This is a genomic window from Arcticibacter sp. (genome assembly GCF_053551015.1).
Genome location: NZ_JBMQOB010000020.1, coordinates 57672 through 153777 on the forward strand (window position 1 = coordinate 57672; position 96106 = coordinate 153777).

At 46.6% G+C, this 96106-nt stretch carries 56 protein-coding genes and 2 tRNA genes (1 of these 58 running past the window's edge); 50 read left to right on the top strand and 8 right to left on the bottom strand.

The features are described 5' to 3' along the window. A protein-coding gene (locus ACO1NU_RS13545; RefSeq protein ID WP_448819025.1) for a glycoside hydrolase family 43 protein crosses the window boundary here: on the top strand, positions 1–1371 show its 3' portion. 204 nt of this gene lie to the left of the window's left edge; only the last 1371 of its 1575 coding nucleotides appear in the window; the start codon falls outside the window, past its left edge; its stop codon occupies positions 1369–1371. Between the two features lie 39 nt (positions 1372–1410). Here the strand turns inward: ACO1NU_RS13545 and ACO1NU_RS13550 are convergent, their stop codons facing one another. Then, on the bottom strand, positions 1411–2016 hold the full coding sequence (locus tag ACO1NU_RS13550) for a histidine phosphatase family protein (RefSeq protein ID WP_448819026.1): 606 nt from the start codon (positions 2014–2016) through the stop codon (positions 1411–1413). Between the two features lie 74 nt (positions 2017–2090). Between ACO1NU_RS13550 and ACO1NU_RS13555 the strand changes: the two genes are divergently transcribed. Further along, positions 2091–3197, top strand: a complete 1107-nt coding sequence (locus ACO1NU_RS13555) for a polysaccharide pyruvyl transferase family protein (protein WP_448819027.1) — start codon at positions 2091–2093, stop codon at positions 3195–3197. Then, positions 3194–4585 (top strand): Coenzyme F420 hydrogenase/dehydrogenase, beta subunit C-terminal domain, encoded by a 1392-nt coding sequence (locus ACO1NU_RS13560; protein WP_448819028.1) that lies wholly within the window; start codon positions 3194–3196, stop codon positions 4583–4585. Before ACO1NU_RS13555 ends, ACO1NU_RS13560 begins: the two co-directional genes overlap by 4 nt. A gap of 2 nt (positions 4586–4587) precedes the next feature. Here the strand turns inward: ACO1NU_RS13560 and ACO1NU_RS13565 are convergent, their stop codons facing one another. Genes ACO1NU_RS13565 through ACO1NU_RS13575 form a run of 3 tightly spaced genes read right to left on the bottom strand, consistent with a single transcriptional unit; the run spans position 4588 to position 7190 of the window. Further along, positions 4588–5514, bottom strand: coding sequence for a hypothetical protein (locus tag ACO1NU_RS13565; RefSeq protein WP_448819029.1), 927 nt, complete (start codon positions 5512–5514; stop codon positions 4588–4590). A gap of 1 nt (position 5515) precedes the next feature. After that, positions 5516–6400, bottom strand: coding sequence for a hypothetical protein (locus ACO1NU_RS13570; protein WP_448819030.1), 885 nt, complete (start codon positions 6398–6400; stop codon positions 5516–5518). Between the two features lie 16 nt (positions 6401–6416). Beyond that, on the bottom strand, positions 6417–7190 hold the full coding sequence (locus ACO1NU_RS13575) for a TIGR04290 family methyltransferase (RefSeq protein WP_448819031.1): 774 nt from the start codon (positions 7188–7190) through the stop codon (positions 6417–6419). A gap of 358 nt (positions 7191–7548) precedes the next feature. Between ACO1NU_RS13575 and ACO1NU_RS13580 the strand changes: the two genes are divergently transcribed. From ACO1NU_RS13580 to ACO1NU_RS13670, 19 genes are all read left to right on the top strand, one after another. Then, complete coding sequence (locus tag ACO1NU_RS13580) at positions 7549–8661, top strand: NAD-dependent epimerase/dehydratase family protein (protein ID WP_448819032.1); 1113 nt, start codon at positions 7549–7551, stop codon at positions 8659–8661. 27 nt (positions 8662–8688) lie between these two features. After that, positions 8689–9819, top strand: coding sequence for a GDP-mannose 4,6-dehydratase (locus ACO1NU_RS13585; protein ID WP_448819033.1), 1131 nt, complete (start codon positions 8689–8691; stop codon positions 9817–9819). Continuing rightward, positions 9819–10835 (top strand): MDR/zinc-dependent alcohol dehydrogenase-like family protein, encoded by a 1017-nt coding sequence (locus ACO1NU_RS13590; protein WP_448819034.1) that lies wholly within the window; start codon positions 9819–9821, stop codon positions 10833–10835. The genes ACO1NU_RS13585 and ACO1NU_RS13590 overlap by 1 nt, the downstream gene beginning before the upstream one ends. After that, positions 10835–11845 carry a Gfo/Idh/MocA family protein gene (locus ACO1NU_RS13595; RefSeq protein WP_448819035.1) on the top strand — a complete coding sequence of 337 codons (1011 nt, stop codon included), beginning with the start codon at positions 10835–10837 and terminating at the stop codon, positions 11843–11845. Before ACO1NU_RS13590 ends, ACO1NU_RS13595 begins: the two co-directional genes overlap by 1 nt. A 9-nt stretch (positions 11846–11854) precedes the next feature. Beyond that, positions 11855–12970 carry a glycosyltransferase gene (locus tag ACO1NU_RS13600; protein WP_448819036.1) on the top strand — a complete coding sequence of 372 codons (1116 nt, stop codon included), beginning with the start codon at positions 11855–11857 and terminating at the stop codon, positions 12968–12970. 13 nt (positions 12971–12983) lie between these two features. Then, positions 12984–14105 (top strand): CgeB family protein, encoded by a 1122-nt coding sequence (locus ACO1NU_RS13605; protein ID WP_448819037.1) that lies wholly within the window; start codon positions 12984–12986, stop codon positions 14103–14105. 11 nt (positions 14106–14116) lie between these two features. Continuing rightward, on the top strand, positions 14117–15220 hold the full coding sequence (locus tag ACO1NU_RS13610; protein WP_448819038.1) for a CgeB family protein: 1104 nt from the start codon (positions 14117–14119) through the stop codon (positions 15218–15220). Next, entirely contained in the window at positions 15217–16308 is a 1092-nt protein-coding gene (locus ACO1NU_RS13615) for a CgeB family protein (RefSeq protein ID WP_448819039.1), read from the top strand. Before ACO1NU_RS13610 ends, ACO1NU_RS13615 begins: the two co-directional genes overlap by 4 nt. Before the next feature lie 66 nt (positions 16309–16374). Beyond that, on the top strand, positions 16375–16908 hold the full coding sequence (locus ACO1NU_RS13620) for a DUF1003 domain-containing protein (RefSeq protein ID WP_448819040.1): 534 nt from the start codon (positions 16375–16377) through the stop codon (positions 16906–16908). Between the two features lie 86 nt (positions 16909–16994). Then, on the top strand, positions 16995–21326 hold the full coding sequence (locus tag ACO1NU_RS13625) for a PAS domain S-box protein (RefSeq protein WP_448819041.1): 4332 nt from the start codon (positions 16995–16997) through the stop codon (positions 21324–21326). Positions 21327–21394: 68 nt separating this feature from the next. Then, positions 21395–22729: a glycoside hydrolase family 88/105 protein gene (locus ACO1NU_RS13630; RefSeq protein WP_448819042.1), complete on the top strand. Its 1335-nt coding sequence runs from the start codon at positions 21395–21397 to the stop codon at positions 22727–22729. Between the two features lie 203 nt (positions 22730–22932). Continuing rightward, positions 22933–23640 (top strand): response regulator transcription factor, encoded by a 708-nt coding sequence (locus ACO1NU_RS13635; protein WP_448819043.1) that lies wholly within the window; start codon positions 22933–22935, stop codon positions 23638–23640. Next, complete coding sequence (locus ACO1NU_RS13640; protein WP_448819044.1) at positions 23624–24982, top strand: ATP-binding protein; 1359 nt, start codon at positions 23624–23626, stop codon at positions 24980–24982. The genes ACO1NU_RS13635 and ACO1NU_RS13640 overlap by 17 nt, the downstream gene beginning before the upstream one ends. Before the next feature lie 220 nt (positions 24983–25202). Next, positions 25203–25700: a hypothetical protein gene (locus tag ACO1NU_RS13645; protein ID WP_448819045.1), complete on the top strand. Its 498-nt coding sequence runs from the start codon at positions 25203–25205 to the stop codon at positions 25698–25700. 10 nt (positions 25701–25710) lie between these two features. Continuing rightward, a complete protein-coding gene (locus ACO1NU_RS13650; RefSeq protein ID WP_448819046.1) occupies positions 25711–26628 on the top strand; it encodes a bestrophin family protein in 918 nt (305 codons plus the stop codon). Positions 26629–26789: 161 nt separating this feature from the next. Continuing rightward, a complete protein-coding gene (locus tag ACO1NU_RS13655; protein WP_448819047.1) occupies positions 26790–27341 on the top strand; it encodes a DNA-3-methyladenine glycosylase I in 552 nt (183 codons plus the stop codon). 126 nt (positions 27342–27467) lie between these two features. Continuing rightward, on the top strand, positions 27468–31541 hold the full coding sequence (locus tag ACO1NU_RS13660; RefSeq protein WP_448819048.1) for a hybrid sensor histidine kinase/response regulator transcription factor: 4074 nt from the start codon (positions 27468–27470) through the stop codon (positions 31539–31541). A 155-nt stretch (positions 31542–31696) separates the two neighbouring features. After that, positions 31697–34831, top strand: a complete 3135-nt coding sequence (locus ACO1NU_RS13665) for a SusC/RagA family TonB-linked outer membrane protein (protein ID WP_448819049.1) — start codon at positions 31697–31699, stop codon at positions 34829–34831. A 6-nt stretch (positions 34832–34837) separates the two neighbouring features. Then, a complete protein-coding gene (locus ACO1NU_RS13670; RefSeq protein ID WP_448819050.1) occupies positions 34838–36520 on the top strand; it encodes a RagB/SusD family nutrient uptake outer membrane protein in 1683 nt (560 codons plus the stop codon). A 49-nt stretch (positions 36521–36569) separates the two neighbouring features. Here ACO1NU_RS13670 and ACO1NU_RS13675 read toward each other — a convergent pair whose 3' ends face one another. Beyond that, positions 36570–37679 (bottom strand): MBL fold metallo-hydrolase, encoded by a 1110-nt coding sequence (locus ACO1NU_RS13675; protein WP_448819051.1) that lies wholly within the window; start codon positions 37677–37679, stop codon positions 36570–36572. 249 nt (positions 37680–37928) lie between these two features. Here ACO1NU_RS13675 and ACO1NU_RS13680 point away from each other — a divergent pair, with 249 nt between their 5' ends. After that, complete coding sequence (locus tag ACO1NU_RS13680) at positions 37929–38363, top strand: DUF1810 domain-containing protein (protein WP_448819052.1); 435 nt, start codon at positions 37929–37931, stop codon at positions 38361–38363. A 40-nt stretch (positions 38364–38403) separates the two neighbouring features. On the opposite strand, the gene ACO1NU_RS13685 is transcribed toward ACO1NU_RS13680, so the two are convergent. Both ACO1NU_RS13685 and ACO1NU_RS13690 read right to left on the bottom strand, forming a co-directional pair. Continuing rightward, a tRNA-Leu gene (locus ACO1NU_RS13685) sits at positions 38404–38487 on the bottom strand. Positions 38488–38498: 11 nt separating this feature from the next. Beyond that, positions 38499–38585: transfer RNA gene (locus tag ACO1NU_RS13690), tRNA-Leu, on the bottom strand. A gap of 296 nt (positions 38586–38881) precedes the next feature. Here ACO1NU_RS13690 and ACO1NU_RS13695 point away from each other — a divergent pair. The 9 genes from ACO1NU_RS13695 to ACO1NU_RS13735 all read left to right on the top strand — a co-directional run bounded on the left by ACO1NU_RS13695 (position 38882) and on the right by ACO1NU_RS13735 (position 59388). Further along, positions 38882–41644, top strand: coding sequence for an alpha-d-galacturonidase (locus ACO1NU_RS13695; RefSeq protein WP_448819053.1), 2763 nt, complete (start codon positions 38882–38884; stop codon positions 41642–41644). 37 nt (positions 41645–41681) lie between these two features. Next, complete coding sequence (locus ACO1NU_RS13700; RefSeq protein ID WP_448819054.1) at positions 41682–43247, top strand: MGH1-like glycoside hydrolase domain-containing protein; 1566 nt, start codon at positions 41682–41684, stop codon at positions 43245–43247. A 1-nt stretch (position 43248) separates the two neighbouring features. Next, entirely contained in the window at positions 43249–44817 is a 1569-nt protein-coding gene (locus tag ACO1NU_RS13705) for a glycoside hydrolase family 28 protein (protein WP_448819055.1), read from the top strand. After that, positions 44817–47636: a glycosyl hydrolase family 95 catalytic domain-containing protein gene (locus ACO1NU_RS13710; RefSeq protein ID WP_448819056.1), complete on the top strand. Its 2820-nt coding sequence runs from the start codon at positions 44817–44819 to the stop codon at positions 47634–47636. The genes ACO1NU_RS13705 and ACO1NU_RS13710 overlap by 1 nt, the downstream gene beginning before the upstream one ends. Before the next feature lies 1 nt (position 47637). Then, the gene (locus ACO1NU_RS13715) at positions 47638–51144 is read left to right on the top strand and encodes a malectin domain-containing carbohydrate-binding protein (RefSeq protein WP_448819057.1); all 3507 of its coding nucleotides are present in this window, start codon (positions 47638–47640) and stop codon (positions 51142–51144) included. Positions 51145–51731: 587 nt separating this feature from the next. Beyond that, on the top strand, positions 51732–54812 hold the full coding sequence (locus ACO1NU_RS13720) for a SusC/RagA family TonB-linked outer membrane protein (RefSeq protein ID WP_448819058.1): 3081 nt from the start codon (positions 51732–51734) through the stop codon (positions 54810–54812). Between the two features lie 10 nt (positions 54813–54822). Continuing rightward, complete coding sequence (locus tag ACO1NU_RS13725; RefSeq protein ID WP_448819059.1) at positions 54823–56595, top strand: RagB/SusD family nutrient uptake outer membrane protein; 1773 nt, start codon at positions 54823–54825, stop codon at positions 56593–56595. A 287-nt stretch (positions 56596–56882) separates the two neighbouring features. Then, complete coding sequence (locus ACO1NU_RS13730) at positions 56883–58442, top strand: sodium:solute symporter (protein WP_448819060.1); 1560 nt, start codon at positions 56883–56885, stop codon at positions 58440–58442. Between the two features lie 13 nt (positions 58443–58455). Next, positions 58456–59388, top strand: a complete 933-nt coding sequence (locus ACO1NU_RS13735; protein ID WP_448819061.1) for a dihydrodipicolinate synthase family protein — start codon at positions 58456–58458, stop codon at positions 59386–59388. Between the two features lie 72 nt (positions 59389–59460). On the opposite strand, the gene ACO1NU_RS13740 is transcribed toward ACO1NU_RS13735, so the two are convergent. Then, positions 59461–60336, bottom strand: coding sequence for an AraC family transcriptional regulator (locus ACO1NU_RS13740; protein ID WP_448819062.1), 876 nt, complete (start codon positions 60334–60336; stop codon positions 59461–59463). A gap of 253 nt (positions 60337–60589) precedes the next feature. On the opposite strand from ACO1NU_RS13740, the gene ACO1NU_RS13745 reads away from it, so the two are divergent. The 18 genes from ACO1NU_RS13745 to ACO1NU_RS13830 all read left to right on the top strand — a co-directional run. Continuing rightward, positions 60590–62218 carry a fucose isomerase gene (locus ACO1NU_RS13745; RefSeq protein ID WP_448819063.1) on the top strand — a complete coding sequence of 543 codons (1629 nt, stop codon included), beginning with the start codon at positions 60590–60592 and terminating at the stop codon, positions 62216–62218. Between the two features lie 5 nt (positions 62219–62223). After that, positions 62224–62892 carry a DUF3826 domain-containing protein gene (locus tag ACO1NU_RS13750; RefSeq protein ID WP_448819064.1) on the top strand — a complete coding sequence of 223 codons (669 nt, stop codon included), beginning with the start codon at positions 62224–62226 and terminating at the stop codon, positions 62890–62892. A 290-nt stretch (positions 62893–63182) separates the two neighbouring features. Next, a complete protein-coding gene (locus tag ACO1NU_RS13755) occupies positions 63183–66452 on the top strand; it encodes a SusC/RagA family TonB-linked outer membrane protein (RefSeq protein WP_448819065.1) in 3270 nt (1089 codons plus the stop codon). A 31-nt stretch (positions 66453–66483) separates the two neighbouring features. Beyond that, complete coding sequence (locus tag ACO1NU_RS13760) at positions 66484–68520, top strand: RagB/SusD family nutrient uptake outer membrane protein (protein ID WP_448819066.1); 2037 nt, start codon at positions 66484–66486, stop codon at positions 68518–68520. Positions 68521–68856: 336 nt separating this feature from the next. Then, positions 68857–71997, top strand: coding sequence for a DUF6298 domain-containing protein (locus ACO1NU_RS13765; protein WP_448819067.1), 3141 nt, complete (start codon positions 68857–68859; stop codon positions 71995–71997). A 22-nt stretch (positions 71998–72019) separates the two neighbouring features. Further along, positions 72020–73417, top strand: a complete 1398-nt coding sequence (locus ACO1NU_RS13770; protein ID WP_448819068.1) for a glycoside hydrolase family 140 protein — start codon at positions 72020–72022, stop codon at positions 73415–73417. 2 nt (positions 73418–73419) lie between these two features. Further along, positions 73420–74349: a glycoside hydrolase family 43 protein gene (locus tag ACO1NU_RS13775; RefSeq protein ID WP_448819069.1), complete on the top strand. Its 930-nt coding sequence runs from the start codon at positions 73420–73422 to the stop codon at positions 74347–74349. Positions 74350–74365: 16 nt separating this feature from the next. Continuing rightward, positions 74366–76225, top strand: a complete 1860-nt coding sequence (locus tag ACO1NU_RS13780; protein WP_448819070.1) for an exo-alpha-sialidase — start codon at positions 74366–74368, stop codon at positions 76223–76225. After that, positions 76222–77649 carry a sialate O-acetylesterase gene (locus ACO1NU_RS13785; RefSeq protein WP_448819071.1) on the top strand — a complete coding sequence of 476 codons (1428 nt, stop codon included), beginning with the start codon at positions 76222–76224 and terminating at the stop codon, positions 77647–77649. The genes ACO1NU_RS13780 and ACO1NU_RS13785 overlap by 4 nt, the downstream gene beginning before the upstream one ends. Position 77650: 1 nt before the next feature. Then, complete coding sequence (locus tag ACO1NU_RS13790) at positions 77651–80431, top strand: glycoside hydrolase family 2 TIM barrel-domain containing protein (RefSeq protein ID WP_448819072.1); 2781 nt, start codon at positions 77651–77653, stop codon at positions 80429–80431. Between the two features lies 1 nt (position 80432). Beyond that, a complete protein-coding gene (locus ACO1NU_RS13795) occupies positions 80433–83204 on the top strand; it encodes a family 78 glycoside hydrolase catalytic domain (protein ID WP_448819073.1) in 2772 nt (923 codons plus the stop codon). 1 nt (position 83205) lies between these two features. Next, complete coding sequence (locus ACO1NU_RS13800; protein ID WP_448819074.1) at positions 83206–84348, top strand: sialidase family protein; 1143 nt, start codon at positions 83206–83208, stop codon at positions 84346–84348. A 6-nt stretch (positions 84349–84354) separates the two neighbouring features. After that, the gene (locus tag ACO1NU_RS13805; RefSeq protein WP_448819075.1) at positions 84355–85755 is read left to right on the top strand and encodes an alpha/beta hydrolase family protein; all 1401 of its coding nucleotides are present in this window, start codon (positions 84355–84357) and stop codon (positions 85753–85755) included. Positions 85756–85779: 24 nt separating this feature from the next. Continuing rightward, a complete protein-coding gene (locus tag ACO1NU_RS13810; RefSeq protein ID WP_448819076.1) occupies positions 85780–86706 on the top strand; it encodes a sugar phosphate isomerase/epimerase family protein in 927 nt (308 codons plus the stop codon). A 114-nt stretch (positions 86707–86820) separates the two neighbouring features. Beyond that, positions 86821–89592, top strand: a complete 2772-nt coding sequence (locus ACO1NU_RS13815) for a glycoside hydrolase family 78 protein (protein WP_448819077.1) — start codon at positions 86821–86823, stop codon at positions 89590–89592. A 14-nt stretch (positions 89593–89606) separates the two neighbouring features. Beyond that, the gene (locus ACO1NU_RS13820; RefSeq protein ID WP_448819078.1) at positions 89607–90722 is read left to right on the top strand and encodes a glycosylase; all 1116 of its coding nucleotides are present in this window, start codon (positions 89607–89609) and stop codon (positions 90720–90722) included. A 129-nt stretch (positions 90723–90851) separates the two neighbouring features. Continuing rightward, positions 90852–93035 (top strand): alpha-L-rhamnosidase-related protein, encoded by a 2184-nt coding sequence (locus ACO1NU_RS13825; RefSeq protein ID WP_448819079.1) that lies wholly within the window; start codon positions 90852–90854, stop codon positions 93033–93035. Between the two features lies 1 nt (position 93036). Next, a partial coding sequence (locus tag ACO1NU_RS13830; protein WP_448819080.1) for a glycoside hydrolase family 2 TIM barrel-domain containing protein occupies positions 93037–96106 on the top strand: 3070 nt, incomplete at its 3' end.

Here is a 96106-nt window from a genome sequence, read left to right on the forward strand (position 1 = left end):
TGGGAAAGCATCGGTCATGTACTATCCCGTCCGTCCCAGGTAAAGCTGGAGAAGATTAACTCCTCGGGAGGTATTTATGCGCCATCGATCCGATATCATAAGGGTAGGTTCTATATGATCACAACAAACGTGTCGGATAAAGGAAACTTTTACGTGTACACGGATGATCCGGCAGGCGAATGGTCTGAACCGATTTGGGTTGATCAGGGCGGTATCGATCCGGATATTTTTTTCAACGAGGACGGTAAGATCTATTTCGTTTCGGCCGACAGAGGACTTGTTCTTTGTGAAATCGACATTAAGACGGGTAAGCGCCTGACGGAGTCGAAAGTGATCTGGAATGGTACCGGTGGACGTTATCCCGAAGGTCCGCATATATACAAAAAGGATGGTTATTACTATTTGATGATAGCTGAAGGAGGCACAGAATATGGACATAAAGTTACCATTGCCCGAAGCCGGTCTGTCGATGGTCCGTTTGAGTCAAATCCGGCCAATCCTATTTTGACGCATATTAATAACATCGCCGCCAGTAACCCTATTCAGGGTACCGGACACGCTGATCTCATACAGGCTCATGATGGTTCGTGGTGGACCGTTTTTCTTGGGTTCAGGCCGCAATCTTATCTGCATCATGTTCTGGGAAGAGAGACATTTCTTGCTCCTGTAAGCTGGCAAGAAAATTTATGGCCCGTTGTTAATGGAAACGGAACAGTTTCTTTGAATATGGACGTGCGTACCTTGCCACAGGTAAAGGTTCCGGAGCAACCTTCAAAAGAGAACTTCGATTCACCAAGACCGGGTAATGAATGGAATTACATCTGCAATCCTACATCGGCGAACTATTCACTTCAGGAGAGAAAAGGACATCTTCGGTTGAAAACCTCCACGATTTCACTTAACGATAAGGATTCTCCAACATTCCTTGGACGTAGGCAGCAGCATAGTTCGTTTTCGGCAAAAACAGTAATCGATTTTAGCAAGCTCAGCGAAGGGGCAAAAGCGGGAATCACCAGCTATATGATGAACGACTATCATTATGATCTATATGTTACTATTCGGAATAAAAGGCCTGTTCTGTGTTTGGCTTATACTCTGGGCAGTTTGAAACAGGTGGTGAAGGAGATTTCGCTCGCAGAAAAGCAAGTTTATCTGATGATAGAGGGCACCAATGATCATTACCATTTCTTCTATTCTTACCAGGGTCAAAAGTTTGACAAAATGGGATCTCTGGACGTCCGCTTTCTGAGCTCCGAAACGGCAGGAGGTTTCACAGGTGTGTACCTGGGACTTTTTGCTGAGTCGTCCGATAAAAATGGAGGATATGCGGATTTTGACTGGTTTGACTATGTTCCACAAACAGCTGAATAAGTGTGTTGTTTACAGCAAGGGGGGACTTCCTCATAAAATTCATAAGCGGTTCAGGTGGCTTGTGTCATTTACAACCAATATGCGAGCCGTTTCATCGTAGATCTCCAGAATACTCAATGATGCAGGGCTGATCTCGATGCGCTGGGACATATCCAGGTGTATTCCGGCATAATAACATATGGCGGACTTGATGATGTCGGCGTGGCTGAATATGGCTACTGTTTGATCCCGATGTTCATGTCGCAGTTTCTCGAGCCCTGTTACTACCCGCATTTGGGCTTCAAGCATCATTTCGCCTCCAGGGATGCGTGCGCTGCTTCTGAACATGTTGAAAAGTTTAAACTGTGCATCGCTTTCGAGTTCCTGAATGCTTTTATTTGTCCAGTTTCCGAAATCGAGCTCCAGAAAAGCTTCATTGATGTTGCAGGGGAGGTTATGTGTTTCAGCCAGTGTTGCAGCGGTTTCGGCAACGCGCTCTAGTGGACTGCTGTAGATAGCGGAAAGAGGAGTGTCTGACAGTCGGTCTGCGATGCTTCTTGCTTGTTCGAGTCCCTTGTCATTCAGAGATATACCAGGATGTCTGCCCAGTAGTAATTTACCCGTGAAGTCTGTTTGTCCATGTCGAATCAGCAAAAATTTAGTCATGCTTTTCTAAACCGAATAGGTGGTTTATTGTTTAGAATACGCTACTCATTTACGAACCCCATAAAATCATTGATTTGAGCAATACGAACATTGATCGCCTGAAAATAGGCATACTCACGTTTCACCGGTGTATAAATTATGGAAGTTACTGGCAAGCACGAGCACTGGCAGAGGGACTTCAGCAACGTGGGCATATCGTAGAAATTCTTGATCATCAGTCTGACCGCGTAAACTTTGCTGAATGGAAATGCGCCATGCAACCCGTTCTGCCTACTTCCGTACCGGCATCTGATCGACCATTTTACCGGGAAAAAATGGAGAAGTTTTTTGATTTGTTTGGTAAGCTACCGCTTTCAAAGCCTTTCCCATTGGATGATCCTTCACAGATGGACGAGTATGATGTCGTGGTAGTGGGTAGTGATGAGGTGTGGAATTTAACCCATCCCTGGTACAATCATTGTCCGCTTTTCTACGGCGACGGCATAAAGGCCAGGCGCTTAATTTCTTATGCAGCCAGCTTTGGTAATTATCCCTCTTCCTGGGGAATAGATCCCGACTGGGCTAAGAAGCTCAATAAGTTCCAGAAAATATCCGTTCGTGATGAAAATTCATGGAATATTATCAAAGATGCTATGGGCTTTGAACCTGATTTGGTACTAGATCCCTGTCTGCAGTTCCCCATCCATGCAGAGAAGCGGGATTTGGGCCATATAAAGGGTCCTTACGTGGCAGTTTACGGTCATAATTTTTCTGACTACTATATCGGGAAGATAAAGGAGTGGGCTACTAATAGAAATATTAAACTGATCAGTATCGGATATCGTAATGATTGGGCTGATGAACAATGGCTGACAGCTGACCCTCACGATTTTGCCAACTTTATAGCAGATGCAGAAGCAGTGGCGACGAATTTCTTCCATGGCTGTGTGTTCGCGTTGAACAACCAGAAGCCCTTTGTATGTGAGACATCATCTTACCGGAGCATCAAAGTGCAGGGATTACTGCAAACAGTAGGAGGCGAGCAGCATTTGGTTGCTGAGAGTACTCCTTCAGAAGTGTATAACCTGCGCTTGACAGAACCTCTGAACAGCCAAATACCTAAACGTATTGCAGAGTTGAGGGAGATATCAGACAGCTATATTGACGCGGCCCTGGCACCTAAGCAGTTCGAACTATCATGAAAGAGCTTTTGAGTCCGAACGAAATCGTTCATTCAGGCTTGTGTATCGGCTGTGGCAGCTGCGTAGCACAGGCTCAGACGAATAAGGTGAGTGCGCAGATGCGTTTCGATGCACATGGTGAGTTGAAGCCTGAGGGCTCGTCTGCATGGTTTGATGCGCCCGATGAAGGTTTTACTAAAACATGTCCTTTCTCGCCGCTTGCAAGGAACGAAGATTACCTGGCAGCTAAGCTTTTCCCGGATGCACCCGGAAGCAGTGTTGCTGTTGGCAGATTCCAGAGCAACTACGTAGGTCATGTTTCTGAGGAAGATTACCGTTTGCAGGGAAGCTCCGGCGGAATGGTGACCTGGGTGGCTTCTGAACTGATGCGACGCGGATTGATCGATGGTGTGGCTCATGTGATTGCAACGAAAGAGCCTCAGGAGGCGGGCCGGTTCTTCAATTATCGGATATCGCGTAGTGAACAGGAGATCCGTGAGGGTGCCAAATCACGATACTATCCGGTGGAGATGTCTGAGATCCTGCAAACTATCCATGACGTCCCCGGAAGATACGCGGTGATAGCTGTGCCTTGTATGATAAAAGCCGTGCAGTTGCTAAGGCAGGAGAATCCCATCTTCCGCGAACGGATCAAGTTTACCCTTGGGCTTTTTTGTGGTCACATGAAGAGTGCCAGATTTGCGGAGAGCTTTGCGTGGCAGATGGATGTACCGCTTGATCAGGTCGACGAGGTGGAGTATCGCTATAAGTATCCTGACAGGCCTGCAAACTGGTATAATGCTATGTTGAAGCTGCGGGACGGTAATATGATCAACCGTGACTGGTGGCATCTGAAAGATGGCGATTGGGGAGCTGGCTTTTTCATGAATTCTGCGTGCAACTTTTGTGACGATGTGGTGGCCGAGACAGCTGATATTTCCTTCGGCGATGCCTGGGTGGAGCCTTATTCTTCAGATGGCAAAGGAACGAATGTAGTTATGGTAAGATCATCTTTTATGGAAAGGATGATCAAAGATGCTATTGATGCGGGCCGGTTGAAGCTGGAGCAGGTAAATGATGCATTTGTTGAGCAGACGCAGGCCGCGGGACTGCGGCAACGGCGCGAGGGTCTGGCTTACAGGCTTACCTGGGCAGCAAAGCGGATACAGCCCCTGAAGCGCGTAGCACCTGATGCAAACAGGCCTGCTGAAGATCGCAAGAGGATCTATAAGGTTCGCTTCAATATATCTAAGTGGAGTCATAAGTTTTTCTGGCTTAGCCGCAAACTCGGCAAGCCGGGTATCTACCTGTTTTGGGCGCGATCTGTAGCAGCCCTGTACCATGGGATCGCGTATCATCAGGGTAAGAGGAACGAAATGCTTGAACGGTTCAAACAGCTTGGGTCCTGAGCTTAGGACTTGTTGGGTGCCAGTTTTTTCAACTCAGCTGCAACAGTGCCGATCACTGAAGTCCAGTCGCCTTCCTCAGTTTGTCTGAAAAGCTTCATCGAGGGGTACCAGGGACTATCGTAGCGGTTCTCCATCCACCGCCAGTCGGCGTCCTTTCTCAGTAATGTCCAGACAGGTACGTTCAGCGCGCCTGCTAAATGAGCCTGCATGGAGTCTATCGTAATCATCAGATCCAGACCTTTGATCGTCCGCGCATAGTTGTACAAATCAAACTCACCCGGGTGAATTCCATATCCTTCCTCCCAACCGGCAGCGGGGGCATCCGCCTGGAGGATCAGGATATTAACACCAGGGATTAGCATCAGCTCTTTCAGTAATGGAAAGGGAATACTGCGCTCCGGAGCCCAGTTACTAGGATGCCAGGATAGGCCTACGGTTAGGTTTTTGTTCGTAGCTGCGGCTTTCAGCGGTTCTACGTGCAAGTATGGGATTGTTGTAGGAATAGTTTCGATGCTGCTGCGGAAAATAAAAGGCAGTTCCATAACCTCTATATCCACGTCATATTCTACTTCCGGTACGCCGTCATGAAGTGGTAGAAGTTGATCAATACCGCTTACTGATTTTAGTAGGTCAATAAGTACCGGCTGTGCCCAAACAATCACTTCAGCGGCAATCCGCTTTAGCAGGGGAGCATATCGTATAAACTGGATGGTGTCGCCAAGACCGTGGTAGCAACGGACCAGCACGCGCTTTCCGTTCAGCGGCGTGCCATCCCAAATGTTCTGGAGATGGCGCGGCAGATTGTCGTAGTCTCTGTTCACACCCTCAGCCAGTGCTATGTCACTGTATTTCCAGGCGTCTTCGAAGTTGCCTTTTTGCATACAGGTTAACCACGACCCGGATGGTTCCGGATCATGGTTGAGATTCATATCAGGCATATCTGCGCATCATTTCTCTACAAAAATCAGCATATTCTTCAATTCGTTGAGGCGCACTGGTATGATGAGGCTGAATACCCTTGGATTCGGGAGTGAAGCAGAAGGTCACGGTTAAATCAAATTCATCGAGTGCTTTCATCATCCGGTCAAACCACTGAATGGCATCAGGACGCAGGTAGTCGGCCCAGCTTAGTCCGGTTCGCAAGCGTTTTACCCCCAGTTTGCGAAGCCATTCAACTCCAGCATCAAGACGTGGGTCTTCGAAGTGAAACCATTGACAAATACCAAACTCAGGAGTATAATCGGAGAAATGTTTAAGTGCGAGTTTAGGTTCACCCTTTTCATTTACCAGACCCATATAAAAATGGCGGTAATAAGAAGAACCTTCCGCTTCCCTGTGGCGTGTTGTGGCCTCCCAGGCCTGCGGCAGATCAAAAAGACTGTACCAGTGTACCCGTTCTACACGGCCAGACAGCAGTTCAGCAGTACGGCGGAATCCAAATTCCTGCACTTCTTCTGCGCCAAACGTGGATACGCCCACTTCGGTCACCCACACAGGCAGATCCGTAACAGCTTCAATCTCCGCTATTTTGTCTGGCCATTCATTAATATTCCAGAGGTTCCAGTCGAGCGGAAAGCCATGTACAGCTACCGCATTCAGATCATCAAGTGCTCCGGCGTCCTTCAAGCGGACAAGAAAGCCCGGATCAATAGGAGACATTCCTCCTAGTACCCGTTTAATTCCGCTGTTTTCGGCTTTGGCAGTCTGGGCTGCGAGCTTTACCATTTCGGCATACATGTGCCATCCTGGATCGACCTCAAAATCCCAATGCGATTTATTATTCGGTTCGTTCCAGAACTTGACTGCTTCAATCATAGTGTTTAGGTTGCAATTATTTTTTAGGGTAAACGGCGCGTGTTTGATCGTCTATAAGTGAGCCTCGGCGGCATATATATACCTCCAGTTCAGGATGTTCAATGATGTCGAAACCTGCACTGCGTAGCATGGCTTCCATGCCTGAGCGGTTTGGTATCCACCAGTTGGTGGGATCTTCCGAGTAGCGGTGTTCGATAAAAAACATCTTGGGAAAATCCCGACCTTCAAAGATTTCGGTGTTCCAAAAGTCATAATCGGCTTCAACATGCTGTACTTTATCACTGCCGCGCTGCATGGATTGGAAGATCAGCAGGTCTTTAACGACATTGTCATATAAGAGGTCGAGTGCCAGCAGGGGATGGCGCAGGTGGTATAGAACCCCCATGAAAATAACCACATCGAATTTTTCGCCAAGAGACGCGACATCATATACAGACATGTTTCTGAATTCGATGTCAGCCCCGAGTACCTGGGCTGCATAGCGGGCCTGCGCCAGATATACTTCGTCGGAATCAATTCCGAGAACACGCTCAGCTCCGCGTTTTTTCATCTCAATAGAGTAAAAGCCGGCATTGCAACCGATGTCTAATACCGACTTACCAGTGAGATCTTGTGGTATAGCATCGGCAAAGTTCTTGAACTTGATATTCGGATAATCGCCAAGAAAATGATCGGGTGCTGTTTTGACGCCCTTTAGGTCGATGTTATGGAACCACTTTCCGAGTCTGCTGACATCTTCCCGAATTTGTTCCACGGACAGTTCTGAGTAGGAATTACTTTGGTTGTTCATTTTACGGTTTCATGAAGTGAAATCTCAAGTCCAATTCCGCCGTAGCCCGTATCAACATATCTTGAGATTGATTTAGACAATATTTTATGTTTATTGTTTGTTACTGGTCTTTTTAATTGTAAAGTATTCACTCTTAAGTAGATTCTTGAAAAATTTACCTGAATGTTAAAACTATGTTGTAACGACATTGTTCTGAACTTATTAAAAAATCGATAAAGCGGCCTGTTATAAACCTGGGACATGCTGGTTTGAAGAAGCTGACGATACGGAATCAATATACCAGAAGCATCTGAAAGATCTTATCGATTATGTACGCAGGTATGTAGCTCTTATTCAAACATCTATTAATACACCTTCTATGGAGAAAATTCTAATTACAGGGGGAGCAGGTTTCATAGGTTCCCATCTTTGCGACGAACTAATCGAACATGGCTATTCAGTGCGTGTTCTGGACAGTCTAATAGCCCAGGTTCATGGGACCGGTGCCGGAAGACCGGACTATCTTAATCCTCAAGTTGAGTTAATTGTGGGCGATGTAAGGGATAAATCGAAAGTTTTAGAAGCGCTGGAGGGTATAGACGCTGTATATCACTTCGCAGCCCGCGTGGGAGTGGGGCAAAGCATGTACGAAGTAAACGAATATACCGATGTAAATAACAGAGGAACTGCAGTTCTTCTGGAGGCACTAATAGAAAAGCCTGTAAAGAGGTTGGTCGTGGCATCGAGCATGAGTATCTATGGGGAGGGACTATACACTAGCATAAGCGGGAGTGTGGTAGAGGATGCCGCGCGCGCGCTAAGTCAATTGCGGAATAGCAACTGGGAACTGGAACTGGATGGAGAGCTGTTAACTCCAATACCAACGCCCGAGACAAAGAAGCCTTGTTTAGCGTCTGTGTATGCATTATCTAAATACGATCAGGAAGTCATGAGTCTGATCTGTGGTAAGGCCTATAATATACCTACGGTGGCCTTACGCTTTTTCAATGTTTATGGTACGCGTCAGGCCTTATCGAATCCTTACACTGGAGTACTGGCGATTTTTGCGTCCCGGTACCTCAATGATAAAGCGCCGATCATTTTTGAAGATGGCAATCAAAAGCGCGATTTCGTGAGTGTTAAAGATGTTGCTGTAGCATGCAGACTGGCGCTTGAAGTAGAAGAAGCTGCTTACGAAGTATTTAACATCGGTAGTGGCAACAGCTATACCGTGTGGGATATTGCGCAGAAGCTCAGTAGCACCATGGGTGTAGACCATTTACAGCCTATAGCCACGGGCGAATACCGCGTGGGAGATATCAGACACTGTTTCGGTGATATCAGCAAAGCCAGAGAAATATTAGGCTTCGAACCGAGCGTTGCTCTTGAAGACGGATTGGAGGAGTTGGCGATGTGGTTGAAAGATCAGGTTGCAGTAGACAGCGTGGAGCAGGCAAAGAGCGAACTGGCTGCAAGAGGATTAACAGTTTAAGCTTAAATTTAAAACAACCACGGTATTATGAGTAGCAAGATACTTAAACATCCGAGCAATATTAAACTACCAGAACCGCAGCTTAAAGGGGTGAACGGCAGTGCTCCACATACCACCTTGATCACTGGTGGAGCAGGCTTTATCGGAACAAACCTGGCCGATGCCCTTTTATCTGAAGGTAAATCTGTTATTATCTACGATAACCTGTCCAGAAAGGGAGTTGAAAAGAATCTCCAGTGGTTAAAGGACAAATACGACAAGAACTTAAGAATTGAAATAGCAGACGTAAGAAATGAGACAGCATTGCGGGAGGCGGTTAATTCTGCCGATGCAGTTTATCATTTTGCAGCGCAGGTAGCTGTTACGACAAGTTGCCTGGATCCCCTGATGGACTTTGAAGTGAACGCCCGGGGTACAGTGAATCTGCTGGAGGCTATCCGGCAATCAGAAAAACAACCGCCCCTGGTATTTACGTCGACCAATAAGGTCTACGGCGGCCTGGAAGATATGAATGTGATCCTGAAGGGCGACCGGTATGAGCCAGAAGACGAAGAACTAGCTGCGAATGGCGTATCTGAAGATCGCAAGGTTGATTTTCACAGCCCCTACGGATGTTCAAAGGGAACAGCAGACGCGTATATACTCGATTATGCGAGAACATATGACTTAAAAGCCGTTGTTTTCAGGATGAGCTGCATCTATGGTCCACATCAGTTTGGAACCGAGGATCAGGGCTGGATTGCACATTTCCTTATCAGTGTACTAAAGGGCGAACCTATCACTATTTATGGGGACGGTAAACAAGTCAGGGATATCCTGTATATCGCTGATCTGATCAATGCGATGAAGCTCGCCCAGGAGCAAATGAACACCTTATCCGGAAAAGCCTTTAACATAGGAGGAGGCGTTGAAAATACGATCAGTCTGCTTGAACTTATTCAAATGATCGAAAACCTGAATGGTGAAAAGGTAGATGTAGACTTTGGCGACTGGCGCACAGGAGATCAGCGTTATTATGTATCTGACATCGCTAAGTTCAACAGGGAAGCCGGCTGGTCGCCGAAGGTGTCGGTTTACCAGGGAATTGAAAACCTGTATCACTGGCTTACCGAATTCGGTGAAACAAACAAAAAATTATATTCGAGGCAGTCAACTTAATGGAAACAGAGACTTCAAAGGAAAAAGAAATTACAACTGAAATGCAGTTGATGGGAGCTTTTGAAATTACGGCTCCACAACAAATCACATTTAAACAAGTGCCACTTCCTGAACCTGCCCCTGATGAGGTTAGGATCAAAATGGAAGGCTGCGGTCTGTGTGCGTCAAATCTTCCCGTCTGGGAAGGTCGCGAGTGGTTTACCTATCCGATTGAAGCTGGCAAGCCGGGACACGAAGGTTGGGGTATCGTTGATGCCCTTGGGCAGGATGTTACCGGTTTTACTGAAGGAGACCGCGTTGCGGCCATCACGTATAATGCCTTTGCTCAATATGATATTACTAAAGCAAGCAATTTGATTAAACTGCCCGCGGAGCTTGACGGAATTCCTTTTCCGGCAGAGCCTCTTGGTTGTGCCATGAACATCTTCGAGCGCAGCGACATACGTGAAGGCCAAACTGTTGCTATCATAGGAATAGGGTTTTTAGGAGCTATGCTCGTACAGCTCGCTCATAAGGCGGGCGCACGCGTGATTGCGCTCTCCCGTAAAAAATCCGCTCTTGAGCTTGCTGAGAAGCTAGGCGCAGATGAAGTAATACCCCTGGAGGATCATTGGCAGATCATTGAGAAAGTAAAACAGCTTACTCAGGAGAACTTCTGTGAACGTGTAATTGAAGCAACCGGAAAGCAATGGCCTCTGGACCTTGCGGCTGAACTGACAGCAATTCGTGGTAAGCTCATCATCGCAGGCTATCATCAGGACGGTCCGCGACAAGTCAATATGCAACTATGGAACTGGCGCGGATTAGATGTAATCAACGCACATGAACGAGATCCGGAAGCGTATCTCGAGGGAATGCGTAAGGCTGTTGAAGCAGTAAAGGACGGTCGGTTGGAACCACAACAACTATTCACGCATGTTTTTCCTGCAGAGGAATTGCAGCAGGCCTTTGAACTTCATCACGAAAATCCCGAAGGCTTCATTAAGGCATTGATAACGTTTAATGAGAAAGATTAATGAACGACACACTAACAGGAACTAAACCTAACCTGGGCTTCGTTGGAGTAGGCTGGATTGGCAGGAATCGCCTCGAAGCCATTGCTAATGAAGGTTCTGCAACTATTAAAGCAATTTCGGATCTAAATACAGAATATGCTGACGAGGCTCTGAAGATTGCCCCTCAGGCCGAATTACTTCCCTCTATTGATGACGTGATTGCTGCTGACCTGGATGGGGTAATCATTGCTACGCCGAGCGCCCTGCATGCTGCCCAGTCTATTGACGCACTCAATAGCGGAAAAGCTGTTTTTTGCCAGAAGCCGTTGGGTAGAAATGCTGAGGAGGTTGCTGCCGTCGTGGAAGCAGCACGCCGGAATAATGTACGTCTCGCCGTTGATTTTTCTTACCGCTTTACAAACGGGATCAAAGCCCTGAAGGAAGTTCTGGATTCAGGTGAGTTGGGCACAATCTATGGGGCAAATTTGGTTTTTCACAATGCTTACGGTCCGGATAAGTCCTGGTACTTCGACCCCAAGCTTGCGGGCGGGGGTTGTGTAGTAGACCTGGGTATTCACCTCGTTGATTTGCTGGTTTGGTTATTCGATAATCCGGAAGTTACAGACGTTAGCAGTCAGCTGTTCTCGAAAGGGAAACTGATCACCGACAGAAATGAACAGGTAGAGGATTATGCTCTTGCCCAATTGCTTTTGGACAATAGTATGGCTGTGCAACTGGCCTGCTCCTGGAATTTACCAGCCGGTGTGGATGCCGTTATAGAAGCGAGTTTCTACGGTACCCAGGGCGGCGTGTCATTCAAGAACGTCAACGGATCTTTTTATGACTTCGTCACTGAACGGTTCTTAGGTACAAGCCGGCAGACAATCAGTACACCGGGGGATGCCTGGGGCGGTAAGGCTGCTACTCATTGGGCAAATGAACTTGCGGTAAATGGCAACAGTTTTAACAGCGACGCTTATCAATACATCAGATCTGCAGAGATACTTGATTGGATATACAAGCGAAAATAGATCTTTGATATGTTTGTATCTCCTGCAACTATAGAAAGGATACTCATGACTGCCGATACGGTAGGGGGAGTGTGGACTTATGCGCTTGATCTCTGCCGGGCTTATTCTGCCAGGGGCATCAACGTATGTCTCGCTACCATGGGAGGTCCTTTATCGGCCAATCAGCAGGCTGATGCAGCAGCAATTCAGGGTCTTAAGATATGTTCCGGCGATTACAAGCTGGAGTGGATGGACGATCCCTGGACGGATATTGAAGAAGCCGGAGAATGGCTCCTGTCACTGGATCGACAATTTAAACCTGATATTATTCACCTGAATGGATATGCACATGCTGCTTTGAACTGGAGCGCCCCGGTGTTGGTTGTTGCCCATTCTTGTGTATTATCCTGGTGGCATGCAGTCAAGCATACGGCGGCACCGCCGGAATGGACCCCCTATCTTGAATGCGTAAAACAGGGACTACAAGCGGCAGACCAGGTTGTAACGATCTCGCAGAGCTATGCGGATGAGCTTCACAGATTATATGGTCCCCTGGAGAATATGAATGTGATCTACAACGGACGAGATGCAGATGATTTCTATATAGGGGACAAAAAGATGCAGGCATTTGCAATGGGCAGAATATGGGATGAAGCTAAGAATCTGTCCGTTTTAGGAGAAATTACGAATAGGCACCGCTTGCCTATCTGTGTTGCGGGAGATAACCGGCATCCGGACACCGGAGTGCCGGTCGATCTATCGGATGTTGAGTTGATGGGGGTGCTGAGCCAGGATCGCGTCAAGTGGCAACTCGCTACATCTTATGCGTATATCTCACCTTCAAAATATGAGCCCTTTGGGTTAGCCGTTCTGGAAGCGGCTTTATCCGGATGTTTACTGCTGCTGGCCGATATACCTACTTTGAAAGAATTGTGGCAGGACTCTGCCTTATATTTCAATCCCGAAAAACCAGAAGAGCTGGATAGACTGCTCGATTTTGCCGCAGAGCGCCGGGGAGAATGTGAGCTGTTGGTAAATAAATCGCTTGGCAGGGCAAAGCTGTTTTCTTTAGATAAAACGGTCGACAGTTATTTAGAGCTATACAAATCCCTGAAGGACGCCGGAGAAGCAATTAACACGTACTAACAAATACTGAACTATGAAGATTAGCATGTTTTATCACTCGCTGCTGTCTGACTGGAATCACGGCAACGCACATTTTCTTCGCGGTGTTGTGGCCGAGCTTTTAAGCAGAGGGCACGATGTAAAAGTGTATGAACCTAAAGATAACTGGAGTTTAAGCAACCTTATAAGCGGTCATGGAGATTCTTTTCTGGATGAGTTCCGGGAAACTTATCCGCAATTGCAGTCAATATCTTACGACGCAAACGATATTGATCTACCAGAGCTGTTAAAGGACCAGGATCTGGTGATCGTGCATGAATGGAATGAACACCGCCTGGTTAAAAAAATCGGGGAATGCCGGTCGAAGTCAGACCGGTTTAAACTGATGTTCCACGATACACACCACCGTGCAGTAACGGAGAAGTCGAGCATGGAACAATACGATCTGCAGCACTACGATGGGGTGCTTGCCTTTGGCAACATTATCCGGGATATCTATCTGAAAGAACGCTGGACCAGGAGAGCCTGGACCTGGCATGAAGCTGCCGATACCCGCATATTCCATCCTGTTGAAAACGCAGACAAAGAAGGTGATCTGGTCTGGGTTGGAAACTGGGGTGATGATGAGCGTACGCAGGAGCTGCAGACGTTTCTTATTGAACCAGTTAAGGAATTAGGACTTAAAGCCAAGATATACGGCGTACGTTATCCCGACTCGGCGTTGAAGGCGCTGGAAGATGCCGGGATAGAATATGGAAACTGGCTGCCCAACTATAAAGCTCCGGAGGTGTTTTCGAAGTACAAAGTAACGGTACATGTACCACGCAGACCTTACGTGGAATCGCTGCCCGGTATACCTACTATCCGGCCCTTTGAGGCCATGGCCTGTGGCATCCCGCTGGTCTGCTCTCCATGGGATGATGCAGAGAACCTCTTTACTCCGGGAAAAGATTTTCTGGTAGCCGACAGCAAAGAAAGTATGAAGCAGCAATTGTTGAAAATCCTGAATGATGCTGATACGGCACAATCTCTGGCGGCGCAGGGCTTGCAGACCATTCAAGAGAGGCATACCTGTGCTCACCGCGTAGATGAGCTTTTACAAATTGTGGAATCACTTAAATCGGAAATTTCTTCAACTGCACACGCGGTGGAATAATCTTAGATAAAATGGAAAATAAATTGAAAGTCGCTTTTTATGGTTCAAGTTTGGTCTCGGCTTACTGGAATGGTGCAGCTACCTACTACCGCGGAATTATAAAGGAGTTAAGCAGACTCGGTTATCAAGTTGCATTTTATGAACCTGACGCCTACGAGCGTCAGCAGCATCGTGACATCCCTGATCCTGAATGGGCAAAGGTTGTCGTGTATGATAATAATGAAGAAAGTGCGTTCAAAGTACTCGCTGAAGCAGCACATGCAGACATAGTGATTAAGGCGAGTGGAGTGGGGGTGTTTGACGAACTGCTGGAAGAGCAGGTGCTTAAACTAAGGAAAGAAAACCAATTGGTCATTTTCTGGGATGTGGATGCACCAGCAACATTGGAGCGTATGACAAACAATCCGGCGGACCCATTCCGGGAACTGGTGCCTCAATACGACATGGTACTGACGTATGGTGGTGGTCAGCCGGTAATTGATGCATACACTGCCTTTGGTGCAAAGCGCTGTATTCCTGTATATAATGCACTCGATCCGGAAACTCATCATCCGGTCTCGGAAGATGCAAGATTTGCCTGCGACCTTGCCTTTTTAGGGAACAGGCTGCCCGACAGAGAAGCCCGGGTGGAAGAGTTCTTTTTGAAAGCCGCCGGGAAATTGCCTGAGCAAAAATTCAAAATCGGCGGAAGTGGTTGGGGCGATAAGCCGATGACCGAAAATGTGGAATACGTGGGTCATGTTTATACAAAGGACCATAATGCGTTTAACTGCACTCCGAAGGCTGTTCTAAATATCAGCAGGGACAGTATGGCTAAAATGGGATTCTCGCCAGCGACCCGTGTTTTTGAGGCTGCGGGAGCCGGAGCATGTATCATAACGGACTACTGGCTGGGAATAGACTTCTTCTTCGAACCAGGGAAGGAGATATTGGTGGCGGCTAGCGGTGATGAGGTGGCTGAAATACTACGCAACCTGTCTGTTGAGGAAGCTAAAGCGATCGGTGAGGCGGCAAAAGAAAGAGTTCTGAGATCGCATACCTATGAGCATCGGGCAAAGGAAGTTCAAAAGCTATTTTCGGCACATTTTCAATTACTAAATATCAGCGAAGTATGAACAAAGTGCCTTTAGAGATCACCATTCTTGGCTTGTCAATTACGTCTTCCTGGGGGAATGGGCACGCCACAACATTCAGAGGAATAGTAAAAGAGTTGCATAGAGCGGGACACCGGGTGACTTTTCTGGAAAGAGATGTGCCGTGGTATGCAAGTAACCGGGATCTCGTTAATCCGGATTTTTGTAAGGTCATTCTTTATCAGGACCTGAACGAGCTTAAGAACGAATACGAGGATCTGGTTCGGAGTGCTGATATGGTGATAGTGGGTTCCTATGTGCCGGAAGGCGTGCCTGTTGGCACCTGGGTATGCGATGAAGCTGAAGGCGTAACGGCTTTCTATGATATTGATACCCCCGTTACACTGGCCAAGTTGCAGAGGAATGACTACGAGTACCTCTCGCCGGAGCTTATTCCCATGTATGACCTGTACCTTTCTTTTACAGGCGGGCCGACGCTTAAACTCCTGGAAGAACAATACGGCTCTCCCTGTGCCAGGGCTTTGTACTGCTCAGTTGAACCGGCCTTGTATTATCCCGAGCGTGTAGAGATAACGGATGATCTGGGGTATTTGGGAACCTATAGCGATGATCGCCAGCCGCCATTGGAGCGCCTGCTTTTTGATGCAGCCAAAGGATGGTCTGAAGGCAAGTTTGTGGTAGCTGGTCCGCAGTACCCTGATTCTATTGTATGGCCGGCAAACGTTCGTCATATTCATCATCTGCCTCCCGCAGAACATAGAAAGTTCTACAATTCCCAACGTTATACGTTGAACATAACCCGAGCAGATATGATCAGGGCGGGGTATTCTCCAAGCGTCAGACTGTTTGAAGCCGCTGCCTGCGGGGTGCCGATTATCAGTGACTATTGGGATGGACTCGAGTCTGTCTTTGAACTGGGAAAGGAAATACTGATTTCTGCCTCTGGTGAAGAAACTCTGGCCTATCTAAAGGACATTGACGATGTTGAGCGACAGGCTATTGGCGAACGTGCAAGGCAGAAAATCTTGAAAAAGCATACTGCAGCACATCGTGCCCAAGAGCTCATCGACTATCTGTACGAAGTAAAAGGAACCTTGATGAACAGATAAATCAATTGCTCTGCCCCACGCGGCGTTAGCCTGCCAGATTGGAACAAAAATTGTCATCTGAGATATATGGATAACAAGCAGGATCGTACGGACCCATCGGGAATGGCGGAAGTCGTGGAGCGTAATATCAGGGTGTTGATGCAACGCCGTCAGCAGGAGGATGAAAAGCGGCGCCCCAATGAAAAGCTTGCGGATGCCGTTACGAATTTTACGGGAAGCATGGTATTTGTATACCTGCATTTGATCTTCTTCGGTTTGTGGATAGTCTGGAACCTGGAATGGATAGGATTGAAGCCTTTCGATCCCTCTTTCGTGGTGTTGGCTATGTTTGCCTCTGTCGAAGCAATCTTTCTGTCCACCTTTGTACTGATCAGTCAAAATAGAGCCAATGCGCTCGCAGATCGCCGGGCGGACCTTGATCTGCAGGTGAGCTTATTAGCAGAACATGAAATTACCAGGCTGGTGTCCCTGGTTAAAGCAATAGCAAATAAGATGGATATAGAGGAGGCTAATCAACCTGAGCTGGATGAATTGGCACGCGATATCAGACCGGAGTCTGTAATGGACACGATGGACAAACATAAAGACAAACGCATGTAGATTTTTGAATGTAAGAGTTAAGGGGAATATGTATGATTATGTTTAACTTGTGTTATTAGCATAACAACAGATAAACTTTGGAAACAGTGCAGAATAATAGTGAGGATAGGAACCGGGTTAAGGCTCTGAAAAGCTATGAGATACTCGATACAATAAGTGAAGAAGAGTTTGACCGAATTACGGAGCTGGCATCTATCATCTGTGATGCGCCGATTTCTCTGATCTCGCTGATCGACGCGGATCGGCAGTGGTTTAAATCGAAAGTAGGCTTCCCTGTAAATGAAACGCACAGAGAAATTTCTTTTTGCGACCACGCGATCCGGGGTAAAGAGCTTTTCGAAGTAGTTGATACTTTAAATGACGACAGATTTAAAGATAATCCATTTGTAACCGGCGAAACCAAGATTCGCTTCTATGCGGGCCAACCATTAGTTGATCCGAAGGGTTATGCATTAGGAACCTTATGCGTTATTGATAACAAGCCCCGTAGCTTGACAACGCAACAAAGACGTGCCCTGCAACTACTAGCTCACAACGTGGTGACGCTTATTGTTGAACGAAGACAGAAGGCCGAACTCAGAAACTTTGAAACGCTGTTCGAATTGTCAAATGATCTGATATGTGTTGCCGGACTTAACGGGCATTTTAAAAAGGTCAATCCTGCGTTTGAAAGAGTCCTGGGTTGGGACAGAGAAACACTGCTTAGTACACATTTCTTCGACTTCGTTCATCCTGATGATCTTGAAATTACGCGACAGCAGGCAGATCATCTGAAGGCTGGTCATAACACCATCAATTTTACCCATCGTGTTAGGGTCAAGAACGGCGACTATAAGGTACTTCAGTGGGTGGTCACTCCAGAGCTACAGACTGGCAACCTCTTTGCAATCGCACGCGATGTGTCTGAAGAAAAAAATAAGGAGCGCCTTCTGGTTCTTAGTGAGGAGCGGGCAAGGGCATTTTTTGAGAATTCGCAAGGCTTCATGTGTACGCACGATCTTAATGGGGCCTTTTTGAATGTGAATGATGCTGGTGCTACTATTCTTGGGTATACTAAGGAAGAAATTCTAACGATGACCCTGTTCGATATCGTACCCCCATCACGTCATGAAAACGTGCGGGAATACCTGCTGAGAATCGTCAAAGAAGGTCAGGCTCAGGGACAAATGGTAACATACCGGAGAGATGGAGATATGCGTATATGGATGTATAATAACATACTTGAAAGGGATCTGGAGGGAGAGGTGTATGTGATCGGGAATGCTGTTGACATCACAGAAAGGCATTTTCTGGAGCAAGACCTGAGAAATACGAAAGCCATCCTGGAACGGACCAACCGTGTCGCCCGGGTAGGTGGTTGGGAAATGGATTTTACCACTCAAAAAATAGCCTGGACACCCGTAACACGAGAGATCCATGGTGTTGACGAATGGTATGAACCTCAACTGGACATAGCTATCGGGTTTTATAAACCGGGTGAGAACAGAGATAAGATCTCGGCCGCAATTGAGGCGGCGATAAGCCAGGGAGTTCCCTGGGATCTCGAATTGCAGATCTCAAACAAGAACGGGACAGACATCTGGATCCGTACTCTAGGATATGCAGAAGTGGAAGACGGAGTTTGTAAGCGAATTTTCGGAACATTTCAGGATATAGACAAAACGAAAAAAGCGGAGTTAGAGCTCTTTAGTTCGCGGAAATTGCTAAACGATGTTTTGCAATCCGCTTCCGAAATCAGCATAATCGCCTCAGATGTTAACGGTTTTATTACCCTTTTCAACAAAGGCGCTGAAAAGATGCTAGGGTACACCGCCGAAGAAATGATCGGGCGGCAACCACTGATCATTCATTTGGAAAGGGAACTCAAAATCAGGGCTGAAGAACTGAGTGAAGAACTCGGTTATCGGGTTGAAGGCTATCGGGTCTTAGCTGAAAAAGCAGAAAAAGATGGTCTTGAACAACGTGAATGGACTTACATATGTAAGGATGGGGGAGAAAGGACGGTGATGCTGGTTGTCACGCCGATAAGGGATCTCAATGATGATATAGAGGGATTTTTGGCTATCGGGACGGACGTCACGGAAAGGCGCTTAATTGAGCAGGCGCTCATTACTGAGAAAGCGAGATTAACCGCTTTTGTTGAGCACACGCCTGCAGCAGTTGCCATGCTGGACAATGATATGCGGTATATTGCTGTAAGCAATCGCTGGATAGAAGACTATCGCTTGCATGGAAGGAGGGTGATAGGTGCTTCTCACTATGACTTTGTTGATAACACCGATGATGTCAGAAGGCAGAGGCATAAGAGAATATTAAATGGGGCGGTAGAAAGGAATGAAGAAGATGTTTTTCGGCTAACGGGAGACACAAATATTCAGTATATAACATGGGAAATGCGCCCATGGTATCAATATGATGGCAAGGTTGGGGGTATGATGATATTTACTCAAAATATCACGCATATCATCAACCAGAGGAACGAGCTGGATGTTGCGAAACGCCATGCAGAACAGGCTAGTGTTGCAAAGTCTGAGTTTCTTGCAAATATGAGCCACGAAATTCGAACACCTCTCAACGGTGTGATCGGTTTTACGGATCTCGTGTTGAAAACGAAGTTAAATGAGACACAGCTCCAATACCTTACCATCGTCAATCAGTCCGCCAATGCTCTGCTGGGCATCATCAACGATATTCTTGACTTTTCCAAAATCGAAGCCGGCAAGCTGGAACTGGAGCTGGAAAAGTGCGATCTATATGAGATGAGCGGACAGGCCACTGATATCATCAGCTATCAGGTGCAGACTAAAGGTCTTGAAATGTTGCTGAATATCTCGCCGGAGGTACCAAGGTTTATCTATGCGGATCCGGTAAGGCTTAAGCAGGTTCTGATAAACCTGCTTGGCAATGCGTCGAAGTTTACAGAAAGAGGTGAAATCGAGCTGAAGATTGAACTGTTGAAAATATCAGAGAACCATGCTACAATGAGGTTTGCTGTCAGGGATACGGGTATCGGTATTAAGCCGGAAAAGCAGAGCAAGATCTTTGAGGCATTTTCTCAGGAAGATGCGTCTACCACGAAGAAGTATGGAGGCACTGGTTTAGGCCTTACTATTACAAACAAGCTACTCGGAATGATGGGGAGCCGGCTGCAATTGGAAAGTACTCCAGGTGTGGGCAGCTGTTTTTACTTCGAAATAACATTTGAATCAGAACAGGGGGAAGCTGTAGTTTGGGATGATCTTGGTACTATTAAAAAAGTGCTGATTGTAGATGATAACGAGAACAACAGGATTATTCTGGCACAGACGCTTCGCTTGAAAAACATCAAGACGACAGAAGCCAAAAACGGATTTGAGGCATTACAAATGCTGGCCAGTGGCGAAACATACGACGTAGTTTTGATGGATTATCATATGCCGTACATGGATGGACTCGAGACGATACGCAAAATACGCGAAAGCTTTTCATCTACGGCTCTGGAACTACCTGTTATTCTCCTGCACAGTTCCTCAGACGATGCAGCCATCATGAAAGCTTGCGAAGAGCTTCAGGTGAGTTACAGGGTGGTAAAGCCTATCAAAACGCAGGATATATATGATGCCCTTTCCAGGCTGAGTCGGAAAGATTTTAAGACTGCTCCCGACGAGCCGGAGGGTCCCAAGGTCACGGACGACAACATGACTATTTTGATCGCTGAAGACAACTCAGTGAATATGCTTCTCGCGCGCACCATTATCAACAGGATTGCACCTAATTTTACTTTATTGGAGGCAGCAAACGGAGCCGAAGCAGTAGAGATTTGTAAAACCAGACGGCCCGACCTCATCCTGATGGATGTGCAGATGCCCGAAATGAACGGCTATGAAGCAACTAAGGCTATTCGCGAGTTGACCTATCACTCGCGGATTCCAATAGTCGCTCTGACAGCCGGGAATGTAAAAGGCGAAAAGGAAAAATGCCTGGCTGCAGGGATGGATGATTTTCTGGTGAAGCCTATCGTCGAAGCAGATATTTCTGGCTCCTTGCAGAAATGGCTTTCCTTGGGCGATAATAAGTCTAAGCCTGAAAGTACGCCTGTGAGTAGCGATGATTTACAACATTTTGATATGAACATACTGAAGAGCTATGTGGGGAATGACGAAGCCCTGATCAGCGAAGTGCTTCAGTTAGTAGAAAATGAATTGTCTTCTTCAATAGAAAGTATCACACAAGCTGCCGCCAGGGGGAGTCTCCCGGATTTGAATTCGGCCGGGCACAAATTATATGGAACAGCATCCTCCTCCGGCATGTACGATCTTTCAGTGCTTGCCAGCGAGCTGGAGCGGCTAAGCGAGTCTGACGATGACAAAGTTGCCCAAATTACCGGTTCTATTATAGCGGAAATAAAGCTCATTTTCGATCTCCTCTCACGCCGATAGTTCATAACTTTTTTGTTGCTACGCTTCCCGAAAGCCTGAATCCCTAAAAATTTGCTAATTTGCCCGCCATGAGACAGTATGTATATCTCCTTTTTCTTGCCGGATGTTTGTCATCTTGTTCAGGTACGTTAAAGGGCGTTAAGAGCAGTTCGGTCTATTCTCAGAAGATGGTGGAGAATAGGGCAATGAAAACCTTCAACACCAACCGCAATGAACAACAGCTTGCAAAAGCTCACTGGGACTATGTTCCCGGGTTGGTAGCATATAGTGTGCTGGAAGCCTGGAGGCAATATCCCGAAAAGACAGAATATTACAATCTTGTGAAGGCTTACGCTGATCATTGTCTGCAGGGCAGGGATACTGTTCATGTTAAAGAGAGCAATATAGATGATCTGGCAGCCGGAAAGATCCTTTTTACGCTATACCAGGAGGAGTTGAAGAAAGGGAATATGGCAGATGCACAGCGTTATAAAAATTGCGCGACCTTCCTGAGAAATAAGCTTAAATTTCAACACAGCCGTATAGATGCGTCAAAGCCGGGCACAGGCGGCTTCTTTCATAAAGGAATATATCCTAACCAGATGTGGTTAGATGGGCTTTATATGGGACCTGCACTTTACGCAGGGTGGCAGTACTCCTATGGTAAAGAGGAGGGTGCAGAAGCCAATAGGCAATCCTGGGAGGATATCGCGCTTCAGTTCAAAACGATTCATCAGTTTACATACGATCAGAACAAGCAACTGAATTATCATGGCTGGAGTGCTGACCCGAGCGACGAAAACTCGTTTTGGGCAAAGAAAGAGGGGCCTTACAAAGGTACGTCCCCAGAGTTTTGGGCGCGTGGAATGGGTTGGTATTTCGCTGCACTAGTAGACGTTCTTGAGGTTATGCCAAAGGAACACGCAGATTACAAGAACCTGACGATGATCGTGAATCAAGTGGCTGCCGGACTTGCTAAATACCAGGATAAAAGTGGTTCATGGTATCAACTGCTCCAATATGACGCTTTAAAGCGGGCTGATGGCAAGGGAGACGAAATCGGCGGGGAAATTTATAACAAATGTGATCATGCCAATTACCTGGAGTCCTCCGCATCTTCCATGTTTACCTATGCCTATCTCAAGGGTATGCGACTCGGTGTTCTGGAGAAATCAACGTATCAACCTGTAGCTGAAAAAGCTTACAAAGGCTTGCTCAAGAATTTTATACGTGAAGAAAGGGCTGGAGAAATCGACATATTGCAATCTTGTGCGTCTGCAGGTCTGGGACCGTTTAAAGACATATCAAGAACAGGTACCGCTAACTATTACCTCTGTGGTAAGGACGTTACCGTCACCGAAAACGAAGGTAAGGCAATAGGTCCGTTTATTCTGGCAAGCCTTGAATATGAGAGAACAAAATAGAGTCTGATTATAAATGAATAGCGGTCTCGGGTGTTTACTCTATTCCCGGGTCGCGTCTTAATCTGCTTCTTCAAAGAGCGAATAGCGGATGATTCCTGTGAATCATCCGCTATTCGTGTTTAAAAACCTGCGATTAAGTAAAATTTTTGTCAATAAAGCCGTCTTTTTGTGGTGATTTATCATTAAAGTGATACTTTTCCTGCATGTTAAATAAAAAAGTGCTCCTGATAGAGGATGAACCCGGGTTAGTTTCTGTCATTATCCGGGGCTTAAGTGAATCAGGAGTCGAAATTAGCGTCGCCGGCGATGGTGCATTGGGTCTGGAAATGGCTACGAAGCACACGTTCGACCTGATTATTCTTGACGTGCTACTGCCGGGAATGAACGGTATTCAAGTTTGCCGTGAATTACGTAAGAAGGACCCAAATGTTCCTGTATTAATGCTTACAGCTCTGGGGAGCACAGAGAATATCATAACAGGTCTTGATAGCGGAGCTGACGACTATCTGGTTAAACCATTCAAGTTTGCGGAGCTGGAGGCACGAATGCGGTCTCTGATCCGGAGAAGCAGTGCCCCGGCTATAGCAAGTACCAAAGTGGAGATCGCTGGTTTGGAAGTTGACCTCAGTTCCAAGACTGCCAAACGCTACAACAAACCCATCAACCTGACTGCTACCGAGTACCGTTTGCTGGAGTATTTTATTCAAAACCAAAACAAGGTTCTTTCTCGTATTCATATTCTGGAGAACGTCTGGAATATCGACTTCAATATGGGAACGAATGTAGTAGACGTTTATGTGAATTACCTCCGGAAGAAGGTAGATAACGGGCATCCTGTTAAATTAATCCACACCGTCTTCGGAATGGGTTACATCTTCAAACAAGAGCCGGAGCATGAAAATACAGACTAAGATCACCCTGCTGTTCTTTCTTATCTCCACTGCCGGCTTGATTCTGCTTAATGCCTCGATCTTTTATTTCATATCAGATTTTAATTTCGAGGACTTCTTTGAGCGTCTGGAGGCCCGGGTAAACCTTAGCGCTCAGATCAATATCTTTTCTGACGAGAAATCTGCTGCCTATCAGGAGGTAAGGAGTAAGTACATGGAGAAGCTGAGCGAAGAGAGAGACTATATTGTCAGACTCGACAGCACAGGTAAGTTAAGCCGTAAACCGATCAATCTCCCCGAATCTTTCTACAACTCGATACTTCAGGATGGAAAGTCGCGGTATAATGAAGATAACAGGTTCTTTGCTGGTTCTTTGGTTAAGGGCCCAAACGCAGGCTATCTGGTTATTGTATCAGCTTCCAATCCTTATGGATTCAAGGAGCTTGAGGAGCTGAGAAGGGTTCTGTTCATCTGTTTTCTTGTCTCTCTCGCTTTAACCTTCCTGGCTGGAAGATTATTTTCTATATACACGGTAAGGCCGGTTAGGGAGATCATCAGAAGTGTAAAGAACGTATCTGCAAACAATCTGCATTCCCGGCTTCCGGAGGTCAAAGGAAAAGATGAGATCGCTGAACTCGTCCTGACTTTTAACAATATGCTCACTCGCCTGGAGACAGCATTCGAAACTCAGAATAACTTCGTGAGCAATGCATCCCACGAATTGCGTACTCCGCTTGCCATTATAACAAGTGAAACGGAGCTTCTATTGTCGGCGCACTCTCTTCGTCCGGAGAGCGAAGCTTCAGCAAAAACCATACTGAAAGAGGCGGAGAAACTGAATAATATTCTTGCAAGTCTGCTAGGGCTTGCCCAATCGGGATTTGACGGTAAGAAGCAGGATTGGCAGAAAATACGGGTTGATGAGCTGATCTGGACCGTGATAGACTCTGTAAAAAAGATCGAACCTGAGTGCAGGATCGACCTGGATATGGATTCACTTCCGGAAAATGAAAATCAGCTTTGCACGGAAGGGAATACCCACCTTCTTCATCTTGCAGTAAGTAATATCGTCTTAAATGCATGCAAATATTCGAATAATAAACCCGTAAGCATCAGACTAAGCACGGAGAACGACAGAATCATAATCGCTGTCAAGGACCAGGGTATTGGAATACCGGAGATAGAACAACAGCACATCTTTGAGCCGTTTTTCCGCGCCTCTAATACAAACGACTTCGAAGGTTATGGAATAGGGCTTCCGCTTACCCTGAATATCGTCAGAATCCATAAAGGTTCCATAGGCATTCGTTCAGAAGAGAAAGTCGGTACTGAGATGATGATTTTACTGCCAATTGTCTCTTGAATTAGAAAATCAAAGCTTATGCGCTAGGCATTTTCTAATAGTTTTCTAATATCTATTAATAAATTCCCTTAAAAGGGTGACTAATGTGGAGTTCCGAAGTTTGAAACTCAATTTTTGCATTAGTAGCATCCAGGATTTCTAATGAAAGTCTAATTTTTGTCTTAAAAGATCTTAATAAGACCTGTATAGTATTGTATCAGAAAAACAAATTATTCTGATTATGAAAACAATACTTATTCCTACCGATTTTAGCAGCAGCGCATTTAACTGTATTCCTTCTCTATGCGCACAGTTTAAGAATGAAGAATTGAATTTTGTGTTCATTCATCTTTTCAAGCTTTCTGATTCCATTAATGATCTTTTACTTCTGAGCAGAAGGAGTAGGGAGTACGAGTATGTAAGCGAAGAGTTCTATGCGCAATGTGAGCAGGTGAAGGCTGAAAACAAGTCCATAAAATCGATAAAAATAGAATTTTTCTACGGCAGCACACTAAGCAGCTTCAAGAACTTTATCGGGGCCAATCAGATAGATCACATTCTTCATCCCGCAGATTGTTCTGTTTCTAGCTTAAACAAGTCTAGCATTGATCCTGCAATTCTGATCGATCGCTGCAGTGTTCCATTGCTAAGGGGACAGAAAAGCATATTTGTTGAAGATCTCGCTTACGCCGATGCTCCCACCAAATCGGTGCCTGTTCTATCAGATGTTTCACTATAAGCCTGGAATCATGCTACTTAGAAAAAATATCCCCATCAGTTATATTTTCGGTAAAATCCGGAAGGAGATGATCATGGTAACGGTATATGCCGTGCTGATCGCCATTGGTTATAACAGTTTTCATTTTACAAGGCTTTCTATCCCCATTGCGGTACCAACGATGTTGGGCACGGTGATATCCCTGCTGCTGGCATTTAAATCAAATCAGGCCTACGACCGTTGGTGGGAAGCCAGAACAATCTGGGGAGCTATCGTAAATGACTCCCGAAGTCTTACCAGGCAGCTGCTTACCTTTATTGATACGCATGGTGGCTCTGCGGAACAAAAGCAGTTTTGTGAACGGATGGCGAAGCGACAAATTGCGTGGAGCTATACTTTGAGCAGGCATCTGAGGGGGCAAAATCCCCTTGAAGGTATCGAACATTTCATTTCAGGTCATGATATGGACTACCTTAAAAGATACGCCAATGCTCCGCTCGGGCTGCTCGAACTGCAGGGATCAGACCTTCGCAACGCTTATAAACTCGGCTGGATCAACGAATATCAGCAGGTGGAAATAGACAGGACACTTACCCGCTTCTCAAATCATATGGGTGGTTGTGAGCGCATCAAGAATACGATATTTCCTGCCACTTACGGGGTTTACATCCATTTTGCCCTCTTACTTTTTGTGATCCTCCTGCCTTTCGGATTGATTGAATTCTTCGGAATTATTGAGATCCCACTGGTACTGGCCATCTCTTCTTCCTTCTTCCTGATCGAAAAGATGGCTATTCATCTTCAGGATCCGTTTGAAAACAGGCCTACCGATACGCCTACTACAACGATTTCCCGGACGATTGACCGTGACATTATGCAAATGTTGAAGGAGAACTACCGGGCTGAAGAAAAACGCTCGGCAGGCGCTAAAATCTTCTACATACTATAGAACTCCACAGTATACGTCAAACAGGCGATTTGTTGCATATCAGATTACCGATATGGAGCAGATCGCCTTTCTATGTTGGTACTGATCATCTGGTGAAAGTTTCAATTATACAACATGCGCCTTTTATGCCGATATTGGCATCATAAAGACGACCTATCACTATGTCCTACTGCCGTGCTATCGAATCAATGCTCGAAGACAGAAAAGCTCTTCACAAAGCCTATCATGACCTGCAATATGGTTTTCCTATCAACAGCGATAATGAACTCTTTTGCAGGTTGATTCTGGAGATTAATCAGGCAGGTTTAAGCTGGGAAACCATTCTTAAAAAGCAGGAATCATTTAGGGAAGCCTACGATAATTTTGATATCAGCAAGGTTGCTGCTTATGGAGAAGCGGACAGGGAGAGGTTGCTTTCTGATCCGGGGATCATCAGAAATCGTCTAAAGATCAATGCAGCGATAGAGAATGCAAAGACCATCCAGGTGCTGCAGCAAGAATATGGCTCTTTTCAAAACTGGCTGAACCATCATCATCCCAAAACAAAAGAAGAGTGGATAAAGCTCTTCAAGAAGACTTTCAGATTTACAGGCGGAGAGATTGTAAATGAATTTCTGACCAGCATCGGTATGTTGAAGGGCGCACATACCGAGGATTGTCCTGTATATAAAGAGGTGCTCCGTACCAATCCTCTCTGGCTGAACCAAGCCTGAGAAGAACTATTCTGCCGCCGGTTCATAACAGCAAAGTGTAGCTCAAAAATTGGAGCTACATTTGTATTTTCTTACCTTTCGGCCTCTGTCGGAAGTTTCGACAAACATGCTACCAATTAGGAAACCATGAAGACTTGGGGATTTACGGTTGTTTTTATTTTTATTTTTCTTTTCGCAAAAGCACAAGCGCCTTTTTCACATCTGAACATCGAGAAGGGCTTATCGAATAACTCCGTTAATGCGGTCTACAAGGATCGTTACGGCTTTATGTGGTTCGGAACAGACGATGGACTCAACCGCTACGATGGCTTTACCTTCAATGTTTTTAAGAGCAATATCAAAGAACAGGAGAGTCTGATCCATAACCGCATCGGTTCACTTGCTGGAGATCATACAGGCGCAATCTGGATAGGTACCAGTCGCGGCTTATCCGTTTTCAACCATTATACGTCCAAATTCAACACCCCCACCTTTAATTACGCCGGCAAGAGAGTTCGTGCAACAGATCCGGTTAATACGATTAAATCAGATCTGAAGGGAAACGTCTTTGTCGGGGTTCAGAACAGAGGACTATTGGTTCTGCAATCGTCAGGGGAACTTAGGCCCGTCATCTTCAAAGATGGTCGTGGGAAATCTGTTCCCTATCATGCCTCGGGGATTGCTTTTTCGTCAAATGAGACCTGGGTAGTTACAAACCTCGGTTTGTGTGTTTACAGTAACGCTACCGGTAAAATGCGTTTAGTAACCAAGGCTATACGCCGGGCAAATTGCATGGTGGCAAAGGACGGCATCCTCTGGATCGGTAATGATAGCGGCCTTTTCAAATATAGGCTGCATGCAGGCGATCCAAATGGCTTAACTCGTGAAAAGGTAAATCTTTCGGCCTCGAGAGTGATGGATCTCAGCTTTCAGGGGCAGCAGCTTTGGATTGCAACAGATGGAGGAGGAGTAGATATCCTGGATAGCAAAACCGGCAAACAGAATAAGATCATAAGCACTCCTGATGGAAATGCCTTAAGCAGCAACGCTGTCATGTCGATCTACCGGGATGATGAAGATCGCGTCTGGCTGGGAACCCTCCGTGGAGGTATAAACGTGCTTGACCAGAAAAAAAACAAGTTCAGGAAGGTTTCGCATTTACCCAACAGCCAAAACAGTCTGATAAGTGATTTTGTGCTTTCCTTCTGCGAAGACAGGGATGGGAGCGTCTGGGTAGGTACCGACGGGGCAGGCATCTCCGTTTGGAATCGGAGAACAAATACGTTTCGAAATTACACACACCGGGGAAACCAGCCTGAATCCGTCAGCAATAATAATATAACCAGCATTATCCGTGATGATGATGATGTGATATGGGTGGCTACTTTTGGTGGTGGCATCAACAAATACGATAAGCGGAGCGGTACCTTCACGCGCTTTGCATGTATCAACAACGGGCAGGAGGATAAGAACGTCTGGAAGCTTTTTAAAGATTCCAGGAACAACATTTGGGCTGGCACATCTTTCGGGAGCGAAGCAACTTATAAGTTTAACCGGAAGACGCAAAAGTTCGAACCTTTCGACTCCAGGTTCAAATACGTAACCAGCTTTGGTGAAGATAAGGCCGGCAATGTGTGGCTGGGAACAGAACGTGGCCAGCTCGTCAGGATTGATGAACACACCGGAAATCACCGGATTTACAATCTGAAAAATCAGATCAGATCAATCGTGTGTGACCGCGCAGGAAACCTTTGGGTAGGAGTGCAATACACGGGGCTGGTTAAGTTTGATCACCATAACAACGGAAAGTTCTCCGTGATGACCGAGGCAGAGGGCCTTTGCAATAACAGCGTTTTCAATATTCAGGAAGACGAGGCGGGCAATTTATGGATGAGTACCTTTAATGGTATTTCTAAATGGGACCAGACCAGCAACCGATTTATTAATTTTTACGAAGAGGATGGTTTACAAAGCAATCAGTTTTCCTTCAACGCTTCTCTGAAACTTCGTTCCGGAGAGATCCTGTTTGGCGGGATCAAGGGCTTCAATATATTTTCACCGGCGGATGTCGTTCGGGAATACAGTCCCTCAAAGGTACAGATCACGGGAATTCGCATTAATAATATTCCGATCCAGCAGGATGCTGGTTTCGAGAAAGAAGCGAGTATTTATTCCATATCAGAATTGGTGCTGCCCTACGATAAGGCGGTTCTTTCCATAGATTATACCACGCCCGAATACTCCGGCACAGACCGGATATTATACAAGTACTTTCTTGAGGGCTGGGATAATATCTGGAACAACTCAGGGAAAGCGCGTACTGCAAATTACTCGCAATTATGGGAAGGTAATTACATCCTGAGGATCAAATCAACTGATGAAGATGGTTTGTGGACCAACGCCGAAAAGATCCTGAGAATTAAAGTGCTGCCGCCCTGGTACAGATCCTGGTGGGCATATATGCTCTACGTTGCCGCCTTTTTCAGCCTGATCTACTTCTACATCGGCTATCACCTGCGACAGTCGCAGCTCCGATATGAAATCCAGTCGGCAAACCTCAACACACAGAAGGAGCGGGAGCTCAACGAGAAAAAGATCTCATTTTTTACGCATATCGCTCATGAATTCCGTACACCGCTCACGCTGATCATGAATCCCGTGAAAGAACTTCTGAGCTCAGATAACAAGAAAGTCAATGTTGATGACATGGCGGGCGTGTTTAGAAATGCCAAACGTCTTTTGAGCCTCGTTGATCAGCTGCTGCTTTTTGGAAAGGCAGAGGGTGAAGATGATAAGCTGAAGATAGCCTCCTTTAATATTCATGATCTTTGCCACGAGGTATTTCTATGTTTCAGTAACCAGGCAAGCTCAAAGAAGATCCACTATACCTTCAATTGCGACAACAAGGATCTGGAAATTTATGGCGACAGGCAGAAGGTTGAAATAGCCATTTTCAATTTGGTATCTAATGCATTTAAATACACTTCTGCCGGGGGGAGTGTTACGCTCAGCTTGAAAGAAACGGCGGGAGAACTGTTGATCGAGGTGGGAGATACCGGCAGGGGGATCGCTCCGCAAATCGGAGAGCAGATTTTTGAAAGGTTCTACCAGGTTACTCAACCTGAAAAAGGATATCGGAATGGTTTCGGAATAGGGCTTTATCTGGTGAAAAAGTTTGTATCTGCACATAAGGGAAGCGTGAGCTATGCCAGCACAATTGGCGAAGGCTCAACTTTTAGTATTGTTCTTCTGAAAGGCCATGCTCACTTTGGTCAGATCGACTTGTCACCTGTGCCAGAACCGGTACAGGAGAGGGGCATTGTGCTCGAGGAGACCATTCTCGAAGATCAGTCCCCGCTTGGTCGCAACCAGTTGGAGTTGACGGATATTGAACTACAGGTGTCTGAGCGTTTGTCGCTCCTCATCGTAGACGACAACCCCGAAATCCGCAGCTACATCAGAAAGACTTTCATGCAGTCTTATAACGTTTTGGAAGCGGCGGACGGCGTGGAAGCATTACGTATGGCAGAACGCTATACTCCTGATATGATCATCAGTGACATTTCCATGCCAGAGATGACAGGGATTGAACTTTGCCAGAAGATCAAGGAAAATGCAACTCTCAGCCATATTCCGGTAATCCTTCTTACCTCGGCTACATCAGATGAAGCAAAACTGAAAGGACTCGAAACAGGTGCGGCAGATTATATTACCAAGCCTTTTGAGCGGGACATGCTTGTAGCGAGAGTGGCCAACATCTTGAAAAGCCGGAACAACTTGCAACAGTATTTTTATAACCATATAACCCTGCAGTCTGATAACCTGAAGATTTCACCTGAATACCGTGATTTTTTAAACAGATGCATAGCAGTCATAGAGGCACACTTGCAGGACCCCTCGTTTAGTGCCCGGGCCTTTGCTGAAGAACTGGGGATGAGCCATTCAAACCTATATAAGCGCGTGAAATCGATATCGGGCAAGTCTGTCAGTGAGTTCATACGTTATGTGCGACTTCGTAAGGCGGCAGAACTGATGATCAATTCAGACTGTAATGTTAGTCAGGCCTCATTCGAAGCTGGTTTCAATGATATTAAATATTTCCGGGAGCAGTTTACCAAGCTTTTCGGACTGAAGCCTTCCGAGTACATCAAGAAATACAGGAAGTCATTTCATGAATCTTATAAATTAAATAAGAGAATTATCGAAATATCGGAAACTTAGTCCAGGTGCGGATTTCCCCTGCTTTATTACGAATTTGCCCCTCTTGAATCTTATTTGATCACACTTAACTTTGCTAAGTTAAAACTAATCAACAGCACAGGCTATGCCCGTGAATTCGTGTCATCTATCAAACCATACAATCTATAACTACAATTATGAAACGACAGATACCTGATGTCCTTGTCCTTTATGGAAAGAGGAACAAGATCTTATTTTCTTTAGCGCTCCTGCTGATGCTATCAACCAGCGTTCTGGCAATAGGAAGCGGCAAATCCTTAGTGTTAACCGGACAGGGGATCCCGGTTAGCGGTAAAGTCACCGATGAGAGCGGAGCTCCCTTACCGGGTGTAAGTATCCTCGTCAAAGGTGCGACCGGCGGAGCCTCTACCGACGCCAATGGTATGTACAGGCTGAATGTTCCTTCGGGCACCAGCGTATTAACCTTTTCGTTTATCGGATATGTAACGCGGGAACTTCCTGTACGCAATCAAGGTGTGATCAACGTACAGCTGCAACCTGAGTCCAAATCCCTGAACGAGGTTGTCGTGGTAGGCTACGGTACTCAGAAACGAGCAACGCTTACAGGTTCCGTTTCGGAGGTGAAAGGTGCTGAATTAGTAAAGAGCCCTCAGCCCAACCTGTCGAACTCTCTGGCCGGACGCTTTTCGGGCGTCATCGCTACTAACCGGGGCGGCGAACCCGGCTATGATGCTTCTGAAATACGCATCAGAGGAATCTCGACCACCGGGAACAAAGACGTTCTCGTTGTTGTAGACGGTGTTCCGGGGCAGATAGGCGGCTTCGAACGACTAGATCCCAATGATATCGAGAGTGTAACCGTCCTGAAAGATGCTTCCGCGTCTGTTTACGGAAGCAGGGCAGCAAACGGTGTAATCCTGGTCACAACCAAGCGGGGTACTGCCGGGAAGCCTTCAGTGTCATACAGCTTCAATCAGGGCTTTTCTTCGCCCACGCGTCTTCCGGAAATGGCTGATGCAGCCACCTATGCGGCTATTGTAAATGAAATTAATTACTACAATAATCCCGGCGGCGGCATGAATCAGTTCTACACGGAAGAGCAGATTGCGCGTTTCCGTGACGGATCTGATCCGACAAACTACCCAAACACCGACTGGATCAAGACGACTCTGAGAAGTTCGGCTCCGCAAAATCAGCATAATCTTTCTGTTAACGGCGGTACTGACAATACGAAATACTTCATGTCTCTCGGTACTATCAATCAGGAGGGTATTTACAAAGAAGGGGCTACCAAATACAAACAATACAACCTGCGGTCCAATATAGATGCCAATATCACCGACGACTTCAAAATCGGCCTCTCTTTATCAGGTCGCCAGGAAGACAGACGCTTCCCGACCGCTGGCGCGGGTGATATTTTCAGGTCGATATACCGTGCTTACCCCACGGTGATTGCCACCTATCCCAATGGATACCCCTCAACAGGGATCGAAAATAATAACCCCGTTATGATGGTAACAGATGCAGGCGGACTGATCAAAAACCCTCGCTTATTTTTCAATGGGATCTTACGTGCAAGCTATGCGATTCCGTTTGTAAGCGGACTATCCGTGGATGGATTCTATGCGCTTGATAAGAGCCAGTTTTCTCAACGGAGCTTTACTACCCCTTATCTGGTTTATTCCTACAACAGCACCACCGATGCTTACTCATCCAGAACGGTAGGGGAGCCCAGGGCCGCACTAACGCAGATGCAGGAAAATTCAACCCTGTCGACAGCCAACCTGAAGCTGAACTATCAAAAGACGTTTAATGGCCATAGTGTAAACAGTTTCGTGGCTTACGAGCAGAGTGAGAGAACGCTTGAACACTTTGAAGCAGGTCGTCGTAACTTCCCCACAACCCTAACGCCTGAGCTCTCTCAGGGAGGTACCGATCCTACAGACCGCACCAACTCAGGATTTAGCTGGAGAGAGAGCCGCGTCAGCTTTATCGGTCGCGCGAATTATAACTATCAGCAGAAATACCTGGCCGAAGTGCAGCTACGTGTGGACGGCTCTTCTATTTTTCCACGCGATAACAGATACGGCTATTTCCCGGGTGTATCCGCAGGTTGGAGGATATCCGAAGAGGGCTGGTTTAAAGAGCGCATCAGATTCGTGAATGACCTTAAATTCAGGGCTTCATATGGCCAGCTTGGTGGAGATAATGTAGGCAGAAACCAGTTTATCAACAACTACTCTTTTAATAACCAATATACGCTCGGAACAGGCGTTTACCCTGGTCTCGATCTCGTCAAACTTGCCAACACGGCTATCACCTGGGAGAAATCCACGAAAACAGATGTCGGTCTGAATGCCACATTGTTCAAGGATATCAGTCTCGAGTTTATTTATTTCAACGAGAAGAGAACAGATATCCTGATGGCCCGTAATGCATCAGTGCCAGGCCTGACCGGTATTGTGAATCCTTTTGATGCCGACCCTCTCGTACCTTCAGAGAATATCGGCCGTGTAGATAACAAAGGGGTGGAAGCCACCCTGGGATACACGCATCGCGGGGACTTCACTTATGGTATTTCCGGAAATATCACCTACGCGAAGAGCGAGGTGCGCTTTAGGGATGAATCTCCGGCGGTATTAGATCATCAACGTCAGACTGGAAGACCCCTGGATACCTACCTGCTGTATGAATCATTAGGTATTTTCAGAACCCAGGAAGAGCTGAATGCCTATCCTCACGTTCCTGGAGCTCAGGTAGGCGATCTGAAGTACCGCGACTTTAACAATGATGGGAAGATTACCGCAGATGACCAGATCAGAACGGACTTCAGCAATATACCACAGATTACCTATGGTATCAACCTGAATGCGGGTTATAAGAACTTCGATCTTTCAGCTGTGTTCTCCGGACAGGGCCGCGTCAGACAGTATGTGCTTACAGAAGCCGGAACGGTAGGGAACTTTTACAGTACATGGGCCGACAATAGATGGAGCCCGTCCAATACCACTGGAACTTATCCCCGTGTGCCCGAACGCGCTTCTGCTGCCATCAGCGGCGGTCTTTACCGCAACGACTTTTGGTTGTTTAACACCGCTTTCTTCCGCCTGAAAAACATCGAACTGGGATATACGCTTCCGAAAGCTGCCCTCGATAAGATTAAGATGCAGGGAATCCGCGTCTACGCAAGTGCCTTCAACGTCTTTACAGTGAGTAAAGTCAAAGATTTTGACCCTGAAGGAAGTCAGGAAAGCGGACAGTTCTATCCTCAGCAAAGAATCATCAACCTGGGTGTTAACGTTAAATTTTAATGAATTATGAAATCTACAAAAGGATTACGATCCTCCCTTTATATATCCTTGCTGGCTGTTTCTATAGCATCTTGCAAGAATGACTTTTTAGATGTCACACCGACAGACCGTGTGACGGATGCCGCGATCGTCGGAGATTCTACGCTTTTTGAATCTTTCGTCATCAACCGTTATCTGGGAGCAAGAATAACAGATAAGGAGGCCGAAGGAACGCTTCCAGGCTTCGGACGTGGGTTCGAATATGCCATGTGGAGCTCTCTGACCGACGAGTCTCTCTACAATAATGATGATAATACCTGGTTGGTTCAGAGAGGGCAGTTGTCCCCTGAGAATACTGGTATCGCAGGGACGCTCTGGTCCCGGAGCTACAGAAGCATCCGCGAGGTAAACTATGCATTGGCTAATGTGGACAAGGTACAGATGAGTGCAGCGCATAAAGACCGTTTGATTGCCGAGCTGAAGTTTATCCGCGCATTCCGTTACCACGATCTCATCAGAAACTATGGAGGAGTACCGCTGATTGGCGATAAGGTCTACAACCTGGAAGATGATTTCTCAGATCCAGCATTGTACAAGCGGGCTACTATCACCGAATGTATTAACTATGCGGTCTCACAACTTGACGAAGCTGCTGCGGTATTGCCTCTGGCAAATAGCACCAGCTGGCTCAACGGGCGCGCTACCAAGGGCGCTGCTTTGGCCCTCAAGTCGCGTCTTCTCCTGTATGCCGCCAGTCCCCTCTACAACTCCGGCTCATGGGAACAGGCAGCCGCTGCCGCTAAAGCAGTCATGGATCTGAATCGCTATGGCCTGCATTCCAACTATCAGAACCTTTTCATCAATCCTGGTAATAGTAATGAAGTAATCTTCGCACGCTATTATACGATCGGTTCACGCCACGTACCCATGGAAATAGCGAATGGCCCTAACGGCTATGATGGCTGGGGTGGTAACCTGCCCATGCAGAACTTAGTTGATGCATACGAAACCACTGCGGGACTTTCTATCACGGATCCTGCCTCTGGATACGACCCGCAAAATCCATACGCCAACCGTGATCCGAGACTGACGGCAACCGTATTGTACAACGGAGCGCCTTATCGTGGCCGGAACCTGGAAACCTTCGTACCAGGTGGCCAGGATAGTAAAGATGGGCCCTCAAACTGGAATACTTCCAAAACAGGTTATTACCTTCGGAAATTCGTTGACGAGAGCATGCCCATAAATAATCCATGGAATGTAGCGGGACTGCAGCCCTGGATATATTTCCGCTATGCTGAAATTCTGCTCAACTATGCTGAAGCGCAGAACGAAGCTGTAGGTCCTGATCAGACTGTATATGCAGCTATCAATGCCATTCGCGGACGTACAGGCGTATCCCTGCCAGCGCTCCCTGCGGGGCTCACTAAAGAACAGATGAGGCAGCGCATTATTCGCGAACGTCAGGTTGAACTGGCCTTTGAGGAGCATCGATTCTATGATGTTCGTCGATGGAAGATCGCAGATGTAACCGAGAATGTTCCCGTTTATGGTATCACGATCACCAAGCAAGCGAATGGAACGCTACGTTATGAAAGAAAGATAGCACTGGAGGGTAGGGCATTCCTGCCACAACACTACTGGCTTCCTATCCCGAGAGCGGAGATCCAGGCTTCCAACAATCAGCTTGTTCAGAATCCGAATTACTAAAGCTGCCCGGTTAAACAAAGAGAGGCTCTGCATTGCAGAGCCTCTCTTGTTATTTTACACCAATCCACCAATGCTTAAATTGTTGATCTTCGTCGTCAAGATTAACTATTTCTCCAATCATGGGGGTAAGGAGGGATTGTCCTGAAGCTTTGTTGAGCTCAGTCAATTTGGAGAGCGGTTCATACCAGGCGTGGAGGGCCAGCGCAAACTTGCCCGAGTGAACCGGTAATATCCGTCGGGCTCCAAGTTCTCTTCCTGCACGCAATACTTCCTCAGGCATCATATGGATATATTTCCAGGCTATATTGTATTGTCCATTTTCCAATATGGCCAGGTCAAAGCCACCAAACTTCTTTCCAATTTCTTTGAAATGTTCATCATAGCCACTATCGCCGCCTAAAAAGATCTTCTTTGATGGCGTTTCCAGTACATAAGAGGTCCAGAGTGTATTATTCGAAAAGAGGCTCCTTCCAGAGAAATGCCGTGCAGGAGTAAAGTGCATGGTTATATCTTCGTCCAGAGCAACCTGATCTCCCCAGTCTTTTTCAATCAGCTGCTCCGGTTCATACCCCCAAGTCTCAAAATGGGCGCCCACACCTAATGCGCAGATCACTTTTCCCACCCGGCCTTTCAGCTCCCTGATTGTTTCGTAATCAAGATGGTCATAGTGATCGTGGGTGATGACCAGATAGTCAATGTACGGAAGATCTTTGGTTGTATAGGATGCCGAGCCCTTGAAGGCTTTGTTCGTGAGATTAAATGGCGCAGCATAATCCTTAAGTACCGGATCTACCAGAATACTTTTTCCGTCTATCTGCATCCAGTAGGAGGAATGCCCGAACCAAACCAGCGCATTCGCCTCTTTCGGAATATGTTTCAGGTCTGTTCGTATAAACGGGATGCTGTCTTCCGGCGCAACATGTTCCTTCTGCCCGAAAAAGAAGTTATACAGCACGGTTGGGTAACTATGGCTTTCTGTGAGTGCTGGCGTGGGACTTAGATTCTGAAATTTTCCCTCCCGGTAACTGGGTGATTTTTGGATCAGCTCCAAACGCGCGCCCGCAGGTCTCGCTCCAAAAACATCTCTGCTAAGAATAATCACAGCAAGGATAGCGACCGCTATCAGGACGAAAAGTATGATCAGCATTATCTTCTTCATTTATAAATGCATTCGCGAGGATATCGCGGAATGCGGCTGCAAAAATGCTTTAATTTTTCGTGCGTGACAACGAGTTCGAAAGAAAAGACAGTTGGCTGTCATTTCAGCGTTCCGGTATGATCGTCTAATACAGGCCAGGTCCGGATTTACGCACAAAAGTTCCCGTTCCTGTGCATCTGCCGATATTGATGCAAACACCGCTGTGCTTATCTTGTTATAGTGCTGTATTTCAAATAATCACGATAGAATATGACTTCTGCCTATAACCTGGAAAGATTCGTCAGCGCCCAGGAAAACGACTATGAATCCGCTCTTTCTGAGATCACCAACGGTCGTAAACGCAGCCACTGGATGTGGTACATCTTCCCTCAGATCCAGGGTCTCGGATTCAGTCAGACCTCCCGTTTTTACGCCTTGAAGGATCTTCAGGAAGCCGAAGCTTTTCTAGACCACGAAGTCCTGGGGAGCAGATTATTGCGCATTACGAGCGAATTGCTTCAGTTGGAAGAAAGCGATGCCCACCAGATCTTTGGCTCTCCGGACGATCTGAAGCTCAAATCATCCATGACCTTGTTTGCTTCGGTCGACGGCGCAGATCCTGTATTTCAGGCGGTTCTGGATAAGTTTTTTAACGGGGCTAAGGATACTAAGACGCTGAGTTTGATTGGTCAGCAGAATCTATAAATGAAAAAAGGAAAGATCGCTTTCGCGTCTTTCCTTTTCGTGTCCGAGATGAGATTCGAACTCACACACCCGTACAGGCGCCACCCCCTCAAGGTGGTGCGTCTACCAATTTCGCCACCCGGACTTCTTAATGCTTGGTGCCCGAGGAGAGACTCGAACTCTCAAGGGACAATTCCCAACGGCTTCTGAGACCGCAACGTTTACCAATTTCGCCACCCGGGCATTAAGGAGAGCAAATATAGGACGTTGATTTAAAAGTGCAATGCTTTTCTATAAAAAGATTACTGGCCAGGAGCTGACTGCTTGTCTCATAGGCTAATAAATTTTCATCTTCGCACAGTAGCCCTCTCCCGGAGCCCTTGTCGTCTGTCACAGCATTGTTAATCCCTAAGATAACATGCTATAGTATGATGGGAATTTTGTACAAGAAAGAACCAATGCTTGCATTTAATTTTGAAGACTGATAATTGTAACCTGAATATCAGTTAACCTAATTAAGAAACAAGATTAAATTATAGATGAGGAATTTTATTTACTTGTGTTGTGCATTCTTGATATGGTGCGGAAGCCCGGCATCTGCAGCGTTGCCAACGTCTCAGAAGGAAAATATTGATATTGTCATTCAAAAAAATGCACATCAGCGTATTCAGTTTGGTGCCAGAAAAGTTGCCGAAGCACTAAACGAAGCAGGGTATAAAACTAAAATTCAGCACCAGAATCACTTCCAGTCCCGGGCCAACACGATCCTGATCGCAGAAAAGAATACCCCTCAGGGCGCAAATCTTCTGAAGCTTGAAGGTTCAGGGAACAACAGTCTTAATCATAAGGAAGGCTTTTTGCTGAACTCACATCAAAACAATAAGGCAGTCATCGTCGGAGCCGACGCTACCGGTGCACTTTATGGCTGTCTGGAGCTTATCGAGCAAATTGCCGGATCTTCAAAATTGCCTCAATCTCTTAGCCTGAGCGACCACCCCGAAATGGTTTTGAGAGGTACCAGCATCGGTATGCAGAAGCCTACTGAGCTTCCCGGAAGAGGCATGTACGAGTACCCATACACACCCGAGGATTTTCCATGGTTCTATGATAAGTCGCTCTGGATCAAATATCTTGATATGATGGTGGAGAACCGCTACAATTCTCTTTATCTCTGGAATGGTCATCCTTTTTCTTCATTGGTGAAAGTAAAGGAATATCCCTATGCACTTGAAGTGTCTGAAGAGACCTTTAAAAAGAACGAAGAGGTTTTTCGCTTTCTGACGGAGGAGGCAGACAAGCGTGGTATCTGGGTGATTCAGATGTTCTACAATATTATCATTCCAAAGCCTTTTGCAGAGAAGCATGGTCTTGCCACCCAAGATCGTAACCGTCCCATTATCCCCATCATTGCTGATTATACGCGCAAATCTATCGCGGCCTTCGTGGAGAAATATCCCAACGTAGGTTTGCTTGTAACGCTCGGTGAAGCTATGGAAGGAACTGGTCAGGATGACGTTGACTGGTTTACTGAAACCATCATCCCCGGCGTGAAGGATGGCCTACGCGCATTAAAAACAGACATGCAGCCGCCTATCGTGCTTCGTGCACATGATACAGATGCCCCAAGGGTTATGAAAGAATCATTGCCCATCTACAAGAACCTGTATACGATGGCGAAGTTCAATGGCGAAGCCCTGACAACCTATACACCTCGCGGATCATGGGCAGAACTGCACCGGAGGCTCAGCCGCATCGGTACTGTCCACGTTCAAAACGTACACATCCTCGCGAATCTGGAGCCTTTCCGCTACGGTTCTGCTGACTTTATACAGAAGTCGGTTCAGGCCATGCATGATATATACGAGTCGAACGCTATTCACATCTATCCGCAGGCATCTTACTGGGATTGGCCATACGCAGCCGATAAGGCAAAAGATCGTCTCTATCAGGTTGACCGCGATGCAATATGGTATAAAGCCTGGGCCAGATATGCCTGGAACAGTCGCCGCGACCGCAATAATGAGGTTTCCTACTGGTCAGGCCAACTGGGAAATACCTTCGGTGCCGGTCAGAAGGCTGGTGAGAACATCCTGAAAGCATACGAAGAGACAGGAGAGATCGCACCAAAGCTGTTGCGCCGTTACGGTATTACCGACGGAAATCGCCAGACACTTACCCTGGGTATGACCATGACCCAGCTGATCAACCCTTTCCGCTATAATCTCTTCACCATGTTGTACGAGTCTGAAGCCCCGGAGGGTGAAATGATCATCGAGTACGCAGAGAAGGACTGGAATAAGCAGGCGCATATCGGTGAAACGCCTGTGCGGGTTGCAGATGAGGTGCTCGTACATGGAAGGAAAGCAATAGAAGCGATTGATGCTGCTTCTCAATCAGTAACCTTGAACAAAGATGAATTTGCCAGACTCAGGAACGACGTCTACAGCTATAACGAGCTTGCCGCTTTCTACTCCGCGAAGGTTCAGGCCGCTCTTTCCGTGTTGCGCTACAAATACTCAGAAGATATCGCAGACCTGGAGCGTGCGCTCCCGCTGCTTGAGAAGAGTGTAGTCCACTACAGAAAGCTGGCAGATCTTACAAAGGATACTTATCTCTATGCAAACAGTCTACAAACCAAACACCGAAAGATCCCTATGCGTGGGGTAGATGCCACTTATAAACACTGGGTAGAGGTGCTTCCGGTATATGAAAAAGAGCTTGCCCATTTCAGAAGAAGCATAGACTCGATGAAGAATCCTGCCGCCGCACAGGGAACCGCCAGGCTGACGGTCTACAGGAATGCTCCGGTCAAGCTGCTGAATTCCCGTCTCAAATTCTTTACGGTGCAGAAGGGAGCAAAGATCTATGCCGATACCAGCTTGCAGATTCAGGAATTTGCGCCTGAGATCGCCGGCTTAAAAGGTGTTCAGTTGTCGAAGAAGGATCAGGTGAAGAATGGTACCGCTATCGAGTTCAGCACAAGCCGGCCGGTAAAGGTCCTCGTAGGCTTCTATAATGAGAAACGCCCCGGTCTTCTCGGTCCTCCGGACCTGGAGCACGACGTGAGCGCTAATGATTTCGGGCAGTCTGAGATCAAGATAGCCAATGCCTTACTTGCAGGAACTTACGCACCGGTCAACGTCCACTCTTATTCTTTCCCTGTAGGGAAACATACACTGAAGCTGGCCAAAGGTGCCTGCGTGATTCTTGGATTTGTAGACGCAGGAGATCGCGTCCGCTTGTACGATGCAGGCATCGGCGTCAAGGGGAATAAGAAAGACATCGACTGGCTCTTTGAATAAAGAAGCTTAAACCGCGTTAAAAGATATACACACATATATGAACATAAGGATGAATAATATGCTTAAGTACTTTGGAGTCGCCTTTCTGGCCGTCTTGTTGGGGAAAGACGTATCCGCTCAAAGCAAAGCCCGTATATTAAACACAGATCAACTCAGGGAGTACACGCAGTATTTCAACTCGCTGGATAGTGAAGATGTTAAAAACTATGTGCCCAATGCACAAACGTTCGACTGGCTCTCTAAAAATGTGCCCTTATTTGAATGTCCTGATTCTGCCATGCAAAAGGTCTATTATTACCGCTGGTGGACTTTCAGGAAGCATCTTAAAGAAACTCCTGCTGGTTTCATCTTTACCGAATTTATCACGCCCGTAAAGCATGCCGGAAAATACAATGCGATCAGCAGTGGACTAGGTCACCAGGTCTATGAAGGCCGCTGGATTCATAATCCGGAATATATCAACCAGTATCTGGATTTCTGGTTGCTGAAAGACAAAACTTTCGCAGCGCCCAGATTCCATGCATTCAGCAGCTGGGTTGATGATGCAGTTTATAACCTGTATCTGGTAAACCAGGATAAAAACTACGTAAAACACATCCTGCCTGCCCTGACAGAAGATTATGCCGTCTGGGAAAACGAAAGGCAAGCTCCAAGCGGCCTGTTCTGGCAGTACGATGTGAAAGATGCGATGGAAGAATCTGTGAGCGGGGGACGTAAAGTGAAGAACAGACGTCCTTCTATCAACAGCTATATGTATGGTAATGCACTTGCAATAGCGAAGATGGCCGATCTTTTTGGTCAGGACAGCCTCAAAAACACCTACAACCGCAAGGCCGCATCCATTAAAAAACTGGTCGTAGACAGCCTTTGGGATAAAAACCGGAAATTCTTCAGCGCTAAGCTGGAAGTAGATGGCTCCCTGGCGCCTCGTGAGGCTATCGGCTTTATTCCATGGTATTTCAACCTGGCACCTGATACGAAAGAATTCGCCAAGGCCTGGCTTCAGGTAACTGATACAGCCGGTTTTGATGCGCCATGGGGACTTACTACTGCTGAACGCAGAGAACCTACCTTCCGTACTCGTGGTTCGGGTCACGGGTGTGAGTGGGACGGTGCTATCTGGCCATTTGCCACCACTCAAACCCTTAAAGGATTATCCAACTTTCTGACGAACTATAAGAAAACCAGCACCAGTTCTCCCGCTGTTTTCTTTGATGAAATGAAGCAGTATGCACTTTCTCATACGTTCAATGGAGAAATTTATCTGGGAGAGTATCAGGATGAGAAAACAGGTTACTGGCTGAAAGGCGACCACCCGAGAAGTCGTTTCTACAACCACTCAGGTTATTGCGACCTGATCATTAATGATCTCGTCGGACTGAAGCCTTCGGACGATAATATCCTGCGTATCCAGCCTTTGATCCCACAGAACCAGTGGGATTGGTTCTGTCTCGATAACGTGCTCTATCACGGAAAGATCATTACTGTCCTTTGGGATAAAACAGGTGAGAAATATGGAAAAGGAAAGGGATTTCGCGTGTTTGCTGATGGCAAACAGATCATGTATTCAGCAAAATTAAAAGAAGTTAAAGCTAAATTATAAAATGAAAAGGTACGCTAAGTTAAGTTTGATTCTGACCTTGATCGTAACGTGTTTCTACGTTACTACTGCTTCGGCTCAGGATTATTATAATGTTTTAAAGTACGGTGCAAAGAATGACAGCAGTAAGCTGGCTACAGAATCCATTAAGAAGGCCATCGCGGCGGCATCAAAGGCAGGCGGCGGTACCGTTTATTTTCCGGCAGGAAAATATCTCACCGGTCCCATCCACCTGAAGAGCAATATCACCATTTTCATTGACGCAGGAGCTGAGCTTCATTTCAGCGATAACTTCGACCACTATCTTCCTATGGTAAAAAGCCGTTGGGAAGGTACAGACGTAATGAACTTTTCACCTTTGTTCTATGCCATAGATGCAGAGAATATTGCCATCAAAGGCCGTGGTCTTATTGACGGTCATGGCAAGAAATGGTGGGCATATTCTGAGGTTCACGTAAAGAAGATTCCAACCTCTCGCTGGCAGGAAGAGTTCAAGCGTCTGAACAAAGATGTACTGGCTCCGGATCTTCCGGGCTGGATCGAGCGCGGATTTCTGCGTCCTCCTTTCATCCAGATGATGAACTGCAAAAACGTGCTGATCGAAGGTATAAAAATTCAAAACTCACCATTCTGGACCATCAATCCCCAGTATTGTGATAATGTAACCATTACCAAGGTGACGATTGATAATCCGCCTTCTCCAAATACCGATGGTATCAACCCTGAATCGTGCCGCAACGTACATATTTCAGACTGCCATATCAGTGTAGGCGACGATTGTATCACTATCAAATCCGGTAAAGACCGCTCAGGAAGAAAATCAAATGTTCCTGCAGAGAACCATACCATTACCAATTGCACCATGTTAAGAGGTCACGGTGGTGTAGTTATCGGAAGTGAGATGTCAGGCGGTGTGAAAAAGATCACCATTTCAAACTGCGTATTCGATGGTACTGACCGTGGTTTACGTATCAAAACTGCCCGTGGAAGGGGAGGTGTAGTAGAGGATATCCGCGTAGATAACGTAATCATGAAGAACATCCGTGATCAGGCAATCGTTCTCGACATGCAGTACGCTAAAACTACTGTAGAGCCGGTATCTGAACGTACTCCTGCTTTCCGCAATATTCATTTCAGCAATATTACTGCGCAGGGCAACCAGGCAGCCTACCTGAATGGTCTGGAGGAAATGCCGATTGAAAATATCTCCTTCAACGATATCAACATGGATGTAAAAACCGGATTTGTCGTGAAGATGTCTAAAGACATTGAGTTTCACAACGTTCGCATTAACGCCCAGAAGGGCGCGGTTGTACAGGCAGAAAATGTTGTCGGCCTGGAACTCAATGGCGTTAAATCACAGAAGCCAGTTGCCGGTGAGGCCGTTGTTGAACTCAACAACGTGGAAGACGTGTTCATCCATAACGCCTTTCCAGCAAAGGGAACAGATGTTTACCTGAAAGCAAAAGGTGCGAAAACAAACGGTGTCGTAGGTAAAGCAAACCACTTCGGAAACGTGAAGACGGTTGTCACCCAGGAATCTGATGTGAAGGAAAAAATAAAGTTAGATTAATGATAAAATATCCGCGTTTAGCGCTCAGTTTTGTGTTTGCAGGCCTGTCCTTTGGCAACCTGCAGGCACAAGACCTTAAATTGTGGTATAACCAGCCAGCACAGCAGTGGACCGATGCGCTCCCTCTGGGCAATGGCCGTATAGGGGCCATGGTCTTTGGTGGTGTAAACCAGGAGCATATTCAGTTCAATGAGGAAACACTCTGGACCGGATCACCCAGAGAGTACAACATGCCCGACGGGGCGAAGTACCTGAATGAAATACGTCAGTTGCTGTTTGCCGGCAAGCAGCGTCAGGCAGAAGAACTTGCCGCCAGGCATTTTATGGGCCTGAAGTCGAAAGAAGAAGAAAGGGCTCCCTGGTTAGCAAAAGTCAGAGACCTGAAAAAGCTTAAAGAGGATCCTTCATCTGCAAGTATTAACGATCGCAACTGGAAAACCATTCAGCTGCCAGCCATAAACGGATGGGAAACCGTTGGACTGGAAGGGGTCGACGGTGCCGTATGGCTTCGGAATTCATTCGTTCTCCCGGATAGCTGGATAGGAAAGGACCTGGTCTTCGACCTTGGCAAGATACGTGATCACGATTTTACATATGTCAACGGCCAGCTTGTGGGAACAACCGACAATGCCTCCGATGGCAGGAGATATGTGGTGGCCGCCGGCAAGCTGCGCAAAGGGCTTAACCATATTTCCATTCAGGTGCTAAACTACTTCGACAAAGGCGGACTGGTCGGCTATAAAGACGTTACTCGTCCCCTTATGGTCTATCCCCAGGGTGCATCCGAGGCTCAGGCCCTTAAGCTGAGCAAGACCTGGAAATACAAGATCCAGGATGATAATCCGCCACTCGTGGGGGCTTATCAGGCCAGCTACCAGCCATTCGGCGATATCATGCTGACGTTCCCTGCTTCCCGGAGCAAAGCTTCCGCTTACAAACGGGAGCTTGACCTCAGCACTGCGATCTCACGCACCACATACGTGTCTGATGGTGTTCGCTATACGCGTGAGTATTTTGTCAGCCAGCCTGACCAAGTTATCGTTGTTCGGTTGACAGCAGACAAAAAGAAATCCATATCCTTCCAGGCAGGCCTGAGAAGTTCTCATAAACAATCAGCCGTTCGCGTAACCGGCCCTAATTCGCTCAGCCTGGCTGTCCAGGTAAAAGATGGCGCCCTGAAAGGGGAGAGCATCTTAAAGGTACAGGCCACAGGCGGTAAAACAATAGCGAAGGATGGTCAGATCGCAGTGAGCAAAGCCGATGAGGTGCTTATCTACCTTAGTGCTGCCACCAACTACAAGGACTACAAAGATGTATCCGGTAACCCCGCTGCGATTGCAAAAGCAGACATGGATAAGTTGGCGAAACGGAGCTATTCCGACCTTAGGGAGGCTCATTTAAAAGAGTACCAGCAATACTTCAACAGGTTGTCTGTTAACTTTGGATCCTCTCCGCAGAGCGCGCTGCCTACAGACCAGCGCATCGAGCAGTTTGCCCGCGATAATGACCTTGCTTTAGCAGCTTTATATCTGCAGTACGGAAGATATCTGCTCATCTCAACCTCCCGTCCCGGCACGCGTCCAGCCAACCTGCAGGGTATCTGGAACGATCTCCTAACACCGTCGTGGGGCAGCAAGTACACCACCAACATCAACCTGGAGATGAACTACTGGCCTGCTGAGGGACTGAATCTTTCCGAGATGCATGAGCCCCTTTTTGATATGATCAGCGAGCTCAGTGAAACTGGTGCTGAAACGGCAAAGAAATACTACAACGCCCCGGGATTCGTGGTACACCACAATACCGATATATGGAGAGGTACCGCACCGATCAACAACTCCAACCACGGCATCTGGGTAACTGGGGGAGCCTGGTTGAGTACGCACCTCTGGGAACACTATAATTTCAGCCAGGACAAGGAGTTTTTGAAAAATAAAGCCTATCCGCTGATGCGTCAGCTTGCTCTGTTCTTCAACTCCTACCTGGTTAAAGATCCGCAGACCGGATTTCTGGTCAGTGGACCTACCAACTCTCCCGAACAGGGCGGATTGGTTATGGGGACGGCGATGGACCACCAGATTATCCGCGACCTCTACAATGCATGCATCCGTGCTTCAGAGATCCTGAATACCGATGCAGAACTTCGCAAGGTTATGAAGAGCAACCGCGACCGACTGACACCAAATAAGATCGGTCGGTACGGACAGTTACAGGAGTGGACTGTAGATATTGACGATACCACCAACAAGCATCGTCATGTTTCCCATTTATGGGGAGTACACCCTGGTGCTGATATCACCTGGGATAAAGATCCTGAAATGATGAAGGCTGCCAGACAGTCGCTCATCTACAGAGGTGATGAAGGTACAGGATGGAGCCTGGCATGGAAGATTAACTTCTGGTCGCGCTTCAAAGACGGCAATCACGCTTGGAAAATGGTTCACATGCTGATCAGTCCTGCTGCAAAAGGTGGAGGTTCTTACGTCAACCTCTTCGACGCGCATCCGCCGTTCCAGATCGACGGGAACTTCGGAGGAGCCGCAGGAATAGCTGAAATGCTGCTTCAAAGTCACTCCGGCTATCTTGACCTGCTGCCTGCACTTCCCTCAGCACTTCGCGACGGGGAGATCAAAGGCTTGCGTGCCCGCGGAGGTTTCGAAGTCGACGTGAAATGGCAGAACGGCAAGCTGTCTGCTCTGGAGGTATTATCCACGGCCGGCAACAGCTGCACGATCAAATATCAGGGAAGGGAATTGACCTTTCCAACAGTACGCGGAAAACGATATACCATCAATGCCGCATTACAATTAATGAAATAATATGTACGATATACGAAGGTTTTTGCTCGTTCTATTTGCGGGCCTGTTTCTGAACCTGACTACAGAAGCCCAGGTTCGCAGGGAAATTTCCCTGAATGATGGCTGGCGCACTGTAGCTCACGACAAGGATCAGAATCTCTATAATGGTTTCGAGAGTGAAGGGTTTAAGGATGCCAGCTGGAAGCAGGTAGATGTTCCGCATAACTGGGACGCCTACGAGGGCTACAGAAGGTTGCTGAAAGGCAACCGGCACGGATATGCCTGGTACAGGAAGAACTTCAGCGTAAAAGCCAAAGGAAAGAACGATCGCTACTTTCTCTTCTTTGAAGGGGTAGGCTCCTATGCAACGGTATGGCTGAACGGAAAAAAAGTGGGCTATCATGCGGGTGGACGTACCACCTTTACACTGGACGTAACTTCAGCGATCCGCCTGAATGGCAACAATACCCTAGCAGTGCGCGCTGACCATCCTGATGAAATCCGTGATCTGCCCTGGGTAGACGGTGGAGGCTCAGAAGAACGGGGTTTCTCCGAAGGTTCACAACCCATGGGAATCTTCCGTCCGGTTCATCTGGTAGTTACCAACAATATCCGCATTGAGCCTTTCGGAGTGCATGCCTGGAATGACAATAAGATCTCAGCACGCTCTGCGCGGATCAACATGGCTGTAGAGGTGAAAAATTACGGCAATACGCCTAAGCAGCTCCGCATCGTGAACCGTATCGAGAACCGCGAAAGAAAAAAGGTTTTTGAAACAAGCACACAAAGGATGCTGCAGCCGGGAGTTACCGAAACTGTAAAAAATGAGAGTCCCGAGATCAAAGACCCTCATCTGTGGTCTATCGAAGATCCTTACCTGTACACCATCGTCACAGAGTTGGTAGACAATGGCAAGGTGGTCGACAGGCTGGAAACCCCTTACGGGATCCGCTGGATCAGCTGGCCAATCGGTCGCGCCTCAAACGACAAGCGTTTTTTTCTGAATGGCAAGCCGGTATTTATTAACGGAATCGCCGAATATGAACACCTTATCGGTGCAAGCCACGCCTTCAGCGCGGAGCAGATCCGCTCGAGGGTTATGCAGATGAAGGCCGCTGGATTCAACTCCTTCCGCGATGCCCATCAACCGCACAACCTCCGGTATCAGGAGCATTGGGACAAGATGGGCATTCTGCTGTGGACTCAGATGGCTGCACATATCTGGTTTGACAATCCTGAGTTTAAGAAAAATTTTAAAACCCTGATGAGGGACTGGGTAAAAGAGCGCAGAAACAGCCCTTCTGTTGTATTGTGGGGACTGGAAAACGAAAGTACACTGCCCGAAGAATTTGCCCGGGAATGCACAGAGATTATCAGAGAGATGGATCCGACAGCATCCTCCCAGCGTTTGGTAACTACCTGTAATGGTGGTCAGGGTACAGACTGGGATGTGCCTCAGAACTGGACAGGAACCTACGGTGGAGATCCGAAGCTCTATGGTGAAGATGTGAAGCGTCAGGTGCTTATCGGTGAGTATGGCGCATGGCGGACACTCGATCTGCATACAGAAGGGCCGTTTGATCAGAATGGCGTGTTCAGCGAAGACCGCATGACTCAGTTAATGGAGATGAAGGTTCGCCTGGCAGATTCTGTTAAGAACGAAGCATCAGGTCACTATTTCTGGCTCTTTACCTCGCATGATAATCCAGGCAGGGTACAGGGAGGCGAAGGCCTTCGCGAGCTCGACAGGATTGGTCCTGTTAACTACAAAGGCTTATTGACCCCTTGGGAAGAGCCCCTGGATGTTTATTACATGTTCAGATCCAATTATGCTCCCAAAGAGACCGATCCGATGGTATACATCGTATCGCATACCTGGGCAAACAGGTGGAAGTCGCCTGGCATCAAAGACAGCATCACCATCTATTCCAATTGCGATGAAGTGGAACTGTTTAACGATGTGAATGACGTCTCCCTTGGCAAAAGAACCAGAGGCGGAGTGGGTACACATTTCTCCTGGTCGAAAGCCGACATTCGTTACAATGTGCTCTACGCAGTAGGATATGTAAACGGGAAAGCAGTAGCACGCGATTATATCGTACTGAACCACCTGCCTCAGTCGCCGCGCTTTGAAGACTTCTTTCAGGGGGCGCAAAACCTGACTGCCGCCAAGAAGAATCTGAACTATCTCTACCGGGTAAACCTCGGTGGACCCGACTACAAAGATATCAACGGGAACGTTTGGCAAGCCGACAGGCAGCAAACGTCTGCAGATACCTGGGGATCAAACTCGTGGACGAAAGATTTTCCCGGAACACCGGCCTTCTTCGCCAGTCAGCGAAAAACACACGATCCGATAAAAGGAACCAAAGACTGGGCGCTGTTCCAGACCTTTAGATACGGAAGGGAGAAGCTCAATTTTGATTTCCCTGTGCCTGATGGCGAGTACACTGTTGAGCTCTATTTCAACGAGCCCTGGCTCGGTACAGGTGGCGGAATGGATTGTTCAGGCTTCAGGCTGTTTGATGTGGCGGTGAATGGCAAAACGGAGATCAGAAATCTGGACATCTGGAAAGAGGCCGGACATGATGGTGCCCTTAAAAAGACCTTGAAAGTGAAGGTACGCGGTGGTAGACTGAACATATCGTTCCCCAAAGTATTATCGGGGCAGGCCGTGATCTCAGCTATTGCCATTGCATCTGCCGATAAGAACATCAAGCCTGCGGGAGCCCCTGCCAGCCTGGTGCAGAACCTGAAAGCCCCATCCGACTGGTCATTAGAGACCTGGATGGATGCCGGAGACCGCCAGTACAATGGAGTAGAAAAGGTGGCCTTTACTTCCTTGCCGCCCGTATTGTACGGAGCAGACTGGATCAGAACCTCTGATAAAGGGGGACAGGCGACCTTTACACTTGCTGAAGAAGGCGATGTGTTTGTTGCCCTGCCTGAAGGTCAGTCCCATCCTGCCTGGTTGAAGGACTACGAAGACACCAAGTCTTATCTGGAGAACAGCCAGACTGCAAACTTTAAATTCAAGGTTTATCGTAAGCGCTTTGAAAAAGGCCAGTCCGTGCAGATTTCATCAGCATTGACAACAGCCGTCTTGCCGGCCAGTACACTCCAGCCTGCATTTGACCTGAAGAAGGTGGAAACCTATAAATCGCACATTGCGAAGTTTACGTCCAATATCAAAGCCGGAAAAGTAAACGAAAAAGACGCCGTTACCTTCCAGAAGGTATCTGGTGATGTTTTGGAATTCACATTCTCGGTAGGAGTTGCGGATACCTATTCCCTGACCCTGCGTTATGCCAATACAACGCCGAAGACCATGAAGGCGAAGATTCAGCTGGTGATGAGGGACGGTACACTCCTGAAAGAGGAAATAGTGGAGCTTACCACAAGTAAACCCGGAAAGTGGAACTACCTGAACGGAACGTCGGGCTCCATGATCAACGCAGGAACTTACAAATACAAGATTATCGCGATTGATGCTGAAGGTCTCAGTGTTTCAGCACTAGACGTGCAGTAAGCATCAGGCCTGAATAAATCAATAAGAGCTGTATCAAGCTGATGAACCCCAAAAGTTAGACAAGAACTTTTGGGGTTCACTTTATAATTATGATCACCCTCTCTTTCGTTTTAGGGCTTTTCATATTCGAATCATAGGTTCCGCGTAGTATGTCCCTGGCTGCGCTCTGGGGTCACCGCTGTTACACTCCGAAGCAGGTCACACGGAAACCTCATGCAGAACATTCGCTTTTACACAAAAAAACTAGACAGCCCTTAACCAGGCCAAAGACTTATCGGCTGGCTTCCCACGTTGGCTCCAGGCAGGCTGCCGCTTGTCGCCCGGCTATAAATACGTGATTTCTCCGTCTTTGATAAGATGCTATAATAGTAAGCCAATATGGTACAGGAATCTCTTGTAGCTTCGGTCTATATTTGACACTAAGGCTAATTTCCTGGGCGTGGCAATTGCTTAAGAATAGCTTAAAATACGGCTTTTTAGCCGCTACTAACCAATTTAGATACTATGACTTAAAAATTTCCATTCTCTGCGATAACACTATGTGTTTCCAGCCAATCAAACTGATTATTCACCATTAACCAATTATTATGAACTTGTTTTTACGAGTAAGTCATTGGCGGACTACGGTCTTGTCAGTGGGACTGCTTTGTTCCCCCTTACTGAAAGAGGTCGTTTTTGCGGCCGAGCCACCGATTCTCCCGGTTCTTAAAACGTCATCTTCGCGGAAAGTGAATATCACCGGTACGGTGAAAGATGCTAAAGGAGAGCCCCTTGTCGGAGTAACTGTTAAAGTGAAAGGCGCAACAGCCGGAACCAGCACGGATATTACCGGTACGTTCAGGCTCAACCTGCCGAAAGGAAATGAGACGCTCATTTTCTCCTATGTTGGGTTTGAGACCAAGGAAGTTACCGTGTCAGGCACGGTGGTGAATGTACAGCTCACTGAAACAAACAGCAGTCTGGATGAGGTAGTTGTTATCGGTTTCGGAACAGTTAAGAAGCGAGACCTGACAGGTGCGGTATCATCGGTAAGTGCCAGCGATATTGTGCTGACTCCGACAGCTAACGTGATGGACGCTCTTCAGGGAAAAGTTTCCGGAATGGATATCCTGAAGTCCTCAGGAAGGGCAGGAGCAGGAGTGGATATTGTAGTCAGGGGAAGCAGGTCCATCTATGGAGATAACACGCCGTTATACATCATCGACGGAATTGCGGGAAGCTATTCGAGCCTGAACCCCGCAGATATTGAGAGTATCGATGTGTTGAAAGATGCTTCGTCTACTGCGATCTACGGTTCGGCAGGATCGAACGGGGTAGTCATCATTACTACCAAGAAAGGCAAGGCTGGCAGGTCTTCCGTTAATTTCGATGCATTTTATGGATACAATGGCTTTCCGAAATATCCGCATGGTCTCACCGGTGATGCCTATCTGCAGCTCAAGCGGGAAGCGTATCGTGGGGAGCGGGGCAACTATCCGGAATTCATGAACGATATATTTACCAATCCGGCACATCTTGCCGCCTACGAAGCGAATGAATGGGTAGACTGGGTGGATCTGGCGTTTCACGATGGTACGCAGCAGAATTACAGTGCATCGGTGACGGGCGGAAATGAGAAGACCAATGCATATTTATCCCTCAACTATAATAATGAAGAAGGCTTACTCCGGAATGATCAATACAAAAAGTATGCGGTAAGAGCCAATATAGATCATCAGATATCCCAGAAGGTTAAGGTAGGGACGAATCTGCAGCTGACTTATACGGACAATGACCAGGCTGCCCAGAATGTTTTTGGAAACAGCCTGAGCTTCCTTCCTTTGGGAAGAGCTTTCGATGATAACGGCAACATCAACCATATTCCGATTGACGAGGTGACGAACCCGCTTTCGGATGAGATCCCCGACCAGTATGTCAACAACACACTGAACACCTACTTTGCGGGGAACGCATTCATCGACATCAATCCGGTCAAAGGATTAACATACCGGTCGGTTTTCGGTGCGACACTGGGCTCCTCAAGGCTCGGGAAGTACTTTGGCAGCCAATCTATTGCAAACCCGGAGGCAGGCTTTAAGCTACCTGCAGCGGTGATTACCAATGACCGCGATTATAACTACCGCTGGGAGAATATCGTCGGATATGAGTTCAGCATCCGGGATGATCACCGTTTTAACCTGACCGGTGTAACCGCCTGGGCAAAGAACCAGTGGGAACAGGCCTATGCGGGCGGTTCCGGTTTTGATCTGGACTCGTACTCCTTCTATAATCTGGCAGGCGCTACCACTTCCGTGATCCGCTCTTCTTATATTCAAACGCAGTCCCTGTCCTTCGTCGGAAGGGTAAACTATAACTTCCGTGGCAAATACCTTCTGTCGTTTTCCAATCGCTGGGATGGTGTTTCGCGACTTTCCGAAGGGAACAAATGGGATGTTTTCCCTGCAGGAGCAATTGCCTGGAGAATCAGTGATGAGGCATTTTTCAAGGATATCAAGAACATCTCTAACCTGAAGCTCAGAGTAGGATATGGTGTAACAGGTAACTCAGGCGGTGTCGGCGCTTATGGTACACAGGCCGGTGGCTTTAATGCGCCTAAGCCGGTAGGATTCGGACTGAATACCGCGGGTCCTGCATTCATTCTGAATCAGGAGCTCGCAAACACGGGTCTCGGATGGGAAAAGTCGTACAACACCAACGTGGGACTGGATGCCGAATTCATGAAGGGGCTGATTAACCTGACGATCGACTGGTACAATACAGACACCAAAGACCTCTTATACAAGCGCAGTATGCCTGCCACTCTGGGCGGATCATGGGGAAGTCCGTTCCGTATGTGGCAGAATATCGGTGCTACGAACAACCGGGGGATAGAGGTGATGCTGAATACGAACAACATCAATAAGAAGAATTTCTCCTGGAGCTCGGTCATCACCTTCGCCCGCAACAAGGAAAAGATCGTTTCGCTGCCAGGCGAACAGAACCTGATCTCTGACGGGCTGTTCATGAATCAGCCGATCAAAACATTCTTCGACTATAAATATCTCGGAATATGGCAGGAGAGTGAGGCCGCAGAAGCCGCTAAGTATAATTCCAGACCCGGCGATATTAAGCTCGCTACAGACGGGACATTTAAAGAAGACGGAACCCATGCGTATAGTGCAAATGATAAGATGATCCTGGGTTCTTCTGTACCCGATTGGACAGGCGGACTTCAGAATAATTTCACCTTCAGGGGCTTTGATGCCAGTGTATTGCTGACGGGCCGCTGGGGACAAATGATGTCGAGTAACCTGATCACGCGCTACAATCCAACGCTGGGTACGGCGAACAGTCCGGAGGATATCGATTACTGGACTCCCGAAAATCCCGGAGCGTATCTGCCAAGACCGGGGCTCCACTCGAGCACTGCCGGATATATTGGTTTTGATGCACTCAAATATGTAGATGGCTCTTTCTTTAAGGTAAGGAACATCACACTGGGATACAGTTTAGATAAAAAGGTGATGAGCAAAGTGGGTGTAGATAAATTCAGGCTGTACCTGACAGCAAACAATCCGTTCATCTTTGCGAAGAGCGACCTGCTGAAATATCAGGATCCGGAGCGTGGAGGAGCAGATAACTTCCCGCTTACCAAGCAGTTCGTATTTGGCCTTAACGTAACATTCTAAGAGTAAAAACATGAAAACAAGAAACGTATATATCGCTATACTGGCAGCGTGGATGGGAATGTCGTCGTGCTCGCTTGATGAAGTAAACCCTTCAGGGGTGACGGTGGATAAAATGGCATCAACCGTAGCCGGCTACAATAAGCTGTTGAACAGTTGTTATTTTGACCTTCCGCGTTATTTCTATGGTAGAAACCTGCTGTTGGTAACCGAGGGGGGGACGGATATCTGGACCTCGGATCTGAACTCCAATAATAACCAGAACTACATGAAATACGCTTCCGGTGGAGCTATGTCGATCGATATGGCCAAAGATTACTGGAACGGGGCATACGATGCGATCAATTATTGTAACCTGGTGATCGAGCGTGTTGGTCAGGTTCAGGATTTCAGCAGTGAGGCCCAGAAAAACGATATGCTGGGGCAGGCTCATTTCCTGCGGGCACTTTATTATTTTCATCTGGTGGAGCAGTTCGGACCGGTCGTGCTGACCTTGTCGGAAACCACTACAGCGGCCACCGAGGCCACCCGTACCCCAGCTCTGGAGGTTTATGAAAAAGCGATATTGCCGGATCTGCGCTTTGCAGCAGACAATCTGCCAGCAGTAACAGCAGAGCAGGGGCGCCCATCTAAAAAGGCGGCTATAGGTTTGCTGGCCAAAGCCTGTTTACAAACCAAGGAATATGGTACCAATGATCATCTGGAAGAGGCTCTGGCGAATGCGAAAAAGCTAATCGAATCGCAGGGTAGCTATAACGTGCAGCTATATGCCAATTTTATCGACAACTTCAACGCCGCAAACAATAAGAATAATAAAGAGGCGCTTTACGAAACACCCTATTCGCAGGCATACGGGTCGACGAACGTTTTTGACCATAACACCGATTTTAAGAAGTTCTACGCAACACCAACAGCTTTTGGAGCGATCCTCTCAGCAGGTTTTCAGCTGGAAGTAGGACGTTGGACAGGCGGCAGCTTTATGCCCAGCAAATATCTGCTGGATGTGTTCAGGAACGCAGACGGTAGTCTTGATCCGCGGTACCATTTGTCCTTCCAGACAAGCTGGACGGCGAACACCAATTACAAGTGGACTGTAGATGCCATCAAGCAGTTTGACCGCAGCAGCAATTTGACGGCAGGTACGCCGGTTGCAAACGGTGAGCTGGCGATCAAGATCAGTCGTCCGGGTGAGCCAGGATATGCTGTAGAGGCAGCAACGAAGCTGAATCAAAAGTATATCTGGGTTGATATGAAAGATCTTTACGGAGATGACAACCGCGTAAAGATGAAGTATAACCGCGTGAATGTTGATCCGGGAGAGGCTGATAACCCGTTTCTGAAATTTTATCCTTCACTGGTTAAGTTCAACAGCGGATCCCTGGTCAGTCCGAAAGCAAACAATTATACCAGTGATGCATCCGCTATTGTGATGAGGCTCGGTGAGGTATATCTGATTGCTGCAGAAGCGGAGTTCTATCTGAACAGGGCTGGCAATGCGGCAACATATATCAATGTCCTGAGAGACAGGGTGAAAGCACAGCGTGTAAACGCGGGCGATATAACGCTGCAATTCCTGCTTGACGAGCGCGCACGTGAATTGTGTGGGGAATACACTCGCTGGTATGATCTGAAGCGTACAGGGAAGCTCACGAAGGCATACCTGAGTGAGAAAAATCCGGATGTAGGTCAGTACTTTGTAGACGGCACTCACGGCTTAAGGCCAATTCCACAGGGGCAAATGGACGCGATATCTAATCCTTCAGGTTTTCAGAATAGCGGTTACTAAAAAAGCCCTTCATCAAATTGTTTCTATTCAGGAGGCTGATCATTTTCGGGATGATCAGCCTCTTTTATTTTATGCGTTTCCGGGAAGGAATCAGGCATTTGATAGTGATCCATCAGCAAAAAAGCGTCTTAAAAACACTTCTTGATAATATCCTATAATACTCAGAAAAAATGATACAGGAAATGCGTGGCGATGGAGCCTAGATTTGTCACGTTGAAAGGGGTTTCCTCTAATTATACCAAACGAACTTAAAGCAGTCAAATAATATTAGTTATTTGGCTATTGATATGAAGAACCTACCAATTTTTGATTTAGCTGTTATAGCAATTTATCTTCTAGGGATGATCGTTGTCGGCTTTTATTTTTCGCGGAAAAACAAAAGTTCTGATCATTTTACCAAAGCCTCAGGAACGATTCCGGGATGGGCGATAGGGATGTCTATTTACGCTACTTTTTTAAGTAGTAACACCTTCCTGGGAGTACCGGGGAAAGCGTTCGGCGATAACTGGAATGCCTTTGTGTTCAGTCTTTCCATGCCGCTCGCCGCATGGGTAGCATCCAAGTATTTTGTTCCTTTTTACCGGAGTACAGGAGAGATTTCTGCTTATACGAACCTGGAGAAGCGCTTCGGTGCCTGGGCCAGAACGTATGCGGTAGTTTGTTTCCTTCTCACGCAGCTTGCGCGCATGGGCTCAATCTTCTTTGGTATTGCCCTCAGCCTTCAGGCTCTGACCGGTTATTCCATGTCGATGATCATGATCGTTATGGGGATATGTATCATTATATATACCGTACTGGGCGGTATTGAGGCAGTTATCTGGACTGAAGTGGTTCAGGGAGTGATTAAGACCCTGGGTGCCATGCTCATCTTATATCTGATAGTTGACGGAATGCCTGGTGGCGTATCTTCTATCATGGAAATTGGCAAGGCGAACGACAAGTTCAGCCTGGGCAGTTTCGACTTTAATTTCGTCCAATCCTCATTCTGGGTCGTGCTGCTGTATGGGTTCTTTATCAATCTGAATAATTTCGGGATGGATCAGAACTATGTGCAGCGCTATCATACTGCTCCTAATTCGAAGGAAGCTTCGAAGTCGCTGTGGCTCTGTGTTTTCCTGTATGTTCCGGCCTCGTTGCTGTTCTTTATCATCGGCTCTGCACTGTTTGCCTTTTATAGTGTGAACCCGGAGTTTACTGAAGTGCTGAAACAGCAGGTTGCCGTAGAGCGCCTTCCTGTAGGTGCATCAGTCGCTCAGATCAACGAGCTGGCAGCAACGCTGAAACCCGCGGATTACGGGGATAAGGTAATGCCACACTTTATGGTGACCAAGATCCCTGCGGGATTGGTAGGATTAATCGTGTCGGCTATCCTGTCGGCCGCTATGTCGACCATCAGTTCAGGCATGAATGCATCTGCGACGGTTTTCTCCGTGGATATTTACAAACGCTATTTTAAGCAAGATATAAACGAGAAGCAGACCATGTTTGTGCTTCATATGTCGACAGTGGTTTTCGGACTGCTGGGGATGGGGGCAGGTATCGCCATGATTGGTGTGAAGAGCATCCTGGACGTGTGGTGGCAATTATCGGGGATCTTCGCGGCCGGTATGCTTGGTCTCTTCCTGTTGGGACTGATCAGTAAACAAAGCAAGAATCACGAAGCGATTATCGCAACGATCATCGGTATCCTGGTCATTATCTGGATGACGTTCTCGCCGCTGCTTCCTGTAGAATACGATTACTTACGTAATACACTTCATTATAATATGATCATTGTGGTGGGTACGCTAACCATTTTCCTGGTGGGTGTGCTGCTGACAAGGATTAGAAAACGCTCAATAGAATAGATATTTAAGAAATATGGACAACTCGAAGAAGGGCTTCATACCCGTGATGCTCACTCCTTTTAAAGACAATGGAGAAATTGATTATAGTACTTTAACCAGATTGACTGAGGTTTACCTTGAGGCGGGTGCGGCTGGATTGTTTGCGAATTGCCTTTCAAGCGAAATGTTTGAGCTTTCAGATACGGAGCGCATCGACGCTATCAAGCATATCATCAAAACGGTAAACGGAGCAGTTCCGGTAATCGCTACAGGTACGTTCGGCGGACCTATCGCAAAACAGGCAGATTTTGTGAAGAGGGTAAATGATACAGGCACAGAGGCAGTTATCGTGATCACCAGTCTGTTGGCTGAGGAGTCTGATTCGGAGGAGTATTTCAATTCTCAGGTTTTTGATCTGATTGATCAGACTCCAGGAGTGCCGTTGGGTTTCTACGAGTGTCCGGTTCCTTACAAAAGACTTTTATCTGCTGAACAGCTGAAGGGCTTCGTGGATACCAAGAGAGTGATCTACCATAAGGATACCTGTCTGGATATCGATCAGGTAAGGGCAAAGCTGAAAGCTACGGAAGGCGCGAAATTCGGTCTGTATGATGCCTATATGGTTCACGCGGTAGAATCGTTGAAAGCAGGATCATCCGGTTTGTCATGTATTCAGGGAAATTACTTTCCGGAGCTGATCGTTTGGTTATGTGATAATTACAATAATGCGGCACTGGCAGGTGAAGTGGAAAAGGTACAGCAGTTCCTGAACGACAATATGGATGTTATGCACAATGTATATCCGATTGTATCGAAATACTTCCTGCAGAAACGCGGACTAAATATTTCCACCTTCACCAGAAGAAAAGTAGGGGAGTTTACCGGTGCGGTAACTAACCAGATTGAGACGCTGTTTAAGGATTACAATTACCTTCAGCAGGAATTAGAGCTTCGCATACAACTATAGCGGACTGAGGGGTTGGGTGCGGAAGCATTATTTTGGATGTTACGCTTTTACATTCAATCCCTCATTCTGATTTTATATCTTTTGCAGATACTGCCTTTTATAGTCAAGCGGCGTAAGTCCCGTTACCTTCTTGAAATGCCTGTAGAAGTTTGACACGTTGTTGAACCCGCAGTCAAAGCAGATCACCTCGGTAGGCAGCTTATCTTCAATAAGCGCCCGGCAGGCATGGCTGATCCTGATTTCAATCAGGAAATCATAGTACGTCTTCTTTGTCATCAGCTTGAAATACCTGCAGAAAGAGGTAATACTCAAGTTGCTGATCTCCGAAATTTCTTCCAGGCTTATTTCCTTTTTGTAGTGGGTCAGGGTATAGTTATAGACCTTATTCAAGCGGATGGTATCCGTTTCGGTGGATTTGTTCAGCGTATGCTGGCCAGTGACGATGCTTTTATAGTCCTCGGCTTCCGCCAGAGTTTTCAGGATTGAAAGCAGGATGATGATCTTATCCAGTCCGGATGCATCTATAGCTGAGAACATCAGTTCACGAAGTTTATCCTTGCTTTCTCCATGGATAACCATGCCTTGTTTCGCTTTTTCGAGCAGTTTGGGAATCAGGTAGGCTTCAGGAAGATGCAGAATATCCTTGCCCAGGCAATCTGGCAAGAAGTGAATAACGATGGCTTCCACTTCCAGGTTAGAATCGGCTGCGAAGTACTCATCTTTGCAGCGCCAGGTGTGAGGCAAGTTTTCTCCAAGGAGAATAAGTTCGCCCGAAGAAAAGTTACTGATATTATCGCCTATAAACCTTACGCCTTCACCCCTTATCGTCAGATGCAGTTCGAGCTCCGGGTGGTAATGCCAGATCGTATCAAACCTGGGTCGGATATCATGTCTGATACTGAAAGAGCTCTGAAGTTTAACCGGAACTTTATGAAATAAGGGCTTCATCTGAATAGTTTTTAGCGTTTCTTTCCTTTGGCAAGTATACACCAAATAATCTAATTAGAATGCTAAGATCCTACAGAAATTGGATAACAACCTGCAACAATACTATTACAGCCTGGTGCATATTTGTAGCACTCAGCAGGATATTTTCCTTCAAAATCCTAAAAAATCACCGAAGGAAATGCGTGTTTTTGAGTTTGTTAACGTAGTCAATTTATTATTGACAAATTCATAAAGAACCTATAAAAATTATACAATGTTGAAAGGAAATAAGGAAGTTTTATTAGTTGCCAGTGGAGATCTTCGCATAGCTGCAAACCAGAATTGCTGGGCTACTCAGAACGAGATGGAGCAGCTTCTGACGAAGGCAATCGAAAAGCTCGGATGGACAGTGAAACGTGCGCATACATACAATGAAGTAAAAAAACACGGTTTTATCGATTCTCAGAAGATGGGAATGGAGGTATTTCGCAACCTTGATCCTGAACAGCCTATTATCGTTGCAGAGAGCGTATGGCAATATAGCCATCACGTTCTATCCGGATTGACGACCCATAAAGGACCGATCCTTACGGTAGCTAACTGGAGCGGACAGTGGCCTGGCCTTGTAGGTATGCTGAACCTGAATGGTTCCCTGAGCAAGGCAGGAGTAGAATATAGTTCACTCTGGAGCGAAACATTCGAAGATGAGTTTTTCATCAACTCACTAACTGAGTGGTTTGAAACCGGAGTCATCAAACACGATCAGAGCCATGTTAAAGATTACAGCCTGGTGAAGATCCCGCAACGTGAAGAGCAGATCGGTAAAGAGTTCGCTAAAGCATTTAAAACCCGCAAGGGAATCATGGGGATCTTCGACGAAGGTTGTATGGGAATGTATAATGCGATCGTACCGGATGATCTGTTGCACCGTACCGGTTTCTTCAAGGAACGTTTAAGCCAGTCGGCTCTCTTTGCCGCTATGCGCAAAGTGAGTGTGGACGAAGCAGAGGAAGCCTTGAATTGGCTCCTGGAGCAGGGCATGACGTTTGAGTGGGGTGAAAACCCGGAAACGGAACTTACCCGTGAGCAGACACTCGAGCAGTTGAAGATGTATATCGCTTCATTGCGTATCGCAGACGATTTCGGTTGTGACACAATCGGTATCCAGTATCAGCAGGGATTAAAAGACCTTACTGCAGCCAGCGACCTGACAGAAGGCTTATTGAATAACAAATTACGTCCGCCGGTATTATCCGAGTCGGGTGAAGAAATCAATGCGGGACATGCTCTCCCTCACTTCAATGAAGTTGATGAGTGTGCCGGTATTGATGGATATGTGACCTATCATTTATGGGAGCAGCTCGGACTTGACGGCTCGAACACCTTACATGACCTTCGCTGGGGACAGCAACGGAATGTAAACGGCGTAGACGAGTTCGTGTGGTTATTCATGATTTCAGGAGCAGCTCCGGCTTCACATTTTATCGACGGTTACAAAGGAGCTTCAAGTGTTCGTCAGCCGTCCATGTTCTTTCCTTTCGGCGGTGGAACCCTTAAAGGCATCAGCAAACCGGGAAGCATCGTATGGAGTCGTGTATTCGTAATGGATAACAAACTTCATTGCGATTTGGGAGTAGGAGAGGCTATATCTCTTCCGCTTGAAGAAACGCAGAAAATCTGGGCAGAGACCAATCCTGAATGGCCTGTAATGCATGCTGTGCTGAACGGAGTGACACGTGATCAGATGATGGCACGTCATAAAGCGAACCATATTCAGGTAGCATATGCACCGGATGCAGCGAAAGCGCAGGAGCTTTGCAGGCTTAAAGCCGCGGCAATGACCGGACTGGGTATAGAAGTTCACTTCTGCGGAAACGTAGATTATAACGGTTCTCAAAACTAATCGTCATGAAGAAAAGGTTGCTATTTGCACTGGCTTTTGCATGCTTCACATCAGCAGGCTTTGCACAGCAAGGAAACGATGCAGAAAAAGCTGCATACAGGAAAGTGATTACCGAGCGCGCTGACAAGATAGCCGTTAAGCTCGACATCACCGAAGCATCGAAGAAAGACCTGGTTCGCGATATCATCGCGGACCAGTATATAGCCTTGAACGACATTCATTCAGCACGGGATGAGAAGATCAAATCGCTGAAGGCAGATCAGAGCCTAGATAAATCAGCACGGGCGTTGAAGATCAGCCAGGTTGAGGCAGAGGCCGGTCCGAAGCTTGCGCGTCTTCATAACGAGTATATGGCAAAACTCAGCAAACAGCTGAGCAGAGCGCAAATAGAGAAGGTAAAGGACGGGATGACCTACTCTGTACTTCCAATCACATATAAAGGCTATATGGAAATGCTTCCTAATCTGAATGAATCGCAGAAGGAACAGATTCTTGCTTACCTGACTGAAGCCAGAGAATATGCGATGAATGCGGGTTCCTCCGATAAAAAGCATGCCTGGTTTGGTAAATATAAAGGCAAGATCAATAACTACTTATCTGCACAGGGCGTAGAAACCAAGAAGGCCCGGGAAGAGTGGGAGCAGAAGTTGAAAGAGCGGGAACAAACCAAGTAGTTTTCCGTATACGGTAGCATGCTAATATGCTACATGATCATGAAAAAATACTACAATATATCGGAATAACTACTCGATATATTTGCTTACAGCCAAATTATCAATATCCTAAATAAATACACTAAGCAGTTGATCTGGATTGTTCATCTGCTTAGTAAATAGATCATTATACTTAAAATTATTGAATATGAGATAAAGCTTTACTATTCGGATAGCCAGGTGAATTATCACTGCTTATCACCCCACCTCAAATTATTGAAATCTAACAACTAACATTAATCTAATATTTTATGAACTTACTTTTACAATCAAGCCTTCATCGGACAAAGATTCCGGCGATGTTCTTGGTCTGTCTGTTTGTATTACAAAATACATCTTTTGCTACAAGTTCGGCATATCTTATCGCGGCAGAGAAGTCGGCGAATGCGCGAGTGAACATTACGGGAACGGTAAAGGACTCCAAGGGAGAAGTACTTCCCGGGGTAACAGTCAAGATCAAGGGATCTAATACGGGGACAAGTACTGACATCAACGGTACATTCCGTCTCAACCTACCAAAAGGAAATGAAATACTAGTCTTTACTTATATTGGTTTTCAGACCAAGGAAGTGATGGCCTCAGGTACTAAAATGGACGTACAGCTGATTGAGTCATCAAATGACCTGCAGGAAGTTGTGGTTGTTGGTTACGGTATCCAGAAGAGAGAACACCTTACCGGAGCTGTAGAATCGATCAAGATGGACGAGGTTCAGGATTTACCGGTAGGAAACCTGGGAGCATCTTTGGCGGGTCGTGTACTTGGTCTTGGAGTAAGTGGTGGAACATCCCGCCCCGGTTCAACAGCAACGTTAACCATACGGAACCCAGTTGCACTCGCAAAGGATGGTGGTAATGTGGAGCCCCTTTATGTAATCGATGATATCATTCAGATAGGAGCGGACGGCAGAAACAGCAATACGATGTTTAATAATCTTGATCCATCAGAGATTGAAAGCGTTTCCGTGCTTAAAGACGGTTCTGCTGCGGTCTACGGATCAAGAGCTGCAAACGGTGTTGTGTTAGTACGTACCAAGAGAGGAAAGAACGGCGATCCTAAATTTTCTTACAGCGGTTCTTATGCGATCAATGACGAAGCTTACAGAAGCAAGATGATGAGTGCTTACGAGTTTGGGCAGTATTTCAACATTATGAACGGCCCGAATGGTGCGAATGCGATCAAAAACAATACGTATAAAGATCGTGTATTCAGCCAGGATGAGCTCGATCACTTTAAAACCATTAACTATGACTGGTTAGATGAGGCATGGACTTCAGCATCTAATATGCGCCATACCTTAAATGTAAGTGGTGGTACCGAAAAAGCAACGTATTTTGCCGGTATTACATATTTCACTCAGGACGGAAATCTAAGCAGTCTTGAGTATGATCGTTGGAACTTCAGAGCAGGAACGGATGTAAAAGTAGGTAAGAATATCAAAACCGGTCTTCAGGTATCAGGTAACTATTCTAACCTCACCAAAACGTATAACAAAATTGGTGGAGAAAGTATCGATAATGATTACGTGAATCTTTTAAGGGCTCCACGCTACATTCCAATGTACGTTGACGGATATCCCGTAAAGCTACCTTCGTCAAGTGACGCCTTGTCAAGGTATCATTTCTTTGAAATAGAGCGTTTGGGTAACCTTGCAAAAGATAAGGACAGAACCATGACTGTCAATCTTTTCGCTGAGTATGATGTGCCTTTTATAAAGGGTCTAAAGGGAAGAGCTTCTTATGGTAGAAATCTGGGAGCCAACCATGGATCACAGGTGGGTACACTCCTGAGACTATATGAGTTCAACCGTACAGGTGAGCACCAGCATATCTATGATCAGGGTGCTACTGTGAATTCTTACAGAGACTGGGAAAATGGAAACCGTCTGTATTATTCAAACAGCAATTCGAATTCATATCAGCTGAACTTAACAGCCAGCTACGCCAGGGATTTTGGGAAGCATTCAGTAGGTGGATTATTCTCTGTTGAAAGGGCAGAAGCTAATTCCGATCAGGAAGACGTATGGAAAGCATCTCCTTCTTTAACAACTAACGGACAATTCGGAAGTGCATTCGGCGCCATTGATGCAAGAACATCAGCTGCAGAGTCAGGCTCACTATCTTATGTAGCAAGGGCAAATTATGCGTACGATGATAAATACCTGGCAGAGTTTTTATTCAGAACTGATGCTTCAACCAAATTTGCACCTGAAAACTACTGGGGTAAATTCTACTCTGCCTCAGCGGGATGGATTGTGTCAAAAGAAGATTTCTTCAATGTTGACGCGATAGACTTTCTTAAATTGCGATATTCAATCGGTTTGTTAGGTAAAGATGATACGAAAGCCTGGTTATGGAGACAACGTTATACTTACCAGAATGGTAAGGGATCTGTATTCGGATCTGATACATCTCCATCATCTACAGGTATGAAGATGGAAGCTTCACCAAACAGGAATGCGACCTGGTCTGACGAGTTGAAAAATAACCTTGGGATAGATGCCCGGTTTTTCCAGGAAAGGTTGTCTGCAAATATTGAAGGGTTTTATAATAAAGGAACTAACCTGCTGATTGAGCGTACCGGTATTGTGCCAATCACAATTGGAGGTTCGGTTGCATCAGAGAACTATGCTGCAATGGACTTATTCGGATATGAAATCGGTCTTGGCTGGAGAGATAAAGTAGGAAAGGATTTCAACTATGGCATTGATGTTCGGTTAAACTGGTACGATAATAAGGTAAAAAAAGGCAACTTTAATGATAACGATATTATGTATCCATGGAATGCACAGCCAGGTAAATCAAGCGACAACGGTGTTTGGGGTTATGATTACATAGGTATGTTCAAAACTCAGGCAGATATTGATGCGTATGTTCAACAATATAACATCACACAGGTTTTTGAAACTCCAGCTGCTCAACTTAGACCAGGAACGCTGTATTACAAAGACGTGAGAGGTCCGTTACAGGCCGATGGCACATTCGCTGCTCCAGACGGTATCATCGATTTTCATGATCAGATAAAGCTCAAGGACAGAAAGGATAACCATTATGGAATGGGATTCACCGTGAAGGCGAGTTACAAAGGCTTAAGCGCCGATGTCGTTATTTCGGGTTCCTTCGGCGGATGGTCTGAGATTGATGGCGGTACCAGAAAAAAATTAAACAACGATATCACGAGAGGATTCCAGAGTTTACCTGCTATCTGGGGTAATATCTACGATCCGGAAATTAATCCAAATGGAACGATGCCTAATCCGAACTTCGACAAGATCAACTTAGAGCCGACTTCAAGATTCTGGCAGGTGAATAGCTTCCGGATGCGTATGAGAAACTTCAATGTGGGCTACAGCTTACCGAAAAGCTTTACACAGTCGATTAAGGTAAACAATGCCCGTGTTTTTGTTACCGGTACAAATCCATTGAATTTCTATAACCCATTCTCTTATAGAGATTCAGATGTTGCTTTCGACTCTTTCCCGAACTTAAGGACGTTTTCCTTCGGTGTGAATGTTTCGTTATAGTTTAAGTGATAAAGCATTAAAATAAACAATCATGAAAAGAAATATAAAACTTATATGCTTGCTGGTGTCTGTTATGATAGCCGCCGGTAGCTGCAAGGACGACTTTCTGGCTGAGAAACGCGACTTTGGTGGTGTGAACGAGGAAGTTTTCAAAGACGCGATTACTGCGACAGCCTATGTTGATTACATTTATGGACTGTTTCTTCCGGCGAATAATGCGAACTCGATGATTTCAACAAACTCCGCAAGTGAGAACGGAACGTATAATACTTTCTTTACGCAAACGACGGAAGAGTTAGCAGGAGAAACAGACTACAATAAGCCATGGGCTCAGATTTCTTATACGAATAATCATGCGAATAAGTATTTCGGTCAGCGAATGGGTACTTCCATTAACAATAACACCTGGACTCGTATCAAGCAAATCAATATCTTTTTGAGTGAGATCGACAAGCATGGCTTGCCAGAGCAAACCAGAAAAGAGTTGAAGGGCCAGATGTATTTTTGGAGAGCATGGCAGTATTTTGAATTAGTGCGTCTTTACGGCGGTGTACCATTGGTTCTTGAACCACAAAATCCAATCCTTTCTGAGGGCGGCGATTCTCAAGTAGCGCGTAGCAAAACTTCGGAGTGTATTGAACAAATCTGTGCGGATCTGGATGAGGCAACAGCTTTACTTCCAGGTAAATGGAATAACGACAACTGGGGGCGTATTACCAGTGGTGCGGCTGCTGCGCTAAAAGGAAGAGTGTTATTAACCTGGGCAAGCCCGTTGTTTAATCCATCAAACGATGTTGCGAGATGGGAAAGATCATACCAGGCAAATGCAGCTGCAAAAGCTCTTCTGGAAGCAAATGGCTTCGGTTTATTTAAAACAGGAGGTACGGCAAACGCTACTGCATGGGCTAATATGTTTTTAGCTGAAGTGGGTAACCCGGAGGCTGTGATCGTTTTCAACTTTAATACAGTGAACTCTGATCAGGTAATGAAGTTCAATGGTTGGGAGCAAGCAATCCGTCCTAAAGAAATAAGCGGTGGTGGCTCTGTATCTCCGACCAAGCAGATGCTGGATGCATTCCCAATGAAAGATGGAAAAGCGATGGGACAATCTGAGAAGTACACTTACGATCAGAACAAGTTCTATAAGAACCGTGATCCACGCTTCTATAAAACGTTTGCCTACAACGGATCTATCTGGCCTTATAAAGACGATGCAAACTTCAAGGTGTGGACTTATACATGGAAGAAGAAAGCGACAGACGCTCTGCCACAAGCTACGACTGAAAGTCGCGGTGCGAACTCAAGCGGAATCTATCTTTGCAAGGCTTCGAACCCTGCTGCTTCCAACTCGCTTGGAGACTTCAAGATCAGCGGAACAAACTTCATGGAGATGCGTTTTGCTGAGGTTGTACTGAACCTTGCAGAAAGTGCGATAGGTTCTGGCAAATTGGCCGAAGGTCTGGAAGGTATCAAGTCTATACGGGAAAGAGCCGGTGTGGAGAACACTGACGGCAACTACGGATTGGCTGATGCTGCAGGAAATCAGGATAAGCTTTTTGCTGCCGTGATTAACGAGAGAAAGATTGAGTTAGCATACGAAGGCAAACGTTTCTTTGATCTAAGGAGATGGAAATTGTTTGAAGAAGGCTCACCTACAGCATTGCGCCTTGGTGTGAAACCTTTAAATGGCACCCGTAGAACAGGATTATACATCTCTGTTAAAACGAGTACTGGTGCTGACTATGTGAATGATAAAGGCGTTGATCCGCTGATTAAGCCAGCTAACGGAACTGCGCCTGTCATCGACAGAAACGCTGCTTCTTCATCATACCCTGCAGGTATCACTACGTATGAACAATATGTGGATTATCTATACGAGAAGCATTTCAAGGTAACTGAAAGAGATGATCTTGATAAGACCAATCCAGCAGATTGGAAGTTCAAATGGTACCCAGAGTATTACTTCTTCGGATTGAACCAAACCGTACTGAGTGGTAGCCCATATCTGCAGCAAACCACAGGATGGAACAGTTTGAATGGAATGGGAACTTTTGATCCTCTGAAATAATAAATATTCTTAAACAAAAAAGGGATAACAGCCAGGCGGTTGTTGTCCCTTTTTTGTTTGTGGAAATCGGGGAAAGCTTGCGGTAAGCGTTCCTGCAGCTCCTGCGGAAGCAGGAGCTGCAGGAACTTAATTGTAACAATATAGCGGCTTGAGCTTTCAGGATAAGATGCTACAGAAGATTGAGAAAATGCTATATAAAACTAAGCGGCACTGCCTATACATTTGTAATGAGATATACTTTCTAACCAAAGGTATTACTAAATTATTTTGTTGAGACCTGGATTGTAATTAGATCTCGTTATATCATTTAAACACACCAGATAAAATCTTCTCTAAATGAACGATTTGAATCTTTGCCGTAAATATTTGATTGCTGGCCTTCTGGCTTGCATGGCCTCTGTTTCTCCGTCATTTGCGCAAAAAGGGAAGGTTGAGCCTGTGCTGCCTATCTCATATAAGGGCAATAAACTGACTTATTCGCCAGATTCTCTTGGAAACCGTATTCCTGATTTTTCTTATGCGGGCTATAAGGCGGGCGAGAGGGCTATTCCTAACGCTCCTGTGAAGGTAGTGGTTCCTGTGAAAAGCGGCGACGCAACCAACCGGATTCAATCAGCCATTGACTATGTATCATCTTTGCAGCCTGACAAGAATGGAATCAGGGGAGCAGTGCTATTGCAAAATGGGCTTTATGAAGTCCTCGGCTCCCTGAAGATTTCTACTTCGGGGGTAGTCCTGAGAGGAAGCGGTATGGACGAAAAAGGGACGGTTCTGCTTGGAGCCGGAAAGAGCCGTGAAACGCTTATTACTGTTGCCGGACTTCAGGGACGCCGCAAAGCGGAAGGGATTAAGCTGGCGGATATCTATCATCCTGTGAACACCAGAGAACTGACTTTATCGGGTTCGCATAAATTCAAAGCCGGACAAACCATCGTTGTTCACAGACCTTCCACCAAGAACTGGATCGAGGCTCTGGGAACCGCGCATTTTGGTGGCGGGCTAACCAGTCTGGGTTGGAAGCCCGGGGATAAAGATCTGGAATGGGATAGGATGATCGTTGAGGTAAAAGGCAATAAGCTTATTCTTGATGCGCCTATAACGACAGCTCTGGATCCTTTATTCGGAGGAGGACATGTATCTGCTTACACCTGGGCCGGGCGTATTGCTGAGACTGGTGTGGAAAACATGCTGATGCGTTCTGAATTTGATGCGGCAAATAAGAAAGACGAAGATCACCGCTGGATGGCCGTGACTCTTGATAATGTGCTTGATGCGTGGGTGCGGCAGGTGAAATTTGAGCATTTTGCCGGGTCTGCAGTTCAAATACTGCCTTCAGCAAAGCGTATTACTGTTGAGGACTGTATCTCGCGTTCTCCTGTTTCGGAAATAGGAGGGCAACGCCGTTATACTTTTTATACTCTTGGGCAGCAAACATTATTTCAAAGATGTTATGCGGAGGATGGATACCATGATTTCGCTGTAGGTTATTGTGCTGCCGGCCCAAATGTCTTCGTACAATGTGAATCATCACTGCCGCATAGTTTCAGCGGAACGATAGACAGCTGGGCTTCGGGCGTTTTGTTTGATATCGTGAACGTCGACGGTCAGGCATTAAGCTATATGAACAGAAGCCAGGATGCACAAGGAGCCGGATGGACCGCAGCAAACAGCGTGTTCTGGCAATGCACTGCCTCGCTTGTTAATAATTATGCGCCTCCTACTGCAAGTAACTGGGCCTTTGGTACGTGGGCACAGTTTTCAGGGAATGGTTACTGGGATCAATCTAATGAACATATCAATCCGCGCAGCTTATATTACGCTCAATTAACGGATAGAATGGGTGCAGAACCTGCTACGCGCGCTTACCTGATGGAGGTTCCAACAGAGGCGTCGAGCAGTCCGAAGGTTGAAGTAGCTACTGAACTTACAAGGGCTTCAAGGAACCCTGGGGTAAGGCTTGAGGACTGGATTGCTCAGGCTGGATCGCGTAATCCGATCTCTGTAATAGCAAAAGGGGTTAAAACGATCGATCAGATCGGGGTTAAAGAACCTGTTAGGAAACCACAGGCTGGCATTGCACATGTTGAGAACGGATGGCTTCTTAGAGGCAACCAGGTGCTGACCGGTTCCAGACACAATGTTCCATGGTGGAGGGGCACTCTACAGCCGGATGATCTGAGTAAGTCTCAGGCGGCTGTGACCCGTTTCGTACCCGGAAGAACAGGGCTGGGTCTTACTGATGACCTCAATGAGGTTACGGACAGCATGAAAGAAAATAACATTGTGGCTCTTGATCATAACTATGGCTTATGGTATGAGCGTCGCAGAGATGACCATGAGCGTATCCGTCGTATGGACGGTGAAGTATGGGCTCCTTTCTATGAGCAACCTTTTGCCCGCAGTGGTGAGGGAAGAGCGTGGGACGGGCTGAGCAAATACGATCTGACGAAATACAATGCCTGGTATTGGGGCAGGTTGAAGCAGTTTGCTGACCTGGCTGATGAGAAAGGGCTTGTACTGATCCATGAAAACTATTTCCAGCATAATATTATTGAGGCTGGTGCACACTACGCCGACTTCCCCTGGAGAACTGCAAACAATATCAATAATCCAGGCTTCCCTGAACCGGTTCCTTATGCCGGCGACAAGCGTATTTTCATGGCTGAGCAGTTCTATGATGTGTCTCATCCGGAAAGAAGAGCACTTCACAGGGCTTATATCAGACAATGCCTGAATAATTTCAAAGACAACAATAGCGTAATCCAACTGATTGGTGCTGAGTTTACAGGCCCGCGTCACTTTGTAGAGTTCTGGCTTGATGTGATCAAGGAATGGGAGAATGAAACGCAGAATAAAGTTGTTATCGGTCTGAGTACCACGAAGGATGTTCAGGACGCTATTCTGGCTGATGCGTCTCGGTCGGCTATTGTTGACCTGGTGGACATCCGGTATTGGCATTATCAGGCTGACGGCTCTGCCTATGCGCCTGAAGGCGGTCAAAACCTGGCACCCAGACAGCATGCGAGGTTGCTTAAACCTAAGAAAACATCCTTCGATCAGGTTTACCGCGCGGTGAGCGAATACAGGAAAAAATATCCTTCGAAGGGGGTGATGTATTCAGGCGATAGCTATGATAGTTTCGGATGGGCTGCATTCATGGCAGGGGGATCGCTGGCGCAGTTACCCGCGTCTCTAAATGCGGATTTTCTCCGCGCAGCTTCAACGATGAGTCCTGCGGAAAAATCAGCAGAAGGAAGGTACGATCTGAAAGGTAAAAATGGATTGATCGTGTATTCCGTTTCAGGCAAGGATCTGCAGATAGATCTGCGGGATTATAAAGGATCATGCAGGTTGACCTGGATTGATCCGAAGAACGGTCAGAACCAAAGAAAATCGAATATAGTAAAGGCAGGAGGGATCCTGAAGGTAGACAAACCTACAGCCGGTGAATCGGTGCTTTTGGTAAGTCTTATTTAGTTACACACTTAAATTGTTCATAATGCGTCGTATTTTTTATTTATCGCTTTTAACATTATCCGTCTTAGTAGCATGTAATACCGGGAAGGAAGCTTTGCAAACAACAGGACCTTTAAAGGTTTCTGAGAACGGAAGATATATAGTTAAAGAAAATGGAGATCCTTTTTTCTGGTTAGGGGATACAGGCTGGCTGCTGTTCGGAAAGCTTAGCCGCGAGGAAGCCGACAAATATCTTCAAAATAGAAAAGACAAAGGTTTTAATGTGATCCAGGTGATGATGCTGCATTCGGTCGCAGCAGAAAATTTCTACGGGGATTCGGCTTTGGTGAATAAAGATCTTTCGAAGCCTCTGATCACCGAGGGTAATGCTGCAGGCGATTCGCTGCAGTATGATTTCTGGGACCATGTAGACTACATAGTAGACAAAGCAGCAGAAAAGGGCTTGTATATGGCAATGGTGCCGGTTTGGGGCAATAATGTAAAGAATGGTTATGTCTCTGTAGAGCAGGCTGAATCTTATACTAAGTTTATTACCGACCGTTATAAAAACCGTTCGAACATCATCTGGTTGAATGGTGGCGACATAAAAGGCAGTGACTCCATCGCTGTTTGGCAAACTATAGGAAAGGGGCTTAGGGCACAAGATCCAAATCACCTGATCACTTTCCACCCGAGAGGACGTACTTCATCTACAGAGTGGTTCCACAATGAAGAATGGTTGGACTTCAATATGTTCCAGTCAGGACACCGTCGTTACGATCAGGATACCACCGCAAAGGAAAAACACCATTACGGAGAGGATAACTGGAAACATGTGCAGTATGACTACTCGCTTAGCCCTGCGAAACCGACTATCGACGGGGAGCCATCATACGAAGGTATTCCCCAGGGATTACACGATACTTTGCAGCCACGCTGGACAGACAGTGACGTGCGCCGTTATGGGTACTGGTCTGTTTTTGCAGGTGCGTTCGGATATACATACGGACAGAACTCGGTGATGCAAATGCACAATGCGAAAGATACAGGAAGTGCTTACGGTTCTCACCAGTACTGGGATGACGCTTTGAATGAGCCGGGAGCGGGACAGATGGTCCATATCAAGACGCTGATGCTGTCGCGTCCTTTCCTTGAGCGTGTTCCAGATCAGTCTCTGATTGCGGATAACGGTGAGAAGTACGATTACCTGGTGGCAACACGCGGTGCTGACTACGCCTTTGTGTACACGTATACAGGTCGCAACTTCAAAGTAAATATGGGAAAAATCAGTGGCGATAAGGTTAAGGCCAGCTGGTTCAATCCAAGAGATGGTAAGACAATGGAAATCGGTGAGTTCCCGAATACAGGTACTCATGAATTTGACCCTCCTGCTGAAGTGAAAGCAGGTAATGACTGGGTTCTTATTCTGGATAAAGCTTAGAAATGATGAAACGTTTGTTCATAGCACTTGCATCGGTCGCGCTTCTGGCGACATCATGTTCCCGGCAGGCATATGTCTTCACATCGTTCAACGAACCCGCAACTGCGGGTTTGAGAATGTTGTACAGCCAGGACGGGTATAAATGGAACGACTTCGGCCGTGTTTTCATGAAGCCGGAGATCGGGGACCAAAAGATCCTGCGGGACCCTTCAATGGTCCAGGGGCCTGACGGGACCTATCATCTGGTATGGACAACGGGCTGGAAGGGAACGAAGGGATTCGGGTATGCGAGTTCCAAAGACCTCATCAACTGGTCGCCACAGCGCTCTATCGAGGTAATGAAGCATGAGCCTTCAACAGTAAATGTGTGGGCTCCGGAGATCTTCTATGATGATGAGGAGAAGCAATTCGTTATTATCTGGGCATCCACGATACCTCATCGCTTTCCGAAAGGAGTAGAGGAGGAAAGTAACAATCACAGGATGTACTACGTCACTACGAAGGATTTTCAGACATTTAGCGATACAAAGCTTTTCCTTGATCCAGGGTTCAGCGTTATTGATGCAGTTATTGTGAAGATGGAAAAAGGGAAGTATGCGTTGGTGCTGAAGGATAATACCCGTCCGAACCGGAATATGAAGATCGCCTACTCTGATAAGGCAACGGGGCCTTATACCGGCGTGACAAGCGCGGTAACAGGCGTACTTACAGAAGGCCCTTGTGTGGTCAGAGTGAAGGACCGTTGGCTGATGTATTATGACGCTTACGGAGAAAAGACTTATCGGGCACTTAGCACGAAGGACTTTGTGAAATTCGAAGACGCCACCAGCAAGCTATCTATCCCGGAAGGCCATAAACATGGCACGATCGTTCCAGTTCCACAGCGTGTGATTAACAAGATACTGAAAGATTCAGGGCAGGAGAAGAACTGACATTGCATAAAAGAATATGATTATAAAGAAATACAGAGCCAGCCTGGCCGCATTTATGTTCATAGCAGGTACTGGCATCGTGAATACTATACAGGCTCAGGATGTTGTTCACTATACAGGTACAACCCTGTCTAATGTAGATTACCACCACGGTCAGCTTAGTCCGGCCGTGGGTGTACATAATATCCAGATTATGCGGGCTAACAGAGAGCAGCCCGCGCAGGAGAACAGTTACGGCTGGACCTATAACCATGCGACCAACATGGCTTACTGGAACAATACTTTTTTTCTGCACTACCTGAGCGATCCGGTAGGAGAGCATATTCCACCGAGCCAGACGCTGTTGATGACCTCAAAAGATGGTTATAACTGGACGAAGCCGGATGTGATCTTCCCTCCATACAAAGTTCCTGACGGCTATCAGAAAGCCGGTGTTAAGGGAGTGGCAAAGGATCTGTACGCGATCATGCATCAGCGGATGGGTTTCTTCGTTTCCAAAAAGCAACGTCTTCTGGCGCTTGCCTATTACGGGATTGCCATGGATGCGAAAGACGATCCGAATGATGGAAAGGGTATAGGCCGGGTGGTGAGAGAGATCCGCAAGGACGGCTCATACGGACCGATCTATTTTATCCGCTACAATAAAAGCTGGGATCAGAAAAAATCTGCTTACCCGCTGTTTTCAAAGAGTAAGGATAAAGGCTTTGTTGAAGCTTGCAAGGAGTTGTTAGCGAATCCCCTGGTAACACAGCAGTGGGTTGAAGAGGCAGACCGGGATGATGAATTGATTCCTTTGAAAAAGCAGTATAAAGGGCTGAGCTCCTATCATCTGCCGGATGGAAGGGTAGTAGGACTATGGAAACATGCTTTAACTGCGATCAGCAAAGATGGTGGAAAAACCTGGCCGGAAAATGCGGTAAGGGCACCTGGGTTTGTGAACAGTAATGCCAAGATATGGGGACAAAGAACTTCTGACGGTAAATATGCAACGGTTTATAACCCATCGGAATATCGCTGGCCACTGGCGCTTTCGGTAAGTGACGATGGTTTGAACTACAAGAACCTTCTACTCGTTAACGGCGAGATATCGCCGATGCGTTACGGAGGGAACTACAAGTCATACGGTCCTCAATATATCCGTGGTATCTCCGAGGGGGATGGTATCCCACCGGACAACAATATGTGGCTGTCGTACAGCATGAATAAGGAGGATATCTGGGTTGCAAAGGTACCTGTTCCAATTATGGATAAAGTTAGCCAACACGCAGACGATCAATTCAACACACTGCCTGCAAAGCAAGAGTTGAAGATGTGGAATATTTATAGTCCGCTCTGGGCACCCGTCTCTGTCGACAAAGCAGCAGATGGAATAAAATATCTGACCTTAAAAGACAAAGACCGCTACGATTATGCCAAAGCGGAGCGGGTTATCCCTGCGACTAAGAAGCTTGTTGCCGAGTTTGATGTTACTCCGGCGCAGAATGATTTCGGTTCGCTGGACATCGAGTTCCAGGACAGCAAGGGAACCCCTTTTGTACGCCTGACTTTAGATTCGGTAGGGAACCTAAACTTCAAGGCAGGATCACGTTATAAGGGGATCATCAAATATGAAGCGGGTAAAAAATATACCCTTAAAGTGACCTTAAACACCGAGACGCGCATGTGTACCGTCAACGTAAACGGAGATAAGAGCTGGAACGGTATTGCGTTTTCGCCGGTTGCATCAATAGAACGTGTTGTTTACCGTACTGGTGACGTTCGCCGTTTCCCTGATATCGATACTCCTGCAGACCAGATCTACGATCTGTCTCAGCCGGGAACACCGGTGCGTGAGGCAAAATACACGATCGGACATCTGAAAACTTCTGCGCTATGATCAAACGGTTCTTCGCCCTGGCCATCTGTTTAACTGCTCTGACGTCGCTACGTGCGGAAGTGGTACTCCCCCGGATACTGGGGCACAACATGGTGCTTCAGCGCGAAGAACCTGTGCCCATCTGGGGTACAGCCTCTGCCGGCGAAAAGGTTCAGGTGAAGTTTGGCGCTCAGTTGAAGACTACGCAGGCTGATGCAAGCGGAAAGTGGAAGGTTGTGCTAGACCCCATGAAGGCGTCGGGCAAAGCTGAAGAACTCCTGATCTCCGCATCAAACAATATTGTGCTGAAGAATATTCTGGTGGGCGACGTCTGGCTATGTTCCGGACAGTCGAACATGGAATATACCATGCGCAAGAACAGCAAGGTAGCCAAGCCATACAGCGGGCGCAATCCGGTGGATGAACTCGACTATGCCAATAACGATAGTATACGGATCTTTCTGGTCAACCGGAAAGAACTTATCAAGCCAGATCCTGCGCATCAGGGCTGGAGTGCTGCAAGGGATTCTGCTTTAAGGTCGTTCTCGGCTGCTGCCTACTTCTTTGCGAAGGAGCTCAGCGGGAAGCTGGGTGTTCCTGTAGGCATGATCTCTTCGGCCGTGCCGGGAAGCAGGATTGAACCCTGGATACCTGCGGCCCTTTTGAAGAATGGTGAGGGTGATCCCGGCAAGTTTTATACGCCGATGATCGAGCCCCTTCAACCATTTGCCATTAAAGGTTTTCTATGGTACCAGGGCGAAAGTAACTGCTTTCTGAATGAGAGAGCATCTTACACAGAAAAAATGACGCTGCTGATCAACAGCTGGAGGAGTGCCTGGGGAAAGAGTGAACTTCCGTTCTACTACGTACAGCTGGCTCCCTTCTATTATTCAAGAAGTGACGGTAAAGTGAAACTGGACAGCTTATCTCTGCCCGAGTTCAGAGAAGCTCAGGAACAGGTTCTGCAAGTGTCGCACACAGGGATGATCGTGACTACCGATCTGGCGAGCGACATTAACGACATACATCCTCCGTTCAAATGGGAGATAGGCAGGAGACTCGCGCTTTTGGCCTTGAGTCGTACTTACAAGGCAAATATTACGGGACATGGTCCTGTGTTTAAAAAACTACGCATCAAAGGGGCTGCAGCTGAACTTACGTTCGACTTCAAAGGAGCGGGGCTTTATAGCAAAGACGGACAGCCACTCAGATGCTTCAGCATAGCGGACAAAAGCGGCAGGTTCGTACCTGGGCAGGCTTCCATACGCCGTGGCAAGGTTATCGTTTCTGCGCCATCGGTGAAAAAACCGCTGAGCGTACGCTTCGCATGGAGCGAGGCGGATCAACCCAACCTGTTCAACAGAGAGGGCTTACCTGCTGCTCCGTTTAGAACAGACCGGCCTGCCGGACTGAAAAATAATGAATTCTTATACACCACTAATTAACATGAAAGTACTTCACATACGTTTCATTTTCGCTCTTTTCCTTTTTTCTCTGGCTGCAAATGCTCAGGAGACAAAAAAACAAATGCTCTCCGGTACCGGCAATGATCATACCGTTAACTGGGACTTTTTTGTTACCGGCGGCATGAAGGCCGGGAAATGGTCCACTATTCCGGTGCCATCTAACTGGGAACTTCAGGGCTTTGGCTCCTATGATTATGGCTTTTCTAAAGATAGCCTTCGCGGAAAAGAGCAGGGATTGTATAAACGTACTTTCCGCTTATCTGATGATTGGAAGAATAAGAAAATCAACATTGTATTTGAGGGATCTATGACAGATACCGAGGTGAAGATCAATGGGAAATTGGCAGGACCGGTTCATCAGGGATCTTTTTATGTATTCAGATACGACATATCAAAACTGGTCAAGTTTGGATCAGAGAACTTATTGGAAGTAAAGGTATCGGAACATTCGGCTAACAAGTCGGTCAACGCTGCTGAGAGGGAGGCTGACTTCTGGTTGTTTGGAGGTATATTTCGTCCGGTTTTTCTGGAAGCTTTGCCTAAAAGTCATATGGAACGCGTGTCGATTGATGCAAAAGCAGATGGCAAGTTCCGTGCAAATGTTATAGCTATGGGATCAGCTACAGAAGTAGGTGTTAAACTTTTCGATACCAACGGAAAGCAGTTCGGCGGTGAAGTGAGAAGTGCTTTAAATAAGAAGACCGGTTCGGTTTTGTTAAACGGTTCGTATCAGTCGCCTAAGCTATGGTCTGCTGAGTTTCCTAATCTCTACAAAGCAGAGTTCACGCTTTACCAGAACAATAAAGCTGTACACACCATCAGCAAGAAATTCGGCTTCAGGACTGTGGAAGTGAAGCCTCGCGACGGTATGTATATCAACGGCGCGAAAATCAAGTTTAAAGGCGTAAACCGCCATTCCTTTTGGCCGACTTCGGGTCGTACAACGAGCAAGAAGCTGAGCGTTACCGACGTCCTGCTGATGAAGGAGATGAATATGAATGCCGTGAGAATGTCGCACTATCCACCGGATGGACATTTTCTGGATGTTTGTGATTCTTTAGGTCTCTATGTGATGGACGAACTGGCGGGATGGCATGGAACATATGATACGCCAACGGGTACCAAGTTGCTTAAAGAGATGATCATCAACGATGAGAACCACCCGTCGATCGTATTCTGGGCGAATGGAAATGAAGGCGGTCATAATCTGGAGCTGGATACCATTTTCCGACAGATGGATCTTCAGAAGAGGCCGGTTATTCATCCGTGGCAGCTATTTGATGGTTTTGAAACTCAGCATTACCGGGAATATGATTATGGAATAGGTAATTACATGCATGGACGTGAAATCGTTATGCCGACAGAGTTTCTGCACGGTATGTATGACGGTGGACACGGCGCAGGATTAGAAGACTACTGGAAAGAAATGTGGCACAGTCCGCTTTCTGCAGGTGGCTTTCTTTGGGATTACGCTGACCAGGGAGTTGTAAGGACTGACAAGAATAATATTATCGATACAGATGGTAACCATGCTGCCGACGGCATCGTTGGGCCTTACCATGAAAAGGAGGGAAGCTTCTATGCCATCAAGGAGATATGGAGTCCGGTTTACATTGAGAGAAGAGAAATTGCGGAAGGCTTTAATGGAGTTTTCCAGGTAGAGAACCGCTATTCGTTCGCTAACTTGAATCAGATTGGTTTCTCATGGAAGCTGGCTAAGATGAAGCAGATGAACGGTGCTGCAGCTGATTCAATTAAGGGACAAATTCAGAGTCCTGATCTGAAACCCCTTGAGAAAGGTTCATTAAAAGTTAATCTTCCGGCAGACTGGAAATCCTATGATGTGCTCTATATCACCGCTACCGGATTAGACAAAAAAGAAATCTTTACCTGGAGTTATCCGATCGTCCGTCCAGCTCATGTTGCTGCACGCATGGTTAAAAAGGAAGCCGCTAGTCAGGTGAAGGTATCTGAAATCGATTCATTATACCGTGTTTCCGTGGGAGATCTTACTGTATCTTTCAGTAAGCGAACAGGAATTTTACGTGAAGTAAAAAATGCGAAGGGTATTATTCCGTTTAATAATGGACCGATCTTACAGGAAGGCGTGAATAATTTCAGTGGGTTTAGCTACAAGATGGAAGGGAAGAATGTTGTTATTGAATCGAAATTTGACAGGAAAAGCAGCTATAATACTTTACAGTGGACCATTTACCCTTCAGGCTGGCTGAAGATGAAAGTGAACTACTTCCCGGGACAGTATTTTACATCTGTAGTGGGACTGAACTTCTCTTACCCGGAGAGCAATACCAAGGGTGTTGAATATATGGGTTCGGGACCATACCGCGTATGGAAGAACAGGATGAAGGGGAATCAGATTGGTGTATGGGAGAAGGAATACAATAACTCTGCTACGGGAGAGCCCCCATTCCAGTATCCGGAATTTAAGGGCTACCACGCTAATATGTACTGGTTAAACTTCCAGGGTAAAGACCAGTCTTTCGCTGTTGTAACCGAGAATGAAGACCTGTATGTCCGCTTGTTCACACCGAAGGTTTCTGATGATCCGTATAATAATGTTGCTCCGGTATTCCCTTCAGGTGATATATCCTTTATGCAGGGTATTTCAGGGATTGGAACGAAGACCCAGAAGACTGAAACGACAGGACCTATGGGTATGAAGAATATCTTTTACGATTATGAGAAGGACCCGAGCAGAGCAAAAGAGATAACTTTGTACTTTAACTTTTCAGGAAAATAGAATGAATTTAAGAGCATATCAAAGTCTTATTTCACGGGCAGGACTTAGCTTCATCATGATGCTGGTTTGTCTGAGCAGTCAGGCAGCAGGCTTTCAGCTGCAGAACCTGCGCACAGAAATGCTGACTGACCCTCAGGGGATCGATGTTCAGCAGCCGCGCCTGAGCTGGGAAATGAGCTCTGCAGGAAGAGGGCTGCGCCAGAGTGCTTATCAGGTTTTAGTTGCCAGTACGCCTGAAAAGCTTGAAGCTGGTAAGGCAGACCTTTGGGATTCAGGAAAGAAGAATTCTGATGAATCACAGCATGTCATTTATTCCGGGCGGAAGCTTAAGAGCAAAGATAAAGCCTTTTGGAAGGTGATCGTTTGGATGAACGATGGCAGTAATGCTTCCAGTAGCATCGCGAAATGGTCTATGGGGTTATTGAGTCCCGTGGAGTGGAAAGGACGCTGGATAGGTCTGGATCGTTCTTTTAAGTGGGATGACGAAGGCCAGTGGTCACGTCTTTCCGCGCGGTATTTCCGTAAGGAGTTCAATGCCAGGAAAACCGTTAAGTCGGCATCTGTATACATCATGGGCATGGGCATGTACAAGCTCTATATCAATGGAGCAAAGATCGGAAACCAGGTACTGGCTCCGGTTCCAACCGACTATACCCAGGGTGTAAAGTATAATGTATTTGATGTTACTGACTACCTGAAAAGCGGAGTAAACACAGTGGGAACGGTATTAGGTAACGGTCGTTTTTATACGATGAGACAGAGCTATAAGCCTTACAAGATCAAGACCTTCGGATACCCGAAGATGTTGCTTAATCTGGAGGTGACTTATACTGACGGAACCTCTGAAACGATTTCCACTGATGATAGCTGGAAGGTTACGGCAGATGGTCCTATCCGCTCTAACAATGAGTATGATGGAGAAGAATATGATGCGACTAAGGAGATGCCGGGATGGAATACTCCAGGTTTTGACGATACCAAGTGGCTCAAGGCAGAATACGTTCAGGAGCCGGGAGGTATGTACGAAGCGCAGATGACGCCGAATATGCGTATCATGGCGACAGTTAAGCCGGTTAGCATCAAGTTATTAAAGCCAGGCGTGTACATCATGGACATGGGGCAGAACATGGCGGGCTGGGTCAAATTGAAAGTGAAGGGCAAGCGTGGAACAGCTGTTTCGTTGCGCTTTGCAGAGACACTTCAGAAAGATGGTGAGCTGTTTGTTGAAAACATGAGAGACGCCAAGGTTAACGATCTCTATATCCTGAAAGGGGATGGTGTGGAAACCTGGCAGCCTTCATTTGTTTATCACGGATTCCGATATGTGGAGATCAAAGGATATCCGGGAACTCCGAAAGCAGAAGACTTTGAAGGGGAGGTGGTGTATGATGAGATGAAGACGGTTGGTAGCTTCCAGACTTCTGATCGTACGATCAACCAGATATATAGAAATGCATATTGGGGTATCCTGAGCAATTATAAGGGTATGCCGGTAGATTGTCCGCAGCGTAACGAGAGACAGCCCTGGTTAGGAGACCGCACGACGGGAGCCTATGGCGAGAGCTTTATTTTCAACAATGGTCGTCTTTATGCCAAGTGGCTTGACGATATTCAGCAGGCTCAGAAGGCGGATGGCAGCATCCCTGATGTAGCCCCAGCTTTCTGGAGATATTATGGCGACAATGTCACGTGGCCGGGAACCTATATCACGGTTGCTAACATGCTTTTGCATCAGTATGGAGATGTTCGTTCTGTTGAACGTCATTATGGATCTATGAAAAAGTGGATCGTCTATATGACCGGCAGGTATATGGAAAACGACCTGATCACCAAAGATAAGTACGGCGACTGGTGCGTTCCGCCGGAGTCTAAAGAGCTTATCCATTCGCAAGATCCGGCAAGGCAGACAGACGGCGTTCTGATCGCAACGGCGACTTTCTACGATCTTTTGATGAAGATGAAGCAGTTTGCGACCCTGGTTAATCAGCGGGAAGATATCGAACTATATACCGCTCTTGCGGGGAAGATCAAATCTGCTTTCAATGAGAAGTTCCTCGATAAATCGACTTATCGCTATGGCAATAACACGGTAACAGCCAACCTGCTGCCATTATACTACGATATGGTTCCTGCTGAGCTGAAGTCCCGGGTATTCCGGAACATCGAAGAGAAGATCCTGGTAGAAAACAATGGGCATATCAGTACAGGAGTCATTGGTACGCAGATGCTGATGAGAGGGTTGACCGACAACGGAAGGTCAGACATCGCTTACAGGATTGCGTCCAATCGCAGCTATCCAAGCTGGGGCTATATGGTAGAGAATGGTGCGACAACGATCTGGGAATTGTGGAATGGTAATACGGCTAGTCCGAAGATGAACTCACAGAACCACGTGATGCTATTGGGTGACCTGATCGTATGGTATTATGAGAACCTGGCAGGTATCAAGTCGGCTGAACAAACAGCCTTCAAGCAGATCGTCATGAATCCTGCTTTCCCTGCAGGACTAACATCCGTGGATGGGTCTTATCACTCTGCTTATGGAAGGATTTCGAGTAGCTGGAGCAAACAGGCCAGGTCTTTTACCTGGGATATTGAAGTTCCTGTGAATACAACTGCCTTGATTCACGTTCCGGCAAAGTCTGCTAAAGACGTGAAAGAAAGCGGAAAGGCAGCATCAGGAGCAAAGGGTGTGAAGTTTATCCGGATAGAAGATGGAAGAGCCATCTTTGAAGTAGGATCGGGACAGTACAAATTTACAAGCAATATATAAGATGAAGATAAAAGGAATAGGCACATGGGTGTTTTTACTTTGCGCAACGATATCACTATCGGCTAATGCGCAAAGCCAGAAATGGAGAAATGGGATTGTTCAGGATGAGTTTATCTATGATTCAGCACCATTTCCTTCCTGTCACTCAGCCACGATTGCAGAAACCCCAACGGGATTGGTTTATGCGTTTTTTGGGGGTACCAAAGAACGTCATCCTGATGTGGAGATCTACGTATCCAGACAGGTAAATGGCAAGTGGCTTGCGCCAGTCTCTGCAGCAAACGGCATTCAGCCTGACGGTAAGCGTCTTCCTACATGGAATCCTGTTTTGTACCAGGTAGAAGGAGGAGACCTCCTGTTGTTTTACAAAATAGGTCCAAAGCCTTCAGAGTGGTGGGGTATGTTAAAAACGTCTAAAGATGGTGGAGCTACCTGGTCAGAAGCGCAGAAATTGCCAGAAGGATATCTCGGTCCCGTGAAGAACAAGCCTGTCTTGTTGAGCAACGGTAACCTGTTTTGCCCGACCAGTACAGAAGGTAAAGGGTGGAGAATACATTTTGAGGTAACTCCTGATTTCGGTAAAACCTGGCGTAAGATAGGTCCTCTGGATCAGGGAAAAGATACTGTAGACGCAATCCAGCCAAGTATCCTTGATCATGGAAAGGGCAAACTGCAGATTCTTGCTCGTACACGCAACAGGGCTATTGTGGAATCATGGTCAAACGACAACGGTGAAACATGGACGCCTTTAGCAAAGACCAGCCTGCCAAATAATAATTCCGGTACAGATGCTGTAACAACCAAAGATGGTTTGCATGTACTTGTTTATAATCATGTTTTGCCTCCGGGGAAATTGGCAAAGGGTGCCAGGACACCGTTAAATGTTGCTGTTTCAAAAGATGGCAAGAAATGGAAGGCAGCTTTGATTCTGGAAGATTCGCCAATCAGTCAATACTCTTATCCTGCTGTTATTCAGACATCAGACGGAATGCTTCATTTCGCCTATACCTGGAGAAGACAGAAGATGAAGCATGTAGTAGTTGATCCTGCTAAGCTGAAGACAAAGAAGATCAAAAAAGGAAAATGGCCTGCTCTTAAGGGGTATGTTGCGCCTGTAGGTGCTGAGGCACATGAAGATTTGTAGAAGAATATGTTAGGTAGCAGACAATATAGCTTGTTTTTTCTCTTGTTCGGCTTGAGCTTTATAGCCAGAGCGCAGAACTCGGATGACCAGTACCGCAAGCCTCTTCAGGTGGTACTTGATGATATTCAGAAGCGTTTCAACGTGACGATTAAAGCAGATCAGGCGCTTGTAAAAGACAAGTGGGTGACTTATGCGGACTGGCGTTTTCGAGATGATGCAGATGTTACCCTGAACAATGTACTGGCGCCTTTAGACCTCAAGGTCAACAAAGAAGGCCCCGGTAAGTATAAGCTGAAGAACTTTGAATATCATCGTTGGTCAGTTGAAGACGGCTGGGAGCATCATGATAAGATTGCTGCTTCTTATCATGATGTGGCTACATGGGCAAGGCGAAAAGTCGTGCTTAAACAGGAGCTCTACGCGGCTCTGGGTCTGGCGAATATGCCTGCAAGGCCAGTGTCGAAACCTATTATCACACCTAAGCGCGTGATGAATGGCTACACTGTAGAAAATATTGCTATTGAAATCCTGCCAGGTGTATATATCAACGGTTCATTGTACAAACCTGCAAAGATCAGGGGAAAGATTCCGGTGGTATTGAGCCCCGACGGCCACTGGGGAGGACACCGTTTCCGGAAGGAAGCACAACTTCGTTGTGCTTCGATAGCCAGAATGGGTGCTATGGCGTTCAGCTATGATCTTTTTGCCTGGGGCGAATCCTTGCTTCAGTTCAATAGTGAAGATCACCGGAGAAGTCTGGCTGTAACTATCCAGGCTTTAGGCGGGATCCGCATATTGGATTACTTGTTGAGTCTGGACCAGGTGGATAGAAAGCGTGTTGGGATCAGTGGAGGATCAGGAGGTGGTAGTCATACTACGCTGATGACGGCAATGGACGACAGGATTACGCTGGCTGCGCCGGTTGTTTCCCTTTCATCTTACTTCTTTGGAGGCTGTCCATGCGAAAGTGGAATGCCCATCCATCAGTGCGGAGGAGGGACGAACAATTTGGAGCTTGCCGCCATGGCAGCACCGCGACCCCAACTTGTCGTGTCTGACGGTAAAGACTGGACAGACAAGATGCCTGAGCATGATTTTCCATATCTGCAGAAGATCTATGGGTATTACGGCAAATCAGGTAATGTGGAGAACGTCCATTTACCTGAAGAAGGACATGACTATGGAATCTCTAAGAGGAAAGCCCTTTATGCATTTTTGGCAAAGCATTTCAAGCTTGACGAAAGTCAGATTCAATACGTAAACGGTCAGGAGAGTGGAATAACCATTGAACCGGAAAAAGCGCTGTATGTCTTTGGAGATAATGGCGAGAAGTTGCCGGCGCATGCAGTGAAAGGCTTTGAGAACCTGGAGAAGGTGTTCAAAGCGGAGACCGCAAAAAATAGATAGATTCACCCTGCTTTAGTTTAGAAAATGGAAGATCAGACAGGAAAAATACACAGACGAAAGTTTCTTAGCCAGGCGGGTCTGGCACTTGCAGGCACTCTGATACTGCCCCGATTGACAAAGGCAGAAGAGTTGGCGTCATTGTTTACAGCAGATCTCTCCCGCTACAAAGTGGCAGTTGTTGACCTGATGATATTGAAGAGGCAGAAGTTAAGTGCAATCGCTTTAACCAGGGACATCGGCGCTGATGGCCTGGAGATAGACATGGGCGGACTGGGACAGCGGGATACCTTTGATAATAAGCTGGCAGATCCAAATACGCGGGCTGAGTTTATTAAGCAAGCCAGGGCCATGAACGTTGAGATTTGTTCGCTGGCCATGACGGGCTTCTATGCGCAGTCGCTCGCCACCCGTCCCACTTATAAACGAATGATCCAGGATTGCCTGGATACGGCGAAAGCCATGAACGTAAAGGTGGCATTCCTTCCCCTTGGCGTACAGGGCGATCTGGTTAAAAACCCGGAACTGCGTCCAGCCATAGTGGAGCGATTGAAGGTAGCCGGCAAGATGGCGAAGAAGGCAGGGGTTGTGATTGGAATTGAAACCGCTCTCGATGCGCAGGAAGAAGTCCGTCTGTTAAAAGACATCGGATCAAAAAACGTCAAAAGTTATTTCAACTTTTCAAATGCATTGAAGAATAACCGGGATCTGTACGAAGAGCTCCGCATTTTGGGTAGAAAAAATATCTGTCAGATACACTGTACAGATGACGATGGTGTATGGCTGCAGAATAACCCCCGTATCGATATGAAGCGGGTGAAAGCAACACTTGACGATATGGGCTGGAGAGGCTGGCTGGTTATTGAGCGTTCGCGGGACGCGAAAGATCCACGAAACGTCAAGTGGAACTTCTCTGCAAACACAGCCTATGTTAAATCCGTGTTCCAGAATTAATTTGTAATATAATTGTTGAAGATAACATCATACAATATATAGCCAACTTCTTATAACAATAACCTGCGTGCTTGGAGTATTTTTGTTGTTCTAACCAGGATACTTAGATAAAATATGCACAAACTAGCAGTTGTTATTTGCCTGTTGTTTTTTTCAGCACAGGTTATTGGAAAGGATCTGGAGGTGACGAATCTTCGCACGGAATACAAGACCAACCCTTTGGGGCTGGACTTGAAGGCGCCCCGCTTTAGCTGGGAGCTGCTTGCTGCTGACCGGAATGTTTCTCAGACTGCTTATCACATATTAGTATCAGACAATCTATCACTTCTTGACAAGAACATCGGCAATGTGTGGGACAGCAAACTCGTTCAATCGGATGCCTCTATCCAGGTTGCTTATAAAGGGCAGCCCCTGCAATCAGCAAAGACCTATTACTGGAAAGTTAAAGTAAGCGACAACAAGAAGCGAACCTCTTCATGGAGTAAAAGCGGTATGTGGCAGATGGGGTTGCTGAAAGCGGGCGACTGGATGAATGCCAAGTGGATCGCTTACGATAGAATCCCCGATTCGCTCGCTAATCCTCTGGTTTCTGATGCCAAGAAGGATAAAACCAATGATAACAATACACTTCCTTTACTAAGAAAAGATTTCCGGATCAAGAAGCAGGTAAGAAAAGCGACTGTTTTCATTTCAGGTCTCGGACATTTTGAGCTGAGTTTGAATGGTAAAAAAGTAGGGGAGAATTTCCTGGATCCAGGATGGACCAAGTACGATAAGCAGGCACTCTATGTGACTTTTGATGCTACTGAGCTGCTGAAAAAAGGTGATAACGCCGTGGGTGTTATGCTGGGAAACGGCTTCTACTATGTGCCTCCCGTTAGGAAGCGATTCAGAAAGTTGAAGACCGCGTTTGGTTATCCGAAAATGATCTGCCGGATTGCTATAGAATACGCAGATGGAAGCACGGATAATGTGATCAGCGATACATCATGGAAGACAGCGCAAAGTCCCGTTATATTTTCCAGTATTTATGGCGGAGAAGATTACAACGCTAATTTGGAGCAGAAGGGCTGGGATTCTCCGGGCTTCAAAGCGAAATCCTGGAGACCGGTAGTCACCGTTGATGGTCCTCCGAAACTTGACCCACAACTGGCTGAGCCGGTCAAGATAGCAGAACGGTTTTCACCTGTTAAAGTGGCGAGTCCGGCTGCAGGAATATGGGTTTATGATATGGGTCAGAATGCCTCCGCAATTCCCTATATCCAGGTAAAAGGGAAGAAAGGTGATACCGTAAGGATCACTCCGGCAGAGTTGCTAAAGGCAGACGGCACAGTCAATCAGAAGGCGACAGGTAGTCCGCACTATTATGAATATATCTTAAAAGGCGATGGCGTAGAGACCTGGCATCCTCGCTTCACTTATTATGGCTTTCGTTATCTGGAGGTGAGCGGTGCTGTGCCGGCAGGAAAACCTAACCAGGAAGCTAAGCCAACTCTCCAGACTTTACAGAGCCTGCACATCCGTAATGCGGCTGCAGATGTGGGGACTTTCTCCTCTTCTTCTGATCTTTTTAATAAAACCGATGTCTTGATTGAATGGGCGATGAAAAGCAACATGATGAGTGTGCTCACGGATTGCCCGCATCGCGAGAAGCTCGGCTGGCTTGAGCAGGTACATCTGATGGGCGGATCCCTGATGTACAATTATGATGTTCTTAATCTCTATAAGAAGACAATGGGAGACATCCGGTACTCGCAGACGAGCGAAGGATTAGTTCCCGAGATAGCGCCAGAGTATGTTACATTCTCCTGGGGAGGAACGATGTTCAGAGATTCGCCGGAATGGGGAAGTTCCAGTATCATCGCACCCTGGTATGCATACCACTGGTATGGAGATGAACGCATCCTGGAGGAAAACTATGATGTGATGAAGCGTTACATCGCTTATCTTAAGAGCCAGGCCAAAGAAGATATTCTGTATCAGGGACTAGGAGACTGGTTTGATCTGGGTCCTAACCGTCCCGGAGTATCTCAACTTACACCTATGGGCGTAACAGGTACGGCGACTTTCTATTATGATCTTGGCATCATGAGTAAAATAGCCCGCAAGATTGGGAAGCCCGAAGATGCAGCTGAGTATGATGCCCTTGCAGTGAAGGTAAAGAAGGCTTTCAATGATAAGTTCTTCAATAAAGCGACTAATCAGTATGCTACCGGCAGTCAGACATCAAACGCTATGGCCCTATACATGGATCTGGTAGATCCGAAGGATAGAGATGCTGTGCTTGCCAATTTGATCAAGGACATCAGGAATAGAAACAACAGTCTCACCGCCGGCGACATTGGCTACAGGTACCTTCTTCGCGTGCTGGAAGAAGCCGGGCGTTCAGACGTTATATACGATATGAACAGCCGTTCAGACGTGCCGGGTTATGGCTATCAGCTTGCGAAAGGCGCCACCGCGCTTACGGAATCCTGGCAAGCTTTAGAAAACGTCTCTAACAATCATTTCATGCTTGGTCACCTGATGGAGTGGTTCTATAGTGGTCTTGCTGGAATCAGAGCTGATGAAGGCAGCGTTGCGTACAAGAAGGTAGTGATTCATCCGGAGCCTGTTGGAGATCTGACGAGTGCAAAAGGAGAGCTCAATTCTCCCTATGGAAAGATCGAAAGTAGCTGGGTGAAAAAAGGCGGTTCGTTTGAGCTTCGTGTTCGCATTCCATCCAATACTTCTGCTACAGTTTATTTACCTGCTGATCCCGGTAGTGTCATCCGGGAAAGTGGGAACAATATAGAGGAGAGCAGGGAGTTCGGTAATATCAAGTTTGTAAAGGGCAGAGCAGCTATCTCAGTTGGATCTGGCTTGTATGTATTTAGTGTTCAATAATTTAGATGATATCCATGAATTTTAGAAACCTATTGCTTGTTTCTCTTTGTTCATTCGGTCTGACTGGCGTTGCAAACGCTCAAACCGGAAAAAAGACTGTTTCGGAAGAACGGATGCAGGCAGTTTACAACGAAATCAAAACACCCTATAAATACGGGCTCGTAATGGTACCTCCGGATAATTCGGAGAAAATGGATTGTCCGAGCGTGTTCCGCAAGGGAAATAAGTGGTATATGACTTATCTGATCTACGGCGGTCGGGGTTACGAGACCTGGTTGGCAGAAAGTAAGAATTTGCTGGACTGGAAGGTTAAAGGCAGGATCATGTCTTTTTCAGATACGACAGACTGGGACGTTAACCAGAAAGCCGGCTATGTAGCCTTACAGGACCCGAAATGGGGAGGTAACTATAAGTGGAAGTCTTATAAGGGAAAGCATTGGATGTCTTATTTCGGAGGGAACTCCAAGGGATATGAAGCAGGAGTGCTGTCTATAGGCATGGCCTTTACCAAAAAGGATCCTACAAAAGTGCATGAATGGGATAGGCTGGATAAGCCTGTTCTGACACCCCACGATAAAGATGTAAGGTGGTGGGAAAACAGCACGATGTATAAAAACTCAATTGTGTACGATAAATCGAAAACTACAGGAGCACCCTTTGTGATGTATTACAATGCCCGCGGAGATAGCCTGAAGCCTCATCGTGGCAGTGAGCGTATCGGAATGGCACTTTCAGATGATATGGTAAACTGGAGAAGGTTTCAGAAAGATCCGGTATTAGGGAAGTTCAATAAAGGAATTACCGGAGACGCCGTGGTGCAGAAGATGGGTGATATGTGGGTCATGTTCTATTTCGGTGCATTCTGGCAAGGTACAAAGGGCGCATTTAATCGATTTGCGTGCTCCTATGATCTGGTGAATTGGACAGATTGGAAAGGGGAGAACCTGATCGAGCCTTCCACCCCTTACGATGAATTGTTTGCTCACAAGTCTTTCGTAGTGAAGCACAAGGGAGTAGTATATCACTTTTATTGCGCTGTAAATAAGAAAGATCAGCGAGGTATCGCTGTTGCCACATCAATCGATAAAGGTACCAGCAAGTTAAATTTTGTTCAGCCACCTAAAAAGTAAGGTCCACTTATGGTTCGTTCCACAAAAGCTATACTTCTGATTTTATGTCTTTCTCCTTCGGGCAGCTGCCGACACAAAATGGCTCAGCACTAACAACCATTATACAATAGCTTAATTTTTGAAAAGGTTATGAAGAAATACGGAAACATCAGCAAAGCTTTTTTTGCTTGCTGCTTATTCTTACTATCGACCGGAAGTGGGAGCTTTGCGCAAAGCAAGGCTACCTGGATCTGGTACCCTGGTGATTTTGAGGTATGGCTAAGCAATGATATGCAGAATCGCCGAACCGAAAGAGGAACGTTTTTCCCCCCTTTCTGGAGGCAGGACAGCCACTACGTGCTTATTGATTTCCACAAGGTATTTGATTTGAAGGAAGCGGAAGAAGTTGAAATCAGGGCGGAGGGGCAGTACAATGTCAAGCTTGACGGAAAGATGATCAGCGGCTATCCCAAGAAAATCACCATCCCCGCGGGTAAACACAAGTTAAACCTCAAAGTTCATAACCAGGCGCAGGTGCCTTCCATCTATGTGAAGGGAAAAACGATTGTTTCTGACTCCAGCTGGTTGGTAACGTTTGAAGACAAGGAATGGATAGACGAAACGGGAAAGGCATCTGATCAGTCGGGTACTACCTGGCTGAAAGCAGGATCATGGAACTTCAATCGCCCGGATCTTCCGCCTTCAACCTTCAAGTTAGCTACGCGTCCACAATATGCAGTATCTACCAAACGCACCAATAACAGCCTGCTGGTTGATTTTGGGAAAGAGACCTTTGGCTTTGTGAAACTTCACGGGCTAAGAGGTAAAGGTAAGGTGAACATCTATTATGGCGAATCGAAAGAAGAGGCACTGGCTACAGAGACCTGCGAGACCATGGACAATCTCGAGATCGGCGGCTCTGCAGTGCAGGATTCGTTGATTAACCTGTCCAAGGCTTTCCGGTTTATTAATATCCAGCTTGAAGGTGGTGTTCAACTCGACTCCGCATCTATGTTATATGAGTATCTGCCGGTGGCGGACAGAGGTAAATTCAGATCTTCCGACGCACAGCTAAATAAGATCTGGGATATATCTAAATATACCATGGAACTGACCACCCGTGAGTTCTTTATCGACGGGATTAAACGCGACAGGTGGATCTGGTCGGGAGATGCTTACCAAAGTTATCTGATGAACTACTACCTGGCATTTGACTCACCCTCTGTTACCAGAACCATCCTGGCATTAAGAGGAAAGGAGCCGGTGAGCAGCCATATCAACACGATCATGGATTATACCTTCTACTGGTTCCTGAGTGTGCATGATTACTATAAATACACCGGGGATAAAGAATTTGTCACCCAGTTATATCCGAGGATGAAAACCCTGATAGACTACTGTTTGTCCCGCAGAAATGCAAACGGCATGATGGAAGGTCTTGCAGGCGACTGGGTGTTCATTGATTGGGCAGAGAAATTAAGCAAACAAGGAGAGGTGAGCTTTGAACAGTTGCTGTTGTGCAGAAGTTTGGAGACCATGGCTCAGTGTGCTGATCTGGCTGATCATACTTCAGATGCTACCAATTACAGAAAGATGGCAACAGACCTGAAATCTAAAATCTTTGCTGCATACTGGAATGATGACAAGAAGGCATTGGTACACAGTCGCGTAAACGGTGTACAATCTGATAACGTAACACGCTACGCCAACATGTTCGGAATCTTCTTCGATTATTTCAGTAAAAAGCAAAAAGAACAGGTTAAACAAAGTGTATTGCTGAATGACAAAGTTCAGAAGATCGTAACACCATATATGCGTTTCTACGAATTAGAAGCACTTTGTGCGATGGGAGAGCAGGCATACGTGTTGAAGGAGATCAAAGATTACTGGGGTGGGATGCTCGACTTGGGCGCTACATCGTTCTGGGAAGAATATAACCCTTCAAAAAAAGGTGCAGAGCATTATGCCATGTACGGAAGAGAATTTGGCAAAAGCTTATGCCATGCATGGGGTGCAAGTCCCATTTATCTGATGGGCAGGTATTATCTCGGCGTGCAGCCCTTAAGCGCCGGTTATGAAACCTATTCAATTCAGCCCGTACTGGGAGGATTGAAGTGGATGGAAGGCGCAGTACCGACTCCTGCTGGCGACATCAAAATATATTGTAGCACGAGTGAAATCAGAGTGAACTCTCCGGTAGGTAAAGGGATCCTGAAAATAAAAAGCCGTACTAAGCCCGTGTGTAAAAATGCGGCTATAGTGTCAAAAGGAAATGGACTTTATGAGATAGCTCTCGAAAAAGGCCAGGATTATAAAATTGCGTATAAACTTTAACATGATTAAGATTAGTCTTCGTTCATATTTTCTGACACTGGTATACATGTGTGCCGGTGCAGTGTCTGCCCAGACTGTAGATGGTTTGCCGGCAGTAGTTCCTCCGGTGCCTGGAATCTTTAACCTTGAGCCCTGGGAAGATCAGACAGTAACCAGCATTAATAGAGAACCGGCACGGGCAACAGGATATTCATTCAAGTCTGAGAAGGAAGCTCTGATAGGCGACAGAGATAAAAGCGGAAGAATACTGATGCTGAACGGAGACTGGGATTTTTCATTTGCATTTAAACCTGATGATGCTCCGAAGGATTTCTACAAGTCCCGGGTAAGCGGATGGAAAAAGCTCGAAGTACCATCTAGCTGGGAGATGAAGGGTTATGATATTCCGATCTATAAGAGTGCGGTTTATCCGTTCCAGACCGTCGATCCGCCCCGCGTGCCGAAGGATTATAATGCGGTAGGTTCCTTTCAGAAGGTATTTAATTTACCGGCGGACTGGAAGAACATGAACATTACCCTCCACTTTGGCGGAGTAAGTTCAGGGTTCAAAGTATGGCTAAATGGTAAATTCCTGGGTTATGGTGAGGATAGCTGCCTGCCTTCTGAGTTTAATATTACACCTTACCTGCAAGCTGGAGAGAATATTGTTTCCGTTCAGGTTATTCGCTGGAGCGATGGTACCTATCTGGAAGATCAGGACCATTGGCGAATGAGCGGGATTCACCGTGAGGTGATGCTTATGGCTGAACCAAAGGTGCGTATTGCAGATTTTCATTGGCAGGCAAAGCTCGACAAGGATTACAAAGATGCTGTATTCAGCATCCGTCCCCGCATTGATAACTTTAGCGGCAAAGCCATTCCGGGATATAACCTGAAGGCGCAACTATATGATAAGCATGGCAAGCCGGTTTTGGAGAAAGCCCTTGAGCGCTCTGCAGAATCTATCGTAAATGAGATCTATCCACGACTGGATAATGTGAAGTTTGGACTTTTAGAGACGACTATCAAGAACCCCGACAAATGGAGTGATGAGACACCGAACCTGTATACCCTGGTACTTACGCTTACAGATTCGCTGGGCAATGTGCAGGAAGCTAAAAGCTGCAAAGTAGGTTTTCGTTCTATCGAGTTTTCTAAAGAAAATGGAAAACTGCTGATCAATGGGAAGGTAACTTATCTGTACGGTGTAAATCGCCATGATCAACATCCATCCAAAGGAAAAGCACTATCGAGAGAAGATATCCGTAAGGATGTGGAGATGATTAAGCAGTTTAACTTCAACTGTATCCGTACCAGTCATTACCCCAACGATCCGTACTTCTATGACCTTTGCGACGAATATGGTATCCTGGTGATGGATGAAGCCAATCATGAAACGCATGGGCTTGGCGGTAAGCTGAGTAATGACCCCACCTGGACGCATGCCTTTATGGAACGCGTTACCAGAATGGCTATGCGGGATAAAAATCACCCGAGCATTATTATCTGGAGCCTGGGGAATGAAGCAGGCAGAGGCCCTAACCATGCTGCAATGGCTGAATGGTTGCGCGACTTTGACATTACCCGTCCGATTCACTATGAGCCGGCGCAGGGAAATCACCGTGCAGAAGGGTATATGGATCCCTCAGATCCACGCTATCTCAAGTCGAACGACCACTCACACCGTATAGGCAATATGACGGATCAGCCTTACGTCGATATGATCAGCCGTTTCTACCCGGGCGTATTTACACCTAAATTGCTGCTTGATCAGAAGAATAACGATAACAGACCCATCATATTTGTTGAGTATTCTCATGCCATGGGTAATTCTAACGGCAACATGAAAGAATTCTGGGATGTTTTCCGTTCTAATCCACGCCTTATTGGTGGATGCATCTGGGAGTTCAGAGATCACGGCTTGATCAAGAAAGACTCTACGGGCAGGGAGTTCTTTGCCTACGGAGGAGATTTTGGAGAGAAAAGACATGATTCAAACTTCAGTATCGATGGTATGGTATCTTCCGACGGGCGGCCTAAAGCCGCTATGTACGAGTGTAAACGCGTGTATCAGCCTGTTGAAACCACAATGAGATCGGGAAATATTCTGCATATCGAAAACAGACATGCCGCTAAATCATTAGCAGGCTATGAGGTGACGCTGATCATCCGCGAAGACGGAAAGCCAGTGATCACCAGGGTTCTCCCCCGCATGAATCTTGCTGCAGGCAAAGACACGTTGATAAACATCAGCCGCTATTTACCTAAACTGAAGAGCGGCTCTGAATACCTCGCAGATATTCACTTTACGCTCCCTCAAAACGAACTTTGGGCACCAAAGGGACATGAGATTGCGTCAAATCAGTTCGCTCTCACAGGTGTTGCCACCAAGAACACCGCCGCTGTTAAATATCCTGAAGTTAAGTTGGATGAAACGACAAATGCAATCAACTTAAGCGGACCATCATTCAAATTGACGATCAGCAAAGAGAATGGAGCATTAATATCTTACGTCAATGAGGGAGAAGAGCAGGTCTTCAGTCCGCTATTGCCTCACTTTACCAGACCTCAGACAGATAATGACAGAAGGGGATGGAAGCCGAATAAAAAGCTGAAAGAATGGTACGAATCAAAATTGACACTAACAGATGTTAAGGCACAGAAAACCGGTGCCGGAGTAGTTCAAGTGAGCAGCAACTACTCGCTGATTGAAGGAAAGGCGACTGCAAAAGTGGTTTATACCTTAAACGGAAGTGGCGTATTAAAAGTGGATTATTCTCTTAATCCGACTGCTGGTCTACCTAACATTCCGAAAGTGGGCATGCAGATGGGTATCCGGAGAAATTACGAGCAGATATCCTGGTATGGAAGAGGTCCTGTAGAAAACTACCTGGACAAGCGCTACGGTTTCGATGCAGCTATATATTCACAGCCTATCGGGCAATTTATGGAGCCATACGTTTATCCACAGGAGAACGGTAACCGCACCGATGTAAGATGGATGCAATTGGCTGATGCGAAGAATGGAAAGGGGCTGATTGTAGCTGCTGACAGTCTTCTCAGCATGAGTGCATGGCCGTATACTGAAGCGG

Coding starts and splice junctions, on each gene's coding strand:
- ACO1NU_RS13770 (WP_448819068.1), top strand. CDS start 72,020: ATGCGTCGTATTTTTTATTTATCGCTTTTAACATTATCCGTCTTAGTA.
- ACO1NU_RS13800 (WP_448819074.1), top strand. CDS start 83,206: ATGAAGATAAAAGGAATAGGCACATGGGTGTTTTTACTTTGCGCAACG.
- ACO1NU_RS13610 (WP_448819038.1), top strand. CDS start 14,117: ATGGAAAATAAATTGAAAGTCGCTTTTTATGGTTCAAGTTTGGTCTCG.
- ACO1NU_RS13710 (WP_448819056.1), top strand. CDS start 44,817: ATGATAAAATATCCGCGTTTAGCGCTCAGTTTTGTGTTTGCAGGCCTG.
- ACO1NU_RS13575 (WP_448819031.1), bottom strand. CDS start 7,190: ATGAACAACCAAAGTAATTCCTACTCAGAACTGTCCGTGGAACAAATT.
- ACO1NU_RS13650 (WP_448819046.1), top strand. CDS start 25,711: ATGCTACTTAGAAAAAATATCCCCATCAGTTATATTTTCGGTAAAATC.
- ACO1NU_RS13660 (WP_448819048.1), top strand. CDS start 27,468: ATGAAGACTTGGGGATTTACGGTTGTTTTTATTTTTATTTTTCTTTTC.
- ACO1NU_RS13695 (WP_448819053.1), top strand. CDS start 38,882: ATGAGGAATTTTATTTACTTGTGTTGTGCATTCTTGATATGGTGCGGA.
- ACO1NU_RS13715 (WP_448819057.1), top strand. CDS start 47,638: ATGTACGATATACGAAGGTTTTTGCTCGTTCTATTTGCGGGCCTGTTT.
- ACO1NU_RS13720 (WP_448819058.1), top strand. CDS start 51,732: ATGAACTTGTTTTTACGAGTAAGTCATTGGCGGACTACGGTCTTGTCA.
- ACO1NU_RS13760 (WP_448819066.1), top strand. CDS start 66,484: ATGAAAAGAAATATAAAACTTATATGCTTGCTGGTGTCTGTTATGATA.
- ACO1NU_RS13645 (WP_448819045.1), top strand. CDS start 25,203: ATGAAAACAATACTTATTCCTACCGATTTTAGCAGCAGCGCATTTAAC.
- ACO1NU_RS13580 (WP_448819032.1), top strand. CDS start 7,549: ATGGAGAAAATTCTAATTACAGGGGGAGCAGGTTTCATAGGTTCCCAT.
- ACO1NU_RS13810 (WP_448819076.1), top strand. CDS start 85,780: ATGGAAGATCAGACAGGAAAAATACACAGACGAAAGTTTCTTAGCCAG.
- ACO1NU_RS13605 (WP_448819037.1), top strand. CDS start 12,984: ATGAAGATTAGCATGTTTTATCACTCGCTGCTGTCTGACTGGAATCAC.
- ACO1NU_RS13735 (WP_448819061.1), top strand. CDS start 58,456: ATGGACAACTCGAAGAAGGGCTTCATACCCGTGATGCTCACTCCTTTT.
- ACO1NU_RS13725 (WP_448819059.1), top strand. CDS start 54,823: ATGAAAACAAGAAACGTATATATCGCTATACTGGCAGCGTGGATGGGA.
- ACO1NU_RS13795 (WP_448819073.1), top strand. CDS start 80,433: ATGAATTTAAGAGCATATCAAAGTCTTATTTCACGGGCAGGACTTAGC.
- ACO1NU_RS13700 (WP_448819054.1), top strand. CDS start 41,682: ATGAACATAAGGATGAATAATATGCTTAAGTACTTTGGAGTCGCCTTT.
- ACO1NU_RS13805 (WP_448819075.1), top strand. CDS start 84,355: ATGTTAGGTAGCAGACAATATAGCTTGTTTTTTCTCTTGTTCGGCTTG.
- ACO1NU_RS13755 (WP_448819065.1), top strand. CDS start 63,183: ATGAACTTACTTTTACAATCAAGCCTTCATCGGACAAAGATTCCGGCG.
- ACO1NU_RS13640 (WP_448819044.1), top strand. CDS start 23,624: ATGAAAATACAGACTAAGATCACCCTGCTGTTCTTTCTTATCTCCACT.
- ACO1NU_RS13600 (WP_448819036.1), top strand. CDS start 11,855: ATGTTTGTATCTCCTGCAACTATAGAAAGGATACTCATGACTGCCGAT.
- ACO1NU_RS13665 (WP_448819049.1), top strand. CDS start 31,697: ATGAAACGACAGATACCTGATGTCCTTGTCCTTTATGGAAAGAGGAAC.
- ACO1NU_RS13785 (WP_448819071.1), top strand. CDS start 76,222: ATGATCAAACGGTTCTTCGCCCTGGCCATCTGTTTAACTGCTCTGACG.
- ACO1NU_RS13550 (WP_448819026.1), bottom strand. CDS start 2,016: ATGACTAAATTTTTGCTGATTCGACATGGACAAACAGACTTCACGGGT.
- ACO1NU_RS13780 (WP_448819070.1), top strand. CDS start 74,366: ATGATTATAAAGAAATACAGAGCCAGCCTGGCCGCATTTATGTTCATA.
- ACO1NU_RS13775 (WP_448819069.1), top strand. CDS start 73,420: ATGATGAAACGTTTGTTCATAGCACTTGCATCGGTCGCGCTTCTGGCG.
- ACO1NU_RS13815 (WP_448819077.1), top strand. CDS start 86,821: ATGCACAAACTAGCAGTTGTTATTTGCCTGTTGTTTTTTTCAGCACAG.
- ACO1NU_RS13740 (WP_448819062.1), bottom strand. CDS start 60,336: ATGAAGCCCTTATTTCATAAAGTTCCGGTTAAACTTCAGAGCTCTTTC.
- ACO1NU_RS13765 (WP_448819067.1), top strand. CDS start 68,857: ATGAACGATTTGAATCTTTGCCGTAAATATTTGATTGCTGGCCTTCTG.
- ACO1NU_RS13705 (WP_448819055.1), top strand. CDS start 43,249: ATGAAAAGGTACGCTAAGTTAAGTTTGATTCTGACCTTGATCGTAACG.
- ACO1NU_RS13595 (WP_448819035.1), top strand. CDS start 10,835: ATGAACGACACACTAACAGGAACTAAACCTAACCTGGGCTTCGTTGGA.
- ACO1NU_RS13630 (WP_448819042.1), top strand. CDS start 21,395: ATGAGACAGTATGTATATCTCCTTTTTCTTGCCGGATGTTTGTCATCT.
- ACO1NU_RS13585 (WP_448819033.1), top strand. CDS start 8,689: ATGAGTAGCAAGATACTTAAACATCCGAGCAATATTAAACTACCAGAA.
- ACO1NU_RS13615 (WP_448819039.1), top strand. CDS start 15,217: ATGAACAAAGTGCCTTTAGAGATCACCATTCTTGGCTTGTCAATTACG.
- ACO1NU_RS13680 (WP_448819052.1), top strand. CDS start 37,929: ATGACTTCTGCCTATAACCTGGAAAGATTCGTCAGCGCCCAGGAAAAC.
- ACO1NU_RS13635 (WP_448819043.1), top strand. CDS start 22,933: ATGTTAAATAAAAAAGTGCTCCTGATAGAGGATGAACCCGGGTTAGTT.
- ACO1NU_RS13790 (WP_448819072.1), top strand. CDS start 77,651: ATGAAAGTACTTCACATACGTTTCATTTTCGCTCTTTTCCTTTTTTCT.
- ACO1NU_RS13560 (WP_448819028.1), top strand. CDS start 3,194: ATGAAAGAGCTTTTGAGTCCGAACGAAATCGTTCATTCAGGCTTGTGT.
- ACO1NU_RS13750 (WP_448819064.1), top strand. CDS start 62,224: ATGAAGAAAAGGTTGCTATTTGCACTGGCTTTTGCATGCTTCACATCA.
- ACO1NU_RS13565 (WP_448819029.1), bottom strand. CDS start 5,514: ATGAATCTCAACCATGATCCGGAACCATCCGGGTCGTGGTTAACCTGT.
- ACO1NU_RS13620 (WP_448819040.1), top strand. CDS start 16,375: ATGGATAACAAGCAGGATCGTACGGACCCATCGGGAATGGCGGAAGTC.
- ACO1NU_RS13820 (WP_448819078.1), top strand. CDS start 89,607: ATGAATTTTAGAAACCTATTGCTTGTTTCTCTTTGTTCATTCGGTCTG.
- ACO1NU_RS13745 (WP_448819063.1), top strand. CDS start 60,590: ATGTTGAAAGGAAATAAGGAAGTTTTATTAGTTGCCAGTGGAGATCTT.
- ACO1NU_RS13590 (WP_448819034.1), top strand. CDS start 9,819: ATGGAAACAGAGACTTCAAAGGAAAAAGAAATTACAACTGAAATGCAG.
- ACO1NU_RS13675 (WP_448819051.1), bottom strand. CDS start 37,679: ATGAAGAAGATAATGCTGATCATACTTTTCGTCCTGATAGCGGTCGCT.
- ACO1NU_RS13730 (WP_448819060.1), top strand. CDS start 56,883: ATGAAGAACCTACCAATTTTTGATTTAGCTGTTATAGCAATTTATCTT.
- ACO1NU_RS13670 (WP_448819050.1), top strand. CDS start 34,838: ATGAAATCTACAAAAGGATTACGATCCTCCCTTTATATATCCTTGCTG.
- ACO1NU_RS13825 (WP_448819079.1), top strand. CDS start 90,852: ATGAAGAAATACGGAAACATCAGCAAAGCTTTTTTTGCTTGCTGCTTA.
- ACO1NU_RS13570 (WP_448819030.1), bottom strand. CDS start 6,400: ATGATTGAAGCAGTCAAGTTCTGGAACGAACCGAATAATAAATCGCAT.
- ACO1NU_RS13655 (WP_448819047.1), top strand. CDS start 26,790: ATGTCCTACTGCCGTGCTATCGAATCAATGCTCGAAGACAGAAAAGCT.